This is a genomic window from Pseudomonas farris (assembly GCF_019145235.1).
Lineage (GTDB): Bacteria > Pseudomonadota > Gammaproteobacteria > Pseudomonadales > Pseudomonadaceae > Aquipseudomonas > Aquipseudomonas farris.
The window spans coordinates 170,309-285,651 of sequence record NZ_JAHSTV010000006.1; the positions used below are offsets into that span (position 1 = coordinate 170,309).

The window sequence follows — 115,343 nt, forward strand, 5'->3', positions numbered from 1 at the left end:
GGCGCGGGTCGACGCTGGCAGCAATGATGCTGTCCAGGCGTTTGGTCGGGTCCTGGGCGTCGTCGATGGCATCGGTCAGCGAAGCCAGCCGACCTTCTTTCTGCCATTGGGCAAACAATTCCTTGTAGCGCGAACGTGGTGCCGACAACGCGCCAATCGCCACCCGGAAGCCGGTGGTTTCGTTGTTTTGCTCGGTGCCGTCGGCAGCGAACAGCGGGTACTCGCGACGCATCCCGGTGAACAAGGTGCCTTCGCCTTCCAGGTAGTTGCCGCCCTTGACCACGAAGCCGCCGTAGGTGCCTTGGCGGCGTCCGGCGTGCACGAGCTGGAAGGACTCCTGGACCATCTCGGCGGCGTTGCCGATCACGTCGAACAGGCCGATGGGGTTTGGCAGTTTGGTACCGATCGGCATCAGACGCGCTGCCTGGCCGGTGCCACCGGCGACCTGATTGAAGACGGCCCAGTCCGCCAGTGGCCCGTCGCTTTCGCTGCCTTCCAGACGCCGGGGAAACAGACGCCCTTCCAGGTCCTGACGGCTAATGGCCTGCCCGCCACGGGCAGCAAATTCCCATTCGACCTCGGTCGGCAAGCGCACAAAACCCAGCCCGCCCTCTTCCGCCGAGGTACCACGACCGCTCACTGGCAGCAGGTCCTTGTGGTATTTCATCAGCCAGGCGCTATACACCGCCGAGAAGCGTTCGGCCTCGAAGCGCGACAACTTCACCTTGGGCAAACGCCCGGCCATGCCTTGCGGGGCCTCGGCTTGCAATGCCTCGCAGGCCGGGGCCGGCTCGCCGCTGGCCAACGATTGTGCCTGGGCCATGACCTGGGCGTATTGGCGGGCGGTGACTTCGTATTTGCCGATGAAATAGAGCATCGGTTTGAGCGGGGTCTTGGCGTCCGTCTTGGGCATCAACGGCGTGATGGTCTTGCCCCAATCCTTGGGCAGATCCTTGAGGGTGAACTGGCCGTTGATAAAGTCCCGGCGGTAACCGGAGATGAACGACTGTTGATAACCGGACTCGCCCTCGCTGAATGGATAGCCGAGGCTGATCTCGCGGTCGTCCAGAGTGCCCTGCGCCAGGATGTAGACGTAACGGAACACCATTTGTCCTTCGCACGGCAGCGGCAGGCTGACGTCGTCGGCCAGCGGCTTGGGGTTGTCCAGTTTGTCGGTGCTTTCATCGGCCCAGACCACACCGGCCAGACTCAGCGCCATGGCGGCGCCCAATAACTTATACATCTCGGATTCCTTCACACGCCTGGATACGCGCCACTCGCCAGCCACCACAGACTGCCGCCACGGCGCTGACGCCGAGCACGGCCGCCAGGGCCAACGCGTAGTGACGCGCCAGCAGATGACTGGCGTACTCACCCGGCATCTGCGCAAATAAATGGTTTAAACCCGATTGCGCCAGGCCATACAGCCCGGCACTCAACAGGGCGGCAAGGCCGGCGCTGTACAGCGCCTGCACCACCACAAACAACAGCAACGCCGCCGTGGAAAACCCCAGCAGGCGCAACACCGACAACTCTCGACGCTTGCGCTCGACCGCCGCCAGCGCGCCGGCAAAAATCGCCGCGAACGCTCCCGCCAAGGCCAATCCGGCGATAATCCAGTACACGATCGACAGGTTGCGGCTCAGCGATTGCACCTGGGCGATGGTCTGGGCCTGGGTCGAGACCAGCAGATTCTGTGCAGCGAAGTACTGACGCAGTGGCTCGACATCCTTGAGGCTGCGGGCGTACAGGCGAAACGCCGGATACACCCGCTGCTCCGTCAAGCCCACCGCATCACCTGGCCAACCGAACGCTGGCACGGCGCGGCCGTCCCGGTAATCTTCAGCCGCCTCCAGTAGCGCCAATGACGCGAACAATCCGTCCCGGGCGAAAGCTTCCAGCGGCAGAACGTCCAGCACCTGGACGCGAGCACGCTGCGCCTCGCCACGACCGGCCACCTGTCGACCGAAACTGGCCTCCAGCCAATCACCGGCCTTGGCCCCGAGTTTTTCGGCGACGGTCTGGCTGAGCAGCACCCGATCCAGCCCTTGGGGCACCGGTAGACTGCCGAGCAAGGGGTCGTTGGCGGCGGTGGGGATCATTTCGACGGTCACCGTCGAAGCACCAGCGGTCAGATCCGCCGTCGCAGCAATCTGCCGGGTGCGCGGCAAGGCGAAAGCCACGTCGCTGCGCCGACTCAATTGTTCGATAAACGCGGCACTGAACCGACCGCCACCCAAGGGAATGATTTCCCGGGTGGCCGGGTCGTTTTCCAAGCGCTCGGTCAAACTGCTGACCAGGCCGAATTTCAAGCCGAACAGCACCAGCAGCGGTGCGACCACCGCCACCAGCGCCAGTACCGAACAAGCCGACAGCCACGCATCGTTGCGGTAATCCTGCCAGGCCAGGGAAGCCACCAGCGCGCTGCGCATCAGCAGGCCTCTCCGAGGATGGCGGTGACACCGCCATCGACGTCGCGATGACAACTGATGCGCCGCACCTGCAAACCGCTGGCGCGGGCCAGTGATTCATCGTGGGTAGCGACGACGCAGCACACGCCATGTTCGCGGGCCTGAGTCACCAGCAACTGCATCACTCGTTCCGCGTTCAGCGGATCGAGGGCGGCGGTCGGTTCATCGGCCAGCAGCAGATGCGGCCCATGGGCCAGGGCACGGGCACAACTCACCCGTTGCCGTTGACCGACAGACAAGTCACCCGGCTTTTTGCCCAATTGATCGGCGATATCCAAAGCTCCCGCCAGGCGATCCACGCTGCCGTCGTCTTTCAAGCCGAGCAGTTTGCGCGACAGGTCGATGTTGTCGCGCACGTCCAGAAAATCCAGCAGGCCACCGGTTTGCAGTACGTAGCCCAAGTGCCGGCGGCGCAGGTCCGCCAAGGCACTTTGCGCATCTGCCCGCCACAGCCCAGTAATGTCCGTCCTGGTTTGGCCAGGCGCAAAATCAAACTGCCCGGCCTGATCCGGAGCCAGCACCAGCGCCAGCAAATCGAGCAACGTGCTTTTGCCGCAGCCACTGGGACCGACCACCGCCAATTGTTCACCGGCATGCAGTTGCAGCCGTGGAATCACCAGGCTGTAGCGCTGGCTGCCGACGCCGCGGTTTTTGTGCACTGCGTTCATGTTCAGCATCACGGCAGCGTCGACAACGGAACGCGGTACAAGGCATCACCCGGTTCGGCATCACCGAAACGCACCCAGTTAGCCAAGTCGTTGTGGAAGGTTTCGTAGAGGCGGATCTTCGAATCCAGCTCGTCGATAAAGTCCTCCTGCTCGGCCACGCTCAGCGAAAGCCACAAATCCTGGGTCATGTTCAGCGACTTGCTGCGGTATGGCAGCCCCTCCAGGTACTCACCCAGAACCCCGCCATCGGCCAGGTTGCCACCCTTGCGCAAGGCCGAGGGATCGCGACTCATGTAGGCGCTGGCGCTGGCGATTTCCTGAAAGAAATTCTTCGGCGAGGTCTGGGTCTTGCGGGCAGCATCGACGATCAGTTTCAGCGATTGCTGCAAGTCGTTGAGCTGCAACTTGGTCAGCATCACGCACACCTGGAACGCCGGCAGTGCCGGGTTGGTCAGGTCGCGGTCGGCGGTCCAGGCGCTGACCAGTTGCGGCGCCTGGCTGGCGGCTTTACGCCCCAGGAAATCCATGTGCATCGCGTAGCCGACGGCCGCCGATTTGTCGCTCAGGCTCGGCGCGGCGCTCAGCAGCGGCACGGTTTGCGGCTTGTTGCCACGCACCTGATGCACCAGGTCGGCAAACACCGAACCGATCTCGTCCACCCGCTCACCGAACTTGCGCACATCGGCGCCCGGCACCGGAATGTACAGATCGCCGATCTGCGGGTTGGCGTCGGCGGTCAGGATGCGATACTGGCTTTGCGCACCGCCATGGGTTTTCTTGCCGGCATCGCTGAGCAGGTGCAAGGCGTAGATCTTGATCTGCTTGCCCAGCGCGGCTTGGCGCACTTCGGCTTCGTTCATTTGCGTGGCGGCGTACGGGTCGTTCTTGCGCAAGGCACCGGCATCGGTGACCAACAGGATCAAGCGCCCGCCATAGCCGGACCAGTCCATGCCCTCGACCGCTTCCATCACACCGGCAAACGCATCTTCGTTGAACGAATGGCTGGAGACCGTGGACGCCCTGACCTGCCGCGCCAGGTCCATGAAGCGCTGTGGGTCGCGACCCTGCTCCAGGGTGATCAAGGTTTTGGCGACGTATTCCAGGCCCGGGGTTTTCTGGGTGCTGCTTCGAAACCCCACCAGGCCGAAGCTGACACTGTCCTGCTCGCCCCGCTCGGCGATGCGGGTTTGCAGTTGATGTACTACGTCGCGGACCTGATCGATGTAGGGCTGCATGGACACGGTGGTGTCAACGACCAACACCACGGCGGTGCGGAACGCGTCGGCGTTAGCGGTAGTGATTGGCGTATTGTTGGCAGTGGCCTTCGGCGCATCACCGGGGTCGATGGACGCCACGTTCAGCAACTGCACCGACTGGCCGTTCTCATCGAAGCTCTCGCGCGAATCGAAAATCGGCAACAGGTAAAACTGATTCTGCGGCACCGCACTGGCGGCCGGTTCCAGGGCCAATACCTGCTGGTTGTCTTCGCGATTCTGCTGGGCCTTGAGCAGCAGGTTTTTTGCCGTCGACGGATCTGCCAGCAGCTTCTCCACGTCACCGGGCTGACGCAGGAACATCACCGGCGCACGGCCGGAGCGTTCGGTGAACTTAAGTACCAGGCTTTGCTTCCAGTCGCTGACTTGCGTGGCCGGCAACCAGCCGTCACTGCGCCCGTCGGTGGCGGCGCCGACACGCAGCCACGGGCTGCCATCAACCTCTTTGCGCTGATAGACATAAAGCACCGAGAACGCCGGCAAGGCCTTGTCGGGTGTGGCCCCCGGGTCACTGGCGATTTTCGCCCCCGGCTTGCTGAGTACTCGCTGGAACAAGGTTTTTTTGCCGGCCATCAGCAGCGGCCGCTGACCGCCATCGACCTCCGTTGCCACGGGGGGCTTTACGGGTGGCGCCACGGTCGGCGGCGCACTGGCCGGCGGTGCTGAAACCACCGGCACCCTGGCGTCGTCTTCGACGTCACCGGACAGCCACCAATAACCCGCGCCGCCCAAGGCCAGCGCCACGGCCACCGCGACGGCGGCGAGTGCGAACACCGGCCCCTTTCGCTGCTCCGAGACCGTGGACGATGGCGTCGGCTTCACAGTCGGCGGAACAGGATTGGGCCGAGGTTGTGGCTGCGCGGGGCCGGTCGGTAAATCGATGGACACCGGCGTCAGTCCCGCCAGGTCTTTGCTCACCGCAATCGGCGATACCGGAATTGGCAATGGCCGGATGGTGGTCGCTTCAACCGATTCCCGAGGCAGATTATCCAGCGCCTGCAACAGCGCCGCTGCATCCGGGAAACGGTCGGCCGGATCCTTGGCCAACAGCTTGCGCAGCACTTCTTGATAGCGACCGTGGTGCACTGGCAGCTCCGGCAACGGTTCTGTCAAATGCGCCAGGGCCGTGGAGAGTGCGTCGTTGCCGGTATACGGCAGTTTGCCGACGAGGATTTCGTAGAGCACCACGCCCAGGGCATAAAGATCGGCCCGGCCATCAATATCCTGGCCGCGCGCCTGTTCCGGGCTCATGTAGCTGGGAGTACCAACGGCGAAACCGGCTTGGGTGAACTGGGTGCGGTCATCCATGGACTTGGCGATGCCGAAGTCTGAGAGCACTGCCGTGCCATCGGCGCGGAACAGAATGTTCGCCGGTTTGACGTCGCGATGAACCAGCCCCAGCCCATGGGCATAGCCCAGGGCCGAGGCGATCTGACGGATATAGATCAGGCCCTGCTCCGGCGTCAGGCCGGCGGCGATGCGCTCCTTGAGCGTGCCGTTGGGCAGGAATTCCATGGCCATGTAATACAGCTCACCGACATGGCCGATGTCATGGATGGTGACCGTATGCGGGTGAGACAGGCGCGCCAGGGTTTTACCTTCGCGCAGGAAACGCTCGCAGAAACTCGGGTCCGCCGCCAGTGCGGCAGCCATGACCTTCAGCGCCACCTTGCGCTCCAGCGAGCGCTGGGTCGCCAGGTAAACGTTGGCCATGGCGCCTTCGCCGATCTCGCCGTCTATGTCATAGCCGGGGATCAGAATGTGCAGGGCGGAATTCATGACGGCACCTTCACGACAATCACGGTGATGTTGTCCGGAGCGCCGCGCATCAGGCCCAGGGACACCAGGCTGCTGGCGATTTCACCGGGCTCGTCGTGACTCAGCACCTCACTGATCTCATGATCTTCAACCGTTTTGTTCAGCCCGTCGCTGCACAACAGGTAACTGTCGCCGGGCATCAACAACAGCTCGACTATCGCCAGTTTCAGTTGCGCCTCGACCCCGATGGCGCGGGTGACAATATTGGCCCGTGGATGCACCCGGGCTTCAGCTTCGCTGAGCAGGCCGCTGTCCTGCAGATCCTGAACGTAACTGTGGTCCCGCGAGATGCTTTCGAGCAGGCCATCACGCAGGCGATACAAGCGGCTGTCACCCGCCCACAGGCACACCCCGCGCAAGCCGCGCGCCGCCAGCACCACCACAGTGCTGCCCATCATGGTCACGCCGCGGTTGGCGGTTTCTTCACGCACGGCCGCGTTGACCCGCTGCAGGTCGGTTTTCAGCGCCGCGACGTATTCATCCAGCGAGCGGCCCACGGCAATGCTACGCAGACTGTCGACGATCAGACTGCTGACGTAGTCGCCCGCCGCATGCCCGCCCATGCCATCGGCGACCACCCACAGGCCGTTCTCCGGCTGATCCAGGCAAGCATCTTCGTTAACCTGGCGGACCATACCGACATGGCTCTTGCTTGCAGACTTGAACGTCTTTCCAACGCTTGGACACATCTACACAACACCTTCTTGGCCGAGCAAAAATTGCGCAAAATCAGCGGCCGCCGGCAAGCCCTGGCACCGCAATAAAGCAGGGGCGATACGCTCCGAACCCTGGCCCCACCACAGGCTTGCGCCTTCGCAGGCCAGTTCGGCAAGCACGGTCATTCGCGCCTTCGGGTCGGTGGCATCAAAGCGATGCAGGCCGGCAAAACGGCTGCTTGGAGCGCGTGGCAGGTACGCCGGGCCGCCCAGCGTTTCCAGCCCTGCACCGAAGGCTTCGAAGCTCGCCTCCACGCTCAACGTGCTCAACAGCAATTGCTCAACTTGCTCAAACCAGACATCCGCGCCGCCCACCACCGACGCCGGATCAGCGTCGTGATCCAGCAGCACCGCGACGGTCAGCGGAAAATACCGGCCAACCCGATCGATGCTCGGCATCACCACCCCAACGGCGGCCTGTGGCCCACATACACCGGGCCCGAGCATAAAACGCCACAGCGGACTGACCAGATAGGCATCCAGCCAACGGTCCCCGAGGCTCTGGCTGGCGAGCAGGCCCGCCGCCAGCCACGAATCCCAGGGGCCGATAAAACTCTGCGGCAAGCCACGGCTGACAAAGTCCCCGCGACTGGCCAGCTTTCCATAGAAGCCCGGCGTGCTCATAAACGCTCCGGCAGGCTGAAACCGCTGAGCACACGGCTCTTGAACGGGTTGAAGGCGCTGTTGGCCCGCAGCTCATAAGAGACGCTGGCGCCGTCGACTCGCAGCCGCAGGTTGAAGCGATCCGGCGAGTTGCCAGCGGTCAGGTCCGATTGCTCCAGCAAGCGGAACCAGGCCCAAGGCCCATCCAGGGTGATGCCCGAACGACCGCTGGCTGAAGGAGGCATGATCGAGATCCGCACCACACCGATGCTGCCGGGGTTGGGCCATTGCATGGAGGTGGGACGGCTAGGACCGTGGTCATAGCTCAATTGCTGGCCATCGAGGTCGAGCAAAAACTGGGTGATGGTGGCGTCCATCGCCACTGGCTTGAGTTCGAAGCGCACCATCGGCTGGGTGCCGCCGGAACGGAAAAACGCATCCCGGATGGTCGCTGCCCGCTGGAAGGTTTGCAGCACGCCCGGGGAGATGCCGAGCTTCTGTGCGGCGCCCGGTTGCCAGCGCCAGGCCTGGGTCGAGGTATCCACGTACGGCTGCAGGTATTTGCGGAAGTAGTTGTCCATCACCCCGCCGACGCCAAAGAACTGGCCAAAATCGTCCAGGGTCGCGTCTCGCGCACTGCCCGGCGACATCGGGTAGCGCCCGGCCAGGGACTGGCGATAGATGTTCACCACTTCGCTGGTCCAGGCCGCGTTCAGTTGATTGCGCACCCCGCCCATCATGCTGTTGGTGGTGGAGTTGACCACCGACTTGACCAGGCCCTGCACCAGCGGCGGCTGGCGTTCGGCGTTGAGGCTGACCCGTGTAGCGGCCGCTGCGGCCTGGTTCTTGGCTTCGCCGAGCAAGGCATCGCCGCTTGCACCGACCATGGCGCTGACTTGCACGTACAAGGCGTTCATGTCGGCGAGCAAGCCGTCGATGGCTGCCGGCTCGCCGTCATTCTTACTGACGATGCCGTTGAGTTCGGCAAAATGCGCGGTGATCGGATCGTCGCTGGCCTGGGGCGCGTTTTGCGACGCCTCTTCCTGGCCGAGCAGGTTGCCCAAACGCTCCTTGAGCTTGTCCACCCCGCCCTCAGCCGGCGCGCCTTGGGCGGCCAGCTGACGTTCTTCCTGTTGCAGATCGGTTTCCTTCGCCACCGCCACCAGCAGCTTTTTCAGCGGCGAGGTCGGGCCGGAGAGCACCCGCAAGACATCGGCGGCCTGGGCCACGCTGGTGATCGGCACGAAGTCGATATCGGCGAGCAAGGCGTCCCACTGGCGCTGGTAATCCTCGAAGTACAGACGGCGCACATCGGCGGCGAGGCTGGCGACGTTTTGCTGGTCTGCCTGATCGCGACCGAGCACCCATTGCTCTTCGGCCAGGGTGCCGGTCTGGTTCAGGCTGGTGAGCAAAAAGCCCTGGCGGTAACCCTTGGCCGTGAAAAACCCGCTCAAGGGTTCGCCCAACGGCTTGCCGCTCTTGCGGCTGAACACCAGCGCGGCGTCGCGGCCGGCGGCTTCGTTGATACGAAAGTCCGGGATGCCGTCCGGCAGTTTCTGGCGCCTGATCCGGTCATAGACGCGCTGGGCCACTGGCAGCTGCTGCAACTGCCGACGCAGATCGTCGATCAGCCGCGGGTCCAGACGTGCAGTGGGCGGATGGCGCTCGAACAGTGCCTGCAAGTGCTCCTCCAGAGCCAGACGCTGCTCGGCCGGCAAGTCGCGCGGCAGGCTGCGATCCCAATCCAGGGCGATCCACGCCTTGATGAAGTCGGCGTCGTAATGCTCGCTGTCGGCCAGCATCAGGTAGGCCTTCAAGCCTTCGTAAAGGAAGTCCGAATTGCCGCCGCCATGCAGTTGCTCTTCGATGCGCGTCAGCAAGCGTGGCGCGAAGACCGCGATCAACAGCTTGCGATAGACGCTGCCAGACTCGGCTTCCAGCATGTCGCCCTGATACAGGCCCAAGCCTTCGGCCCAGCTCGGCGCATCGTTGGCCAAGTGTTTTACCGCGTTGAGCAAAGGCAATACCGCCAGCACTTCCCGTTGGGTCGGGCTGAGGTTCTGCACGGACTGGCCCAGGGGCGCGACTTTCTGATCGACTTGCGCGATATACGCCTGGTTGGCGCGGTAGCTGACCCACCACAAGGTCCCGACCACCAGCACCAGGGCCACGGTCGAGGCCAGTACGCCCCGGGCGATCCACTTGCGCCGACGTTCGACTTTCGGGTTGACCCCCACCAGCCCACGCTCGGCAAAGGCTACGGCGCTGAAAAGTTTTTCGATGAAGTAACTGCGTCCGGTGCCGTTCTGGCGCGCCAGGTGCTGGCGGTCCAGGTTCATGCTCTGGGCCATGGAACCGATCAACCGGTCAATCGGGCTGCCTTCCTGGGTACCGCTGGTGAAATACACCCCGCGCAACAGCACACGCTCTTCAAAGGCGTTAGGTTTGAACACGCCCTCAAGGAAGCTTTGCAGGCAATCTTTCAACGCGCCGAACTGCTGTGGGAAGCCGTAGATCAGGTCGCGCCGCGCCGGGTCGCGTTCCTGTTGCAAACGTTCCACCAAACGATCGTTGAGGCGCTGCTCCAGGCCGGCGAATTCGCTTTGCAGATGGGCCAGCGGACTGTCACTGCTTTTGCCGTCATCCAGGGCAAAGGTCATGCCCCATACCTGGGCCCGCTCCTCTTTGCTCAGGGTGTCGAAATACTCCATGAAACCCGGCACCAGATCGAGCTTGGTGAGCATCAGGTAGATCGGGAAACGCACGCCCAGCTGGGTGTACAGCTCCTGGATGCGCAGGCGGATCGCGGCGGCGTGGGCGGCACGTTCGGTGTCGCTGCCCAGCAGCAGGTCGGACAGGCTGATGGCGATAAACGCACCGTCAATCGGGCGACGGGCCCGTTGCTTTTTCAGCAGGCCAAGAAAGCCCAGCCACGCGGCTTTATCAACGGTCGCGTCGCTGTCCTGGGTGGTGTAGCGTCCGGCGGTGTCAAGCAGCACTGCCTGGTCGGTAAACCACCAATCGCAATTGCGCGTACCGCCAACCCCGCGCACGGCCCCGGCGCCGAGCTGCGCGGCCAGGGGAAAGTGCAGCCCAGAATTGACCAGCGCGGTGGTCTTGCCCGAACCCGGCGGGCCGATGATCACGTACCACGGCAGTTCGTAGAGGTTGCGTCGCTCGTCGCCACCCAGCTTGGCTTTCTTGAGCAGCGCCAAGGCTTCGTCCATGCGCTGGCGCAGGGTTTCGAGTTCCTCGGCGGTGGCGATACTGGTGGGGTCCGGCGGGGTTTGCGCCGCCAGGCTGCGCATCACTTCGGCGGCCTTGCGGCGGGCCTGGATGATGAGGAACGCCCGGTAGGCGGTCCAGACCGCGAACACCAGAATGATCAGCGCCCAGCGCCGGCCTTCGGGCACCAGAAATTCCCACAGCGGACCAACGAACCAGATGATCAGGCTCAGGGCGATCAGGCCCAGCACCGGGATGATCCAGCGGATGATAAAACTGAAAAACGCCTTCACTCGACCCCCTCCGCCAACACTGTGATTTCGACCCGACGATTGCGTGCGCGGCCCTCTGTTGTAGCGTTCGAGGCCAACGGTTCGGTGTCGCTGCGGCCTTCGGCGCTGAAGCGTTCGGGCTGGCCGGTTTTGGCCGAAAGGATTTGCAGTACCGAATTGGCACGCGCCTCGGACAAGGCCCAATTCGATGGAAACCGCAGGGTGGCAATCGGGCGATTGTCACTGTGGCCGGTCACCCGGACCTGGCCCTTGACCTTGCGAATGGCATCGGCGATGCGCAGCATCAGCGGCTGGAAATTGTCGACGATACTGGCGCTGCCCGAGGCGAACAGCTCATCGCCACGGATGGTCACCACTGAACGGTCAACGGCATCTTCCACGGCCACCCGACCGGCCTTGATTTCATCGGCGAGGAAGCCCGCCAGGCGGGGACGCTCGATCAGTTTCGGTTGCACCACCGGACGGTCGATGGCCTGCACCGGGATCTCGCCCAGCGCATGGATATTTTTAAACACCGGCTCGGCATCGGCGGCCAGTTTCAATCGCAGGCCGAACAGCAGTGCCAGCAGCAACGCCACGCCGATGGCCACGGCGATCCAAGGCGGCATGAATTGCGCCAGCCGGTCGCGGGCCACGGTGACGCCGCGCCAATGGGGCGACAGTTCACGCTCATAATCGCCACGGGCGCTGCGGATGACCGCACTGGTGCGTTCGCGCAAGGCTTCCAGTTGGCTGCGACCGTCGTTCATGACCCGATAACGCCCTTCGAAACCCAGGCACATGCACAGGTACAACAGTTCCAGCAGATACAAACGTTCGCGGGGGCTTTGCAGGCAATGTTCCAACAGCTGGAACACCTTCTCGCCGCCCCAAGCTTCGTTGTGCACAGTGATCAGCAGGCTCTGTTTGCCCCAGTCGCTGGCACCACCCCACGGCGTACTCAACACCGCTTCATCCAGGGCGGTGCACAAGGCGTAACGGGCCAGCAACACATCGTTGCGCAACACGCCGGCAGCCTCGGCGCGCTCCTCGAACTGGCGCAGGTAGGCCAGTAATTGCGCCCGCAGGCTCGCCGGCGCCGGGTGGGCAATGGTGTTGCGCAAACGGGTCAGCAAAGCCAGCAACGGGCCAGCCGCGCTCTCCAGGGGATTGAGACCTTCGGCCTTGCCGATCAAAAGCGGCGCGGCCGGCATCGAAAGTGGCGCGGCCTGGGCCCGACCAGCCTCCGGGCGGACCGGGTCGGCGCCACGGCCACCGGGTGTCGGCATGAATTGGGTACGATCGTCGTTGCTCATTGCGGTTTATCCTCGGATCGCCCAGAAAGCCAGGTTCAGCCCCGGGAATTGCCCCGCGATGTAGAACGCAAAACCGCCGGAGTTGGCCAGTTGCTGCCAATGCTCGCTGCCCCGGTCCAGTTCGTAGTAAGTGGAGCCGGCGTGATACGGGATTTGCCGTGGCGCCACCGGCAGCGGCAGCAGGCCAATGCCCGGTAATTGCAGGTTGACCAGATTGCGGATGTGCTCCACCGAGCCGACCTTGCTCTGTTGGCCGAAGTGGCTGCGCAGGGTTTCGGCGGGCACGTCGGCGCGCACCACCAGGATGAAGCTGGCGCTGTCGAGCAGGGACTTGTCGGCCAGCATCGCCACATGGACGCCGTAGGCTTTTTCGACAATCGGAATCGGCGTGGCCTTGCTGTCGATCAGCATCGACAGCGCCTCACGCAGGGCTTGCATCACCGGCGCAAAACTCAGCGCCAAGTCATCGTGCTGGTATTGCGGGTATTCCTGGGGTCGCCGCCCGGAAGCGGTAAAGGTCGAGAACTCGCCGGCCAGACTCACCAGCTCGCTGTAGAACCGCTCGGGGTGCAACGGGCTCAACTGGCTCAAGTGCTGGATCAGCGGCTGGGCACGGTTGACCAGTTGCAGCAGCATGAAATCGGCAATCTCCGAAGCACCGCCGGCACCGGATGCCACCACCCGCCCGGCGAGGGCTTCGCCGCGCTGATGCAGCAGGCCCAGCAGTTCGTTGCGAAACGCAGCCAGGGGGTTGGAAGCGACCACATCCAGTAGCGGCGGGATGTAGGTATCGTCGAGCACCAAGGCTCGGTCGGCGCGTTTCTCCTTGATTCGCACCAGACCGATGGCGGCGTAGTCGCTGATGCCATCCTGGGCAACCAATAACCGCAGCGCCCTCGACCCCACGGCTACCGGGGCCTGATTTTCGAACGGCGCGTTGTCGTCCCGTACTTCGCGCACCTGGCTCACGTAGCGCGCAGCGCCCAGGGCTTCGCCTTCGTCAACCGTATCACGCGCACCGGCGCGCTTGAGCGGCAAGGCCAGGTACACCAAGCCATCGCGCAGGTTGTCATCGACATTCAGCGGGCTCGGTGCCAGGTCATCCTGGGGAATGTTGAATGGCGTGCCGTCCGGCAACAGGCCCCGCGCCGAGATAATCGCCAGTTTGCCCTGGGCCAGCAGGCCCTGGTCGATCAGCAATTCGGAGAAACCCCAGGCGCCGGCCGACAACGGGCGGCTCCGGGCGTCGATGAGGTTCTCCAGATAACGGTCATGCTGCTGGAAGTGCTGCGTTCCAATGAACATGCCTTCCGACCAGACCACACGATTGTTCCAGGACATGGGGGGCTCCGATTGCTTATTGGGCAGGGCTGGATGGGGAAACCACGACGGCGCTGCGCACGGCTCGCACGTCGAGGCTGATCTGGTATTCGGTGTATTGGCGCGGCGGGACATTCATCACTGCGCGCCACAACGACTGATCCAGCTCGCGATACCCCACCAATACGCCGATATGGCGGGTGGCCGGGTCGAGGTCGCGCTGCAGGCTCAACTGCTGGCCGGGCTGGATCAGCACTTCGTCCTGATCGATCAGATCGGCGCCGAGCGTCGCCTGGGCCCGTTCGGCCAGTGCGAAATAATCGGAGCGGCCAAAGGTGGCGGCATTTTTCAGTTCGAAAATACGCACCCGGACCGGGGCTGGCTGGCCAGCGGCGCCGGGGTTGAGCCCGGCAATGGCGTGAAAGTGCAACTCGACGGCGGCCGTGTCGGCCTCGGCCTCAGCCTCTTCGGGCTGGGGTTTGGCCGCATCCTTGGCACATGCGGTCAGCAGAAGCGCGGTGACAACTGCGAGTAAAAACCTGGGAATCATCCTGCGTCCTCAATGACGTTTCAGCTATCCGTTGTTCCGTTCTTTGCTATGAAGGCGACACTCAGCCGCGGCGCTGCCTTGTACTGTGTTCTTCGTAGGCACGGCTGAATTCCCGACCGAACAGGTCCTGGAAATCCTCTTGGGCCTCGCGGGAAATATTGCTGTAGAGCTCGGTGAACTGCTGCCAGTACTGGGCCTGTCGCGATCCACTGAAAATGCTCGACAGGCCGCCGGGCTTGCCCATGCGCTCTTCCAGTTGCGCCGGCTCGAAGCGCGCCAGCAGGTGCTTGATCGCAGCTTCCACGCCAGCCATCACCGCCAATTGGTGGGCACGCAAGTCATCGAAGCTGTCGCGCACAGCCAGGTCCGGCGCCATGAATGCCTGATTGCTGTGGCGCAACAGCAACAGCAATGCTTCATCGACGTTGGGAGCGAATTTCAGCGGGTTGTTTTCCACCGGTTGAATCATCGTCTGCTGAATGCGGAACTCGCCCTTGAGGCTGCTACGGGCGCGCAAGACATCGATCAGGCCTTCGACCATCAGCCGATAACTGCGGCCGATGCTTTCCATTTGCGCTTCGGCCTGGGCCTTGTCCAGGCGTACTTGATCCAGCCCGGCACCGCGCAGAAAGGCTTGCAACAGGTCGGGTTGAGAATTGTCGGCAGGGTTGACCGGATCGACCAGGCGTTCGACGACGGCCACGGACGGTTCGCGAAGGGGAGCCGGTTCGATCGGTACGTTGATGTGAGGTTCGGGTGGCGGCGCAACCTCTACAACCGGCAGCGGGGCAACAGCCACCGGCGCAGGCTTGTCGCTGAGCAGGTCCCAATCTTCCGGAATCAACGGGGCCGACGCCAGCGGTGCAGGCCCGGCCACGGGCGTTGGGTCGGGGATCGGAGTCGGCGGGCGGAAGTCGTGCTGCTCGGCCGGGACATGGTCAGGCTGGGTGGCTGGCGGGACGCTGGTCGGTGTCAGAAAGTCGAACAGGTCCGGCATCGTGTCCATGGCCGATACGCCCTGAAAATGTGCAGGTGGTGTCACGGGCAACGACGTCGGCGTATTCACGACAGCGCCCTGACGCCCCATCAGGGCCTCAAAGCTGCTGGACGAATCAGCAAAAGGGTTGCCGTCGGTCACCGGCAGACTGAAATCAATACGCGCCTGGATTTCATAATCCCCGATGCGGATAACTTCGCCATCTTGCAACGGCTCGCTGTTGCCCTTGCGCAGACGAATACCGGCCTTGACCAACTCCACACCGTTGGTGCTGTTATCGGTTAAATAATACCGGCCATCTTTATGTTGAATAACGCAATGTTTGCCGGAAACCAAGCGCTCAGGGTCGGGCAATACCCAGTCATTATCAGAGTTTCGACCTATCGCCATCACACCCTGATTCATGGATTTCTCAGGGCACTGGCCAGGGGTAATTTTGTGATAACTAGTAATAGTCAAACACAGCGACATCTTGCCTCCTTGCTGAACACTTTGCGCGCGGACGAATCGGGATTTACTCCCGCCAGACTCGGTCCGACTACCTTGCAAACAACCTCGAAAACGGCTTTTTGCCAGCATGATTGCTAATATTAACCGGCTTGCGTGACAAAAAACCTGCATCAGTGCCTGCCTCGACCCATCGGTCGCGCGGGTTGTTAAGCACCTCACATCTGTCACACAGGGGAAATAGCTTACCTTGACAAGCCATAAGTACTACACCAAAAATGCACAACTTCTTGAATATCAATGATGGCACTTTAAGATCATCGCGCATCCAAAGGGCCATTACACTCAAGGAAACACGTTAGTTCCACCTGGAACTAACGTGTGAACAGCCCGACTGTCAGTCGGGCGATAGGGAGATCAAATTCAGTGGAAGTGCCTTTGTTGCTCGCCGCCGTTTCTGCGACTTCGCCTTGTGGTGAAGATTTGGAATATGACGCGGATTTTTTGCGCCTGGAACGCGACTCCCTGGGCCAGCCCGAGCGCAGCATGGGCGATTCGATATTGCCTGCCGCCCCCCCTGAATGGCGCAGCATCCAGCAGCAAAGTCTGGAGTTGTTGCAACGCAGCAAAGACCTGCGCATCACCCATTTCCTTTTACAAAGCTCCCTTGCCCTCGAAGGCGTCACCGGCCTTGCCCGCGTCCTGACGCTGATCAGCGAGTTGCTCAAGCAGTACTGGGCCGACCTGCATCCGCGCCTGGATGCCGAAGACAACAACGACCCCACTGTGCGCATCAATGCCCTCGCCGGCCTGACGTCCGATGCAACCATTCGTCTGCTGCGCGAAAGCATCCTGGCCCGTTCGCGAACCTTTGGTGCTGTCAGCCTGCGCGCCGCCGCCAATGCCAGCGGCCTGCAAAGCTTCCCTGACGAAAACCTCGGCGCCGAGCAGCTCGCCGGGGCGTTCCTGGACAGCGATCCCGAACAGTTGGAAATCACCCGAGCAGCTTTGCACGAGGCCCGCAGCGTCGCCGAGGCCATCGAGCAACAGATCAGCGAACAAATCGGTTCCGCCCAGGGCGTTGACCTTGGCCCGTTGAAGCAACCGCTAAAAATGGCCCTGCAGATTCTCGGCCAGTTCGCCCCGCAAAGCGGCGACAGCCCCCTGCCCGATGCCATCAGCGACGACAGTGCCGCGCCGGTTGAACACTCCACCGCGCCGAGCACACCGCGCAGCACTGGCGAAATCAACAACCGCGACGACGTGCTGCGCAGCCTGGACCGGATTCTTGCGTACTACACCCGTCATGAGCCCTCCAGCCCGCTGCCGGTGCTGTTGAACCGGGCGAAGAATCTGGTGCATGCCGACTTTGCGGCCATCGTGCGCAACCTGATTCCCGACGGCATGAGCCAATTTGAAAACCTGCGCGGACCAGACAGCGAATAAAAGCGAACGGATCACGCAGTCACGTCACCGGTACCACCGATGACGCCAACACCGTCGCTTGAGCGACCAGGAGCAGCAACGTGGCGAAGCAAAGTTCTCAGAAATTCATCGCGCGCAACCGTGCGCCTCGAGTGCAGATCGAGTACGACGTCGAGCTCTACGGCGCCGAGAAAAAGGTCCAGTTGCCCTTCGTCATGGGCGTCATGGCGGACCTCGCCGGCAAGCCCGCCGAGCCTCTGGCACCCGTGGCCGATCGCAAGTTCCTCGAGGTGGATGTCGACAACTTCGACTCGCGCCTCAAGGCCATGCAGCCACGCGTCGCGTTCCACGTGCCCAACGAGCTGACCGGCGAAGGCAACCTGAGCCTGGACATCACCTTTGAAAGCATGGACGACTTCAGCCCGGCCGCAGTGGCGCGCAAGGTCGACTCGCTGAACAAGTTGCTCGAAGCGCGCACCCAACTGGCCAACCTGCTGACCTACATGGACGGCAAGACCGGTGCCGAAGAAATCATCATGAAGGCCATCAAGGATCCGGCGCTGCTCCAGGCACTTGCCAGTGCGCCGAAGCCAGCCGAGCCTCAGGCTTAATCAGGACGAATGATCATGACCGATTCAGTACGTGCAGACGCTCAGACACTGGGCACCACCGAAGAAGCCAGCGAGTTCGCCTCCCTGCTGCTGCAAGAATTCAAACCCAAGACCGAACGCGCTCGTGAAGCCGTCGAGACCGCCGTGCGCACCTTGGCCGAACAGGCTCTGGCGCAGACCGACCTGGTGTCCAACGACGCCATCAAGTCGATCGAATCAATCATCGCCGCCATCGACGCCAAGCTCACCGCTCAGGTCAACCAGGTCATTCACCACCCCGATTTCCAGCAACTGGAAAGCGCCTGGCGTGGCCTGCACTACCTGGTGAACAACACCGAGAGCGATGAGCAACTGAAGATTCGCGTGCTCAATATCTCCAAGACCGACCTGCACAAGACCCTGAAGAAATTCAAGGGTACCGCGTGGGACCAGAGCCCGATCTTCAAGAAGATGTACGAAGAAGAATACGGCCAGTTCGGCGGCGAACCTTACGGTTGCCTCGTGGGCGATTACTACTTCGACCAGTCGCCGCCGGATGTCGAGTTGCTGGGCGAGTTGTCGAAAGTCTGCGCCGCCATGCACTCGCCGTTCATCGCTGCCGCATCGCCGACCGTGATGGGCATGGGCTCGTGGCAGGAACTGTCGAACCCGCGCGATCTGACCAAAATCTTCACCACCCCGGAATACGCCGGCTGGCGCTCGCTGCGCGAATCGGAAGACTCGCGCTACATCGGCCTGACCATGCCGCGCTTCCTCGCGCGTCTGCCGTATGGCGCCAAGACCGATCCGGTGGAGGCCTTCGCCTTCGAAGAAAGCACCGACGGTGCCGACAGCTCCAAGTACACGTGGGCCAACGCCGCTTACGCCATGGCGGTGAACATCAACCGCTCGTTCAAACACTTCGGCTGGTGCTCGCGCATTCGTGGCGTGGAGTCTGGCGGTGAAGTGGAAAACCTGCCGGCGCACACCTTCCCGACTGACGATGGTGGCGTGGACATGAAATGCCCGACCGAAATCGCCATTTCGGACCGCCGTGAAGCGGAACTGGCGAAGAACGGTTTCATGCCGCTGCTGCACAAGAAAAACACTGACTTCGCCGCGTTCATCGGCGCCCAGTCGTTGCAGAAACCGGCCGAGTACGACGACCCGGATGCCACCGCCAACGCCAACCTGGCCGCGCGCCTGCCGTACCTGTTCGCCACCTGCCGTTTCGCCCATTACTTGAAGTGCATCGTGCGCGACAAGATCGGCTCCTTCAAAGAGAAGGACGAAATGCAGCGTTGGTTGCAGGACTGGATCCTCAACTACGTCGACGGTGACCCGGCGCACTCCACCGAAACCACCAAGGCCCAGCACCCATTGGCTGCGGCCGAAGTGATTGTCGAGGACGTGGAAGGCAACCCGGGGTACTACAACTCCAGGTTCTACCTGCGCCCGCACTATCAGCTCGAAGGTCTGACCGTGTCGCTGCGCCTGGTATCCAAGCTGCCTTCGGCCAAAGGCGCGTAACACCGACCTTGATGTGATCGTTCCCACGCTCTGCGTGGGAATGCCGCCCGGGACGCTCCGCGTCCCATTGACGCGGAGCGTCCCCAGATGCGTTACCACGCAGAGCGTGGGAACGATCAACAAAACACAATGTGGTAGAGACCACACAGGGAGAAAACATGGCTGTTGATATTTTCATCAAGATCGGCGACATCAAGGGCGAGTCCATGGACAAGGCCCACAAGGACGAAATCGACGTCTTGAACTGGAGCTGGGGCATGTCTCAGTCCGGCAATATGCACGTGGGCAGCGGTGGTGGTGCAGGCAAGGTGAACATCCAGGACCTGTCGCTGACCAAGTACGTCGACAAAGCCTCACCGAACCTGATGATGCACTGCGCCAGCGGCAAGCACATCGACAAGGTCAAGCTGACCGTGCGCAAGGCCGGCGGCGAAAGCCAGGTCGAGTATATGATCATCAACCTGGAAGAAGTGTTGGTCACTTCCCTGAGCACCGGCGGCTCGGGTAGCGATGATCGCTTGACCGAAAACCTCACCCTGAACTTCGCCAAGGTGCTGGTGGACTACCAGCCACAAAAGGCCGATGGCACCAAGGAAGGCGGGCCGGTCAAGTTCGGCTGGAACATCCGCCAGAACGTCAAGGTGTAACGAACATGCCCCCGCCGTTATACGTCGGGGGCATTTTGGTGCTTGCTCGAATCCAATCCTTTTCCCTCCGGTGTCTGAGTCATGGCCAAGCCTTCGTTTATTAATTTGTGGAAAGCGTATTCCGACCTCCTGATTAAGTACCCTGACGCAAAGCCCTGCGAAGGGCCTTGGGCAAACCAGTGTGCTATTCGCATGAGCATAACGCTCAATGCGGAGCTGACCATAAAGGTCAACAAATCCACCTATACCGAACCCAAATGTGAACATGAACACGCGAGGGGTGCCGAATCACTGGCGAACTGGTTGTGGAAGCATCATCTGGGACGGCCACAGATTCTCGGTGGAAGCGCCGACGACCGCCGCAAGTTACAAGACAAGACCGGCCTCATCTTCTTCAAGGATTGTTTCCAGCAGACAGGAGAGTCATCGGACAATCGCACCGGCGATCATATCGACCTGTGGAATCGCGGCCTGACCATTGGCCGGTATAGCGACCCTGCATACCGATCCAAAGCCATCTGGTTCTGGGAGCTGGCATGATCAGATCCAGCCGAAACCTGGCGGCCCTGTGCTGCGTATTGTCGAGCCTGTGGGCGTGCGCCGGCCAACAGGCTACCCCTGCTTCCGAGGATCAGGTCGTCACTCTGGGCGAACAACGACTGACGCTGGGGAACGATCAGCAGCAATGCGTGTTGCGTAAACCGGATCAGAGCGTGCTGCCCCTCGAGATGCCATGGCCTTGCCAATTTGCTGTCGACCGACAGGGAAAACCTCACGTCGAATCCTTCAATAACGTACCAATCGTGATCGTGCTGCATGTGAGCGTTGATCCTGCGAACAGTCGTGAATGCCGGTCCGAGTATCGCGCCGTACGCCAAGTCAAAGGCCAGCTCGAACCTTCGGTGGTCGCGCGCAGTGCCAGTTGCCTGCGCGGTACAGGGGATCAGAAAGATTACACGGGTCTTTTCATTTGGTAGCCGACCTCACATGCGATCGTCCACGACTCTGCGCATCGCTCAAGACAGATTGGGCTTTGAAGGTTGAAATGATTAAAAGAACCCTGTTGATACTACTGTCGGGCGGCCTGCTGAGCCTCAATGCCTGGGCCGAACAGCAACCATCCGCTGCACCCGGCAATCAGGTAATTGTCGCCGGACAAACACTGACCCTGGAAAGACACGATCAGCAATGCGCCTTGCGCAAACAGGACCAAAGCCTCTTGAAACTGGACATGCCGTGGCCTTGTTTTCTGAGTGTCGATCGAAAAGGTCAGCCACGGGTCGAAACCTTCAAAAACGCCCAAATCATTATCGTGGAGCACTCCATACCCGAGCCGCCTCCAAGTCGTGATTGTGACGCTCGGTATCAGGCCATCCGCCAAATCAAAGGCCAGCCAATGGAAGTGTCGAAGGTCGCCCATAGTGCTGGCTGTATGACCGGCGTCATGGACCAGAAAAATTTTGTGGCGCATTTCTCGTGGTAACCGAAATCGCCACCCGCGATCGCCTGCAACCGTCCCTGCTGGACCGGTTGACCGACGACGATCCGAGCAACCTCAAGGAAAGCGCCGACAAGCGCGTGCTCTCCCTGACCCAACTGAAAGCCTCGGTGCTGCGTGACTTGGCGTGGCTGCTCAACACCACGTCGTTGCTCAGCGCCGATGCGACGTTGCACACCCCGGCCGGCACTTCAGTGGTCAACTTCGGGCTGCCAGCCCTGGCCGGCAACAGTGCGTCGAACGTCGATATCGCGGCGCTTGAAGCGCTGATCCACCAGGCCATCGCCACGTTCGAACCGCGGATTCTGCGCAACACTTTGCGCGTGCGGGCCCGGGCATCCGCCGAGATGAACCACAACGCCCTGAGTTTCGAGATCGAAGGCGATCTCTGGGCCCAGCCAGTGCCGCTGCGCCTGATGCTGCAAACCGACCTGGACCTGGAATCCGGTCATGTGCGAGTGATCAACGCCGAACAGCGGAGACGCTCATGAACCCGCGCCTGCTGGAACTGTACAACCAGGAATTGCACCACGTGCGCGAAAGCGCGGCGGAGTTCGCTCAGGAATACCCGAAAATCGCCAGTCGGCTGACGTTGTCCGGCATGGACTGCGCCGACCCGTACGTCGAGCGCTTGCTGGAAGGGTTTGCTTATCTGACGGCGCGGGTACAGCTCAAGCTCGATGCCGAATACCCGACCTTTACTCATAACCTGCTGGAAATCGCGTACCCCCATTACCTGGCGCCGACACCGTCGATGACCGTGGTGCAATTGCAGGCCGACCCCGATGAAGGCTCGCTGAGCAGCGGCTTCCCGCTGCCGCGGGACACGGTCCTGCGCGCCGCCCTGGGCCGCGAAACCCAAACCTGCTGCGAGTACCGCACCGCCCACGCGGTGACGTTGTGGCCGTTGCAGGTCAGCCAGGCCGAGTACTTCGGCAACCCGTCCGCCATGCTCGGACGCTTGGCCGCCAGCGAACCCAAAGCCAAAGCCGGTCTGCGTCTGACCCTGCGCACCGGCGCCGAACTACCGTTCAACAGTCTGGCCCTGGATAACCTGCCGCTGTACCTCAATGGCGCAGACGAGCAACCCTTCCGCCTCTATGAACAACTACTGGGCAACGTCTGCGCCGTGTTCGCCCGTCAGCCCGGCGGTGACTGGGTGGAACGCCTGCCGCAGGACGCACTGCGTTCCCAGGGATTCGACGATACCGACGCCGCGCTGCCAGTGGTCTCGCGGGCCTTCCAGGGCTATCGCCTGTTGCAGGAATACTTCGCCCTGCCCCACCGCTTCCTGTTTGTCGACTTCACCCACCTGAGCCGGGCGGTCAAACGCTGCGACGGCCAGGAACTGGAATTGATCGTGCTGTTCGACCGTCACGATCCGAGCCTGGAAGGCAGCGTCGGAGCCGCGCAGTTCCTGCCGTTCTGCACCCCGGCAATCAACTTGTTTCCCAAGCGCCTGGATCGCATCCACTTGTCGGAACGGGTCAATGAACACCATGTGATCGCCGACCGCACCCGGCCGATGGATTTCGAGATTCATTCCCTGACCACCCTCACCGGCCACGGCACCGGGTCGGAGCAGCCTTTTTTGCCGTTCTATGCGGTACGTGATCCGTCTCGCTACGGCCGCGATCAGGCTTGGTACACGGTGCGGCGCGAACCCCGCGTGCTGTCCAGCGGCCAGCGGCGCAACGGCCCGCGCTCGACTTACATCGGCAGCGAAACCTTCGTCAGCCTGGTGGACAGCCAGCAGGCGCCTTATCACCACGACCTGCGCCAACTGGGCGTAACGGCGTTATGCACCAACCGCGACCTGCCGCTGTTCATGAGCGTGGGCAACAGCAAGACCGACTTCACCCTGGCCGACAGCGCACCGGTGGCGGCGGTGCGCTGCGTGGCAGGCCCGAGCCGCCCACGCGCCAGCCATGCCCACGACGCCAAGGCATGGCGGTTGATCAGCCAGCTTTCGCTGAATTACTTGTCCCTCAGCGAGCAAGGCCAGGGCGCCGCCGCCCTGCGCGAACTGCTGCGTCTGTACGGCGACAGCAACGATGCGGCGTTGCAATTGCAGATCGAAGGCCTGCGCGAAGTCAGCAGCAAGGCCTGCACCCGACGGCTGCCAATGCCGGGCCCGATCGTGTTTGGTCGTGGCCTGGAGATCACTCTGGAATTCGATGAAAACGCGTTTCGCGGCACTGGAGTCTTCTTGCTCGGTGCAGTGTTCGAGCGCTTCCTGGCACGCTACGTGTCGATCAACAGTTTTACCGAGACGGTGATCCGTACCACCGAACGCGGCGAGATCATGCGATGGAAAGCCAAGCCCGGACGCCGTCCGACCCTGTGAGTACCCTGGACGCGATGCACCAGGAGCCCTGGGAATACGACTTCTTCCAGGCGTTGCGGCGTATCGAGTGCGAATCGCCTGAACTGCCGCGCCTGGGCCATTCGTTGCGCCTGGCCGATGATCCGCTGCGCCTTGGGCAACAAGCCGATTGCACCTTCGCCCCGGCGACCCTGGCGTCGGTACAGCCGGGCGTCGACGGTGCGCCGGCGCGCCTGGAGCAGTTCTTTTTCGGCCTCGGCGGCCCTAACGGCCCATTGCCGCTGCACATCACCGAATATGTGCGCGAACGCCAGCGCAACAACGCCGACAGCACCAGTAAACGCTTCCTGGATGTGTTCCATCACCGCCTGCTGAGCCTGTTTTACCGGGCCTGGGCCGAAGCGCGGCCGACGGTCAGCCATGACCGCCCGGACGATGACTACTGGTCGGCACGCCTGGCGGCACTGAGCGGCCGGGGCATGCCGAGCCTGCTCAAACAAGGGCTGATCCCCGACACGGCGAAGTTGCATTACAGCGGTCATCTGTCGGCACAAACCCGCTACCCGGACGGTTTGAAGGCCATTCTCAGCGAGTACTTCGGCCTGCCGGTGGAGATCGAAGAGTACGTCGGCCAATGGCTGGAGCTGCCGGAACGCAGCCGCGTGGGCGCCAGCGCCCATCAATTGGGCGTGGATTTTTGCCTGGGCCGTTACGTCTGGGATCGCCAGCACAAATTCCGCATTCGCCTGGGGCCACTCAAGCTGGATGACTACATGGGCATGCTGCCCGGTAGCCAACCCTTCAATGAGCTGGTGGCCTGGGTGGCCGAATACCTGGGCCATGAACTGGATTGGGATCTGAACCTGGTTCTGAAACAGCCCGAAGTACCAGCGCTGCAACTCAATCGCCAGTTCCGTCTGGGTTTCAATACCTGGCTGGGCCAACCCGAAAAAGATGCCAAGGATTTAATACTGGCCCGGCATTACGCCGAGCAGGCCAACACCTCACAGACCTCAAGGAGCCATGAGCATGGGTGAAATCAGTCGCGCCGCGTTGTTCGGCAAACTCAACAGCGTGGCCTACAAAGCCATCGAAGCCGCCACCGTGTTCTGCAAGTTGCGCGGTAACCCTTATGTGGAGCTGGCCCACTGGTTTCATCAGTTGCTGCAACTGCAGGACTCGGACCTGCACCGCATCATCCGCCAGTTCAATATCGAGCCGGCGCGCCTGGCCCGTGACTTGACCGAAGCCCTGGACCGTTTGCCACGCGGCTCGACTTCAATCACTGACCTTTCTTCCCATGTGGAAGAAGCCGTGGAACGTGGCTGGGTCTACGGCAGCCTGATGTTCGGCGAAAGCCAGGTGCGTACAGGTTACCTGGTGCTGGGCATCCTCAAGACGCCGAGCCTGCGCCATGGGCTATTGGGGCTGTCGGCAGAGTTCGACAAGATCAAGGTCGAGGCCCTGAGTGAGCGTTTTGACGAATACGTCGGTGACTCGCCGGAAAATGCGCTCAGCGCCAGCGATGGTTTCAACGCAGGCAGCGTGCCCGGTGAAGCCAGCGGCGCCATGGCCCCAAGTGCCATGGGCAAGCAGGAAGCGCTCAAGCGTTTTACCGTCGACCTCACCGAGCAGGCCCGCAGCGGCAAGCTTGATCCGATTGTCGGGCGTGACGAAGAAATCCGCCAACTGGTGGACATCCTCATGCGCCGCCGGCAGAACAACCCGATTCTGACCGGTGAAGCCGGCGTCGGTAAAACCGCCGTGGTCGAAGGCTTTGCCCTGCGCATCGTCGCCGGTGACGTGCCGCCAGCGCTCAAGGACGTGGAACTGCGCAGCCTCGACGTCGGCCTGTTGCAGGCCGGCGCGAGCATGAAAGGTGAATTCGAACAGCGCCTGCGCCAGGTCATCGAAGACGTCCAGGCCTCGCCAAAACCGATCATCCTGTTTATCGACGAAGCCCACACGCTGGTAGGTGCCGGTGGCGCCGCCGGCACCGGGGATGCGGCCAACCTGCTCAAACCGGCCCTGGCCCGGGGCACCCTGCGCACCGTGGCCGCCACGACCTGGGCCGAGTACAAAAAGCATATCGAGAAAGACCCGGCCCTGACCCGTCGCTTCCAGGTGGTACAAGTCGCCGAGCCGTCCGAAGACAAAGCGCTGTTGATGATGCGTGGCGTGGCCTCGACCATGGAGAAACACCATCAGGTGCAGATCCTTGACGAAGCCCTGGAAGCCTCGGTCAAGCTGTCCCATCGCTACATCCCGGCGCGCCAATTGCCGGACAAATCCGTGAGCCTGCTGGACACCGCTTGCGCCCGGGTCGCCATCAGCCTGCACGCCGTGCCGGCCGAAGTGGACGACAGTCGTCGCCGCATCGAGGCGCTGGAAACCGAACTGCAAATCATCGCCCGCGAGCACGCTATTGGCATCGTCATCGGTGCCCGCCAGAGCAACAGCGAAAACCTGCTGGCCGCCGAGCGCGAACGCCTGGCCGAACTCGAAAGCCGCTGGGCCGAAGAGAAAACCCTGGTGGACGAACTGCTCGCCACCCGCGCCACCCTGCGCGAAAGCGTCGGCGTGGTAGACAGCGACGTTGGCAGTGACGACAGCCACGCCCTGCGCGAGAAACTGGTGGACCTGCAACAGCGCCTCAGCGCCCTGCAAGGGGAAACCCCGCTCATTCTGCCGACGGTCGATTACCAGGCCGTGGCCTCGGTGGTCGCCGACTGGACCGGTATTCCGGTGGGCCGCATGGCCCGTAACGAACTGGAAACCGTGCTCAACCTCGACCAGCACCTGAAAAAACGCATCATCGGCCAGGACCATGCCTTGCAGATGATCGCCAAGCGCATCCAGACCTCCCGCGCCGGCCTCGACAACCCGAGCAAGCCGATTGGCGTGTTCATGCTCGCGGGCACCTCCGGCGTGGGCAAGACCGAAACGGCCCTGGCCCTGGCTGAAGCCATGTACGGCGGTGAGCAGAACGTCATCACCATCAACATGAGCGAATTCCAGGAAGCTCACACCGTGTCCACCCTCAAGGGCGCGCCACCGGGCTACATCGGCTATGGCGAAGGCGGCGTGCTGACCGAAGCCGTGCGGCGCAAACCCTACAGCGTGGTGCTGCTGGACGAGGTGGAAAAAGCCCACCCGGACGTGCATGAGATCTTCTTCCAGGTCTTCGACAAAGGCGTGATGGAGGACGGCGAAGGCCGGGTGATCGACTTCAAGAACACCTTGATCCTGCTGACCACCAACGCTGGCACCGAGTTGATTGCCAAAGTCTGCAAAGACCCGCAAAACGTGCCTGCGCCTGAAGAGATCGCCAAGGCCCTGCGCCAACCGCTGCTGGAGATTTTCCCGCCGGCATTGCTGGGCCGCCTGGTGACCATTCCGTACTACCCGCTCAGCGACGAGATGCTCAAGGCCATTACCCGCCTGCAGCTCAACCGCATCAAAAAGCGCGTGGAGAACACCCATAAAGTGGCCTTCGATTACGACGAAGCAGTGATCGACCTGATCGTCTCCCGCTGCACCGAAACCGAAAGCGGTGGGCGGATGATCGACACCATTCTGACCAACAGCCTGCTGCCGGACATGAGCCGCGAGTTCCTCACCCGCATGCTCGAAGGCAAAGCGCTGGCAGGCGTGCGGATCAGCGCCCGGGATAACGAATTGCACTACGACTTCAGCGACGCGGCCTGACCTGACCTGACTAGAACACGGTCAATGTGGGAGCGGGCTTGCTCGCGAAGGCGGACTGACATTCAACATTGATGCTGGATGTCATGGCCCCTTCGCGAGCAAGCCCGCTCCCACACTTGATCCGGTTGCGGCAGGGAAAAAGCGGCGCGGCGATTACAACGTTTACGGGATAACTGATGCTATTCAAGCAACTCTCACGCCTGGCAAAAATCACCAGCCCCCTGGGGCCGGATGTGCTGCTGCTCAAGGACTTGGGCGGCGGCGAAGAGCTGGGGCGGCTGTTCAACTATGAGCTGCAATTGCACTCGCTGGACAACGCCATCGACCTCAACCAGTTGCTGGGCAAACCCATGTGCCTGAGCCTGCAACTGGACGGCGGTGGCGAGCGCTATTTCCATGGCATCGTTGCCCGTTGCAGCCAGAACGTCGACCAGGGCCAGTTCGCCAGCTACCAGGCCACGCTGCGGCCCTGGCTATGGCTGCTGACCCGCACCTCCGATTGCCGGATTTTCCAGAACCTGACCATCCCGCAGATCATCAAGCAGGTTTTTCGCGATTTGGGTTTTTCCGATTTCGAAGATGCCCTGAGCCGGTCCTATCGCGAGTGGGAATACTGCGTGCAGTATCGCGAAACGAGCTTCGATTTCGTCAGCCGCCTGATGGAACAGGAAGGGATCTACTACTTCTTCCGCCATGAACAGGGTCGTCACGTGCTGGTGTTGGCCGATGCCTACGGCGCCCACACCAGCGTGCCCGGCTACGCTTCGGTGCCCTACTACCCCAAGAATGAACAGCAGCGCGAACGTGATCACATCCACGATTGGCACCTGGCCCAGGAAGTCCAGCCGGGTTCGCTGGAACTCAACGACTATGACTTCCAGCGCCCCAGTGCGCGAATTGACGTGCGCTCGGCCATGCCTCGTCCGCACACCGCCGGCGATTATCCCCTGTACGACTATCCCGGCACCTATGTGCAAAGCGCAGACGGCGAACATTACGCCCGCACCCGCATCGAAGCCTTGCAGACGCTGCACGAACAGGTCGAGTTCGCCGGCAACGCCCGGGGTCTGGGGTCGGGTCATTTGTTCAGCCTCACGGGCTTCAGCCGCCAGGACCAGAACCGCGAATACCTGATCGTCGGCGCCCGTTACTACGTCGCCCAGGAAAGCGGGGAAACCGGCGGCGCTGCTGCTTCGGCGCAGTTCGAAAGCAGCCTGACCTGCATCGACGCCCAACAAAGCTACCGCCCCCTGCCCAACACCCACCGCCCCATCGTCAAAGGTCCGCAGACCGCACTGGTGGTTGGCCCCAAGGGCGAGGAAATCTGGACCGACCAATTCGGCCGGGTGAAAGTGCATTTCTATTGGGACCGCCACGACCAGTCCAACGAAAACAGTTCGTGCTGGATTCGCGTGTCGCAATCCTGGGCCGGTAAAAACTGGGGCTCGATGCAGATCCCACGAATCGGCCAGGAAGTAATCGTCAGCTTCCTCGAAGGCGACCCGGACCGGCCGATCATCACCGGCCGCGTCTACAACGCGGAACAAACCGTGCCTTACGACTTGCCGGAAAACGCCACCCAAAGCGGCATGAAAAGCCGTTCGAGCAAGGGCGGCACACCGGCGAATTTCAACGAAATCCGCATGGAAGACAAGAAAGGCGCCGAACAGCTGTACATCCATGCCGAGCGCAATCAGGACATCGTGGTCGAGGTGGATGAAAGCCACTCGGTGGGCCACGACCGCAACAAGAGCATCGGGCATAACGAGACGGTGACCATCGGCAACAACCGTCTGCGTATCGTCAAACAGGAAGACATTCTTTCGGTGGGCCAACGCAAGACCGACAGCATCAGCCAGAGCTATGTCATTGAAGTGGGCGAGAACCTGCGGCTGGTCTGTGGTGAAAGCATCCTGGAGCTCAATGCCAGCGGCCAGATCAACCTGACCGGCGTGCAAATCAGCTTCTATGCCAGCGGTGATGCCGAGTTCAACACCGGCGGCGTGCTGCACCTGAACAACGGCGGCGGCGCTGGCGCCACGCCTGATGGCCAGGGCGTCAAGGCCAGCATCGACGCCAACATCAATGCCGCGTTTCCCAAACCCAAGGGCTAATCACGAGATCTGTGTTCCATGACTTACCGAATCAATGAATTCCAGTTCCAACTGCCGGCAAGCGAACTGCAAGACGCGTCGATCAACATCCTCAAGTTCCCTGAACTGGGCACTTCGCTGATTGTCAGCCGCAGCTTGCTGGCCGAGGGCGAAACCCTGCAAAGCAACTTCGACGACCAGCTCAAGCGTCTGGAAAAACAAGTGCAAGACTTGCGTTTTCAACCGGGCGTCGCCGTGCGTCTGGGCGCCAGCCAGGAAGTCGAAGGCATCGAGTTGCGCAGCCAGTTCAACAAGGGCAACGACAAAGTCTTCCAATACCAGTTGGCACTGGTGTTGCCCGGCACTCGCAAAATGCTCGCCCTGAGCTACGTGAAGGCCGAAAAACTCGGCGATGCCGAAGCCGCACATTGGGCGACCATCAAGAGTTCGCTGTTGTTCGACGTTCCGGCCTGATGAGCACCTTGCATGTCTGACGCGCTCTGGGCCGCCCGGCTGGGCGATGCACTCAACCACACCTCGATGATGGCCGACATTCTTGGCGGCGTGCTGGAGGTGGCGGCGAATATTGCGATCACCGCGGTGGCGACGGCTGCCGTGGTCGCGGCCACGGGCATCACGGTCGTCACCGGGGGGTTGGGTTGCGTCGTGCTCGGCTTGGTGGTGGGCACGATTGTCGGCCTCGCCATGAGCAAGACCGGGGCCGACAAAGGCCTGAGCAATTTATGCGAGAGTTTCAGCAACGCCCTCTTCCCGCCCACGGTGCAGGCGAACATTCTCACCGGCTCCACCAACACCCTCACCAACAACATTCCCGCCGCTCGGGCCGCCGGGGCGATTCCGTCCCATGTCGCGCCGGCCGGTACCGAACTGGAGGCGCCCGAGCCCGAAGCCGAAGCCAGTTACCTGGACATGGCCGAGAGCTTCTTCTCCCAGATGTGGCGCCCCACCGTCGCCACCCCGGCGCCCGGCGCGGTGCCCAAGCCGCTGGACCTGCTCGTCTGTATGAAGCATCCGCCGATGCCGCCGCAGTTCATGGCCGAGGGCTCGGACAAGGTCACTATCAACGGTCAGCCCGCCGTGCGCAGCGGCGACCGCAGCACCTGCGACGCCAAGGTGGTGTCGTCCGGTCTGATTTCCTCCAACGTGACCATTGGCGGCGGCTCGGTGGTGGTGCGCGAGATCCGCAGCGGCAAGACCCCGGGCGTGGGCCTGGCGGTCACCGCGTTGCTGATGCTCAAGGGCGGCAAGGGAAAATTCCTGAGTAACCTGCCGTGCATGCTGATCGGTGGCGCGACGTCGATGGCCGTCAGCAGCGCGATGGGGGCGATGGCCAACGCCGCCATGGGCTCGTCGAACCCGGTGCATGCCGCCACCGGAGCCAAGGTGCTGGGTGGCGATGTAGAGCTGGATTTCGTATTGCCTGGCATCTTGCCGATGGATTGGCAGCGCTTCTACAACAGCCGCGACGAGCGTCGCGACGGGTTGTTCGGGGCGGGTTGGAGTGTGTCTTATGAGGTGCGGGTTGAAATCCTGCCTCACCCGGAGGGCGGTGAAACGCTGGTCTACACCGATGAACAGGGCCGGCGCATCGACATGGGTTCAATCCCCCTGGGCGGCGCGGTGTTCAGCGCGGGTGAAGGGCTTAGTGTTCGGCGGCATGTTAATGGGCAGTTGTTGATTGAAAGCGATGACGGTGTGTACCGCTTGTTCAATCCAACGCCGGGCAATACAGCGCTGCTGCGCCTTGATCAATTGGGTGACCGCAATGACAACCGCATCTATCTCGACTATGACGAAACCGGACGGTTGGCGCGCCTGCGGGATACCTTCGATCTGGTGCAGGTCGAGCTGATTCACGAAGGCGGACGCGTGGCTCGGGTTGAACGCCTGTACCCCGACCAACACCGCGAAATACTCGTCAGCTACGGCTACGACGCAATGGGCAACCTGGCCGAAGTGCGCGATGCCACCGGCCAGGTGCAACGGCGCTTCGCCTACGACGCCGGACAACGGATGGTCGAGCACCAGTTGCCCACGGGGCTGCGTTGTTTCTATGAATGGGCGTTGGTTGAAGACCTGGAATGGCGCGTGGTCCGGCACTGGACCGACGAGGGCGACGCTTACCAGTTCGACTATGACCTCGGCGCCGGTGTCACGCGCATCACCGATGGCTTGCAACGCGTCAGTACACGACGGTGGAACAGCCAGCACCAGATCACCGAATACAGCGACAACCTTGGCCAGACCTGGCAGTTCGAGTGGAACGACGAGCGTCAATTGCTCAGCGCCACCGACCCACAGGGCGGGCACTACGCATACAGCTACGACGACGCCGGCAACCTGATCGGCGAAACCGACCCGCTGGGCCGCAGTGATTCGACCTTGTGGCTGGAGCTCTGGGCCTTGCCGCTGGTGGAAACCGACGCTGCCGGCAACAGCTGGCAGTATCGCTACGAACAGCGCGGCAACTGCATCGCCGAAACCGATCCGCTGGGCCACATCACGCGATACCGCTACGACACCCACGGTCAGGTCATCGAGATCATCGACGCCACCGGCAAAAGCAAAAAGCTGCGCTGGAACCCGTTCGGCCAATTGATCGAACACATTGATTGCTCGGGTTATCCGACGCGGTTCAGCTACGACAACCGGGGCTATCTGCAAACCATCACCGATGCCCTCGGCGAACGCACCCAATTCAGCTACGACGCCCAGGGGCGGTTGCTCAGCAGCCAATTGCCGGACGGGCGCACCGAACAGTATCAGCGCGACGTCAGCGGCCAATTGACCGGTTATACCGACCCGGCCGGGCACACCACGCTCTATCAACACAACCGTCGCGGCCAGGTGCGCCAGCGTACCGACGCCCATGGCCGACAGGTGCAGTTCGGGTATGACAGCTACGGGCGGCTGCAAGCGCTGACCAATGAAAACGGCGAAAGTTATCGGTTTGCCTGGGATGCCGGCGATCGGCTGACCGAACAACAGGATCTGGATGGCAGCGCCAAGCGCTACACCTATGACCTGCTGGATAACGTCGCGACGATAACGGCTGTGCCGGCGCCTTACGGCAACGGCTTGGCCATCGTCCCCGAGACGCCCCTGGCCCCCATCGTTCATCGACTGAAACGCGACGCTGTCGGCCGGCTGATCGCCAAACTCACCGACGATGGCCGTACCGACTACACCTACGACCCACTGGACCAGCTCACCGCCGTCACCTTCACCGACCACCACGGCAACGCACAAACCCTGAGCTTCGCCTATGACGCCCTCGGCCAGTTGCTCGAAGAACAAAGCGCGGCCGGCAGTCTGCAATACCACTACGACGAACTCGGCAACCTGATCCAGACCCAACTGCCCGACGGTCGCTGGCTCAATCGCCTGTACTACGGCAGCGGCCACCTGCACCAGATCAACCTCGACGGCCAGGTCATCAGCGACTTCGAACGCGACCGCCTGCACCGCGAAGTGCTGCGCACCCAAGGCCAGATCAGCACCCGCAGCGAATACGACCGCAGCGGGCGCTTGCGCTCACGCCAACGCCGACACACCAGCCAGCCATCGCTGATGCCGGCCGCCGTGCAGAAACATTTCGAGTACGACCCCGCCGACAACCTGATCGGTAAACTCGACCAACAACCCGCCGCTCAACACCGCCAACTGCTGCACTACGACGCCACCGGCCGCATCATCGCCAGCCAGGACAGCCTGCACGGCCAGCGCGAAACCTTCGCCTACGACGACGCCGCCAACCTGCTGGACGGCCCGCAACCCGGCGCCGGACTGGTGGTGCACAACAAACTGCTGACCTATCAGGACAAGCGTTACCGCTACGACGCGTTTGGCCGGATGATCGAAAAACGCAGCGCTAAACGGGGCCTGCAGCGCTTCGGTTACGACGCCGAAAGCCGATTGATTGAAGTGCGCAATGAAAACGGCAGCGTGCTCAGGATGACCTACGACCCACTGGGTCGGCGCATCGAAAAAACCGAGCACGACACCAACGGCTACCCACTCGGCGAAACCCGCTTCACCTGGGACGGCCTGCGTCTGTTGCAGGAGCATCGCCATCAACAGACCAGCCTCTACCTCTACGAAGACGAAGGTTACGAACCCCTGGCCCGTGTCGACGGCACCGGCCCGCTGCAAAAAATCCGTTATTACCACAACGACCTGAACGGCCTGCCGGAACAGCTCACCGAGGCGGACGGCCACAACGTCTGGCAGGCGAGTTATCGGGTGTGGGGCAACACGTTAGAAGAGGTGCGCGAGCCGTATTACATTGAAGAGCAGAACCTGCGGTTTCAGGGGCAGTACCTGGACCGGGAGACGGGGCTGCATTTCAATACGTTCAGGTTTTATGATCCGGATGTGGGTCGGTTTACGACGCCGGATCCGATTGGGTTGGAAGGTGGTCTCAATCTTTACCAATACGCTCCAAACCCTATTGGCTGGGCGGATCCATGGGGTTGGGCGTTTGCAGGGGTGGACTTCACCGGAAGCAGCGACCTGTTTCCAACAACGGGCTCACAAAAGAATATCGTGACCATCAAGATGCAAGGCGCAAGGGGCCGTGACTTCACGCAAGCCTTCAAAGAAGCCGGTATTCCTAAGAAAGCAGCGACGGGCTATACCTGGCACCACGTTGATGACTTCAACCCCAAAACAGGTACAACCACGATGCAGCTTGTCAAAACAGCTGCGCATGAGGCTACGTTCCCGCATGGTGGTTCGGTCGCTCAATATGAAAAACACTTCAAGGTTAAGTACGAGAGCACCGAGTCAGTCCTTGCGGCATCCAAAAAAGGTTGGCTAGCTAACAAGATTCCTAAACCCAAACCTGGGCGCTGCTCATAACCGGAGATTAACAATGCTTGAAAACACATTCTCAAATGACGAAGCGGCCATTACGTTAGCGGATCTGGATCACCTGGAATCCGTCATTGGCAAGAAGCTACCGACGCCCTTTAGAAACCATTACCTCAAGTACAACGGCGGTGTACCGGAGCGGACCTATTGGGTCAGCGAAGATTTTGATGAGCCACTGGAAGTGGCTGCATTCAAGCCAATTACCGGTGGCGACTCCTCGCTGCTGTCCACCTACAAGTTGATGCTAAATAAACAGGTACTTCCTGCACACCTTCTGCCTTTCGCGAACGACTGGGGTGGCAACTTCTTTTGCCTGAATCTTGATACGGAGGTCGTTAGTTACTTCACGACTGACAGCTTTGATAGTGACCTTAGCCCTGAAGAAAATCAGGCTGAATCCGAAAAGCTGGTCTGCTCGAATTTCCTTCGGTTTGTTCAAGGGCTGATTAATGAAGAGGATGTATACGAGGAGTAAGCGAAACAACGGGGCTCAGTTTTGAGTGTCCGCACTGGAGTGAGTCCCATGGCCAAACGCATAACCTGGAAAGAAGGCGATGTAGTCATCCTCAAACTGCGAGACGATCTATATACCGTAGGCCAGATGATCAAGAATTCCGTCATGCGTTTTTACGACGTGAAGAGTGTGAACGGCATTTGGAGCGATCTCGTGCTGGATGACAGCAAAATTCTGTTCAGCGGTTTTGTAGGGAAGGTAGTTTCCCAACGACTTGCCGTCGAAAAACTACAGCCTGCGACTCCACTGGTCCTGTCAGACCACGAACGTTACTGGTTAAGGCCGCACGTTAACTTTGAGGGCGGTTTTCCCTTTCGCGGTGCCGACCTGATCGATACCGGCAAAGACTGCGCTATCGATTACAGCTTGGCACCCGTGCTTCAAAAAGAGCTGAAGCTTTCAAAAAATCGCGACGCTATTGAAAAGTATGAGCTTACTAATATGTGGGGGGACGAAGACTTGAGCGACAGATTGTGCCGCTATTTCGATACTGGACTTAACCGTGACGATTTGAAATTTGAAGTATTCCCTGGATTGTGGACGGATCGTGAGAATCTGCGACCTTTAACCCGACGTTTACCTGTGCCACTAAGATAAGCAACCCCGGATTCAATCCGGACAAGTCGAATGGCAATCAGTAAATCATTATTCGAAAATATACCCATAGGTCAGGATCTATCCTTGATAAAAGACAATCCAACCTCGTTCTACAATATCTTATACAGCCTATAGAAACCCTCACAGACGGCACCCTAAGGCGCCCAAAAATTGGACAGACAGCAATCGCCGATATGTGGCCCATGCTCAGGGTGTTCTAAAGAGATTTGGTATCGGCTTGAATGACAGCCCTCACAACTTCGTATGGGCTCCCAATGGTAGTGGGAACCACACAATCGCTAGTGCCCGCAAAGTGTCACGAACACTCGCAGAGGCCCGAAAAGGCGGAAAAAGCAAAGTGATTGAGTCGCTGAATGCGATGGGCGAGAAAATGAGAAATGGTGAATTTTTAGATGACTAGCCTAGAAAAAACATACGGAACAAATGCCCCTCTTGTCCGAGAACTTTATGCTCATATAGAGACAGGGAATATTGAGCTTTTACGTGCCCAGCTAGACGCTCATCCAGAGCTGCTGGCCCCCCCACGTTATGATCTTTTGAGCTATCCAGGACTTCTGCATCATGCCGCAGAGAGAAACCAGGTTGCAGTGTGTGCATTGCTAGTTGATTTGGGCATTGACCTAGACCAACCCACTGCTGGCTCAGGCAATACTACGGCGCTTGCACTGGCAGCAAAAAATGGACATTTAGAAACAGTGCGCTGGCTTCTGGAGGCAGGAGCTGATGTTAATGGCTCTCCTCTCTCGGTTGCATCTCCACTGATAACCGCAGTCACTTTCGGGCAAAAAGAAACAGTCGACCTCCTGCTCAAGTACCATCCGGACGTCAATAGATTACATGCCAAGCTCAATCGAACAGCCCTCGATTTAGCTCAGAGCTGGAGCTTCCCTGAAATTTTCAACTGCCTGAAAGCACAAGGCGCTATCTCGGCCGTTGAAAAGGCGCCTGATGAAGAAACTCTGCCTGGAGCAGGGATTATCGATTTTGTGTGCAGGACCGCTGGCTGGGTATTACCTAAAGAACTAATCCCTCAATCCGGATCATTGGAAGTAAATTTCAGAGTCAGCTGCATCGCGAACAAAAACGACTTTAAACTCTTGTTTACAGTCGGTCTTTTTGTTGAAAAACCACGCACAGAACTTTTTATCTGTCTTCCCGGAAGCTGGCGCCTTCCCAAAAAAGGCTTTGCCATCGATAGCCCCTGGATGTTCCCTCAGGCGGTACTGACTGTGTTGTCTGAAAAAACCCTCAAAGACTCGCCTTTAACCGAGGGTCAGGTGATTTTACGAACGGATAAAGCCTTTAGTCAGCTGGGCTGGCCAGCGGATATTGAGGCGCTCATTGTCGTGGATAAAATTTGGAACACTACCGGCGATGCAGAAATTGAAGATCATGAGGATTCGGTAAAACTCTACGTTCTGACTCCTCTAAAACTGACAAAAAAGGGTCCCCCTGAAGGCGATGCCTTAGCCTCGCTCTTGGAGAAAAAACGTAAGGCAAGCTGGAAGAGCGTCGCTCTGACTTCACCTCTGCAAAATTGACGACACTCTCAATAGGACCTGAAGACAGCGCCAAGTGCTACACCTATGACCGGCTGGATAACATCGCGGCGATAACGGCTGTTCCGGCGTCTTACGGCAACGGCTTGGCCATCGTCCCCGAGACGCCCCTGGACTCCATCGTGCATCGGAACGCGACGCTGTCGGCCGGCTCATCGCCAGGGCAACGCATAAACCCTGAGCTTCACCTACGACGCCCTCGGCCAGCTGCTCGAAGAACAAAGCGCGGCTGGCAGTCTGCAATACCACTACGACGAACTCGGCAACCTGATCCAGACCCAACTGCCCGACGGTCGCTGGCTCAATCGCCTGTACTACGGCAGCGGCCACCTGCACCAGATCAACCTCGACGGCCAGGTCATCAGCGACTTCGAACGCGACCGCCTGCACCGCGAAGTGCTGCGCACCCAAGGCCAGATCAGCACCCGCAGCGAATACGACCGCAGCGGGCGCTTGCGCTCACGCCAACGCCGACACACCAGCCAGCCATCGCTGATGCCGGCCGCCGTGCAGAAACATTTCGAGTACGACCCCGCCGACAACCTGATCGGTAAACTCGACCAACAACCCGCCGCTCAACACCGCCAACTGCTGCACTACGACGCCACCGGCCGCATCATCGCCAGCCAGGACAGCCTGCACGGCCAGCGCGAAACCTTCGCCTACGACGACGCCGCCAACCTGCTGGACGGCCCGCAACCCGGCGCCGGACTGGTGGTGCACAACAAACTGCTGACCTATCAGGACAAGCGTTACCGCTACGACGCGTTTGGCCGGATGATCGAAAAACGCAGCGCTAAACGGGGCCTGCAGCGCTTCGGTTACGACGCCGAAAGCCGATTGATTGAAGTGCGCAATGAAAACGGCAGCGTGCTCAGGATGACCTACGACCCACTGGGTCGGCGCATCGAAAAAACCGAGCACGACACCAACGGCTACCCACTCGGCGAAACCCGCTTCACCTGGGACGGCCTGCGTCTGTTGCAGGAGCATCGCCATCAACAGACCAGCCTCTACCTCTACGAAGACGAAGGTTACGAACCCCTGGCCCGTGTCGACGGCACCGGCCCGCTGCAAAAAATCCGTTATTACCACAACGACCTGAACGGCCTGCCGGAACAGCTCACCGAGGCGGACGGCCACAACGTCTGGCAGGCGAGTTATCGGGTGTGGGGCAACACGTTAGAAGAGGTGCGCGAGCCGTATTACATTGAAGAGCAGAACCTGCGGTTTCAGGGGCAGTACCTGGACCGGGAGACGGGGCTGCATTTCAATACGTTCAGGTTTTATGATCCGGATGTGGGTCGGTTTACGACGCCGGATCCGATTGGGTTGGCGGGGGGACTCAATCTTTATCAGTACTCACCTAACCCATTCACTTGGATAGACGCTCTGGGCCTGAGTTGCTCGAGCGATGCTAAAGTTCTTGGAAGCCGTTTGGGTAAAGCGCCAAACTCAAACTATCGAGCCCACCATATAGTAATGTCTAATTCGAAGGATGTGCGTATGCGCTGGTTGAGAAGACGTATGGACAGACTTGGTATTGACATAAATCAGAAAGAAAATGGTATATGGCTACCTGTAAACCCACAGTCCCGCTTACCAAATACAACAGCAACCGCTCATGCCGGGGAAGGCGTACATGGCAATGCGTATAAACAACACGTATGGGAAACCCTGAAAGGGGCGAACACAAAATCTGGATTCGAGTCGGGTTTAAATAAACTCAACTTGGAGCTCAACGGTGGAAAGGTTTTTCCATTAGCAAAGTAGGAGATTCCCCCATGAAGGACTTTTTATGCGCACGACTCAACGAATATAAGGATAAATACTCAGAGCTTATATCGTCTATGGAGAAAAACTACAAAACGACAATCTGGGGCATGGGGATCATGCCTTCCTATTCGCCGGCCCCCTATATGTCGGAGCTCCAGGGATGTAAGCCTGGACGCTTTCTAAAAAAAGATTCCGAGCCAGACAAAAACAGGCAATGTTACTTCTTAAATAAAGATAACAACATAATAGGCGAGTTGAAATTTGCGAAATACGTAACAATTAAAAAGCAATGGATTGTTTATAGAAGGTTTTTTTTGCATGAGGCCGATCAAATCCTTGAGCTTACATTCGGCAGTGAGCTAAACGGCAACCTAGAGGCCAACCTTGACTCGGTTTCCCTTATTAAGTTTCTGAATGACAAAGCTACAGGGCATTACTGCTTGAACAACACGGGAGAATACTCCGAAACCCTTTATAAATATAACGCCGATAAAATCACTTCGATTACTGAAAAAATATGGCGAAGCACCTTCACGGAAAGATCTTATGAGATCAATCACGCAGGTGATTCCCTAACCATTTTTGAAGTACTTACGGACAATAGCAAACTGAAAATTTATCCTGAGGAATGATTGACGAGATCAAACTCTTGACGAGCAAGTATTTACCCACACTTGAAGACTCAGAGCATTCGAGAGGCGGCCGTACTCTAGGGTTATTTATTACCATCCAAGATGGCGGCTCCACCCAGCCCAACATTCACGGAAACGATGCTTCACCTGGGACGGCCTGCGTCTGTTGCAGGAGCATCGCCATCAACAGACCAGCCTCTACCTCTACGAAGACGAAGGTTACGAACCGCTGGCCCGTGTCGACGGCACCGGCCCGCTGCAAAAAATCCGTTATTACCACAACGACCTCAACGGCCTGCCGGAACAGCTCACCAAGGCGGACGGCCACAACGTCTGGCAGGCGACTTATCGGGTGTGGGGCAACACGTTAGAAGAGGTGCGCGAGCCGTATTACATTGAAGAGCAGAACCTGCGGTTTCAGGGGCAATACCTGGACCGGGAGACGGGGCTGCATTTCAATACGTTCAGGTTTTATGACCCGGATGTGGGTCGGTTTACGACGCCGGATCCGATTGGGTTGGTGGGGGGATTGAACCTCTATCAATATGCGCCAAACCCTCTGACGTGGATGGACCCATGGGGATGGGCATGCAAAAGCGCAGTCAGTGGCAATAAAGGCCGAACCAAGGCGATTCATGACCTTAAGCGAAATGGGTTTAAGGTCGTCGCAGAAGAAGTCACCATGAAGGTCAATGGGAAACGTATCCGGGCTGACTTCGTAGCTAAGGACCGAAACGGAAAGCTGCACGTATTTGAAGTGAAACACGGCACCGGGAAGTTGACCCCCAACCAAACCGACTCCAAAGTCTTCGACATGACTAAGCCGGCCAACACAACATTTGGGAGGGGGCACGATAAAACCTTCGGCCGGCACGCAGGGTACATTCAAGGTTGATACCAAAGGAAAGCCGGGGGTGCCGCTGGGTGGGAAAGGCACACAGCACAATGCAACCTTCAATCTTTTAATTTACAAGTGAACATAATGAGCATAGAAATTCGTAAAAGCTTGGAAGCAGAATTACTGGAAGCGCTAAAAAAGACAACGTCGCCCCACTTGGACCTGAAAGCAAGCAAAAATAAACTTGGCCTACTTATCTCCAAGGAAAAGCTCGGGGAGATTTACATACAGCATTTGACCAAGGCCGACGGCTATTATGCGGGCCTGGAGGTTTATACATGCGAGGCATTTAGCTTCTGCACAAATCAATCACCTCCCTATCAGAGCCGACTGTTGAACTCATCTTTCTTGTCGAAAAGTTCATTGTCGGAAGAAACAAAACAGTTTGGTGACGAGCTGGGCGGCATCATTAGAACCCCATCGCCTGATGAAATAAGCGCAACAGTCCAAAAAATAAACGAGCGACTGATAAAATTTTACCTGTCAAAGGCAGAAAACTGCATCCTTGGCACGCCCTCATTAATTGGTGACGTATTGGCCGAACCTGACAACTATGCATACCCCTTTCTGACCGCATTATTTGCAGCGCAAAAAAATGACCTGAGCCTGGACTCAGACGCCTTCAAAAAAGTCCTCGCAACCAAATCAATATTCGGAAACAAACAATTCGATCTGGCTTTGGCAAATAAAATTCTGGGGGCAGGTAACAAGTAGGCCCCCAAAGAACTGTTCACCGAGATGGTACCTGTCGGACGGTCCTTAGTAGGGTGAAAAAGCTGCTGGTGGAAAGACTTCATTAAAAGCATAGATACCCTGTGGCGAGGGCTGCCCGAAGGCCGGACGGCCGGTGCTTATTACGACCAGGAAAATCAAACATGATCTTAAGTTGGAAAGCTCCTACTTATTACAGCGAACAACTGATCGGCTCGTATGACATCGAAAGCGGTTCTTATGAAACCGCCGGTTCGAATTTTGACTACCTGTCATTGTTGGCGGGAAAACCCTACCCATTGAATATGGACAAACCAAAGGTCTATTTTCCGTGCAAGAAAGAAAAACTGCTTACGTATGACTGCCTATGGCTACTTGGGGGAGTCCCCACTAGTCACTGAGCGACTTGCAGATTTTCTCACCCATCAATCTGCTCAGCTCATTCAGCCTGCTGTCGTCATTGCAGATGGGGAAGAGGTCGACGAAACTTTTTTCATAGTGAATGCAATCAATACCGTCAACGCGATAGATCAAGGGCAATCTGTCGCTGAACGGGACGATGATGGATCGATCATCTATTTCACTAAAACCTGGTTCCTGGACAATGCTGCGGGAATGCGCGGGAATGCGCGGGATCGCTCGTGAGCCAGAGTCGGGAGACCTTCTGATCTCTCAGCAGTTGGCCGATTCTATGATCGAGAAAAAATTCAAAAGCAACAAAGGCTTGGGTTTCTATATTGCCAACCGCACGTTTGTCCCTTATAAAAATCAGGCCTAGGCTTCTGGCCCCCATGATGATCGACATTTTTAGGGGCGACTCTGGGCTGGTGGTGCACAACGAACTGCTGACCTATCAGGACAAACGTTACCTCTATGACGCGTTTGGCCGGATGATCGAAGAACGCAGTACTAAACGGAGCGTGCAGCGCTTCGGTTACGACACCGAGAGTCGGTTGATTGAAGTGCGCAATGAAAACGGCAGCGTGGTCACATCTACCATAAATACAGAACTATCATATGAAAAACTTGGCAGATAAAAACCCCACGTTGGCAGATGAAATAATGGCCATCATGGCCTCGGGCAATGAGCTCGATGAGCAAAACAAAAAAAATGAAGCCCAGGCCTTGTACAAAAAAGCATGGGACTTACTTCCTGAGCCAAAACTTGAATGGACACCTTTGTCGTCATGGGTCACAGGTTCTTTTTTCAACCTGCACTTCGACAACGGTGACTTCGAGACCGCTAAAGATTGGGCGCAAAAGACCCTGGATGGCCGAGAGTCAGATATCGATACAGGTCCGCTGATCAACTTGGGAATGGTCTACTTTGAACTGAAAGATTATTCACAGGCTTATAAATACTTTGACGATGCCTATAGCTTCGGTAAGGCACGAGCCTTTCAAGAAAGACCAAAAAAATATCTGAAGTTCTATTTAGAGAAAAAAGCCTAACCAAGGTCTAGGGCTCTAGGGCCGACGCGTCGAAGAAAACGAGCAGGATGTCGATCGAGGTTTACAGATGAAAAAGATAGCTCAAACTGTGGACCTATTAATCTCCCACAACCAAATTCAATTCCGCTCACGGGACTTCGACGAAACCTCAAGCCAATGGGGCAAGATTAACTTGGCGCAGGGTGCGGTCCTCCATAGCGACTATGTTGTGTTTGACCCTCTACCCGAAGATGCTTTCGGGGCAAACGTGCACCTGAAACTGGAAGACAGTTTCAACCTCGACCCCTCCACCCAGCGCTGCATCGTCGTGCCATTTCATGTCACGGATCCCGGTCATGTGGAAATTGCATCCGCTGCTGAAAAATTCAAGGTCGAGCTTGATCTAGAGAAACGCGACTATGCGTTGTACTTCGAGGTTTGCGAAGGTGAAGAAATCTTTTACAAAATCACTCTGGTCCCATCAGACAGCAAAGCTCCAGCCAGGTACCTGCTGGACGATCCTTGGGGCGGCGAGAAAGACAAGGTACTGGTAGAGGGAGTTCGTTAGAAGTTCATCTCTGCTCCAACAAACATGGGCACCTGATCCAGTTGGTGTGCCCATTTTTTCCAGCTCGCGCTCATCATGCTCTCTCGCTATCCGGTCAGTCGCCAAATCAACAAGGAAGTACTAATGCTTTCTGCCTGACGATTACGCAGACAACCCCAATCCTGATCAAAAATGGTTTTCCAGTCGGTCCCACGCCAATGCCTGACAGTGCTTGTTTAAAAGCCTTGTAGGTAACGTCGTGAAAGCTACAACACCTTGCGTCGTTGCCTACGGCTACGCCAGAATCCGCCGGCTTGTGCGCCTTGGGGCCGGTCGGTAACTTGATTCCCGTCACTGCCCATCAGTGATCGGGTTTAGTAGCCCGTCGTAGTTAAGTCGTACAAGTACTCATCAGTCAGGGTCTTAACCCTGCGCTTGATGGTAGCTGTGCGTAGGGCGCTCTCGGGCGCGCCGATTTCTTAGCTCGTCGGTCTACTAACCTGCGTACAGCTGCCTCCATTTCGTTTAGTAGCGGACCGGTCGCAGCCTCATTCAGAGAGAGCTACGCTCAGCCGCATGGCCGATGGCGTGCATTTGTTGGTAGAACGAGCGCTGGATCATCTGGATGAGCCGGAGATGGCGGCGATTCTCGCCAGGAAACAAAGCCGAGTCAGTTGATCCACCAGGAAAGAAAGTACTCCGCCCCCATAAAAAATGGTTCTTCCCGGAAAACCGTGAAGAACCTTTTTATTGGTGCACCAGGCATGGCGAATAGCGCCGTGACTGGCGCTGTTTGGCTCACTGTGGTGGTGAGTTGGATGACTTGGAGGTAGAAGCCCTTTACACACCCCGCAAGAGGGGGTGTTAGCCAGAGGCAAGGGTGTCGCGGGTGACTGCGAATCTGAAGGAAATGCAAGACAAAATGCTGGCCTGACGAACAGGAGGCGGTAGCGGAGGGAAGATACCCGTTACTGGCTGCATCCTTGCAGCCAGTAACGAAGGGCTGTTACTACACATTATTCAATGGGGCTTGCGATCAACGTCGCAGTGAATCAGGCGGGATATCTCGATCATATCCACAACGGTTTTTTCATCGATCTCAAACCCGCTGCCTGAAAGCCCTGTATCGCTATTATTTGAGCGTGACGTCTAGCATCGGCGGGATATAGCCGTAGTCGTACTCGGCCACCACGAACGTCTGCTGCCCTTTTATCTTCATGCCCACCGTCGGTGCCTCAGTGCCGCCGATACGAATCTGCGTGCCGGTTGCATCGGTCGGTACGCTGTCGATAAAGGAGGTCACCAGGCCGTTGGGCATCACATAGTGCGAGTAGGTCTGGAACGGCTGAGAGGACGGGTTGCCCAGCACCAGGCCGGAACCGTTCAACGGCACGTAAGGGCCGAACAGCGAATCCGCGACAAAACCGTACACCCCGTCCGGCCCGGTCACACCGTCGGCATAGGTGAACGTATGGCTGATGGTGAACAGGTAGTACTTGCCGTCCTGGAACACGAAGTGCGGACGTTCCGTCTGGTCGTTGACCCCCACGGCGGTCAGCAGCGGCGGTAGCATTTCCCAGTCGTCGCCGTCCGCGTCACGGGCCACGGCGATGCCGACACAGGCAGTCTGAAAGCGCGAGTTGCCGACGTTCTCATAACCCGGCGGCACATCGCCAATTTCCGCTTCGCCCACCTTGTGCGAGCCGCGCTCGCCGGCCACGTTGCCCTCGAACAGCATATACAGCTTGCCGTCCTTCGGGTCGCGGAATGGCCATGGATCACGGAAGCCCCAAAAGGAGTTCTGTGCTTCGGTCTGGTACATCTTGCCGTCGGCCTCGAACAGCGGCTTGACCTTCTCGAAGCCAACCATGCTGACGCCATGTTCGGTGGTCACCACCCGGCCCCGCACCTTGACGATCGTCGCGCCCGGGGTGACAGCGGTGTAATACAGGTCCACCTCACCCTGGTCGTTCAACAGGATCGGCGTACCGGCCCATTCGCGAGCGGTCGGCGAAACCCCTTCAGCCATCACACGGCCGCCGAGTTTCCAGTCCTTGCCGGTACGAGAAAACCAGTAGTACATCTTTGCCCGACCGTGGCGGTCGTTCCAGTCGCGAGTGATGTCGTAGTTGCCGTTCTCGTCGATGTACTCCGGGTCGTTTGGATGACGATCGGCAGTCAGGGTGAAGATCACCGACCAGCCATCGACGGACGTCACGTTACCGTCCAAGTCGCGCAGCGGCATGGTGTCCCAGATGAACACTTCGTTGCTCAATACCGGGAAATCCGCGCTGACCAGCGGCTGAGTGGTGGTGGGATCGTCCGCACGGACTTTCAACGCATCAGCGCGGGTCCAGAGGCTGGATTGATGGGGCGTTTTGCCGAATTTTTCAGTGTTGCTTTTCATAGGGTATTACCTCGTCCATGAATGGATTCGAATAAATATTCGATCAAAAAAATACTGTATATGCATACAGCAAATTAACTTTAAGAGACTCAATCTTCCGGGTCAAGAAAAAAATGCATTTGTGCATAATTTGATATTTTTCTGAAGCTGATACGTTTCAGCTTGCGAGGTTTCTAGAAGTTTTTTCTCGACCAGTTCGGCGACGTTGCTTGCAAAAGAGGTGCTTTGAACCGCTGGTCGGTCGAGGGGCGCGTCACTGATGCAACGGGCGGAAGCAGGCCTGGGTAGATCAGTCAACTGAGTCGGCGCATCCTGCGCAAAGCCCAGCACAAGGCCGTGAAGAACAAAAAAAATGGGCACCCAACCTCGTTGGCGTGCCCATTTTTTATCCCGCTAACCCGCTATGCGGGAAGTCGGTGCGTGTTACGGATTAACGCTGTCTTTCAACGACTTGCCTGGCTTGAACGCAACAGTGTTGCTGGCCTTGATTTTGACTGGCTCACCGGTCTGCGGGTTTTTGCCTGTACGTGCACCGCGATGGCGTTGCAGGAAGGTCCCGAAGCCCACCAGCGTGACGCTGTCTTTGCGGTGCAGAGCGCCGGTGATTTCTTCGAGAACGGCGTTGAGAACGCGGTTGGCCTGCTCTTTGGTGAGGTCTGCTTTTTCCGCAATTGCAGCGGCGAGTTCTGGTTTACGCATTAGTGAAGCCCCTTTGACGGTTTTTTGTTGTTATGTCCGTGCTGTTCTCGTTGGAACAGCGCCTAAGGCGCCGCAGGTGCTCTACTCTGCGGCAGACGGGAGTGAGAATGGCACGCGCTTCAGAGCGGCGCCAGTCTCCCCGCGACCTTTGTGGGGGCAAAAGCGGGGTGATTCCGACAGAACGACCGCTATTTACGCCAGCAAGGCCGGAAGCTCTTTGTTCAGAGCGAGTTTTTCCATCACCGCCGCGCCTGTCAGGGCATAGCCCAGCAATTTGCCGGCGCTGTCACGGCACAACACTTTGATGTCCGCGCCCTGCCCTTCGACCGTCCAGACGCCCTCCACGCCCCGTGGCGGCGGCGAAACCACCAATGGGCAGACCGGGGTTTTCACGGTGATTGGCATCGGGCCATAACTCACTGCTGTAGGGTTGCCGGCGAGGGTTTGGGCCAGCGCTCTCGCACAGTTCATGAGGGGCATGACGTACAACAGATTCAGCCCATCGACCTCGGCGCAGTCGCCCAAGGCATAAATGTTGGCGTGAGAGGTTTTCAGGTGACGGTCGACCACCACGCCACGGTTGACCTGCAGCCCGGCAGCGGCCGCCAGGTCGATGCGCGGACGCAGACCAATGGCCGACACCACCACATCGCACGGGATGACCTGGCCATCGGACAGATGCGCTTCCAGGGCATCAGCCACTCGTTGCAGGCGATTGAGCACCGGCCCGAGGTGGAAGCGCGCGCCCAGGCTTTCCAGGCCGGCCTGGACCGCAGCGGCCGCCGCTGGGTGCAACAAGGTCGGCATGACCTGTTCGCACGGTGCAACCAGTTGCACCTCGTAACCACCGAGGATGAGATCGTTGGCGAATTCGCAGCCGATCAAACCGGCGCCCAGCAGCAATACCCGACGCTTGCCGGCCGCAGCCGCGCGAAAGCGTGCGTAGTCTTCAAGATCATTGATCGGGAAAACGGCATCCGCCGCGTCGCCTTCGATCGGCACCCGCACGGTTTCCGCGCCCCACGCCAGGATCAGGTCACGGTAGATCACCGCTTCTTCGCCGATCCACAGGCGTTTATGGCCCGGATCGATACCGCTGATGCGCGTGTGGGTGCGCACTTCGGCTTTCAACTGCTCGGCCATGGCGCCCGGTTCGGCCATGCTCAGGCCATCGGCATCTTTATTCTTGCCGAAGCCGGTGGAGAGCATCGGCTTGGAGTAAGAGCGTCCGTCATCTGCAGTAATCAACAGCAGCGGGGTTTCGCCATCGAGTTTGCGAAACTCCCGGGCCAGGTTGTAGCCAGCCAGCCCAGTGCCGACGATCACGACAGGTGCGTTCATTCCCTTACTCCTTGGATTCTTAGTTGATTTCGATCATTTCGAAATCCATCTTGCCCACGCCGCAGTCCGGGCACAGCCAGTCTTCCGGCACGTCCTGCCACAGCGTGCCCGGCGCAATGCCGTCGTCCGGCCAGCCCTCGGCCTCGTTATAAATCAGGCCGCAGACCACACATTGCCACTTTTTCATTCAGGTACTTCCTCAGGATTCAGGCTTTTGCCGGCGCGAACGGTCGATCGGTAAAGTGTTGCCGTCCGGCTCAGGGGCGTTTTGTACTGATCGGGCCCGGCAGATGCAAGCCTGTTCGGCGTAACGGCAGGCGGGATCAATCAATATCGGTGCCTGACATGGTAAGCTCGCCGCCTCATTTGCTGCCAATAATGACTCACTGTGCCGCACTCAAAATCCCCCTCCGCGACACCGATTTGGCTCTCTCGAAGCCAACTGACGCCCCTCCCCGACACGTCTAAGCTCGATTGGCTGTTCGATGAAGGGTCGCTGACCCGGCGCTTGATCCGCCTGTCGAATGATGGCTTCAGCGTCACGCCGCTGTTCGAAGGCTGGCAATCGCTGCGCGCCGACGAATGCGCTGCACTGGAGCTGGCCGAAGGCAGTGAAGGCTGGGTGCGCGAGGTGTATCTGCGCGGCCATGGTGAAGCCTGGGTGTTTGCCCGCAGCGTGGCGGCGCGTAGCGCGTTGCAGGGTGATGGATTGCATATGGACGAGCTAGGCAGCCGCTCTCTGGGCGAATTGCTGTTTTGCGATCAGGCGTTTCAGCGCCGGGCCATAGAGGTTTGTCACTATCCTCAAGCATGGTTACCGGTGGACGCTCAGGCGCCTGAACTGTGGGGCCGGCGCTCGCGTTTCGACCGCGGCGCCTTGAGTGTGCTGGTGGCCGAGATTTTCCTGCCGACCTTGTGGAACGCCACCCGCGCCCATCCGGAGAATTGCTGATGTACCAGAGCCTGCTCAAGTCCCTGAACCGCGTGAATCCTCGGGCCTGGGATTTTATTCAGCTGACCCGGATGGACAAGCCGATCGGCATTTATTTGCTGCTATGGCCAACATTGTGGGCACTCTGGATTGCCGGTGAAGGTTCGCCTTCATTGGCCAATATCGTGATTTTCGTGCTCGGCGTGGTACTGACCCGTGCCGGCGGTTGCGTGATCAACGACTGGGCGGACCGCAAGGTCGATGGCCACGTGAAACGCACCGAACAGCGGCCATTGGTGAGCGGCAAAATTAGCTCGAAAGAAGCCTTGGTGTTCTTTGCGGTGCTGATGGGCGTGAGTTTCCTGTTGGTGCTGTGTACTAACGCAAAGACAGTGTGGCTGTCGCTGGGCGGCTTGGCCCTGGCCTTCAGTTACCCATTCATGAAGCGCTACACCTATTACCCACAAGTGGTACTGGGCGCGGCGTTCTCCTGGGGCATGCCGATGGCGTTCACCGCCGAAACCGGTGAGCTGCCGGCGGCGGCCTGGTTGCTGTGGATCGCCAACCTGTTGTGGACCGTGGGCTACGACACCTATTACGCCATGACCGACCGCGACGACGACCTGAAGATCGGCGTGAAATCCACTGCGATTCTGTTTGGCGACGCCGACAGGGTGATCATTCTGTCTCTGCAAGGGTTGGCGTTGGGATGCCTGCTGCTGGCGGGTTCGAAATTCCAGCTCGGCGGCTGGTTCCACCTCGGGTTACTGGCGGCGGCGGGTTGTTTTGCGTGGGAGTTCTGGTACACCCGCAGCAAGGACCGGATGCGCTGCTTCCAGGCGTTTTTGCATAACCATTGGGCAGGGTTGGCGATTTTTGTCGGGATTGTGCTGGATTACGCCAATCGCTGAGTAACCCACATCTTCGCGTAGCCGCTACCGAACCCAGGCTTCGGCAGCGGCTATAACCTTGAGCCGTTTACTTTTGCGACTCACGGACGACATGCCAGACATCCTTCATGCCGTCACCCTTCATTTCGCCAGGCTTTTCATCTTTCATAAACATATACAGCGGCTTACCGTCATAAGCCCATTGCATCGTGCCATCATCCCGTTTGATTGGCGTAAATTTGCCTTCGGCCTTGGCGCCTGCCGGGGCCATCATCGGTGGCCAGTTCTTGGCGCAATCATCGTTACACATCGACTTGCCGCCGGTGTCCTTGTCGAACGTGTAAACGGTCATACCCTTATGGTCGACCATCATGTCGCCTTTCATCATCGCCGGTTCGGCGGCGAAAGCCATCGTCGGAAAAATCAAGGCAGCGGCCAGCATCAGGGTTTTGAAGGAAAAAGTGTGCGATGTCATGGAAACCTTCCTTTTGTGGTTGTCAGGATTCGGACTTAGAGCTTAGTTCAGGATCACGCCAATCGCAGGACGGCTAAAATACTGTCACACGACTGCAATAATTCCGTTATCTAATGCGGCGCAAGACAGTTAAATGACAAGAGGATTAACGCATGGTTGGCAGGAGCATTCTGATCGTCGACGACGAAGCGCCCATTCGCGAAATGATCGCCGTTGCGTTGGAAATGGCCGGCTATGACTGCCTGGAGGCGGAGAACTCGCAGCAGGCCCATGCCATTATCGTCGACCGCAAACCGGACCTCATCCTGCTCGACTGGATGCTGCCCGGCACCTCCGGCATCGAGCTGGCCCGCCGTCTCAAGCGCGATGAGCTGACCGGGGATATCCCGATCATCATGCTTACCGCCAAGGGCGAAGAGGACAACAAGATCCAGGGCCTGGAAGTCGGCGCTGACGACTACATCACCAAACCGTTTTCCCCCCGTGAGCTGGTGGCGCGCCTGAAAGCCGTACTGCGCCGCGCCGGCCCGACCGATGGCGAATCGCCGATCGAAGTCGGCGGCCTGCTGCTGGACCCGATCAGCCACCGAGTGACCATCGACGGCAAACCTGCCGAGATGGGCCCGACCGAATACCGCTTGCTGCAATTTTTCATGACCCACCAGGAACGTGCCTACACACGCGGCCAGTTGCTGGATCAGGTCTGGGGCGGCAATGTCTATGTCGAAGAGCGCACGGTCGATGTGCACATCCGTCGCCTGCGCAAAGCCCTCGGCGATGCCTATGAAAATCTGGTACAAACCGTGCGCGGCACCGGCTACCGGTTTTCCACCAAGGCCTGAGCCGACCGCCAGACTCGCTGACAAGGACGCATTTTTCCGTGAACCAAAACTGGCATGGCACCCTGATTCGCCACATGCTGTTGCTGGTCACCGCCTGCCTGGTGATCGGTCTGATTTCCGGCTACTACGGCTGGAGCCTCGCCGTGGGCCTGGGCCTTTATCTGGCCTGGACCCTCAAGCAATTGCTGCGCCTGCACGAATGGCTGCGCCTGCACAAACCCGATGAAGCGCCGCCCGACGGCTACGGCCTGTGGGGTGAAGTGTTCGATAGCATCTACCACCTGCAACGCCGCGACCAACGGGTGCGCGGGCGCTTGCAAGCAGTGATCGACCGGGTCCAGGAGTCCACCGCAGCGCTGAAAGACGCGGTGATCATGCTCGACAGCGACGGCAACCTGGAATGGTGGAACCGCGCCGCCGAAACCCTGCTGGGCCTCAAGACCCCTCAGGACAGCGGCCAGCCCGTGACCAACCTGGTACGCCATCCGCGCTTCAAGGAATACTTTGAGCAGGACAGTTACGCCGAGCCGCTGGAAATCCCCTCGCCGATTAATGATCGCCTGCGTATTCAGTTGTATATCACCCGCTACGGCAACAACGAACACTTGATGCTGGTGCGCGACGTGACGCGTATCCATCAGCTGGAACAGATGCGCAAAGACTTCATCGCCAACGTGTCCCACGAGCTGCGCACGCCGCTGACGGTGATCTGCGGCTACCTGGAGACCCTGCTCGACAACGTCGAGGAAGTGAACCCGCGCTGGACCCGTGCCCTGCAGCAGATGCAGCAGCAAGGCGGGCGCATGCAGACCTTGCTTAACGATTTGCTGTTGCTGGCCAAACTGGAAGCCACTGATTACCCGTCGGATAACCAACCGGTGGCCATCGACAGCTTGCTGCAATCGATCAAGGGCGATGCTCAGCAGCTGTCCGGTCAACGCAATCAGCACATCACCCTGGAAGCCGATCCGACGATTCTGCTCAAGGGCAGCGAAGCCGAATTGCGTAGCGCGTTTTCCAACCTGGTGTTCAACGCAGTGAAATACACACCGGCCGAGGGCAATATTCGCATTCGCTGGTGGGGCGACGATCAAGGCGCACACCTGAGCGTGCAGGATTCGGGTATCGGCATCGACAGCAAACACTTGCCGCGCCTGACTGAACGCTTCTACCGCGTCGATTCCAGCCGCAACTCAAACACCGGCGGCACCGGGCTGGGACTGGCCATCGTCAAACACGTGTTGCTGCGCCATCGGGCACGTATGGAAATCAGCAGTGTGCCGGGCCATGGCAGCACGTTTACCTGCCATTTTTCGCCAGCCCAGGTCACCAAATCCCGCGTCATCAGCGCCGCCGACTGATACCGGCCAGCACTCGCCACTAGGCAATCACTCAGTCAGCCGCTACATTGGCTGACTTGTGCCTGCCCTTCAGGCACCGCATTTCCTTCTTTTTTGAATACACGGAACCCGCAAAACTCCATCATGGACCCATCCCCTGGCTTGACCCTCGCGACACTCTTCGCCGATTTCGGCATGATTCTTTTTGCTCTGATCCTGGTTTTGCTCAACGGCTTTTTCGTTGCGGCGGAATTTGCCATGGTCAAATTGCGCTCGACCCGGGTCGAGGCCATCGCTGATAAAAACGGCTGGCGCGGACACATTCTGCGCACCGTTCACAGTCAGCTCGATGCTTATCTCTCGGCCTGCCAGCTGGGTATCACCCTCGCCTCCCTGGGCCTCGGTTGGGTCGGTGAACCGGCATTCGCGCACCTTCTCGAGCCGATACTCAGCGCCATTGGCGTAGAGTCCGCCGAAGTGGTCAAGGGCGTATCGTTCTTCACCGCGTTCTTCATCATTTCGTACCTGCACATCGTGGTCGGCGAACTGGCCCCCAAATCCTGGGCCATCCGCAAACCCGAGCTGCTGTCGCTCTGGACGGCCGTGCCGCTGTACCTGTTCTACTGGGCCATGTACCCGGCCATTTACCTGCTCAACGCCAGTGCCAACACGATCCTGCGGATCGCCGGCCAAGGTGAACCCGGCCCGCATCACGAGCACCATTACAGCCGTGAAGAACTGAAACTGATCCTGCACTCCAGCCGTGGCCAGGACCCGAGCGACCAAGGCATGCGCGTTTTGGCTTCGGCGGTGGAAATGGGCGAGCTGGAAGTGGTCGACTGGGCCAACTCCCGGGAAGACCTGGTGACGCTGGAGTTCAACGCGCCGCTCAAGGAAATCCTGGCGATGTTCCGTCGCCACAAGTTCAGCCGCTACCCGGTGTATGACAGCGAGCGCCAGGAGTTCGTCGGCCTGCTGCACATCAAGGATTTGCTGCTGGAACTGGCGGCCCTGGATCACATTCCCGAGTCGTTCAACCTCGCCGAGCTGACCCGCCCGCTGGAGCGCGTGTCTCGTCACATGCCGCTGTCGCAGTTGCTGGAACAGTTCCGCAAGGGCGGCTCGCATTTCGCTCTGGTCGAGGAAGCCGACGGCAACATCATCGGCTACCTGACCATGGAAGACGTGCTGGAAGTGCTGGTAGGCGACATTCAGGACGAACACCGCAAGGCCGAACGCGGAATCCTCGCGTATCAGCCGGGCAAACTGCTGGTGCGGGGCGATACGCCGCTGTTCAAGGTTGAACGCCTGTTGGGCATCGATCTGGACCACATCGAAGCCGAAACCCTCGCCGGGCTGGTCTACGAAACCCTGAAACGGGTGCCGGAAGAGGAAGAAGTGCTGGAAGTCGAAGGCTTGCGCATCATCATCAAGAAGATGAAAGGGCCGAAGATTATTTTGGCGAAGGTGTTGATGCTGGATTAATGCCCTGATCCAGATCCGCGTCGATCCCTTCGCGAGCAAGCCCGCTCCCACACTTGATCGGCGTCGAACCCTATTTATGTGATCGACGCATAACAAGTGTGGGAGCGGGCTTGCTCGCGAATACGTCAGCCCAGCCAACCCATCACTGCTTGCCCAACGCAAAGTTGGGCAACGCGCCTACCGGTTGATTGAACTGATACGGAATCGACACCAGCCCCAACCCGGTATTGCGCTGTACCACAAAGTGCAGGTGCGGGCCGCTGCTATTGCCGGTGTTGCCCGACAGCGCCAGCGCACTGCCCACCACCACTCGCTGACCTTCCCGTACGCTGACCGAGCCTTTCTTGAGGTGCAGGTACACGCCCATGGTCCCGTCATCGTGCAACACCCGCACGAAGTTGCCCGACGGATCATTGCCGCGCCCGGTCTGGCCATTTTCGGTTTTCACCACCATCCCGCCGCGCGCCGCGATGATCGGCGTGCCTTCGGGCATGGCAATGTCCATCGCATAACGGTTCTTCGGCCCGTAATGGCTATATTGGCCATTGGCGCCCTGACTCAGCCGAAACGGCCCACCACGCCAGGGCAACGGATATCGATAGGCCATGGCGGACCCTGCAGGGTCGCCCAGGGAATATTCGAACCTCGGGGTATACGTCAGCGGCCTTCCGGCCTTCGTCGCCTTGAGCAGCGCCAGACGAATGTTACTGCGCGCCGGTAGAACACGACGAATCGGTCGGCTCGGCGCGCCGCTGACGTTATTCAACCCGGCAAAACTCAGCTCGATCTCGACCGGCGCATACAGATCGTTGCGCACAAACACACTGTCCATGCCCCTCTGCTTCTTGATATCGAGGTACACCTGCCGCTCAAGGCGCTCGACCATCCGGTCCCGAAAAACGAACACCTTCGCGCCTTTGGTGGGGCGGTCGCTGTAAGAGACCACGCCACTGGCATTGGTGGACCTGTAGATCGTCATGGCCACAACCGAGGTGGAGGCCATGAACAGACCACAGAAAAACAGCAGGCGCGCGAGCATGGGCAAGATTCTGTCGAGTAAGGCCTGGAAAGGAGCCTAGCAGCTGAAATGGACCAGCGTTGTCGGCAGATGTTTCAAAATGGGCTGTTCGGGAGAGGTGCGGCGAGTTCGATGGCCCTATCGCGAGCAGGCTCGCTCCCACATTGGAATGCATTTCAATGTGGGAGCGAGCCTGCTCGCGATGAGTTTGGGTCAGGCAACGCCAGGCTTACGCGCCGGGTACGAAATGCTTCTGCGCGGTACCGCGGGCGATCAGGCGGGAGATGTAGTCGAGCTTCTGCGCATCCTGGTCGACAAAGCGGAAAGTCAGTTGCAGCCATTCGCTGTCAGGTTTCGGCTCGAAGGCGACGATGGCGTGCAGGTAGCCGTTGAGACGGGCGATTTCAGCGTTATCGCCCTGCTCCAGGTCGAGCACGGCGCTGTCGAGGACTTGCGGCAGGGTATCGGTGCGTTTTACCACCAGCAGCGCTTCCTTGATGCTCAAGGCCTTGATCACGCATTGCTGGGTGCCACTCGGCAGGCGCAGTTGGCCTTGGCCACGACCACCAGCCGATGCAGCAGCAGAGGTAGCAGGCGCCTTGACCGGCGGGCTGTTGAGGAGGCCGCGAGACGGTGCGGCAGCCGGGGCTGGTGCGGCGGCGGCAGGTTTAGCGAATGGGTTGACCGGTGCCGCCGATGGCGCGACCACGGCTGCCTTGCCGCCAGTGAGCGCGCTAAGGGAGTCGTTGCCGAACGCCGAGTTCATTTTGGTCGGCGCGCTGTTCATCAAGGTGTCGAGCTTGCCGACCTTGTTCAGTGCCTGCTTGACCTTGGTCAGCAGCTGTTCGTTGGTGAACGGTTTGCTGACGTAGCCGGAAACCCCGGCCTGAATCGCCTGGACGACGTTCTCTTTGTCGCCACGGCTGGTGACCATCACGAACGGCATGGTCTTGAGGTTGTCCTGCTCGCGGCACCAGGTCAGCAGTTCCAGACCGGACATTTCCGGCATTTCCCAGTCGCACAGAACCAGGTCGAACGCTTCTTTGGCCAGCATGGCCTGGGCCTTTTTACCGTTGACTGCATCTTCGGTCCGGATTCCCGGGAAGTAGTTGCGCAGGCACTTCTTCACCAGGTCACGAATGAACGACGCATCGTCCACGACCAACACACTGATCTTGCTCATCCAACACCCCTTTAAAAATCCCGGCAAGCATAACGCTGGCTGATGGCACTTTGCCAAAACTCTTCAGTCACGCCGGGACTTTTCGTTCGCGGGTGCTGCTTTTTCATCCAAAAACCACAAACAAAAACGCCCGGCCAAAGGGCCGGGCGCTTTTCTTGGGCAATCTTACTTATCGTCAGCTTTGCCCGGAACATTAGCGGTTTCGGCACTTGTGCCTTCAACTTCTTCCTTCATGCGCTTGAGGCCCAAGTGACGCACGTCAGTGCCGCGCACCAGGTAAATCACCAGTTCCGAGATATTGCGCGCGTGGTCGCCGATCCGCTCCAGGGAACGCAGCACCCAGATAATGCTCAAGACCCGCGAGATAGAGCGTGGGTCTTCCATCATGTAGGTAGCGAGTTCACGCAATGCGGTCTTGTATTCGCGGTCGATGATCTTGTCGTATTGCGCCACCGACAACGCCAGGTCGGCATCGAAGCGGGCAAACGCATCCAGAGCATCGCGAACCATGTTGCGCACCTGGTCGCCAATGTGGCGAACCTCGACATAACCGCGTGGCGCTTCGCCTTCTTCGCACAACTGGATGGCACGACGGGCGATCTTGGTGGCTTCGTCGCCGATGCGCTCCAGATCGATCACCGACTTGGAGATGCTGATGATCAAACGCAAGTCCGACGCCGCCGGCTGACGACGGGCCAGAATGCGCAGGCATTCTTCGTCGATGTTGCGTTCCATCTGGTTGATCTGGTCGTCGATCTCACGCACTTGCTGGGCCAGACCGGAGTCGGCCTCAATCAGCGCGGTGACCGCGTCGTTGACCTGCTTTTCCACCAGCCCGCCCATGGCCAGGAGGTGGCTGCGAACTTCCTCCAGCTCAGCGTTGAACTGCGCGGAGATGTGATGGGTAAGGCCTTCTTTACTAATCATGTTGGCGTCCTTGGAGCGTCCGGTAAGGTGCGGTGGACCGCAGCGTCAGTTCAATGAGCAACCACGGCTTCCTAGCCGTAACGACCGGTGATGTAGTCTTCGGTCTGCTTCTTCGCCGGATTGGTGAACAGGGTATCGGTGTCGCCGAATTCCACCAGTTTGCCCATGTACATGAATGCCGTGTAGTCGGAAACCCGCGCGGCCTGTTGCATGTTGTGGGTCACGATAACAATGGTGAACTTGGATTTCAGTTCGTAGATCAGCTCTTCGACTTTCAGCGTGGAGATCGGGTCGAGTGCCGAACACGGTTCGTCGAGCAGCAGCACTTCCGGCTCCACGGCGATGGTGCGGGCAATCACCAGACGTTGCTGCTGACCACCAGACAGGCCGAGTGCCGACTCGTGCAGACGGTCTTTGACCTCATCCCACAGCGCCGCGCCTTTCAGCGCCCACTCGACAGCTTCGTCGAGGATGCGTTTCTTGTTGATGCCCTGGATGCGCAAACCGTAAACCACGTTTTCGTAGATGGTTTTCGGGAACGGGTTAGGCTTCTGGAACACCATGCCGACCCGGCGACGCAGCTCGGCCACGTCCTCGCCCTTGCGATAGATGTTGTTGCCGTAGAGGTTGATCGCGCCGTCGACGCGGCAGCCATCCACCAGGTCGTTCATACGGTTAAAGGTGCGCAGCAACGTGGACTTGCCGCAGCCGGACGGGCCGATGAAGGCGGTCACGCGCTGTTTCGGGATGTTCATGCTGACGTCGAACAGCGCTTGTTTGTCGCCGTAGAACAGGCTCAGGCCCGGTACTTCGATGGCCACGGTTTCCTGCTCAAGGCTCAGGCTCTGTTTGTCGCGGCCCAAGGCCGACATGTTGATGCCGTGAGTATGTGCTTCGTGCTGCATGGGAGGCTCCCTGTGCTAACAAATTCGGTTCGGGACGCCGCTTCGCAGCATGCCCAATAAATGTTCGGTTGGACGCGATCTAGTGTGGGAGCGGGCTTGCTCGCGAAGAGGTCAGCACATTCAACATCAATGTTGCCTGACCTACCGCTTTCGCGAGCAAGCCCGCTCCCACATGGAAATCAGCTATCCAGCGCTTTGTATTTCTCGCGCAGATGGTTACGGATATAAACGGCCGACAGGTTCAATGTCGCGATCACCAGTACCAGCAGCAGCGCCGTGGCATACACCAGCGGCCGCGCGGCTTCGACGTTCGGGCTCTGGAAGCCGACGTCATAAATGTGGAAGCCCAAGTGCATGATCTTCTGGTCCAGGTGCAAGTACGGGTAGTTGCCATCCAGCGGCAGCGACGGCGCCAGTTTCACCACACCCACCAGCATCAGCGGCGCCACTTCACCGGCGGCACGGGCCACGGCGAGGATCATGCCGGTCATCATTGCCGGGCTGGCCATTGGCAGCACGATCTTCCACAAAGTTTCGGCCTTGGTCGCGCCGAGGGCCAACGAGCCTTCGCGCACGGTGCGAGGAATCCGCGCCAGGCCTTCTTCAGTGGCCACGATCACCACCGGCACCGCCAGCAGTGCCAGGGTCAGCGAGGCCCAGAGCAGGCCCGGCGTACCGAAGGTCGGTGCCGGCAGTGCTTCAGGGAAGAACAACCGGTCGACCGAACCGCCGAGCACGTAGACGAAGAAGCCCAGACCAAACACACCGTAAACAATGGCCGGAACACCCGCCAGGTTGTTCACCGCGATGCGAATCAGCCGCGTCATCGGTCCTTGCCGTGCATATTCACGCAGGTAAACCGCCGCCAGCACGCCGAACGGCGTCACGATCATCGCCATGATCAGAGTCATCATCACGGTGCCGAAAATCGCCGGGAAAATCCCGCCTTCGGTGTTGGCTTCACGCGGGTCATCACTGAGGAATTCCCAGACCTTGCTGAAGTAGAAGCCGATCTTGGTGAAGGTGCCCATGGCGTTCGGCTGGTAGGCGTGAACCACTTTACCGATGCCGATTTCGACCTCTTTACCGTTTGCGTCGCGAGCGGTCAGGCTGTCGCGGTTGAATTGAGCATGCAGATCATTCAGGCGCGCTTCGATTTCCTGATAACGCGCATTCAGCTCGGCGCGTTCGGACTCCAGGTCCGCTTGGGCGGCAGCGTCGAGACGGCCGGCCAGTTCCAGTTTGCGACCGTGCAGACGCACACGTTCAAGGCCGGCGTTGATCGCGCCGATGTCGACCTTTTCCAGGGTCTTGAGCTGTGCGGCGAGCTGGTTGACGCGATCCACGCGCGTCTGCAACTCAGGCCATGCGGCCTCGCCTTCAGCAATGACTTTGCCGTCCTGCTTAACGTTGACCAGGTAGCCGTAGAAGTTGCCCCACTCACGACGCTCGATAGCCATCAGCTCGGGTGGAGTCTTCTGGTTGGTCAGCCACTCGCCGACAATCCAGGTGAAGTCAGTGCCGTTCAGATCACGGTTGCCGACCTTGATCAGCTCCCGGGTCATGAACTCCGGGCCCTGATCGGGCACCGGCAGGCCAGCGCTTTTCAGGCGCTCGCGTGGCACTTCTTCCTTCTGCACCACTTCGCCGATGACGAGGTGATTGGCTTGGCCTGGCACGTCGTAACTGGCGTGGACCAGGTCCGCCGGCCAGAAGTGACCCAGACCGCGCACGGCAATCACCGCCAGCAGGCCAATGGTCATGATGACCGCAATGGACACCGCGCCACCGCTGATCCAGACGCCTGGGGCGCCGCTCTTGAACCATCCATTCAGGGAGTTCTGTTTCACAGACTTCTACCTTTCTTAAAGCGACGAGTATTTCTTGCGCAGACGCTGACGAATCAGTTCCGCGAGGGTGTTCATGATGAAGGTGAACAACAGCAGCACCAGCGCCGAGAGGAACAGCACGCGGTAGTGGCTGCCGCCCACTTCTGACTCAGGCATTTCCACCGCGACGTTGGCCGCCAGGGTGCGCAGGCCTTCGAACAGGTTCATTTCCATGACCGGAGTGTTACCCGTGGCCATCAGCACGATCATGGTTTCACCGACCGCACGGCCCATGCCGATCATCAGCGCGGAGAAAATGCCCGGGCTGGCGGTGAGGATCACCACGCGGGTCATGGTCTGCCACGGCGTGGCACCGAGGGCCAGGGAGCCCAGGGTCAGGCCGCGAGGCACACTGAACACGGCGTCTTCGGCGATGGAATAGATGTTCGGAATAACCGCGAAGCCCATGGCCAGACCGACCACCAGAGCATTGCGCTGGTCGTAGGTAATCCCTAAGTCGTGGGAGATCCACATGCGCATGTCACCGCCGAAGAACCAGGTTTCCATGTACGGGCTCATGTACAGCGACAACCAGCCCACAAACAGAATCACCGGGATCAGGATCGCGCTTTCCCAGCCGTCCGGCACTTTCAGGCGGATGGATTCAGGCAGGCGACTGAAGACGAAGCCCGCCACCAGAATGCCGATCGGCAAGAGCATCAGCAGGCTGAAGATGCCGGGCAAATGCCCTTCGACATAAGGTGCGAGGAACAGGCCGGCGAAGAAGCCGAGGATCACCGTCGGCATCGCTTCCATCAGCTCGATCACCGGTTTGACCTTGCGACGCATGCCCGGGGCCATGAAGTACGCGGTGTAGATCGCAGCGGCGACGGCCAGTGGCGCGGCCAGCAGCATCGCGTAGAACGCAGCTTTCAGGGTACCGAAGGTCAGCGGCGAGAGGCTCAGCTTGGGTTCGAAGTCGGTATTGGCCGCGGTCGATTGCCAGACGTATTTAGGCTCGTCGTAGTTCTCGTACCAGACCTTGCTCCACAACGCGCTCCACGAGACTTCCGGGTGCGGGTTGTCGAGCAGCAACGGTTGCAGCTTGCCGCCCTGCTCCACGATCACGCGGTTGGCCCGTGGCGACATGCCGAAAAGGCCTTGGCCGTCGACCACCTGGTCCACCAGTAAAGTGCGGTGAGCGGTGCTGTGGAACACGCCGAGTTTGCCGGACGCGTCGAGGGCAACGAAGCCTTTGCGACGCTCTTCGGCGGTGATTTCAACGATCGGCGCAGTGCCCATCTGGAAGGTGCGAATCTGCTTCAGACGCTGCTCACCATCCGGGTCGCGAGCCATGAACCATTGGGCGAGACCGCCCTTGGAGTCACCGACGATCAGCGAGATACCGCCCAACAATTGTGTAATAGCGGTGACTTCGGCATTGCCGTCTTCAAGCAACTTGTAGCGCCCGTTCAGGCTCTTGTCGCGCAGACTGAAAACGTCGGCCTGAGCGCGACCATTGACCACGTACAACCACTGCTGACGCGGGTCGATGAAGATGTTCTTCACCGGCTCGGTCATTTGCGGCAGCTCAACGCGCTTCTGCTCGTTGGTGACTTCGCCGGTCATCATGTTTTCTTCGCTGGTCAGCGACAGGACATGCAGCTGCGCAGCCGTGGAGCCGGCCAGCAGCAGGGTCGAATCGGCAGCGTTGAGGCTGACGTGCTCCAGAGCGCCGCCCGCCTCGTTCAGCACGATTGGCGTTTCGCCGTACGGGTATTCAATGGCCGGCGAGATGGTTTTCTTGCCATCCGGGTAGCTGACTTTATACGTGTGACGGAACACCAGCGCCTGACCGTTGGACAAACCCACCGCCACCAATGGCTGGCCAGGTTGATCTTCACCGATGGAGGTTACGCTGGTGCCAGCCGGAATCGGCAGGTCGACGCGGCGCAGTTCGGCGCCAGTGTCGATATCAAAGAACAATGCCTGGCCCCTGTCGGAAACCCGCATGGCGACCTGGTTCTGCTCTTCGAGGGAAATCATCAGCGGCTTGCCGGCGTCTTGCATCCAGGCGGGCGTGATGGCGTCTTTGGCGGTCAGGTCGGCACCCTGGAACAGTGGCGCGACGACGTAGCCGAGGAAGAAAAAGATCAGGGTGATCGCGCCAAGAACGGCGAGGCCGCCGACGAGGACGTACCAGCGGGTCAGGCGATCTTTCAGCGCACGAATACGGCGCTTGCGTTGCAGCTCAGGCGTATTGAAGTCAATTCGCTTGGGGGGATTTGTAGTCATGGTGGAGTTGGCCAGATCATTCATGCGCACACCCTAGCGATCCTGTATGACAGAAAGATGACAATGCAGTGACGCAACAAATCCGCCGCCTGTGGAAACTGGCAGTGGATCGGAAATTTGGGAGGGCCGGGTTGCCATCGTGGCAACCCTGAGCCTGTGCAGGAGCGAGGCTTGCTCGCTCCTGTACAGGTCCGGGTTTAGCCCGGACCTAGGGTTTTACTTTTTTGCGACGTTACCGCCTTCCTGCAGACCCAGGTCAGCCAGTGCTTTTGCAGCAACCTTGGCTGGCAGCGGGATGTAGCCGTCTTTCACAACCACTTCCTGACCCTGTTTGGACAGAATCAGTTTCACGAACTCGGCTTCCAGCGGGGCCAGAGGCTTGTTCGGGGCCTTGTTGACGTAAACGTAGAGGAAACGCGACAGCGGATACTTGCCGTTCAAGGCGTTTTCTTCAGTATCTTCAACGAACTCGGTGCTGCCTTTCTTGGCCAGGGCCACGGTTTTCACGCTGGCGGTCTTGTAGCCGATGCCCGAGTAACCGACGCCGTTCAGCGAGGAGCTGATCGATTGCACGACCGAAGCCGAACCCGGTTGTTCGTTGACGTTTGGCTTGAAGTCACCTTTGCACAGGGCTTCTTCCTTGAAGTAGCCGTAAGTGCCGGATACCGAGTTACGACCGAACAGCTGAACCGGCTTATTGGCCAGGTCGCCGGTCACGCCCAGGTCACCCCAGGTTTTCACGTCGGTTTTACCGCCACACAGGCGCGTCGAAGAGAAGATCGCGTCGACCTGTTCCATGGTCAGGTGCTTGATCGGGTTGTCTTTGTGTACGAACACCGCCAAGGCATCCACAGCAACCGGGATAGCGGTTGGCTTGTAGCCGTACTTGGTTTCGAAGGCTTGCAGCTCGTTGTCCTTCATCTTGCGGCTCATCGGGCCCAGGTTAGCGGTGCCTTCAGTCAGCGCAGGTGGCGCGGTAGAAGAACCGGCAGCCTGAATCTGGATATTTACGTTCGGGTATTCTTTTTTGTAGTTCTCAGCCCAAAGGGTCATGAGGTTAGCCAGGGTATCGGAGCCGACGCTGGACAGGTTGCCCGACACACCAGTGGTCTTGGTGTAGCTCGGGATAGCAGGGTCAACAGCGGCAACCGCGTTGGCAGTCGCAACGCCAGCAGCGACAAAAGTCATTGCCGCCATCAAACGCTTCAGTTTCATGCCTTACTCCTAGCAGATAGGTGTGTTAAGTCGGGGCCAAGTATCAGCAGGCCGTGTGAACACTCTATGGCTGAAATATGACAATTGGATGAAAGGCCAGCATTTGGTTTTACAAGATGATTCGCGTCGCCTTCATCGCGAGCAGGCTCGCACCCACCGGGGATCTGCGGTGAATACAGAACCCATGTGGGAGCGAGCCTGCTCGCGATGGGGTCAGTGCAGTCGATGAAAGCGTCGGCTTAACGACCTTTCTTCCAGAGATACCCACCCACCAGAATCCCGACGCCGCAAATAATCGCCACGTAATAGGCCGGCCCCATCGGGCTTTCCTTCAAGAGCAACGTCACCACCATCGGCGTCAGGCCACCGAAAATCGCGTAGGCCAGGTTGTAGGAGAACGACAACCCGCTGAAGCGCACCACCGCCGGGAAGGCTTTGACCATCACATACGGCACCGCTCCGATGGTACCGACCAGCAGGCCGGTCAGGGCATACATCGGGAACAGCCAGTCGGGATGGTTGAACAGGCTGTGATAGAACGTCCACGAACTGATCAGCAGCGCGGCGCTACCGAACACGAACACCCGGCCGGCGCCGAAGCGGTCAGCCAATACACCGGAGGCCACACAGCCCAGGCTCAGGAACACGATGGCCAGGCTATTGGCCTGCAACGCGGTAGTCGGCGAGAAGTGATAGACGGTCTGCAGCACGGTCGGTGTCATCAGGATGATCACGATAATGCCGGCGGACAGCAGCCAGGTCAGCAGCATGGAAATCAGAATCGCACCGCGGTGGTCGCGCAACACGGCTCGCAGCGGCACCTCTTCGGCCAGGGCCTTGCGCAATTGCAGTTCGGCGAACACCGGGGTTTCGTGGAGCCAGCGGCGCAGGTAGACCGAGAACAGGCCAAACACGCCGCCCAGCAGGAACGGGATTCGCCAGGCGTAATCCGACACTTCAACCGGCGTGTAAATGCTGTTGATCGCGGTGGCGACCAATGAGCCCAAAAGAATACCGGCGGTCAGACCGCAGGTCAGCGTGCCGCAGGCATAACCAATGTGCCGCTGCGGCACGTGTTCGGAAACGAATACCCACGCCCCAGGCACTTCACCGCCAATCGCCGCGCCCTGGATCACCCGCATGAGCAGCAACAGGATCGGCGCCCACATTCCGATCTGCGCATAAGTCGGCAGCAAGCCCATGATCAGGGTCGGCACTGCCATCATGAAAATGCTTAAGGTGAACATCTTCTTGCGCCCCAGCAGATCACCGAAGTGCGCCATGACGATGCCGCCCAGCGGCCGCGCCAGATAGCCGGCGGCGAAGATGCCGAACGTCTGCATCAGGCGCAGCCACTCGGGCATGTCGGCGGGGAAGAACAGTTTGCCGACCACCGTGGCAAAGAACACAAAGATGATGAAGTCGTAAAACTCCAGCGCGCCGCCCAGGGCAGACAGCGATAACGTCTTATAGTCGTTGCGGGTCAGCGGACGTGCGGATTGGGTGGGTTGCGCGATGCTGGAGGGCGCTGTGGTCATGGCAAGGGCTTCTCTTATAGTCGGATCTGCAACCTCGACAACGCTGGCAGAGGCTTGGGCAGGTTCGGCACGATAGCAAATAGTTCGAAAAAGCACATAGAGGCGCGTATTTGACGGTCGAAATGAGAACCAGACAGTCGTCTCGGAGTCTACCGATCGATATACTCGCAACATTGCAACGGCTTGTAAGGGGTTGCTGTGCGAAACCGTCGTTGGCACCTGTCAGCCGATTTCGCAGAGTTTCCCTTTAGGCGCCTTACGAAAAACGTGACGAACGTAGTATGTTCGGGGCTGAATCGTTTTTCCAAGGCTCTAGTGCGCAGGCACTCTGCGCGTGGAGCCGTAAGACGGCTATTCACCTGAAGTACTAATGAAGAGTCACGGGTCAGAGGCACCCCCGGCATGATAGAGCTCGAACAAGAAGATCCAATCCCGCAAGGCGATCTGGCCCTGCAAATCACTGCGCTTCCGCGTGAAACCAACGGCTTTGGCGATATTTTCGGCGGCTGGCTGGTAGCGCAGATGGATTTGGCTGGCACCGCCATGGCCAGCAAGGTTGCCGGCGGTCGCGTGGCCACCGTTGCAATCGATCGCATGGCGTTCCTGGTACCGGTCGCGGTGGGCGCTCAGCTGTCCTTTTATACCCAGGCTCTGGAAATCGGTCGCAGCTCGATTCAGATGATGGTCGAAGTCTGGAGCGACGATCCACTGTCCAGCGAATGGCGTAAAGTGACCGAAGCAGTCTTCGTGTTCGTCGCCATCGACGGCAGCGGCCGCACTCGCTCGGTTCCGCCTAGAGCGCGTTAAACCAGAGCTCGTAAAAACCGGAGCCTGTAAAAACGGAGCCTGTAAAAAAAGGGTGCGTTAAACCCGGCGATCGTTTTGCGGTCCATTGCTGTCATTGTTCCCGATCGAGAGTTGCCCCATGAGCACGCCCAACGTTGAAGCCGTGAAACTGGATGAACTGAACTGCTGGCGCATCCGCCACGGTCAGGCCGAATTGCTGGTGGCCCAGCAAGGCGCGCACATCCTCAGTTATCAACTGGCCGGCGAGCCGCCGCTGATCTGGCTCAACGACGAGGCGGTATTCAAGACTGGCAAGAGCATCCGCGCCGGCGTGCCGGTGTGCTGGCCATGGTTCGGCAATCTGTCGCGTAACCCGCAGAGTGTCCAGGCCATGCGCGTCGGCAATGAACCGCCAACGGCCCATGGCCTGGTGCGAGCGATGGATTGGGAATTGCTCGGCATCGAAACCGAGGGCGAAAGCCTGAAGGTGGAATTCGTCCTGCCCTACCCTGAAGAAGGTCTGTCGGGATGGCCGCATCAGGTGGACTTGAAACTGAGCATTCGTCTGGATGAGCAGTTGCATATCAGCCTGACGAGCGAAAACAAGGGCGCCGAACACGTCACGCTCAGCCAGGCATTGCACAGCTATTTCGCGGTCAGCGATGTGCGCAACGTGCACGTTGAAGGGCTGGATGGCTTGAGCTATATCGAAACCCTGGACGACTGGAAAACCGTCACCCAGACCGGTGATCTGCGTTTTACCGGCGAGACCGACCGCATCTATCTCAATACCCCGCCGAAGCTGAGCATCGTTGACCCGCACTGGGAACGACGCATTGAACTGACCAGCAGCGGTTCGCGCTCTGCGGTGATCTGGAACCCCTGGATCGACCGCGCCGCAGCGTTCAGCGACATGGCCGACGATGGCTGGCAGCGCATGCTATGCATTGAAACGGCGAATGTGATGGGTGATGTGGTGACGCTGGCACCAGGAGTGAGCCACACCCTGGGCGTGAGCATCGGTAGCAAACCTTTATAGCAACACCGTAAACCAATGTAGGAGCGAGCCTGCTCGCGATGAGGCCATAACATCCAACATCAATGTTGCTGTTAAACCGCCATCACGAGCAGGCTCGCTCCCACAGTTGGTTTGTGCCGACCTGACTGGCGCGCTACAAATCCGACTCTTTGACCACTCGCACCTGCGCGGCATCCAGCGCATACGCCGCATCCGCCAGGTCGTTGTTGACCTTCTCGATCTTCAGCGTGCCGGTCACCCACAGCGGCGTGTAGATGTCATTCAGCTTCAAGCCTTTTGGATAACGCACCAGCACCAACTGGTTAGGTGGCGGTGGCGGCACGTGGATGCAAGCGCCGGGATACGGCACAAGGAAGAACAGCGTGCTGCGACCCTTGGCGTCGGACTCCAGCGGCACTGGATAACCGCCAATGCGGATGTGCTTGTCGTTCATCGACGGCACGGTTTTGGTCGAGTACATCACCGCGGGCAAGCCCTTGCTCTGCTTCATGCCACCCTTTTCGGTAAAGGTGCCATTGGCTTCCGGGGAGTTGTGATCGATCTCGGGCATGGCCTCGAGGGCCTTCTGGTCCGACTTGGGCATCAGTTCGAGCCAATCGGTTTCCGGCAGTTCGCCGGCATGGACCAAACCACTGCCCAGGAAGAGAAGAGTCAATAGAAGATGGCGCATGAAAGTGCTCGGCAAAGGAAAGGACGGTATAACGCCGAGCATTCTAGCCCTCTCCGGCGATGGCGCAGAGAGGGCTTTGTCACTTCAATCAGGTCCTTTTTTTGATCAGGCCGTAGATCACCAGCAATACCACCGCGCCCACCAGCGCACCGATGAAACCTGCGCCTTCGCCAGCGCGGTAAATGCCCAGGGCCTGGCCGCCGTAAGTGGCCGCCAGCGAACCGCCGATACCGAGCAGGATGGTCATGATCCAGCCCATGCTGTCATCGCCCGGTTTCAAGAACCGAGCCAGCAGGCCGACGATCAAGCCGATAAAGATGGTTCCGATAATTCCCATGGCATTTCCCTCTGAATGATTTGGTGAGACAGGACACCTAGCCGAAGCCTAGACAGACTTTGGCATCCTGCCATCAGAGAACGGCGGCTCCTGAAGGTTCCGCCGCCGCCACATGAAACTATTCGGCGATGAGCGCTTCGACCTTGAGGATCTGCGCAGCCAACGTATCACGGTCTGCACAGCGCAGATTGGCGTGACCGACCTTGCGGCCGACCTTGAAAGCCTTGCCGTAGTGATGCAGATGGCAGTCGTCGATCGCGATCACTTTTTCTACTGGCGGCACGACACCGATGAAGTTGAGCATCGCGCTCTCGCCGACCTTGGCCGTCGAACCCAGCGGCAGACCGGCGACGGCCCGCAGGTGGTTTTCGAACTGGCTGCACTCGGCGCCTTCAGTGGTCCAGTGCCCGGAGTTGTGCACGCGCGGGGCGATTTCGTTGGCCTTGAGGCCGCCGTCGACTTCAAAGAACTCGAACGCCATCACGCCGACGTACTCCAGCTGCTTGAGCACCCGGCTGGAGTAGTCTTCAGCCAATGCTTGCAGCGGGTGGTCGGTACTGGCCACGGACAGCTTGAGAATGCCGCTGTCGTGGGTGTTGTGAACCAGCGGATAGAACTTGGTTTCGCCATCGCGAGCACGCACGGCAATCAGCGAGACTTCGCCAGTGAACGGCACGAAGCCTTCCAGCAGGCAGGCAACGCTGCCCAGCTCGGCGAAAGTGCCAGCCACATCTTCAAGCTTGCGCAGGACTTTCTGGCCCTTGCCGTCGTAACCCAGGGTGCGGGTTTTCAGCACGGCCGGCAGACCGATGGAAGCCACGGCGGCATCCAGATCGGCTTGCGACTGGATGTCGGCGAACGCGGGAGTTGGAATCCCCAGGTCCTTGAACATGCTCTTTTCGAACCAGCGATCGCGAGCGATGCGCAGCGCTTCGGCGCTCGGGTACACCGGGACGAATTGCGACAGGAATGCCACGGTTTCGGCCGGGACGCTTTCGAACTCGAAGGTCACCAGATCGACTTCATCGGCCAACTGACGCAGGTGATCCTGATCGCCGTAATCGGCCCGCAGATGTTCGCCCAACGCGGCTGCGCAAGCATCCGGCGCCGGATCGAGGAAAGCGAAGTTCATGCCCAGCGGAGTGCCCGCCAGCGCCAACATGCGACCCAACTGGCCGCCACCGATTACACCGATTTTCATCGTCAACAACCTCAGGCGATGCGTGGGTCTGGATTGTCCAGGACGCTGTCTGTCTGCTCAGCGCGGAATTTCTTCAACACGGTATGAAATTGCGGATGCTTGGCGCCCAGGATGCTCGCCGAGAGCAGCGCTGCGTTGATCGCGCCGGCCTTGCCGATGGCCAGGGTGGCAACCGGAATGCCTGCAGGCATTTGCACGATAGACAGCAGCGAATCGACGCCCGAGAGCATCGACGACTGTACCGGCACGCCCAGCACTGGCAGGTGGGTCTTGGCCGCACACATGCCTGGCAAGTGGGCCGCGCCGCCGGCACCGGCGATGATCACCTCGATGCCACGGGCCTCAGCCTCTTCGGCGTACTGGAACAGCAGGTCCGGGGTGCGGTGGGCAGAGACCACTTTCACCTCGTAAGGGATGCCGAGCTTTTCCAGCATATCGGCGGTGTGGCTAAGGGTGGACCAATCGGACTTGGAGCCCATGATCACGCCAACCAGTGCGCTCATCGTCGTGCCTCTTCTCTCTGGGCGCCCGCAGGCGCGTCAAAAAACAACAAGCCACGCAGAATGCGTGGCTTGATTGTACGAAAAATGGCCGGACGAACCGGCCGAAGGCCGCGCAGTATACCTCAATGAAGCAGATAAACAGCCCCCGATACGACCATCTGTCATACGGCGCAAAGTGCCGGTTTTATTGACTCAAAGGTCAGCGAAAGATCAACACAAATCCCCCTGTGGGAGCGGGCTTGCTCGCGAATGCGCTGGGTCAGGCAATATTGATCTCGATTGACACACCGCATTCGCGAGCAAGCCCGCTCCCACATTGGATCTTCATTGGTCTCAGATACCCGTCGTGCCTTGGGCTGCGCCACCTTCAAGCTTACGCCACAACAACCGAACGTTGGCCTTGCGCACCAGCGCACAGCGGTACAGACGAATTTCCAGCGGCACATGCCATTGCGGGCCGCCACAGACCACCAACTCGCCGCGAGCCAGTTCGGCGCGCACGCTTAGCTGCGGCACCCAGGCGATGCCCAGCCCTTCCAGCGCCATGCTTTTCAGGCTGTCAGCCATGGCGGTTTCATAAATGGTGGTGAATCGCAGCGCTCGCTGACGTAAAAGCAAATTCACAGAACGCCCGAGAAATGCCCCGGCGCTGTAGGCCAGCAAAGGCACGCTGGTTTCGCCTTCCAGGTCGAACAACGGCTTGCCGTCGGCATCGGCCGCGCAGACCGGGAGCATTTCAGTGTCACCCAGATGCAGCGACGGGAAAATCTCCGGGTCCATTTGCATCGCCGAGTCCGGGTCATAGAACGCCAGCATCACATCACATCCGCCTTCACGCAGCGCATGCACCGCATCGCCGACGTTGGTGGCCACCAGTCGCGTGGCTATATTCAATCCTTCGTTGCGCAATTGTGCGATCCAGCGCGGGAAAAACCCCAGTGCCAGGGAGTGAGCGGCAGCGATTTGTATCACCTCGCCCTGCCCGCCCTCCAAGTGATGAAGGTGGCGCAGCACTTCACCCAACTGTTCAACCACGGTTCGCGCGGTGACTAGAAATAGCTGCCCTGCCGCCGTCAGTTCGACCGGCGTGCGGGAGCGATTGACCAGAGTCAACCCCAGCGCGGCTTCGAGGCTGCGGATCCGCCGACTGAATGCCGGCTGGGTCACGAAGCGTCGTTCAGCTGCCTGGGAGAAGCTGCGGGTGGCGGCCAGAGCACTAAAGTCCTCGAGCCATTTGCTTTCCAGATTCATCACGCCCTCCCGGACACGCACCAATTTAGGTCACACGCTCGCCGCGCACGCGGCGTCACACGGGCATTATGCCGAATATGCATAGGCTAGTGTTTAACAGCATTGGCCCAAAATTCTTCACAAGCCTAGCATTTGCGGTGTTCCGGCATAGACCGGGTCCATATCGAGATGATTTCTATCATGTCCTCCGCTGCATCTTTCCGCACAGAAAAAGACCTGCTTGGCGTACTCGAAGTACCTGCTCAAGCGTATTACGGCATCCAGACCCTGCGAGCGGTGAATAATTTCCGCCTCTCCGGTGTTCCGATTTCGCATTACCCGAAACTGGTTGTCGGTCTGGCAATGGTCAAACAGGCCGCCGCTGACGCCAACCGCGAGTTGGGTCACCTGAGCGAAGCCAAGCACGCTGCCATCAGCGAAGCCTGTGCCCGATTGATCCGCGGCGATTTCCACGAAGAATTCGTGGTGGACATGATTCAAGGCGGCGCTGGCACTTCGACCAACATGAATGCCAACGAAGTCATCGCCAACATCGCGCTGGAGGCCATGGGCCACAGCAAGGGCGAATACCAGTACCTGCACCCGAACAACGACGTGAACATGGCGCAGTCGACCAACGACGCCTACCCGACCGCAATCCGTCTGGGTCTGCTGTTGGGTCACGACGCGCTGCTGGCCAGCCTCGACAGCCTGATCCAGTCGTTCGCCGCCAAAGGTGAAGAATTCAGCCACGTTCTGAAGATGGGTCGTACCCAGCTGCAAGACGCCGTGCCGATGACCCTGGGCCAGGAATTCCGCGCCTTCGCCACCACCCTGAGCGAAGACCTGGCGCGTCTGAAGACCCTGGCACCTGAGCTGCTGACCGAAGTGAACCTGGGCGGCACCGCGATCGGTACCGGCATCAACGCCGACCCGCGTTACCAGGCCCTGGCCGTTCAGCGTCTGGCCCTGATCAGCGGTCAACCGCTGGTTCCAGCCGCCGACCTGATCGAAGCCACCTCCGACATGGGTGCCTTCGTGCTGTTCTCCGGCATGCTCAAGCGCACCGCGGTCAAGCTGTCGAAGATCTGCAACGACCTGCGCCTGCTGTCCAGCGGCCCACGCACCGGCATCAACGAAATCAACCTGCCAGCGCGTCAGCCAGGCAGCTCGATCATGCCAGGCAAGGTCAACCCGGTAATCCCGGAAGCCGTGAACCAGGTTGCGTTCCAGATCATCGGCAACGACCTGGCCCTGACCATCGCGGCCGAAGGCGGCCAGCTGCAACTGAACGTGATGGAGCCGCTGATCGCCTTCAAGATCTTCGACTCGATCCGCCTGCTGCAGCGCGCCATGGACATGCTGCGCGAGCACTGCATCGTCGGCATCACCGCCAACGAAGAGCGCTGCCGTGAACTGGTCGAACACTCGATCGGCCTGGTCACCGCGCTGAACCCGTACATCGGCTATGAAAACGCCACCCGCATTGCCCGAATCGCTCTTGAAAGCGGCCGCGGCGTGCTGGAACTGGTGCGCGAAGAAGGCTTGCTCGACGAAGAAATGCTCGCCGACATCCTGCGCCCGGAAAACATGATCGCTCCGCGTCTGGTGCCTTTGAAGGCTTAACCGAACGCTCGCTCTTTTGAAGAGCACGCTCACCAGGTCGAGGGACTAGACACCTCTCACCTTTTGAGGGCTTGGGGATTTTTTCCCTCAAGCCCTTTTTTTAACCCTTTTGCGGATTTTCGAATATGCTGAATGCTTTCAGTTCCGCCTAGATCGCAGCCTTCGGCAGCTCTTACCGGGTTTGAGACCCCCCTGTAGAGGCTACCGAAGGCTGCGATTTTTTGATTTTGCAGCGCTCTCGTTTCATCGCTTGCACCACAACCGTGCAGACGGAAGGCACTCTCCTATGTATAGTGCCGGCCCTCTTCGCGTGAGCGGTCGTCGGTAACGAGGCCCAAACCCATGCGAAACCCGAACTAATAAAACCCGCGATATGGAACCGGAACGAACCTCGATCCACTTGTTGTGCCACGCGCAAGCCGGTGTAACGCGATGTGTCGGTCCACCATTATCTGCACACACAAAAAATAGCGAGGAATAATCCATGCTCGAAGTCATCAACGACTTCCTCTCAGGGAAAGTACTGATCGTGCTCATTGTCGGGCTCGGTAGCTACTTCACGATCCGCTCGCGTTTCGTCCAGTTCCGCCATTTCTTTCACATGTTCGCGGTGTTCCGTGACAGTCTGAAAAGCAGCGCTGGCCAGCTCAGTTCCTTCCAGGCCCTGATGCTCAGCCTCGCCGGTCGCGTCGGTGCGGGCAACATCGCGGGTGTCGGCATCGCCGTGACCCTTGGTGGCCCCGGTGCGGTGTTCTGGATGTGGGTGACCGCGCTGGTCGGCATGTCCAGCAGCTTCTTCGAATGCTCCCTCGGCCAGCTCTATAAGCGCTGCGACTCCGAAGGCCAGTTCCGTGGCGGCCCGTCCTTTTACATTCAGCACGGCCTGCAGAAACGCTGGTTGGGCATGATCATGGCGTTCCTGCTGCTGATCACCTTTGGCTTTGCCTTCAACGGCCTGCAAGCCCACGCCGTAACCCACTCGCTGAACAATGCCTTCGGCCTCGACACCACGTACACCGGCCTTGGCCTGGCGGTATTGCTGGGTCTGGTGTTCATCGGTGGTATCAAGCGGATCGCCAAGGTCGCTGACCTGCTGGTACCGGTGAAAACCCTGGTGTACATCGGCGTGACCATCTACGTGATCGTGCTGCAGTTCGACCACGTTCCGGGCATGTTGATGACCATCGTCAAAAGCGCCTTCGGTCTGGACCAGGCGTTCGGCGGCCTGATCGGCAGCGCCATCGTCATGGGCGTGAAGCGCGGCGTGTTCGCCAACGAAGCAGGCCTGGGCAGTGCGCCGAACGTGGCTGCTGTGGCCTCGGTCGAGCACCCGGTCTCGCAAGGCGTGGTTCAGGCGTTCAGCGTGTTCCTCGACACCTTCGTGATCTGCACCTGCACCGCATTGCTGATCCTGCTGTCGGGCTTCTACACCCCGGGCTTTGAAGGCGACGGCATTGCCCTGACCCAGAACTCCCTGGCTGCCGTGGTCGGCGACTGGGGCCGGATGTTCATCTCCGTGGCTCTGGCGTTGTTCGTGTTCACCTCGATCCTCTACAACTACTACCTGGGCGAGAACAACCTGCGCTTCATGATCGGCGAAAACCGCAAGGCACTGATCGCCTATCGCGCGCTGGTACTGGTGTTGATCTTCTGGGGTGCCATCGAAAACCTCAGCACGGTATTCGCGTTCGCCGACATCACCATGACCCTGCTGGCGTTCGTGAACCTGATCGCGCTGTTCCTGCTGTTCAAGGTCGGCATGCGCATCCTGCGTGACTACGATGACCAGCGTGCTGCCGGTATCAAGACCCCGGTGTTCGATTCGAGCAAGTTCCCGGATCTGGACCTGGACCTGAAAGCCTGGCCAGCCAATCCGCAAACCGCCACTCCTAAAGCAGAAGCCGAGCCGCAAGGCGTGACCGCAGCGCAACGCTAATCGGTAAAAAACCGGGCGCATCCCCTGCGCCCGGCGTGACACAGCTTGCGACCGGCGTCATGCTCGGTCGCATGTTGTGGCAGCTTTTTTGATGCTGCCGTTTTGGTTCGAGCTTGAGACCCCATCGCTGCCATCGCGAGCAGGCTCGCTCCCACATCGTTTTCGGAGAACCTCCATGAATTCCTCGACTTTCCCTGCTGCCCAGCACGTCATGGTGCTCTACACCGGTGGCACCATCGGCATGCAAGCCAGTGCCCACGGCTTGGCGCCGGCGTCCGGTTTCGAAGCGCGGATGCGCGAATATCTGCACAGCCAGCCTGAGCTGGTAGTGCCGCAGTGGCGCTTTCGCGAGATGTCGCCGCTGATCGACAGCGCCAACATGACGCCCGCCTACTGGCAGCAACTGCGTGAAGCGGTGGTCGACGCCGTTGATGTCCAGGGCTGCGACAGCGTGTTGATCCTGCATGGTACCGACACCCTGGCCTACAGCGCCGCGGCCATGAGCTTTCAACTGCTCGGCCTGCATGCCCGCGTGGTGTTCACCGGCTCCATGCTGCCGGCCGGCGTGACCGACAGCGATGCCTGGGAAAACCTCAGCGGTGCGTTGGTTGCTCTTGGCCAGGGCCTCGCACCGGGCGTTCATCTGTACTTCCACGGCGAACTGCTCGACCCGACCCGTTGCGCGAAAGTTCGCAGCTTCGGTCGTCATCCATTCAAGCGGCTGGAGCGTCAGGGCGGCGGCGTGAAGGCGACTTCCGTGCCGGCGCAGCTGAACTACAACCAGCCTAAACAGCTGGCGAAGGTCGCGGTACTGCCGCTGTTCCCAGGCATCGGTGCCGATCAACTGGATGGCCTGCTCAACAGCGGTATTCAGGGTCTGGTGCTGGAATGTTATGGCAGCGGTACCGGACCAAGCGACAACCCAGAGTTTGTCGCCAGCCTGGAACGGGCGCAGGACAAAGGTGTGGTGGTGGTCGCGGTGACGCAATGTCATGAAGGTGGTGTGCAGCTCGACGTGTATGAGGCGGGCAGCCGCTTGCGTGACGCCGGTGTGTTGTCCGGTGGCGGCATGACTCGCGAGGCGGCGTTTGGCAAGTTGCATGGACTGCTGGGTGCAGGGCTTGAGACCACTGAAGTTCGGCGACTGGTTGAACTCGACCTGTGCGGCGAACTGAGCTGACACAACACAAAACCCTGTAGGAGCGAGGCTTGCCCGCGAAGCTTTTGGCGTACTTGAGGACGCCTTCGCGGGCAAGCCTCGCTCCTACAGGGTTGGTCATAACCGGCATATAACTTGCTCCCTTCCGGCACGCCCAACGCTGGAACTACCCATGCTCCACTCCCATCTCACCACCCTCAACGCCGTCTCCCTGGTGCTCAATACCTTCAAGGCTGAAGGCCTGTCCAGCGAGGCGTTATTGGCCGGCAGCGGCATCAGCGCGACGGATCTGAGCCGGGCGGACACGCGCATCACCACCAACCAAGAGATGCTGGTTTGTGCCAACGCCGTCGCGTTACGCCGCGATATCGGCCTGGAGTTGGGCCGGCGGATGCATGTTTCTTCCTATGGCATGCTCGGGTATGCCTTACTCACCAGCGCCACTTTAGGTGACGCCTTGCGGTTGGCGCTGCACTATCCGGCGCTATTGGGAACACTGTTCGAGTTGAGCCTGGAAGAAGAGGACGAGCGCATCTGGCTCACCGCCGGCGACTATCGGGAAAATCCGGCGCTGGCGCCGTTCAATGTCGAGTTTTGCCTGGTCTCGATGAAAGTCACCTGCGAAGACCTGCTCGGCCACCCTCTGCCTCTGCTCGGCGCCCGCTTCGAACACCCGGCGCCGGACTATCAGGCGCGCTACGCCGAGCGTTTTGACTGCCCCTTGCAGTTCGATGCTGTGTCCAATGCCTTTGCTTTCGACAAACGCTGGCTTGAACAACCCCTGCCTCTGGCCGACGCCATCACGCACCAAGCCATGGCCGAGCGCTGTCGTAAACAAAACACCGAATTCACCGGGCGCCAGGCCTGGCTCGGGCGTATCCGCCAACTACTCGCGGCGCAACTGAGCGCGGCACCGGGCCTGGATGGGCTGGCCGAACAGCTGAACTGCTCGGCGCGCACGCTGCGTCGACATCTGAAGGACCTGGGCTGCAGCTATCAGGAACTGCTCGATGAGTTGCGCTTCGAGCAGGCCAAGCGAATGCTCTGCGAAGATCAATTGCCGATCTATCGGATTGCCGAGGCGTTGGGGTTCAGCGAGACCGCGAGCTTCCGCCATGCGTTTGTGCGCTGGAGTGGCGTGGCGCCGAGCCAGTTCAGGCCTTGAGTTCTGCGGCGTCCTTCAGGCCGTCTTCGCGAGCAAGCCCGCTCCCACATTTGACCTTCAGCGAACACAGTATCGACGCACGACGCAAATCCACTGTGGGAGCGGGCTTGCTCGCGAAGGCATTCTCAAGAATGCCAAAAGCTTCGCGGGCAAGCCTCGCTCCTACAGGGTCGGATGCATCATTCGAGGGCGCCGACGTACCATTAAGGGGCGAATTTCGGTCAAATCTTTTGGCCATATTGATCCCCTTTTGGCCTTTCCTGCCGTTCTCCCAAACGCCGCCCGCCGCAAGACTGTGTTCAACCGAATCAGCCTGCGGAGAACAAGAATGCTGACGATCTACTCGGACGATCACCACCTGCACCACGGCCGTTGTGAATTGATGGACGGGCAATTGATGCCCTGCTTCGAAATGCCCTCGCGGGCCGACCATGTGCTGGCACGCGTGCAGTACCGCCGCCTGGGCCCGGTCGAGGCGCCGCAGGATTTCGGTCTCGGGCCGATCGAGCGCATCCACAGCCGCGATTACCTCGACTTCTTCAAAGGGGCCTGGGCGCGCTGGACCCAATTCAATACCGACGGCGACTTGCTGCCCTACACCTGGCCGGCCCGTACCTTGCGCCGGATCATGCCCACCAGCCTGCACGGCCAGCTCGGCTATTACAGCTTCGACGGCGGCGCACCGATTACCGCCGGCACTTGGCAAGCGGCGTATAGCGCGGCGCAAGTTGCCCTCACGGCCCAAGCGGTGATCCAGCGCGGAGCGCGCAGTGCTTTCGCCTTGTGCCGCCCACCGGGGCACCATGCCGCCAGCGATTTGATGGGCGGTTATTGCTACCTCAACAACGCCGCCATCGCCGCTCAGGCATTCCTCGATCAAGGCCACAAAAAGGTCGCGATCCTCGATGTCGATTACCACCACGGCAATGGCACCCAATCGATTTTCTATGAGCGCAGCGACGTGCTGTTCACCTCGATCCATGGCCATCCGGAAGCCGAGTTTCCGTTCTTCCTCGGCTACGAAGACGAACACGGTGAAGGCGCAGGCGAAGGGTTCAACTTCAACTACCCTTTGCCCGCCGGTTCAGGCTGGGACCGTTGGAGCGCGGCGCTGGAGCAGGCCTGCAAAGAGATCGAAAAGTACGGCGCCGACATCGTCGTCGTGTCCTTGGGCGTCGATACGTTCAAGGACGACCCGATCTCCCAATTCAAACTCGACAGCCCGGATTACCTGGCGATGGGCGCGCGCATCGCGGGCCTCGGCAAGCCGACGCTGTTCGTGATGGAAGGCGGTTACGCGGTAGAAGAAATCGGCATCAATGCCGTGAACGTTCTCGAAGGTTTTGAAAGCGCCCAATGAGGAATTAGAACAAATGAATCGACTCAAGCGTCTGATCGTTCCAACCCTGTGCGCCATGATAGTCAGTGGTGCCGTTCACGCTGAAGAACGCACATTGCGGGTGTACAACTGGTTCGACTACATCACCCCCAAAGCGCTGGAAGATTTCAAGACCCAGAACCCCCAGACCAAACTGGTCTACGACATCTTCGACACCAATGAAGCGCTGGAGGCCAAGTTGCTGACCGGCAACTCCGGCTACGACGTGGTGGTGCCGTCCAACGTGTTCCTCGCCAAACAGATCGAAGCCGGGGTGTTCCAACCGCTGGACCGCAGCAAACTGCCGAACTGGAACCACCTCGATCCGAAGCTGATGAAGTTGATCGAAGCCAACGACCCGGGCAACAAATTCGCCGTGCCGTACATGTACGGGACCATCCTGATCGGCTTCAACCCGGACAAGATCAAGGCGGCTTTGGGCGATAACGCACCGGTGGACAGCTGGGACCTGATCTTCAAGGAAGAGAACATCAGCAAGCTCAAGCAGTGCGGCGTGGCCCTGCTCGACTCGCCGTCGGAGATCCTGCCGCTGGCCCTGCAACACCTGGGCCTGGACCCCAACAGCAAGAAGCCGGCGGACTACGCCAAGGCTGAAGCGCTGCTGATGAAGATTCGTCCGTACATCACCTACTTCCATTCGTCCAAGTACATGGCCGACATTGCCAACGGTGACATCTGCGTAGCGGTCGGTTACTCCGGCAGCTTCTCCCAGGCCGCCAACCGTGCCAAGGAAGCCAAGAATGGCGTGATCGTCGACATGCGCCTGCCCAAAGAAGGCGCGCCGATCTGGTTCGACATGCTGGCGATCCCCAAAGGCGCGAAAAACCCGGAAGACGCCTACACCTTCATCAACTACTTGCTGCAACCCCAGGTCATCGCACCGGTCAGCGATTTCGTCGGCTACCCGAACCCGAACAAGGACGCCACGGAAATGGTCGACCCGGCGATTCGCAACAACCCGAACCTGTACCCGACCGAAGCGGCAATGAGCACGCTCTACACCCTGCAACCGTTGCCTCGTGATGCCGAACGGGCACGGACCCGCGCCTGGACCAAGATCAAGTCCGGGACCTGATCCGGGCGGCGCGACTCACTCCGGGCTCCAGACCTCTTTGAGCCTCGCCAATGCCATTTCGATAGCCGTCTCCGGCACTGCGGCGAACCCCAGGACCAGCCCCGCTCGCTGGTCCTCGGGGAGCGTCGTGTCTGGCAGCCAATAACTGCTCAGTCCATTGACCTCCACTCCGACGCTGGTGGCTTGTTCGATCAATTCGCGCTCACGGGCCACGCTGTCGACACGTACCGTCAGGTGCAAACCGGCCGCCACACTGGGCAGCTTACCGACGCCCGGGATATCCACAGGCCAGCCATTGAGCAAGACGTTACGCCGACTCAACGCAGCACGGCGCATACGCCGGATGTGTCGCTGGAAGTGCCCGGCCGCCATGAACTCAGCCATTACCGCTTGAGTGCTGACCTCCGAATGCCGCACGTCCACCGCACGACGCTGGGAGAACGCCTCAACCAATCCGGGCGGCAATACCAGATAACCCAGTCTCAATGCCGGGAATGCGACCTTGCCGAAGGTTCCGACATACAGCACCCGCCCCTGCCGATCCAGTGCCGCCAACGGTGCCAGTGGTGCGCCGCTGTAACGGTATTCGCCATCGTAGTCGTCCTCGACGATCCAGCCTTGGGTGCGTTCGGCCCAGGCCAACAATTCAAGACGTCGCGCCAGACTCATGACCATCCCGGTCGGGTACTGATGCGACGGCGTGACGTAAGCCAATCGACAATCGCTAAGCCCCGCCAATTCGGTGCAATCAATGCCCTCACTGTCCACCGCTATCCCGTGCAATCGCGCGCCGGCAACAGCGAACGCATGACCCGCCGCTCGATACCCCGGATTTTCAATGCCCACCCCGTCGCCAGGCTCCACCAGCAACTGTGCACAAAGGCTAATCCCTTGTTGTGCGCCACTGGTGATCACTATTTGCTCAGCCGAGCACTGCATGCCCCTCGAACTGCGCAAATACGCAGCAATCAGCCCTCGCAATCGTGCATCACCCGCTGGGTCGCCGTAACACAGTTGCTCTAAATCCGGCTTACGCCAGAAAGCCGCGTTCAGCTTGGCCCAGACCTCGAAAGGAAATAGATCAAAGGCCGGAACGCCGACACGAAATGCCCGAGGCGGACCACTGGGAGGCAAGGCCAGATGGTTCTTTTCAACCCGGCCCAAAGCACCGCTGTGGATAACTTTACTGGATGAAACCACAGGTAAATCCAGCCAATTTGTGGATAAGGCTGTGGGTAACCCTGTTGAAAACCCTGTGGATACTTTTGTGGATAATTTTTTCACCGACACCGCGGCTTGAGGCAATTGCGCGACATAAGTCCCGTCGCCAACACGCCCCTCGATGAAGCCCTCAGCGTAAAGCTGATCGTAGGCACGGACCACGCTGTTACGGGAAATCGATAACGCCGCCGCCAGATCGCGACTGGCCGGCAGTCGTGTGCCGCTGGCCAGTCGTCCGTCGAGCACTCGCACCCGTAACGCCTGATAAAGCTGACGACTCAGGCCCTGACGGCGGTCGAGTTCGATACCTGCGGGATTGAACGACGAGGGAAGCGGCGGATTCGACATGGTAATGGACCTATGAAATTGGTCATTAATGGCTCTTACAACAGACCAATAGCCTGCCTAGGATGCAGGCATTCGCCAAGGAAAATTTCCATGTACACGCCCAGCAATTTCGCCATCGATGATTTGAATGAACTGCACCAGCAGATACTCGGCACCCGTCTTGCTGTCTTGGTCACTCAGGGTGAACAGGGCCTGCAAGCCAGTCATCTGCCGCTGCTGCTGAATGTCGACCACGGCCCGAATGGCACCCTCTACGGGCACTTCGCCCGGGCCAATCCACAATGGCGGGAATTGCAGAACGGCGCCGAGGCGCTGGTGATTTTTGCCGGTGCCGATGCTTACGTCAGCCCGGGGTTTTACCCGAGCAAAGCCGAGCACGGCAAAGTCGTGCCGACCTGGAACTACGTCGCCGTACACGCCTATGGCATGGCCGAAGTGTTCACCGACGCCGATCGCCTGCGCAATCTGGTCAGCGCTCTGACTGATCGTCATGAAGCGGGTCGCACCCATCCATGGAAAGTCGCCGACGCCCCCACCGACTACATTGATGGCATGCTCAAGGCCATCGTCGGTTTTGCCTTGCCGATCCAGCGTCTGGAGGGCAAACGCAAGCTCAGCCAGAACCGCAATGCTGCAGACATCGCCGGTGTGCGCGAGGGGCTGGCCGCCAGCCCTGATGTGCACGACCAGGCCCTCGCCCACTTGATGCGTTAAGGAACCCACATGAGTCAGATCGACATCCGCCAGGTCACCGCCGACGATCACGCTGCCTGGCTGCCGTTGTGGCAAGCCTACTTGCGCTTCTACAACACCGAATTGCCCGACGCAGTCACCCAGAGCACCTGGCAGCGCCTGCTCGACCCGAGCGAGCCGACCCATGGGGCGCTGGCCTGGGCCGATGGCAAAGCGGTGGGCATGGTGCATTTCATCTACCACCGCTCGAACTGGAGCATCGAAAACTCCTGCTACCTGCAAGACTTGCTGGTGACGCCAGAAACCCGCGGCACTGGTGTCGGTCGGCAACTGATTGAATTCGTCTACACCACAGCCAAGGCCGACGGGTGCTGCAAGGTCCATTGGCTGACCCACGAAACCAACGCCACCGCGATCCAGCTCTATGAGCGCATCGCCGAACGTCCCGGTTTCATCCAGTTTCGCCACGCCCTTTAAGGTTCAAGGAGAACAGCATGTCGACTTCACTCGCGGACTGGAAAGGTGTTCCGCCACCCTCGGTTCAACTGATCGAAGGGCGTTTCATCCGCCTGGAAAAACTTGACCCGGCGCGTCACGCCGACGGCTTGTGGAAAGCCCTCGAAGGCCCGGGCTCAGATCCGAAACTCTGGGACTATTTGCCCTATGGTCCTTTCCCGGAGCGCAGCGCGTTCAACGATTGGCTGAACAACCACGCGGCCAACAGCGACCCGTATTTCTTCACGGTGATCGACCGCGCCAGCGGCGACGTGCAGGGTATTCTCAGCCTGATGTCGATTGTCCCTTCCCAGGGCCGCATCGAGATCGGCCATGTGACCTTCGGCGCACCGATGCAGCGTTCGCCAAAGAGCACCGAAGCGGTTTACCTGCTGGCCAGGGAATCCTTTGCCTTGGGTTATCGGCGTCTGGAATGGAAATGCAACAACGGCAATGCCCGCTCCAAATATGCGGCAGAGCGGTTGGGGTTCAGTTTTGAAGGGGTGTTCCGTCAGCACATGGTGGTCAAGGGTCAGAACCGTGACACGGCGTGGTATTCGATTCTGGATTCGGAGTGGCCAGCGATTGGCGCAGGGTTCGAGCGGTGGCTGTCCGATGAGAACCAGACGGAATCGGGGCAGGTGAAAACTCTGGTTGAGTGTCGCCAGTAATCTTCGGCGTCCGGACGGACGCCTTCGCGGGCAAGCCTCAATGCCAGTCAGTTAGCAATCCATGTGGGAGCGGGCTTGCTCGCGAAGACGGCGGCACAGTCAACATTGATGTCGCCTGATACACCGCTTTCGCGAGCAAGCCCGCTCCCACAGGTTCCGCGCCTTAACTGAGAGGCTTGCCCGCGAATGGCATCAGGCTAATTTCTGGGCCAACACCGCAATATGCTCCGGCCCAATCCCGCAGCAACCGCCCAAATGACTTGCACCGCGCTTCTGCCAATCGACCGCCCATTGCAGATAACCCGGTGGGTCGAGATCGTCGCGCAACGGGTCCAGACCGTCATTGGCCGTGGCCTCTTTCGGCTGCGGCGGGAAGGCATTGGCGTACGCGCCGATGTGAATCTTCACCCCCAGGCGTTCGAAGGTTTCCCGCGCCGCATCAATCGCAGCGCCGATCACTTCTGGCTGGCTGCAGTTGAACAGCAAGGTCTCGACGCCCAACTCAGCCGCCACCGCAGCAGCCTCAGTCACCGGCTCACCGGAACGCAGACGCGGCACTTCGTCAGTGTCTTCATCCTTCAAGGTAAACGACAACCAGAACGGCTTGCCGTCCTTCGGCAGTCCGGCATGGATCGCCCGTGCCTCGCTAATCGAGCTCTGGGTTTCGGCCAGCCACAGGTCGACATGAGGCGCCAAGCCGTTGACCAGAGGCGCCAACAGTTCAGTTACCCGCGCGCCGTCAAACAGGTCCGGGCGATAGGAGCCGAATAACGGCGGCAATGAACCGGCCACGCGCACCGGTTTTCCCGCCGCATCGACTGCACGCCGGGCCAGTTCACCGGCCAATGCCGCGAGCGCCTGGCCCTCAGCGGCAAAACGCTCTTCGCCAATATGGAACGGCACCACCGCGTAACTGTTGCTGGTGATCACGTTGGCACCGCTTTCGATATAAGCCGCGTGCACGGCCTCCACAGCTTGCGGCGCTTCGCTTAAAGCTAGCGCGGACCATTCAGGCTGCCTGAACGGCGCCCCTCGGCGCTGCAGCTCACGACCCATCCCACCATCCAGAATTACCGTCCCTGCGCCCATATGCTTTTCACTCATAAGCTTATGAAAATAACTCACTATCAGAGTCGTTCTTATAACTATTTAATACGCACCACCCGGTTAATAACAACCTCTTTTTTTTCAGGGATCAACTGTGAAATTTCAACCGCTGCTGGCCCTGGGCCTGTCGATTTTGGCTGCCTCTACCCAAGCCTTTGCGGGCGCTACTCTGGATCGCATCGAGCAAAAGAAAGAACTGGTGGGTGTGTTGATGGAAAGCTATCCACCCTTCTCGTTCCTCAACGATCAAAACCAGCTCGACGGTTTCGACGTCGACGTGGCGAAGGCCGTGGCGGACAAACTGGGCGTCAAGCTGCGCCTCGAAACGCCGTCCTGGGATGTGATCGCCGCCGGTCGCTGGAGCGGGCGTTACGACATCTGCATCTGCTCCATGACCCCGAGCAAAGCCCGCGCCGAAGTCTTCGATTTCCCGGTTGAGTACTACGCCTCCCCTGCGGTGATCGTGGTCAACGCCAAGGACGATAGCATCCACGGCGCCAAAGATTTGAGCGGCAAGAAAGTCGGCCTCACCAGCGCCTCCAGCTATGAAAGCTACCTGAACAAAAACCTGGTGATCGAAGGCGCCGAAGACACCCAATTACAGTACCCGTTCGAGAATGTGCAGATCGCCCCGTATGACACCGACAACGTCGCGTTCCAGGATTTGGGCCTGGGCGCTGGCGTACGTCTGGATGCGATTCTCACCAACCTGGTGACCGCGCAACCACGCCTGAACGAAGACAAGCGCTTCAAGCTCGCCGGTGAGCCGCTGTACTCGGAGCCGAACTCGGTGGCCATCGAAAAAGGCGACGCCCAGTGGGACGCCAAAGTACGTGATGTGTTTGCCCAGCTGAAACAGGACGGCACCTTGAGCAAGCTGTCGCAAAAATGGATCGGCGCCGACATCAGCAAATGACTTCTTTCCCCAAACCACCTCAGCCGCCGCAACCAGTGGCTGAGTCATTACTGCAACGGGTCTTCGGCTTCCGTACTCGGCTGTATCTGACCTGGGCGGCGATGTTCGGCTTGTTCGCGAGTTTCTTCCTGAGCTTCGACCTGAAGTTCTCGATCATCCTCGACAAACTGCCGAACCTGATCGGCCTGCACCTGGCGCCCAACGGCTTTCTGCAAGGCGCAGCGCTGACGTTGTTCTTGTGCCTGTGCTCAATCGTGACGTCATCGCTGCTCGGCTTCATCACGGCTTTGGCTCGACTGTCGAAAAGTGCGGTGGCGTTCGGTATCGCGAGCTTCTATGCCTCGTTCTTTCGCGGCACACCGCTGCTGATTCAGATCCTGCTGATCTACCTCGGCCTGCCACAACTCGGCATCGTGCCAGGCGCCATTGCCGCCGGCATCATCGCCCTGTCGCTGAACTACGGCGCCTACCTGAGCGAAATCTTCCGCGCCGGCATCCTCGGCGTTCCCCACGGCCAACGCGAAGCGTCGCTGGCTCTGGGCATGCGCGAAACCGTGATCTTTTGGCGCGTCACCCTGCCCCAGGCCATGCGCACCATCATCCCGCCCACCACCAACCAGTTCATCTCCATGCTCAAAGACTCATCACTGATTTCGGTGATGGGGGTTTGGGAAGTGATGTTCCTGGCGCAATCGTATGGGCGCTCGAGCTATCGCTATATCGAGATGCTCACGACCGCGGCGATTATTTATTGGTTGATGTCGATCGGGCTGGAGCTGATTCAGGCGCGGATGGAGCGGCATTATGGAAAGGCGTATTTGAGCCGTAGCTAGGTTAAAGCCAAAAGATCGCAGCCTTCGGCAGCTCCTGCATTGGGCCGACTCGCACCCCGTAGGAGCTGCCGAAGGCTGCGATCTTTTGATCTTTAATGTGCAGCAGATACGTTTTTGGCAATGCGATAGCCCCCGTATCTTGATTCGATGTAAGAAAAAGCATCAGCGCGAACAGATAAAATCAGCCGGTATCAAGCGGCTGGCCATTTTCTACACAACCATCTGACACTCCCCGCAAGCCCGTCGGAAGCAGCTGACATCGGCACCTATAGCCTCTCTCTTAGAGTTTGGCCTCCATTCAAAGAGGCCGAATTCGATGCCCGTTCAATACAGATTCCGACCACAACACCTGGCCTTAGCGATCGCTCTAGCTGTGGGCTACACCAACGCTGCACTAGCCCAGACAGCAGCCGAGCCTGACCTACTCGCCACACAGACGCCCGCTGAATTGATGGAGATGCTCGATGCGTTCATCAATGACCCCACTACCGCCAGGATCAACGTCAACAAGGAAACCAAAGCAAAGAAAAACGGCGTTGCCGTCCAAGGGAAAAATGTCGATGAGCTGATCATCATGCTTCCAGGGGGAAGTGTCAGCGGGATTGTCGACGGTGGTGGCGGTAAAAACGTACTGCAACTCGATTCCGCGAACGGTGGCCAGATAGGCAAAAGTCGCAAATTGATGGGGCTCGAAGTCAAACAGGGCACTTGGACGCTCACCGGGCCCGGGGATTTCAGTGTTGGGGCCTTGGTTCGCCCCGAGGCAACACTTACCAATGACGGTCGCATTCATGGCGGTGCATTGGCCCACGGTACACTGATCAACAATGGTGGAATCGGAGCCGGGGTAACCGTGTTCTCCGGTGGTGTCCTGAAAAATTCGGGAACCATTGATGGGGACGTTGAAGTTCTTCAGGGGGGTATCTTTTCTGGCAATGGCACTGTCGGCGCCCTGAACGTGAAGGGGCATTTTTTTGCCAACCAGACTCAAGGGGCGCCAACGATTACGAGAAATATGGAACTCTCCAAAACGGCCGTACTGGCCTATGCGGTCAACACCGATGGTCGTGGCGAAACGATCAAAGTCGGTGGTACCGCCAGCCTCGGCGGTGCGACCCTGAAAATCGTCGCGGCGCCGGGTGACTATCCGCAAACCAGCCGGTACACCATTATCGAGGCCGCCAAGGTTGATGGACGCTTCGGCAATATCGAAAATAATCTCGCGTTCATGACGGCTACCCCGGACTACGACGACGAAAAGAGCGTTGGCCTGACCTACGCACGTAACGAAGTGCCAATCGAGAGATTTGCGACAAGCAAAAACGGTCGGGAAGTCGCTCACAGCATTGAAGAGCCCAAAGCCAGCCCGGCGGCGCAGCCGCCATCCCTTACCGTAAATGCCGCTGTCACCGCCCTGCTCGGCTCCAACAAAACCACTGCTGCCCGAGCTATTGAACAACTGGCCGGCGGTAGCAATGCCAATCTCGCCAATGCCACCCTGAGCAGCGCCAATCCGGTGAGCAGCAGCATGCTGTCGGCCATGCGCCAACTGGATAGCAGCAACCTCAACGGACAGAGCGGAACCCCGCGTCTGGCGGCGGGTGGTGAAGCCACTGGCAGGGTCTGGTTACAAGCACTGGGCCACGGCGGCACACTGGATCGCAGTCATGGCCGAAGCACCTTGCAACACTCCACCAAAGGTTTGGTGCTGGGCGCGGATTGGGCGCTCGATGAGCAATGGCGTGTGGGCGTCATAGGCGGTAAATCGCAGACGCGTCTGGACGGCAGCCAACTGGACGGCGATCTGGACAGTTGGCATCTGGGCGCTTACGCCCTGCGCCAAAGTGGTCCGCTGGCATTGCGTCTGGGCGCGACTCACAGCAACCATGATGGCAGCACCAAACGTCGGGTAGCTTTCAACGGTTTCAGCGATCGCCCAAAAGGCAGTTACGACGCCAGCACTCAACAAGCCTTTACAGAGATCGGTTACAACCTCGGCAGCGGCACTATCAGCGCCGAGCCCTTTGCCAATCTTGGCTTCCAGCGGTATCAGCGCGACAGCTATATAGAAAAAGGCGGTGCGGCGGCACTGCAGGTCCATGGGCAAACGCAGAACAACTTCAGCAGCACCTTCGGCCTGCGTCTTGCACAGCTCAATACGCTGGATAATGGCATGCAACTGACGCCGCGATTCAGCGCGGGCTGGAAACACACCTATGGTGATGTCGACAGCAAGACTCAACAGCGACTGGCTACCGGCGGAAAAAATTACATCGTCGAGGGCGCCGCTCTGGAGCGCGACAGCCTGACGCTTGATGCAGGGCTGGAACTGGCAGTTTCGACACGGCATACGTTGGGTGTCGGTTACAACGGCGAGATCGGCAATGACAATCGCAGTCATGGCGTAATGGGGCAGTGGCGGATGGCATTCTGATAAAGCCGCCCCACTCTCACTAACTTGATGCAGAACCTGTGGGAGCGAGCCTATGTGGCGAGGGGGCTTGCCCCCGTCGGGTCCCCCGCATTTTAAAGTTGAACCGCATTTAACGGGTTTACGACTGCTTCGCAGCCGAACGGGGGCGAGCCCCCTCGCCACAGGTCGCTCCCACATTTGGCAGGTTGAATATCGGGCGAAAAAAAAGGGGAGCACATGCCCCCCCGAGGTTTAAAGCGGTATATCGAGGCTGTTAACTCAGCCTTCGATCTCGATCAGAATCTCACCCGGGTTCACCCGGTCGCCCTTGGCCACGTGGATGGCGGTGACTTTGCCAGCGATGGCCGATTGGACTTCGGTCTCCATCTTCATCGCTTCGGTGATCAGCACGGCCTGGCCGGCCTTCACGGTGTCGCCTTCCTTGACCAGCACATCGACGATGTTGCCCGGCATGGTGGTGCTGACGTGGCCCGGTGCAGTGGCTTGCTTGCGCTTGCTGCTACCGCCGCTGACGAATTCGTTGAGTGGTTCGAACACCACTTCTTCCGGCATGCCGTCGATGGACAGGTAGAAGTGGCGTTTGCCTTCCGCCTTGACGCCGACACCGGTGATGTCGACGCGGTAGGTTTCGCCGTGAACATCGATGACGAACTCGGTCGGCACGCCTTCGCCGCCGGCCGACGCCACGCCGCCCACTTCCGGAATCGGCAACAGCACTTCTGGCGTGAGGGTGCCGGCTGCGCGTTCTTCAAGGAACTTGCGGCCGATGTCCGGGAACATGGCGTAGGTCAGCACGTCTTCTTCAGACTTGGCCACGGCACCGATTTCGGCACGCAGCTTGGTCATTTCCGGCTTGAGCAGATCGGCCGGACGCACGTCGATGACCTCTTCGCTGCCGATCGCCTGACGACGCAGTTTTTCGTTCACGGTGCCCGGCGCTTTGCCGTAGCCGCCTTGCAGGTAGAGCTTCACTTCGTTGGTGATGGTCTTGTAGCGCTCGCCAGCCAGCACGTTGAAAAACGCCTGGGTGCCAACAATCTGCGAGGTCGGTGTCACCAGTGGCGGGAAGCCGAGGTCTTCGCGAACACGCGGGATTTCCGCCAGCACTTCGCTCATGCGGTTCAGGGCGCCCTGCTCTTTCAACTGGTTGGCCAGGTTGGAAATCATCCCGCCCGGTACCTGGTTGACTTGCACGCGGGTATCGACGGCGGTGAATTCGCTTTCGAACTGGTGGTACTTCTTGCGCACGGCGTAGAAGTACAAGCCGATTTCCTGCAACAGCTCCAGGTTCAGGCCGGTGTCGTACTCGCTGCCTTTAAGAGCAGCGACCATCGATTCGGTGCCTGGATGGCTGGTACCGGAAGCGAAGCTGGAGATCGCGGTGTCAATGTGATCGGCACCGTTTTCGATGGCCTTGAGTTGGCACATCGTGGCCATGCCAGCGGTGTCGTGCGAGTGAATGAACACAGGCAGCGATTGCTCGGATTTCAATGCCTTGACCAGTTCGCCAGTGGCGTACGGGGTCAACAGGCCGGCCATGTCTTTGATCGCCACGGAATCACATCCCATGGCTTCCATTTGCCTGGCTTGCGCCACGAACGCGTCAATGGTGTGCACTGGGCTAGTGGTGTAGGCGATGGTGCCCTGAGCGTGTTTGCCGGCAGCCTTCACCGCTTCGATGGCAACTCGCAGGTTACGCACGTCGTTCATCGCGTCGAAAATGCGGAACACGTCGATGCCGTTAACCGCAGCCTTGGCGACGAAGGCTTTGACCACGTCGTCGCTGTAGTGGCGGTAGCCCAGCAGGTTCTGGCCACGCAGGAGCATTTGCAGACGCGTGTTAGGCAATGCCGCGCGCAGTTGGCGCAGACGCTCCCACGGGTCTTCTTTCAGGAAGCGGACGCAGGCGTCGAAGGTCGCGCCGCCCCAGCATTCCAGCGACCAGTAGCCGACTTTGTCGAGCTTGTCGCAGATCGGCAGCATGTCTTCGGTGCGCATGCGGGTGGCGAGCAGCGATTGGTGGGCGTCGCGCAGGATTGTGTCGGTAACGTGGATTTTCTTAGTCATTGGAGTATTCCTCACAGGCCTGCGTGGGCGGCGATGGCGGCGGCGATGGCCAAGGCCAGCTCTTCGGGTTTGCGCTTGATCGAGTAGTTGGTCAGTTCAGGGTGGCTTTCAACGAAGCTGGTGTTGAACTGACCGCTACGGAATTCCGGGTTACGCAGGATTTCCTGGTAATACGCGGCGGTGGTCTTGACCCCTTGCAGACGCATGTCGTCCAGAGCTCGCAAGCCACGGTCCATCGCTTCTTCCCAAGTCAGCGCCCAGACCACCAGTTTCAGACACATGGAATCGTAGAACGGCGGAATGGTGTAGCCGGTATAGATCGCTGTGTCGGTGCGCACGCCGGGACCACCGGGCGCGTAGTAACGGGTGATCTTGCCGAAGCTCGGCAGGAAGTTGTTTTTCGGGTCTTCGGCGTTGATCCGGAACTGCAACGCGAAACCGCGGTGCTGGATGTCTTCCTGTTTCACCGAGAGCGGCAAACCGGACGCAATGCGAATCTGCTCGCGAACGATGTCGATGCCAGTGATTTCTTCGGTGATGGTGTGTTCCACCTGCACTCGCGTGTTCATCTCCATGAAGTACACCTCGCCCTCGGCGAGCAGGAACTCCACGGTGCCTGCGTTCTCGTAACCCACGGCCTTGGCCGCACGCACCGACAGGTCGCCGATGTAGGCGCGCTGTTCCGGGGTCAGTTGCGGGCTCGGAGCGATCTCGATCAGCTTCTGGTTGCGACGCTGGATCGAGCAATCACGCTCGAACAGGTGCACCACGTTGCCAAAGCTGTCGCCGAGAATCTGGGCTTCGATGTGTTTCGGATTGACGATGCATTTTTCCAGGAACACTTCTGCCGAACCGAAAGCCTTGGTGGCTTCGGAAATGACCCGTGGAAAGGCTTGTTCGAGTTCTTCGCGACTGTTGCAGCGACGAATGCCGCGACCGCCACCACCGGATGTGGCCTTGAGCATCACCGGGTAACCGATGCGGTCACCTTCGGTCAGGGCTTCTTCGATGCCCGACACGTTGCCTTCGGTGCCGGGAGTGACCGGTACGCCAGCCTTGATCATGCTGCGGCGCGCTTCGGTCTTGTCGCCCATACGGCGAATCACTTCAGCCGATGGACCAATGAATTTGATACCGCGCTCGGCGCAGATGTCTGCCAGCTCGGCATTTTCCGAAAGGAAGCCGTAGCCGGGGTGCAACGCATCGCAACCGGTTTCCACCGCCAGGTTCACCAGCTTGCGCGGGTTCAGGTAACCGGCCAGTGGCTCGGCACCAATGCTGTGGGCCTCGTCCGCACGCTTCACATGCAAGGCATGGCGGTCGGCGTCGGAATAGATCGCGACCGAGCGAATGCCCATTTCGGCGCAGGCACGCACGATTCGTACGGCAATCTCACCACGGTTGGCGATCAGGATCTTTTTTATCACTTGGAGGTTCCCTTGAGCCGGTGGTACTCACGACCTGTCAAACCAGGTCGACGCGTGACCAAATGTTTCAATTCAGTCGCAGCTCCACACTAGCCTTCGCAAAGGATTAACAAAAATGAATAATAATTGGGTTACACATAAGCAAAGACTTATAGTTGAGGCATCAGCCTCCGCTCAGGGTCTCTAGAAAATGCGTAAGTCATTGATGCGTATGACGTTGCGTCAATTGCAGATCTTCAATGAGGTGTGCGACTTAAGGTCCTACAGCCGCGCTGCCGACGAAATGTCTCTCACACAACCTGCCGTGAGCCTACAGATCCGTCAACTCGAAGAGCTGATCGGCCAACCTTTATTCGATTACGTCGGCAAAAAACTCTACATGACCGAGGCGGCCGAAGCGCTGCAGCGCGCCAGCCGGGACATTTTCGGGCGCCTGGAAAACCTCGATATGCAGCTGTCGGACATGCAAGGCTCATTGCAGGGTCAGCTGAAACTGGCGGTGGAATCCAGCGCCAAGTATTTCGTGCCGCACCTGTTTGCCGCCTTCAAACGCCAGCATCCCGAAGTGAACCTGCACTTGACCGTGGTCAACCGTGGCCAGGTCATCCGGCGCCTGTCGGATAACCGTGATGACTTGGTGATCATGTCGATGGTCCCACAGGACATGGGGCTGGAATTCCTGCCGTTCCTCAACAATCCGATCGTCGCTGTAGCACCGCCGGATCATCCGCTGTGCCACATGGGGCCGTTGCGCTTGCAGGATCTGGAACCCTACACGCTGCTGTTGCGCGAACCTGGCTCCGGTACGCGACTCGCGTGCGAAGAGTACTTCAAAGAGAAGCGCGTGCATTTCACCCAGACCCAGGAGGTGGCCTCGGCCGAAGCTCAGCGTGAATGCGTATTGGCGGGTCTGGGCCTGGCGCTATTGACGCGCCATGCCCTGAACCTTGAATTGGCAACCGGCGGATTGATCGAGTTGCCAGTCGAAGAGCTGCCGCTGTACCGCAGTTGGTGCCTGGTGCAGGCCAAGGCCAAACGGCTATCGCCGGTGGCCCACGCATTCCTTGCGTTTATCCGCAGCGAGCGGATGCAGATCAGCGCGCTGGTTGAGCGTTTCGACGGGAAATTGCGGGAGCCGCCTGCCAGTAATTGAGTTCCAGATCGTCAGGAAATTCGCCAATTTCGGCCAGAAGCTGGCGGCGTTCGCTGCGATCTTCGATCGCGCGGCGAAATTCCATGCGGCGCTGGTCTTCTTGCTGACGACGGGTTTTGACGGCGCTGTTGCGTTCTTCGTAGGGCTGAGCCATTTCGAGTCTCCCAAGGCGAGTACGGGAGTTACAAGATAGGTGCGGGGGATGACGGTTTGGCGGCGGGAGGGTTACAGAGAGATGAAAATTGCCGTATTCGAGAACGCCATCGCGAGCAGGCTCGCTCCCACAGGTTCCATGGTGCACACACAATTCGTGCAACACCGATGATCAATGTGGGAGCGAGCCTGCTCGCGATTAAGGTCGGAACGACCTTACAGAAGAATCAATCGTCCAGCGCTTTCACCGATTTTGGCGACAGCCGCAAGCTGCGAAGGCTGCGTTTGACGCTTTTCAGGTGGTTGACCAGGCTCGGACCGCGGGCCATGGCCACGCCCATCGCCAGCACATCGATCACCACCAGGTGCGCAATGCGCGACGTCAGCGGCGTATAGATTTCTGTGTCTTCGTGCACATCGATCGCCAGGTTGACAGTCGATAGCTCGGCCAACGGGGTCTGGCTCGGGCACAGGGTGATCAGCGAAGCGCCGCTTTCGCGCACCAGGTTGGCCGTGATCAACAGGTCCTTGGAACGCCCCGACTGGGAAATGCAGATCGCCACGTCGCTCGGCTTCAAGGTAACCGCCGACATCGCCTGCATGTGCGGGTCGGAATACGCCGCCGCGGTCAGCAGTAAACGGAAAAATTTGTGCTGGGCATCCGCCGCCACGGCGCCCGAAGCACCGAAGCCATAGAACTCGACACGCTGGGCCTGAGACATCAGCGACACCGCCCTCTGCAACTCCACCGGATCGAGTTTCTCGCGAACCTCCATCAGGGTGTGCAGGGTGGTGTCGAAGATCTTCAGGCTGTAGTCGGCGACCGAATCATCTTCATGGATCGCGAACTGCCCGAAACTCGCGCCGGCCGCCAGGCTCTGCGCCAGTTTCAACTTCAAATCCTGAAACCCGGAGCAACCGATGGCGCGGCAAAACCGCACGATGGTCGGCTCGCTGATGCCCACGCTGTGGGCCAGGTCGGCCATGGAACTGTGCATCACCGCCGCAGGGTCAAGCAGCACGTGGTCGGCGACCTTGAGCTCCGACTTGCGTAACAGGTGGCGTGACTGGGCGATGTGTTGCAGCAGATTCAAAGGGGCGGACTCTTTGTTATTGGCAGGTGCCGGGGATGTAGCACGCTTGTAGTTATACTACATGAATCGGCTTTTTGCCTGCTCAATGCGTAACTCAATGTCCCCATTTCATGCGACATACGCTCCATGTAGCCCTTTCGGCCTTTGTAGCAGCTGGCGAAGCCTGCAGCTACAAAGGGTTGGCGTCGCGACGTAAAAGCTCGGCCAGGTCGGCGGCCTCGACCGGACGGCTGACCCAATACCCCTGCACTTCATCGCAACACTCGGTTTTCAGAAACTCCAGCTGCTCCGGCCGCTCAACACCTTCAGCCACCACTTTCAGTGACAGGCCGTGGGCCATGGCGATGATCGCCCGGGTGATCGCCGCATCCTCACTGCTCTCCCCCAGACCACGGATAAATGCCTGATCGATTTTCACGTAATCCACAGGAATCCGCTTCAGATAACTCAGCGAGGAATAGCCAGTGCCAAAATCGTCGATGGCCAGCTTCACCCCAAGGTCGCGCAACTGCTGGAAGGTCGCAATGATGTGCTCGACGCTGTCCAGCAACTGGCTTTCGGTGAGTTCCAGTTCCAGGTAATGCGGCGCCAGACCGGTTTCCTCCAGCACCTGGCGCACCAGGCTGACCAGTTTTCCCTGACGCAGTTGATGCACCGACAGGTTGACCGACACTCGAATCGGCTCCAGGCCCTGACGCTGCCACTCACACGCTTGCCAGCAGGCCTGACGCAAAACGAACTCGCCGATAGCGCTGATCAGCCCGGTTTCCTCGGCCAGGCCGATGAAATCCCCCGGCGGTACCTGGCCCAGGGTCGGGTGATTCCAGCGTACCAACGCCTCGGCGGCATTCAGCCGGCCAGTGGGGAGGCAGAGTTTCGGTTGATAAAACACTTTCAACTGCTTTTCTTCGATGGCTTTGCGCAACTGGTTCTCGAGCTGCAAACGCTCGAGCGTGCTGGCTTGCAGGCTGTCTGTATAGAACTGGAAGTTGTTGCCGCCCAAGTGTTTGGCATGCTGCATGGCCATGTTCGACTGGCTGACCAGCGCGGTAATCTCCCGCGCGGTGTCCGGCAACAGGCTGATGCCCATTGACGCGCTCATCACCAATTCATGCCCCTCGACGGTGATCGGCAAACGCAGCTTGGCCGACAATCGGGTCGCTACGCGCGCCAGGCTCGACAGGTTGCCATAGGCATCGAACAGCACCGCAAATTCATCGCCGGACAAACGGGCAATGGTGTCCGCTTCCGGCAGCGCATTGACCAGGCGCCGGGACATTTTCTGCAACAGTTGATCGGCGATTTCGTGGCCGAGGCTATCGTTGAGCAGCTTGAAACGGTCCAAATTGATGTGCAGCAACGCCAAGCTACGCCGACCGCCCTGACGCACCCGCTGATGAGCCTCGCGCAGCCGTTCGCGGAACAACGAACGGTTGGCCAATCCTGTGAGTTCGTCGTAATGGGTGAGGTAGCGCATGCGCTCTTCGGATTCACGCCGCGCGGACAGATCGGCGAAGAAGCCGACAATATGACTCACATTTCCCCGCGCATCGCGCACGGCATTCAATTGCAGCCATTGCGGATACAACTCGCCATTCTTGCGTGTTTCGACCAATTCGCCTTGCCAGGTGCCGTGCAGTTCCAGCGCCTGATGAATCGCGGTGTAATGCCGGCGGGCATCGCGGCTGCAGGGCAAATCGACTACGTTACGCCCGAGCATGTCGTCGATGTCGTAGCCGGTCACTCGGCTGAAGGCCTGATTGACGGCAATCAGCGCGTAATTCGGGTCGAAAATCACAATGCCTTCGCTGGCCGCCTCGAACACTGTCGCCGCCAGTTGACGCTGTTCTTCCAGGCCCTTGCTGGCGCTGATATCGCGGCGGGTGCCGACCATGCGGATCACCCGGCCGTTCTCGGCGCGCTCCACCGCTCGACCACGGTCCTCGATCCAGATCCAATGGCCATCGCCATGCCTTACCCGATACTCGATCTGATAATCCTCGCTGCGACCCTTCAAATGCTCGACCAGCGCACGCCTGAGCGATGGCAAGTCGTCGGGGTGCAGCCTGGGCTTGAGGTGGCGGAGCATCGCTGTCACGAATTCCGGCTCCAGGCCAAACAGCTCCTGGAGTTGGGTGTGATGGACTTCGTCTGTCTGCAGGTTCCAGTCCCACAGCCCGAGTTCGCTCGCCTTCAACGCCAGCGCCAGCCGCGCTTCGCTCTTGCTCAAGGCCTGATTGGCGGCGTCCAGTTCCAGACTGCGTTGTGCGACCCGGTTTTCGAGATCGACCTGAGTTTCACGTAATTCGTCTTCAGCGCGGCGACGCTGGTCGATTTCCTTGGCCAGTTCGTGGTTGAGCTGATCGCTGCGACTTTGCGCCTGCTGCAAATGCTCGATCAGGGCCTGATTTTGAAAGCGTCGCAGCAGCCCTTGGTTAATCAGCCGATTGACCTGCCAGGCGACCACGCTCAACGAACCCAGCAAAATCAGGCCAAACCAGCCCCAGCCCTGTTCTTGCTCATCGCCGCCCCAGAACAGATAGCCGATGGCCGGCAATAGACAGGGCAAGGTAAAGGACAGAAAAGCCGGCAGGCTGACGGCATAAGCGACGCTGGCCGAGAGGGCCGCGGCGCCGATCAGGCCGAACACCCAGGCTTGCTGCATGAAATTGTCAGCGGGCACCAACGCGATGCCGGCACCAGCCAGGGTCAGGCCAGTCATGGCAGAGCCGAGCATGAACATGCGACGCCAGACCGGATGGGCCTGACGGTTGGGAATCGCCGAATCGAAGGCCGCGACCTGAATCACCCGCAACGCCACCAGCGACAATAACCAGATCAACCAGACGCTGACCACGAAGTAACGCTGTGGGCTCCAGAGCAGGCCGGCACATACCAGACCGTTGATCAGCATAAACAGCGTAGGCAACAGCGAGCCCTGATACAGCAGACGCGTGCGTTCGACCGCCATTTCCATGGCGTACTGTTTGCGGATAACCCGGGGCTCCACAGAGGGGCCCGACAGGTCGGAGCTGAGGGTCATAGGCAATGTTCTTGTTCTTATAGTGAGCATGCGAGCCCGAATTGTGGACGGAGCATACACAAGCAAATGCCCGGACCAAACAGCCCAAGGTCATAAAATAGACGAAAGTTTGAGCCGCCCACCCCGGTACAAAAGCGGCCAGACGAGCTCCGCCAATGCTTGCAGCCGGTGACCGACCGGTCGTCATCGGTGCTTCTTTCATCGGCTAATGCAAAGCTCGGTTTGCCCGGTGTGACGGCGCACCCTAGAATGCCCCGATGCGCGATGATCTCTCCCTTCTGCTGAACTCCCTCAACGATGCCCAACGTCAGGCCGTAGCTGCCTCCGTGGGTCGTCAGTTGGTCCTGGCCGGTGCTGGCTCCGGTAAAACCCGAGTGCTGGTGCACCGTATCGCCTGGTTGATCCAGGTCGAAAACGCCTCACCCCACTCCATTCTGTCGGTGACCTTCACCAACAAGGCCGCTGCCGAGATGCGTCATCGCATCGAGCAGCTGATGGGTATCAACCCGGCCGGCATGTGGGTCGGCACCTTCCACGGCCTGGCGCACCGCTTGCTGCGGGCGCACTGGCAGGAAGCCGGCCTGAGCCAGACCTTCCAGATTCTCGACAGCGACGACCAGCAACGGTTGGTCAAGCGGGTAATCCGCGAGCTGGGCCTGGACGAGCAACGCTGGCCGGTCCGACAGGCCCAGTGGTTCATCAACGGGCAGAAAGACGAAGGTCTGCGTCCGCAACATATTCAAGCCAGCGGCGATCTGTTCCTGGCGACCATGCGCAGCATTTATGAAGCCTATGAGGCTGCTTGCCTGCGCGCCGGCGTCATCGACTTCTCTGAACTGCTGCTGCGCGCCCTTGATCTGTGGCGCGATAACCCGGGCCTGCTCGCCCATTATCAGAAGCGCTTCCGACACATTCTGGTAGACGAGTTCCAGGACACCAACGCCGTGCAGTACGCCTGGTTGCGTCTGCTGGCCAAGGGTGGCGACAGCCTGATGGTGGTCGGCGACGACGATCAGTCGATCTACGGCTGGCGTGGCGCGAAAATCGAGAATATTTATCAGTATTCCGACGACTTCCCGGATGCCCAGATCATTCGTCTGGAGCAAAACTACCGCTCCACCGCCGGGATCCTCAAAGCCGCCAACGCCCTGATCGCCAACAACACCGGGCGCATGGGCAAAGAGTTGTGGACCGATGGCGGCGAAGGCGAAGCGATCAATCTGTACGCTGCCTTCAACGAGCACGACGAAGCACGCTACGTGGTTGAAACCATTGAAAGCGCGCTGAAAACCGGCTTGGCTCGTAGCGATATCGCGATTTTGTACCGTTCTAACGCTCAATCGCGCGTTTTGGAAGAAGCCTTGCTGCGTGAACGCATTCCGTACCGCATCTATGGCGGTCAGCGCTTCTTCGAGCGGGCAGAAATCAAGAACGCCATGGCGTACCTGCGTTTGCTGGAAGGCCGTGGCAACGATGCGGCGCTGGAGCGGGTGATCAACGTTCCGGCCCGTGGCATCGGCGAAAAAACCGTCGAAGCGATCCGCGATCATGCGCGCCACAGCCATGTGTCAATGTGGGAAGCCATGCGTCAGCTGGTGGCCAACAAAGGCCTGACTGGCCGTGCTGCCGGCGCCCTTGGGGCGTTTATGGAGCTCATTGACGATCTCGCCGCCAAGTGCCTGGAAATGCCGCTGCATTTGATGACCCAAACCGTGATCGAGCAATCGGGGCTGATTGCCTACCATCAGGCGGAAAAAGGCGAGAAAGGCCAGGCCCGGGTAGAAAACCTTGAGGAACTGGTCAGCGCCGCGCGCAACTTCGAAAACCCGGAAGAGGATGAAGAGCAGTCGCCCCTGTCAGCGTTCCTCGGTCACGCCTCGCTGGAGGCCGGAGACACCCAGGCCGACGAACACGAAGACAGCATTCAGTTGATGACCCTGCACAGTGCCAAGGGCCTGGAATTCCCTTACGTGTTCCTGGTGGGCATGGAAGAAGGCCTGTTTCCGCACAAGATGAGCCTGGAAGAACCCGGCCGTCTTGAAGAGGAACGCCGCCTGGCCTACGTCGGAATCACCCGGGCGATGCAAAATCTGGTACTGACTTATGCTGAAACCCGACGCCTGTACGGCAGCGAGACCTACAACAAGGTGTCGCGTTTCGTACGTGAAGTGCCGAAAGGCTTGATCCAGGAAGTGCGGCTGTCCAACAGCGTCAGCCGTCCGTTCGGCGGTGGCCAGCAGCAGAGTTCCAGCAGCCTGTTCGGCGGCAGCGAGATCCCGGACACCGGGTTCAGCCTCGGCCAGACGGTGCGGCATTCGGTGTTCGGCGATGGCGTGATCCTGAATTTCGAAGGCGCCGGCGCTCAGGCGCGGGTGCAGGTGAACTTCAGCGAAGGCAGCAAGTGGTTGATGCTGGGTTACGCCAAGCTGGAAGCGGTATAAACACAACCGAGAGCTTTTTGTGGGAGCGGGCTTGCTCGCGAAGAACGATGACGCGGTGCCTCTGATACACCGAGGTGCTGCCTTCGCGAGCAAGCCCGCTCCCACATGTTGATGCCCTGACTCCTACAGAACTTATCCACTCGTCCTACAGACCAAAGTTAACAGGCCTTATTGCGCTGGCTGAAGCTGAACACAACCTGTCAGGCAAAAGCCCGAAACACTCTGCCGCTAGCCAGTAACACTTCAGCTGTGCAACATGGCGCGCGTGCCTTCCACAAATGGGAATTCCCTTTATGAAACGTTTTCTTAGCATCGCCATGGCGTTGTGCATTGGCCTGACGATGAGCCTCGACGCCAATGCTGCCAAGCGCTTTGGTGGCGGCAAGAGCTCCGGCGCTGCGCCGACTCACCAGACCAGCCAAATGGCTCCTTCTTCTGCTGCAGGCGGCGCTGCTGCCACTGCGGGCGCGGCCGGTGCTGCTGGCGCCGCTACCAAGGCCAGCGGTGCTTCGCGCTGGCTCGGCCCTCTGGCCGGTATCGCTGCCGGTGGCCTGCTGGCCTCCATGTTCATGGGCGACGGCTTCCAGGGCATGCAGATCTTCGACATCCTGATCATGGCGGTCATCGCCTTCCTGGTCTTCCGCTTCATCGCCGCCCGTCGTCGCAAGCAGCAGGAGCACATGGCTCCAGCCGGCGCGCCGATGCAGCGTGAAGTGTTCGAACAGAAACCATCAGCCATGGGTTCGATCTTCGGTGGCTCGGCTGCACCTGCTGCCGCTCGTCCGGTGATCAACGCGCCAGCCTGGTTCAATGAAAACAACTTCATTGAAGCGGCCCGCAACCACTTCCAGTCCCTGCAGCAGCATTGGGACGCCAACGAAATGGACAAGATCGCCGAGTTCGTGACTCCGCAACTGCTGGAGTTCCTCAAGCGCGAACGTGCTGACCTGGGCGACGGCTTCCAGTCGACCTACATCGATAACCTCCAGGTACAACTGGACGGCGTTGATGACCGTGCGGACAAGACCATCGCCACCCTGACCTTCAGCGGCGTGTCGAAGTCCTCGCGTTTCGACCAGGGCGAAGTGTTCAGCGAAAGCTGGAACATGGAACGTCCACAGGGCGAAAACCAGCCTTGGCTGGTGGCCGGTATCCGCCAGAACGGCTGATCACTTCCCGCGTTTCACCTGTTGTAATAAAACCCCGGCCTCGGCCGGGGTTTTCTATTTCGCGGTTGCATCTATAGCGAGCTACTGTATAAACCGCCCCAACTAAACCGCGCCATCAAGCAAGAGGATCCCGGACGTGGAAGAAATCATCGAACAACTGCGTGAAGCCAACGAACCGGTACCGGTCCCCTTGGAATTGCCTGACGAAGATCAGATTGTGGAAATCGAAGAGCAACTGTTCATCGACATCCCGTTCGTCTTCAGAGAATTTTTGCTGACCGTCAGCGACGTGGTCTACGGCAGCCTGGAGCCGGTGACCGTCACCGACCCGCAGTCCCACACCTACCTGCCAGACGTTGCTGCCAACGCCTGGGATGCAGGCGTGGATCGCAGCATGATTCCGATCTGCCAGGACGGTGACAATTACTACCTGGTCGAAGAAGACGGCACCGTGGTGCTGTGGCTGGCCGAAGAAGAGCTGATCGCCGAAGAAACCTGGGAATCGGTATGGCACTGGGCGCGGGACGTCTGGCTGGAAAGCTGATCCACCCTGATGCGCCGCGTGGTCAATGCCCGGACGAGTCCTTGTGATTGTCCAGCGTTTCCAGCAAGGCCACCTGCATCCGCGTATGCACGCGAATGAACCAACGCCAGAGCAGCGCCGCCACCGCGGCCGCGACTATGACGATCAGCACCAGCAACTTGTTGGTCGGCAGAATACTGGCCGACAAGGCTGCCAGCAGCAGGAAAATCACCAACAGCGAGAGGATCGGGATCACTTCGGCGATCACCCGACGCACTCGCTGTGTGTGGCGGCCGGCCATTTCCGGCTTCACACCCATCTCTGCCAGCAACATCGACAGCGCCTTGAGCTTGCGATAAGCGGCGATCAGGAACGGCAGTGACAACAGTAACGCCCCGCCCCAGATCAGCGCTTTCTGCCAGCTCGGGTCGCTGATCCAGTCTTGCAGGTAAACGGACATGCGCTCGGCAAAGAACGCGCCCGAGAAAAAGATCGCAATCACCAACGCCAGATTCACCCCTACCTGCAACAGAATCCGCCGAATCATCGACGCCAACAGTGCGCCCTCACCCTGAGGCTGAATGCTGCGCAGCCATTCGCCATACATCCCCAGCACACGGCTCAGGCGCTGTGGCATCACTGCAGCAAGCTTGATCGACAGCGGATCAGCCGCGCGAATCAGATACGGCGTCAATAGCGTGGTTATCACCGAGACGGCCACCGCCACCGGGTAGAGAAAGTTGCTGGTGACCTGCAGCGTCATGCCCAACGCCGCGATGATGAAAGAGAATTCGCCAATCTGTGAAAGCCCCATCCCCACGCGCAGTGAGGTGCGTCCGTCATTGCCGGCGATAAAGGCACCGAGGCCGCAGGACAACATCTTGCCCAGCACCACTGCCACGGTGATCACCGCGATCGGCCAGGCGTATTGCAGCAGGATCATCGGGTCGAGCATCAGGCCTATGGCGACGAAGAAAATGGCACTGAACAAGTCGCGAACCGGCTCGATCAACTGCTCGATCTTCAGCAGTTGCCGCGATTCGGCCATGATCGCGCCGATCAGGAACGCGCCGAGGACCATGCTGTATTCAAGTTTGACCACCAGCAGACAGAAGCCGAAACACAGGCCCAGCACGGTGATCAGCAGCATCTCATTGCTTTCGAATTTCGCCACGTAGGCCAGCAGTCGCGGCACCAGCAGAATGCCTATAACCAGTGCGACAATCATGAACAGTGAAAGCTTGCCGACCGTGGAAAACACTTCGCCGGAACTGACGGTGCCGCTGACCGCGATGCTCGACAGCAACGCGATGATGCCGATACCGAGGATGTCTTCGACAATCAACACGCCGAAGATCAGCTGGGCAAAACGCTCGTTCTTCATCTTCAGATCATTGAGCGCCTTGACGATGATGGTGGTCGAGGAAATCGCCAGGATCGCGCCAAGGAACAGCGAGTCCATGGTATTCCAGTCGAACCAGCGGCCGATTTCATAGCCGATCCAGATCATCAGGACGATTTCCAGGAAGGCCGCGATGAACGCCGTGGCGCCAACCTTGAACAGCTTGCGCAGGCTGAATTCCAGGCCCAGGCAGAACATCAGGAAAATCACCCCGAGCTCGGCAAGGGTTTTGATGGTTGCTTCGTCGTGGATCAGGCTGAACGGTGGCGTATGCGGGCCGATAATGAAGCCGGCGACGATATAACCGAGTACCACCGGTTGTTTGAGACGATGAAAGAGCACGGTCACCACACCCGCGATCAACATGATCACTGCCAAATCCTGAATGAAGCTGATGGCATGCATGGCGTGTGGCTCCTTGGGGTGGGCTTTTGAAGGGTAACATCGCGACTTCCGGCGGAAAGAGGGTGCAATATATGGAAACAGATAGATTCCGGCGTGACGGCGGCCCCCCACCCGGCGTCCCGATAACTGTTGGTTTGAAAAACCAAGCGCCCGCAGAGGTGTAACCCCGAATCCTGCCTTGAACCCGTGAGTACGTTATGGAACCCGGAAACGCCCAGCTGTCGATGACGGTATTGATGACCCCCGACATGGCCAATTTCTCTGGCAATGTCCACGGCGGCACCCTGCTCAAATACCTCGATGAAGTGGCCTACGCCTGCGCCAGCCGCTATGCCGGCCGCTATGTGGTAACCCTGTCGGTGGATCAGGTGATCTTCCGCGAGCCGATTCACGTCGGTGAACTGGTGACCTTTCTGGCCTCGGTCAACTACACCGGCAACACCTCGATGGAGGTGGGCATCAAGGTCGTGACCGAGAACATCCGCGAGCGCTCGGTGCGCCACACCAACAGCTGCTTCTTCACCATGGTCGCGGTGGATGACCAGCGCAAACCGGCCGCAGTCCCGCCGCTGCAGCCGCAGAACAGTGAAGACAAGCGTCGGTACATGCAGGCCCAGCAGCGTCGGCAGATTCGTCAGGAACTGGAAAAACGTTATCAGGACATCAAGGGCGACGCCTGAATTCAGTCAGTTTGACGGTGTTCATTAGATCGTCTTCGCGAGCAAGCCCGCTCCCACAATGGATCTTCAGTGCACACAGATTTCGTGTACGACAGAGAACCAGTGTGGGAGCGGGCTTGCTCGCGAATGGAGTCGACGCGAAGGTCAGAGGCTGATCGCTGTCGCCTCGAACCGCACCCGCGGATGGGCGATCCGGTCCTGCGCCCGCACCAGTTCCAGCTCATAGCTGGCGCAGGCCTGGGTTTCCAGCATCACTTCATGCACTGCCGCCGCGGTGAATTCGAAGGCGCTCACCAGATTGTCACCCTGCAGCACACGCGCCAGGAACAGCCCGGCGGTCAGATCGCCAACGCCCACCGGCTGACGCGGAAACGCCAACAGCGGCCGACGCAGGTGCCAGCTGCCTTCAGCGGTCACCAGCAACATCTCGAAGCCCTCCGCCGGTTTGCCGGGATAGTCCAGGTGCTTGACCAGCACCGCCTTCGGACCACGAGCCAACAGCGCCCGCGCCATGGCCAGGCAATCGAACAATGACTGCGCCTTGCGCCCCGAGAAGCTGTTCAGCTCCAACTGGTTCGGGCACATGAAGTCGGCCATTGCCGCCGCCTCTTCCAGCAGAAAATCGCTGACCTCGGCTGGAACGGTACAGCCCTTCTCCGGATGGCCCATCACCGGGTCGCAGAGGTATAGCGCTTTGGGATTGATCGATTTGATTCGTTCCACGCCCGCGAGAATCGCCCGGCCCTGGGCCGCGCTACCGAGGTAGCCGGACAACACAGCATCGCAATTGCCCAGCTCACCGATCGCCGCGATGCCTTCCACCAGTTCCGGAATCTGATGCGGGGCCAGTACTTCACCGGCCCACTGGCCATATTGCGTGTGATTGGAGAACTGCACGGTATTGAGCGGCCACACGTTCACCCCGACCCGCTGCATCGGGAAAACCGCGGCGCTGTTGCCTGCGTGGCCGAACACCACGTGGGACTGGATGGCGAGCACATGGGGCGTACGTTTCATGCGGTGAGTTTTCCGTCAAACGATTGAAATTCGAGCCGCGCAGTATGCGACTAAACGCAGCCTGTACGACAGACCGGCGACGCAGTTAAGCTGGCACTATCTTGTTGGAGCACCCTGTTGATGCTGACCCTCGGAAATATCTTCGTGCTGATGCTGCTCGCCACCGGTGGCGCGTGGTTGTGGCACAACCACGGCTTGCGCGAACGCGCGCTGGAGCGGGTCATACAGCATTGCGCCAAGCTGCGGATCGAGCTGCTGGACGGCAACGTAGCCTTGAAGAAGATCGCTTTCATTAAAGACGCCAATGGCCGTCGGCGCCTGGCCCGTGTGTATAACTTCGAATTCACCGTGACCGGCGAAACCCGCCACACCGGCACCATCACCCAATTCGGCGCCCATAGCGCGCAGATCGAGCTCGCGCCTTACCCGATGCCGTTCGATGACACACCGCCGGTGGTCGACATCACGAAGCCCAGAGCTGAGGTGATTGAACTGAGTCAGTGGCGGCAAGAACACACGAAGTGGCGTCCTTGAAGGTAGTTGTTGTCGGTTAAATCCATTCGCGAGCAAGCCCGCTCCCACATTTGATCTGTTGTGCTGCACAACTTGTATGCACACCACAGCCCCCCTGTGAGAGCGGGCTTGCTCGCGAAGAGGCCTTCACAGACTGTGCAAAAAAATCAGCTAGTTCGCTTGAACCCTGCATCCCGCCAGACCTTCCTGCAGCACTTCAACAACCTGCGCCTCACTGAAAATCAGCTCGATACGCGAATCCCGACGCCATTCGCTGGGCTGCCAATCCAGTAACGAGTTATCCAGCGCATTCGCCGACACCCAACCCTCGACACTGTGGATAACCAACTTCGCCCGCCGCCATTCAAGGCGCTCAAGCCACTTCCCGATCAATACGGCATCGAATATCTGACTCGGATGCCACCGCCATCCAACGCTCCAGCCACCCTCCTGTGCCTGACTCAAGCAAATCGGCAACGTGGGGTCAGTCCAGATGGCCGGCATCTGCGCCAATCCCTTGGGCACGACAAAGTTATCCACACCCGCGACAGCCTGAGCCCCGAGCCCCGGTAACTCGCTCAACGGCAAGACGGCTTGCTGCGTCCAGTACAAAGGACGCATCGGCAACTGTGTGGCGATTCGCTGGCGATCACTGTCGTCGAGGCCTTCTGCCTTGTTCAGCAACAGCAACCCGGCACTGCTTAAGGCTTGCTGTTGCGCCTCAGGCAGCGGTTTTCCGGCCGCGAGCGCCTGAGCATCCAGCACCAGCACACACGGCTGCACCGCCAGGACGCCTTGCCACGGCGCCTCACTCAATTGCCTGAGCAACTGCGCCGGATGTCCCAGCCCGGAGGGTTCGATGAACAGTCGATCCGGTCGTGCCTTGCGCAGCAACCGCCCGAGGCCGATCTGAAACGGTGCACCATTGACGCAACACAAACAGCCCCCGGCCACTTCCCCCAGTGCGATACCATCGGCATCCTGGGTCAACAGAGCGGCATCCAGACCGATCTGGCCGAACTCGTTGATCAACACCGCCCAGCGCTCACCCACGGGCCGTTGCGCCAGCAGGTGCTTGATCAGGCTGGTCTTGCCGGCACCCAGCGGGCCGGCAATGACGTGGGTGGGAATGTTCTGCAACATGGTCGAGGTTTTCTGAGGAGGTAAAGAATGCGGTTGATGGGATGGTCGTTGCTACTGGCGCTCACATCGGGCGAAGCGCTGGCTCAGGCCTGCGTGGTGCACAGCACGGCTGAGCGGCTCGACGTGAAGGTCTGCCAGCAAAACCGCAGTATCCCGGAAAAACTGTTCGCCGACGGATTCTGCCAGCCGAATCTGCCCGGGCAGAAAGTCGAGGTGCAGTACGTCGACCAATGCCCTACCGGCGCGTTCGGGGTGTGCAGCAATGCTCAAGTCGCCAATATGCCTTACCGGCAGGATATTCACTATTACGGCGTGGCCACCGATGCGGTGTATTTGAAGCCGTTTTGCGAAGCCCAGAGCCAGGGAACCTGGCTCAAACCTTGAACCGCTAACTCAGCCAGTCCAGGGTCAGAATCAAACGACGCTCGCCCGGCGCCGGCTGCGGCGAGCGGTGGATCAAACCAAAGCCTTCGTTGCCGTGCCACTTCTCCCCTTTAAGCAACGCCACTTCGCCGCTGGTGATTTGTTGAATCAGCGAACCGTCCTGTGGTTCCGCCTCAGGTTTGCCTAATTGCCGGCGATCCATCGCCCCTTCTTTCAGCCATTGGCTGCCAATACCTGCGTAGGTGGTGATCAACCGCACCGGCACATGATCGACGTGGAAACGCGGGCACATGGCTTTGTCCAGAACCCGCAGACGCAGGCCGATACGCTGGGCGCCCAACAGGCAGGCGAAGGCGCTGACCAGCCAGGAAACATCGGCGATAAAGCCTTCGTAGCCTTCAAGGTCGCTGAAGCCTGAGGCTAAACCGTGGAGATTGGGTTCGGCGTCATCGCCGGGCATTTCCAGGGACAGCGCCTCGGCCAACGGCTCGTTCAGGGACAACAACAAACGACCGAAATCGGCAATGTGCGCTGGGAGTTGGCGCTGCCAGAGGGCCAGGTTCACGCCGTCGTCCAGAATTCCGGTCAGCGCTTTTGGCGTATCACCTTGAACCTGGCGAATGACCGGTCGCAGCTTCAGACTGGGCGCCAACATCATGCAGCCGCCTCTTCGTGCCAAGGACCAAACGGATCAGGCAGTAACTGCCAGCCCTCGACACCCAAGGCCATCTCAGCATCCGTCAGCAGGCAGTTATCGAGTTCGACGGTGAGTTGCGCGAAATCGATGTTCTGGCCGATAAACACCAGCTCCTGACGGCAATCACCGGTGGCGGCCGTCCAGTTTTCCATGATCCCGGCAGTGCTTTCTTCATCTTGCGGCCACTGGTTTTTCGGCACGAAACGCCACCAGCGTCCGGCAAAACCGTGACGCATCAAGCCGCCGGCCTGGGACCAGCTGCCAGCATCCCTGTGTTTGCTGGCCAACCAGAAAAAGCCTTTGGAACGCAGCAATTTGCCGTTCACCCACGGACGGTCGATGAAGCTGAAGAAGCGCTGTGGATGAAACGGTCGCCGCGCCCGATAAGCCGTGGAGGCGATACCATATTCCTCGGTTTCCGGCACGTGTTCACCGCGCAATTCCTGCAACCATCCCGGCGCCTGAGCGGCTTTTTCGAAGTCGAAGCGCCCGGTGTTGAGGATTTTCTTGAGCGGCACTTCGCCCATGACCATCGGAATGATTTCGGCCTGGGAATTTAGCCGCTCGAGGATCGCGATCAACTCCTGGCGCTCGCTACTGCTGATCAAATCGATCTTGCTGATCAGGATCACGTCGGCGAATTCGATCTGCTCGATCAACAGGTCGGTGATCGAGCGTTCATCCTCCTCTCCCAGGGTTTCGCCACGGGAAGCGAGGCTTTCGGCGGCCTGATAGTCGAGCAGGAAGTTCATGCCATCGACCACGGTGACCATGGTGTCGAGCCGTGCAATGTCGGCCAGACTCTGCCCTTCTTCATCGCGAAACGTGAAGGTTTCCGCCACGGGTAGCGGCTCGGAAATCCCTGTGGACTCGATCAGCAGGTAATCGAAACGACCGTCCTTGGCGAGTTTGCTGACTTCTTCGAGCAGGTCTTCGCGCAAGGTGCAGCAGATGCAGCCGTTACTCATTTCCACGAGTTTTTCTTCGGCACGGTTCAAGCTCACATCGCGTTGAACTTCACTGCCATCAATGTTGATCTCACTCATGTCGTTGACGATTACCGCGACCCGCAAATTATCGCGATTACGTAGTACGTAATTAAGAAGTGTACTTTTTCCGGCGCCGAGAAAGCCCGACAGGACGGTCACGGGGAGACGATTGGGCATCAGGTATTCCTCATCAGGATGTGGCCGGTCAAATCGCACGTTGATGGCGTTCGCGCAGCTCTTCACGTTCTTTGGCTTCAATACACAGAGTGGCGGTGGGTCGCAGCAGCAGGCGCTTGAGGCCGATCGGCTCACCGGTTTCGCGACACCAGCCGTATTCGCCACGAGCCAGGTGTTCGAGGGCTTCGTCGATCTTGTCCAGCAGCTTCTTTTCCCGCTCCAGCAGGCGCAGTTGCCACTGGCGCTGTTCTTCGGCGCTGCCGATATCGGCGGGATCGCTGTGGGGTTCCTGCTCGCGCAACACGTCGAACTCGCCGGCAATGCGCTCCTGCAGCTCGCTGCGCTGAGCCAGTAGCAGGTCGCGAAAGAAGCCTTGCTGGGCATCGTTCATGTAATCGGCGGCGGGTTGAGCGAGCAGTTCTTGTTCAGTCATGGCGGTGGATCATCAGAGCGGGAGTATTTTGATGTTATAGTATAACAATACAAATAAGCCACTCCCCTCTTGCTCGCTGCGACAAAGGGCACGATGCTTTAACCCGTCCGCCCCTTTGAGAAATGCCATGGGAAACGCCCTGAGATTCTCGCTGTTGAGCCTTTCGTTGCTGATCGCGGTCGATGCCAGGGGACAAGTCCCAAGCCTGGCCAACTGCACTCGCAGCGCCAATCTGCTGGCCTGCGTGGATGCCGACGGCAATGCCTACAGCGTTAACACCGTCGGCAACACGATCTATTTGCGCGGCTTCGAAGTGGCCGGCAAACGCCAATGGGCGCAAACCAATAGCCGCTACGGGCAATTGACGTTCTTCACGGGCATCGCGTCCGATGGCGAAGCCTGGGTCGGCTACAACCGCCGGGTTGGCTGGACAACCATCAATCGGTTTTCCAGTTCCGGCGGCAGCAGCGGCAAGTTCACGTGTAGCCGGATGACCGGCTGCTAGGCCTGCATCTTTTTCTGTTCCTGTTGCCAGGCGATGTAGCTGTTCATCGGTGGGTTCTTCTGAAAATAGCGCTGCAACCCTTCGAACAAACCATCGGCCACGGCTTGCTGATGGCGGGCAGTCACCAGTCGCTGACTGTCGCGGGCGTTGGAGATGAAGCCGGTTTCCACCAGAATCGACGGCACATCCGGCGACTTCAACACGGCGAATCCCGCTTGTTCCACGCGCTTCTGATGCAGCGTGGTGATGCCCGCGAGGCTGCCGAGCACCGTACTGCCCAACTGCAAACTGGCGGCGATGGTGGCGTTCATCGACATGTCGAGAATCACCCCGGCGAGCATCGGATCCTTGTCCTTGAGATTGAGCAGGCTGGTGGCGCCTAGCAGGTCTGCACCGTTCTCCCGTTGCGCCATGAAGCGCGCCGTGGCCGAGGTCGCGCCGCCTTCGGACAAACAGTACACCGACGCACCTGAAGCGGTGAGACGCGGTGCCGCGTCCGCATGGACTGAGATGAACATGTCGGCCTTGTGCTTGCGGGCAATCTCCACGCGCTTGCGCAGCGGGACGAAGAAGTCGTCATTGCGCACCAGTTTCACGTCGAAGCCCTTCTCACGTTTCAGCCGTTTGGCCAGCAGCTGGGCGATCGACAGCACCACATCTTTTTCCCGCTCACCTTTGGCACCGACCGCGCCCGGATCTTTGCCGCCGTGACCAGGGTCGACCACCACGATGATGTCGCGCTTGGGGTGAGCCTTGTCGGTGACGGGTTCAGGTTTTTCCATCGGCGCCGCTGCGATCTGTGGCGGCGCATCGGTCTTCAGATCGAGTACCAATCGGTGCCCCTGCCCGTCCTGTGGCGGCAGCAGAAAACTGTTGAGCTGCACCGGGCCGCTGAGGTCAAGGACGACTCGCGTATCGCCCTGACCGAAATGTCCGGAGCGAATTGCGCGAATCACCGTATTGTTGAGTGCCAACTGACTGAAGTCGCCACTGAGATTGGCGCCACTCAGATCGATGATCAGCCGTTCCGGAGCGCTCAGAGAAAACGTCTTGTATTGCACCGGCCCGCTCAGATCGAAGACCAGTCGTAGCTTGTCATCGGAGCGCCACAGTCGTGCATTGCGAATTTGCGTGGCCGACGCACTAAAGGGAAATGCGAAGGCCACGCTGGCCAGAATCAGGTTGAGCAAGTGACGTCTGTGCATGGTGAAAGCCCGCTCACGAAAAAGGCATCGTCGATTTGATTGTTATAATATAACATGCCAAATCAACTCCCACGATGGACCTGCTCATGAATGCGCTGACTCTGCCGGATATCGCCGCGCAGGCCTCACGCCAAGCCCTGCCACTCGATTGGGTGGGCATGTGCGGCATTGCTCTTCCTGTTTTACTCGATGGCCAGCGACTGAGTGCAAAGGTCGACACTGGCGTTAGCCTTGACGATGGAGAGGCGCGCGGCATCCATATGTCGCGGCTGTATCTGGCGTTGGAAATGCTTGAGCAGGAACACCTTTCACCCACGTTGTTGCGGCGAGTCTTGCAGAGTTTTCTCAATACTCATGAGGGACTTTCCCACAGCGCTTACCTAAAAATTCACACCGAACTATTGCTCAAAAGACCCGCGCTCATCAGTCCGCTAGCCGGTTGGAAAACTTATCCGGTGAGCATCGAAGCCAGTTTGAAAAACGCGATGTTCCACGTGGAACTAAAAATTGACGTTCCTTATTCCTCAACCTGTCCGTGCTCAGCGGCACTTTCTCGGCAGTTGATTCAGCAGCAATTCGTTGATGATTTTGCCAACAAGTCACTGCAACACGCCGACGTTCTGGCTTGGCTCGGCTCCACGAAAGGCATCGTCGCCACGCCCCATAGCCAACGCAGCAATGCGCAATTGCAGTTGCGTCTGAACGACTACCTGGATGACCTGCCGCTGATCGCCGCGATCAACGATGCGGAAGCCGCCCTCGGCACCGCCGTGCAAACCGCCGTGAAACGCGCCGACGAACAAGCCTTCGCCCTCGCCAACGGCCAGAACTTGATGTTCTGCGAAGACGCCGCCCGACGCTTGAATCTGGCCCTGAAACGCACCCCGGGCATCAACGCCTTTCACGTGCGAGTCGTTCACGCAGAAAGTCTTCACGCCCACGATGCTGTCGCCGAAAGTCGCTGGAATTGGGAGGCCGCATGATCCAATGCCAAGCCTTGCGCTGGGGCGCTCCCGGTCAACCACTCACTCCGCCGGTGGACTTCCAGTTACCCAAAGGAAGTCTGACCGCCGTCATCGGTGCCAACGGTTCGGGTAAAAGCAGCCTGCTAAAAGTCATCGCCGGTCTGCAAAAGCCACTGACAGGAAAAGTGATCATTGATGTTCCACGCAAAGGCGGCCTTTCATTCCTGGCTCAGCAACAACACCTGGACCGGCAATTCCCCATCAGTCTGCAAGAGTTGGTGGCCGCAGGTTTCTGGGGCAGCAAACAAACTCCGGAAATTCGCAGCCAGCGACTCAAGTCTGCGCTGGAAGACTGGTGTCTGACCGGCCTGGAACACCGCCCATTGATGGCCCTTTCCGGGGGCGAATTACAGCGTGCCCTGCTCGCCCGGTTGAGTCTCGCCGAAGCCCCCTTGCTGCTGCTCGACGAACCTCACGCCGCGCTCGACGAACTCGGCCAGGCGCTGCTCTGGAAACACATCCACGCCTGGCATGCCGAAGGCCGAACCCTGGTCGTGGTGTGTCACGACCTCGCCGCCGTACGCCAACACATCCCACAAGCCCTATTGATCAAAAGTAGCGGCTGCGTCCTCGGCCCCAGTACCGATCTGATTCGCCAACAACCCCAGACGCAGGTGGCTTGATGATCGCTTCCGCTCAGCTTTGGCAACCGTTCCACGAATTCGTGTTCATGCGCCGGGCGTTGCTTGGTGGTCTCGTTCTGGCGTGCAGCACCGCTCCGCTTGGGGTGTTTTTGATCCTGCGGCGCATGAGCCTGATCGGTGACGCGGTGGCTCACGGCATCTTGCCGGGCGCCGCATTGGGCTTCTGGTTTGCCGGGTTGAGTCTGCCCGCGTTGACCATAGGTGGTCTCGGCGCCGGCCTGAGCATGGCCGGACTGGCCGCCTGGATCACCCGCCGCACCGGCCTGCGGGAAGACGCGAGCCTGGCTGCGATCTACCCGATATCGCTGGCCAGTGGCGTGCTGATCCTCGGTATCGCCGGAAAACGGCTGGACCTGTTGCACCTGTTATTTGGCTCGGCGCTCGCGGTCGACGGGCCGACGTTGACCGGCATGATTTGGGTCTCGGGCTTCAGCCTGCTCGCCATGCTCCTCATCTACAAACCCCTGTTGCTGGACACCCTCGACCCGCTCTTTCTGCAAACCGTCAGCCGCCTCGGGCCATTGGCTCATGGGGTATTTCTGACGCTGGTGGTGCTGAACCTGGTGATCGGTTTCCAGGCCATCGGCGCCCTGATGGTGGTCGGTTTGATGATGTTGCCGGCGGCGGCTTCTCGCTTCTGGAGTCGTCGCTTGCCGGTACTGATCGCCATCGCCGCACTGCTCGGCTGCCTCTCGGTCTGGTTCGGCTTGTTGCTGTCGCTTTATTACTCACTGCCCAGCGGCCCGGCGATCGTGCTGGTGGCTGGCGGCTTGTATTTGCTGTCCGTGGTGTTCGGTCCGGTGCACGGTTTGTTGCGCCGCCCGCCTTTGCTCACATCCCAATGAGGTGTTGCCCGATGCGCGCTTTACTCGTGCTGTTCAGTTTGATGCTGTCGATGTCGTTGTCTGCCGCGGAAAAACTCCAGGTAGTCACCAGCTTCAGCATCCTCGCCGACATGACCCATCAGGTCGGCGGCGACCATATTCAGATCACCAACATGGTCGGGCCGGACGCCGATGCGCATACCTACGAGCCGACTCCGGACGATGCCAAGGCATTGCTCAAGGCCAGATTGATCATCAAAAACGGACTAGGTTTCGAGCCATGGCTGGACCGTCTAGTGACCAGCACCGAGACCAAAGCTGCAGTCATCAGCGCCAGCCACGGGGTCATTCCACGCTCGCTGGATGAAGACGGCGAAACCATTCCCGACCCACATGCCTGGCACAACCTGGCGAACACCGAGTTGTACATCAGCAACATCACCAAAGCCCTGATCGCCGCCGACCCTGCCAACAGAACCGACTACGAACACAACAGCCAGGCCTATCTGAAAAAGATCTACGCCTTGCTCGCCGAGGCCAAAGCCAAGCTCGGTTCGCTGCCGCCGGGTAATCGCAAAATCGTGACCTCCCATGACGCCTTCGGCTATCTCGGTCAGGCTTACGGCATCGACTTCATGGCGCCACAAGGTCTGTCCACCGAGCGCGAACCGTCGGCCACCGAAGTCGCTGCGCTGATCACGCAGATCCGTCAGGCCAAGGTCAAAGCGGTGTTCATGGAAAACATCAAGGACGCACGCCTGCTCAAGCAAATCGCCGATGAAAGCGGCGCGCATATCGGCGGCACGCTGTACTCCGATGCCCTCGCGGCGAGCGGCCCGGCCAGCACGTTCGCCGGGTTGTTCGAATACAACCTCAACACCTTGTATGAGGCGTTGAGCAAGCCATGATCCGCAAGAATCCTTCAGGTGATCTGCCGTCGATTGCGGAGTCGGCGTATGTGGATAAAACCGCCATCATCTGCGGCAAAGTGGTGATTGGCGAGAACGTGTTCGTCGGTCCGTACGCGGTGATTCGCGCCGATGAAGTGGACGACTCGGGCGAGATGGAGCCAATCACCATCGGCGCCAATTCGAACATTCAGGACGGCGTGGTGATTCACTCCAAGTCCGGCGCGGCGGTGACAATCGGCGAATTCAGCTCCATCGCCCACCGCTCCATCGTGCATGGCCCCTGCACCGTCGGTAACCGAGTGTTCATCGGGTTCAACAGCGTGCTGTTCAACTGCGAAGTGGGCGACGGTTGCGTGGTGCGGCACAACTCGGTGGTCGACGGTCGTGACTTGCCTGAAGACTTCTACGTGCCCTCCACCACGCGCATCGGCCCCAACACTGACTTGTCGCAGTTCCCATCAGTTAGCGTCAGCGCTTCGGAGTTTTCCGAAGACGTGGCGCGCACCAACGTCGATCTGGTGCGGGGCTACAAAGCCCTGCAAAACGAGTTCTGACCATGAGCAGCGTGCTGATTCGCAATGCCCGGCTGGTCAATGAAGGTCGTGAGTTCGACGGTGATTTGCTGGTAAGCCACGGTCGCATCGTCAAGATCGCCAGCAGCATCGAAGGTGAAACGGCCACCGTGGAAATCGATGCCAACGGCCAATGGCTACTGCCGGGCATGATCGATGACCAAGTGCATTTCCGCGATCCCGGAGCGCCAGACAAGGGCAGCTTCCATACCGAGTCTCGAGCGGCGGTGGCCGGCGGCATCACCAGCTTCATGGACATGCCCAACACCTCCCCGGCCACCCTGACCCTCGCCTCGCTGGCCGACAAGAAGCGTCGAGCGGCGACAAGTTCAGTGGCCAATTACGGTTTTCATTTCGGCGTGAGCAATGACAATCTCGACACGGTTGCCGCGCTCAATCCTTGCGAGGTGGCCGGGGTCAAAGTGTTCATGGGCGCCTCCACCGGCAACATGCTGGTGGACGATCCACGGATTCTCGAGCGACTCTTCGCCGAGGTGCCGACCATTTTGTTGGCTCACTGCGAACACACGCCGAGCATTGAGGCCAATGCCGCGAACCTGCGAGAGCTGTTCGGCGAGCACCTTCCGCCAGCCGCTCACCCGCTGATCCGCAACGCCGAAGCGTGCTTTCGTTCCTCCTCTATGGCCGTTGATCTGGCCAAACGACACGGCACCCGGTTGCACGTTTTGCATCTGACTACCGCGCGCGAACTGGCGCTGTTCGAAGACAGACTGCCGGCACAGAAACACATCACTGCCGAGGTTTGTCTGCACCACTTGCTGTTCGACGATCGCGACTACCCGAGCCTCGGCAACCTGATCAAGTGCAACCCGGCGATCAAGACCCAGGCCGACCGCGATGCGTTGCGCAAAGCATTGTTGAGCAATCGACTGGATGTGATCGGCAGTGATCACGCGCCTCATACCTGGGCCGAAAAACAGCGCCCCTACAGCCAGGCGCCGTCCGGTTTGCCGTTGGTGCAACACGCCCTGCCCGCGCTGCTGGAACTGGTGGCCGATGAAGTTTTGCCGATCACCACCCTTGTGGCCAAAACCAGTCACCGGGTCGCCGATCTGTTTGCCATTCCTGACCGCGGCTACCTGCGCGAAGGCTACTGGGCCGACCTGGTGTTGATCAAACCCGAGCCCGATGGCCTTGCCGTTTCCCAGCAGCCGATCCTTTCGCAATGCGGCTGGACGCCCTTCACCCACCATCGTTTTCGCCACAGCGTCACCACCACGGTCGTGTCGGGGCAAATTGCCTGGCACGACCAACGTCTAAATGACAGCTGCCAGGGTTTAGCCCTACGGTTTATGCGCTAGCGCTCGTTGTCGAAAATATTCGAGAACACCGATCATGATCCATATCACCCTGCCCGATGGTTCATTGCGTGAGTACGATCAGCCGCTGACTGTGTATGAAGTCGCCGCAAGTATCAGTCTCGGGTTGGCCAACGCGGCGGTGGCCGGTCGGGTCGACGGCGTGTTGGTCGACTGTGGTTTCCTGATCG

The 115,343-nt window shown here is 59.4% G+C and carries 100 protein-coding genes and 4 pseudogenes (2 of these 104 running past the window's edge); 60 read left to right on the forward strand and 44 right to left on the reverse strand.

Going from position 1 to position 115,343, the window contains the following annotated elements; translation table 11 throughout:
- From KVG95_RS14415 to tagH, 11 genes are all read right to left on the reverse strand, one after another.
- Positions 1-1,243, reverse strand: partial view of a formylglycine-generating enzyme family protein gene (locus KVG95_RS14415; protein ID WP_217856901.1) — the 5' portion only. 485 nt of this gene lie to the left of the window's left edge; only the first 1,243 of its 1,728 coding nucleotides appear in the window; the start codon lies at positions 1,241-1,243; its stop codon lies off the left edge, out of view.
- Positions 1,236-2,432: an ABC transporter permease gene (locus KVG95_RS14420; RefSeq protein WP_217856902.1), complete on the reverse strand. Its 1,197-nt coding sequence runs from the start codon at positions 2,430-2,432 to the stop codon at positions 1,236-1,238. Before KVG95_RS14420 ends, KVG95_RS14415 begins: the two co-directional genes overlap by 8 nt.
- Positions 2,432-3,148, reverse strand: a complete 717-nt coding sequence (locus tag KVG95_RS14425; RefSeq protein WP_217856903.1) for an ABC transporter ATP-binding protein — start codon at positions 3,146-3,148, stop codon at positions 2,432-2,434. The genes KVG95_RS14420 and KVG95_RS14425 overlap by 1 nt, the downstream gene beginning before the upstream one ends.
- Positions 3,148-6,192, reverse strand: coding sequence for a serine/threonine-protein kinase (locus tag KVG95_RS14430; RefSeq protein ID WP_302470546.1), 3,045 nt, complete (start codon positions 6,190-6,192; stop codon positions 3,148-3,150). Before KVG95_RS14430 ends, KVG95_RS14425 begins: the two co-directional genes overlap by 1 nt.
- The gene (locus KVG95_RS14435) at positions 6,189-6,920 is read right to left on the reverse strand and encodes a PP2C family protein-serine/threonine phosphatase (RefSeq protein WP_217856904.1); all 732 of its coding nucleotides are present in this window, start codon (positions 6,918-6,920) and stop codon (positions 6,189-6,191) included. Before KVG95_RS14435 ends, KVG95_RS14430 begins: the two co-directional genes overlap by 4 nt.
- On the reverse strand, positions 6,921-7,571 hold the full coding sequence (tagF, locus tag KVG95_RS14440) for a type VI secretion system-associated protein TagF (protein ID WP_052967835.1): 651 nt from the start codon (positions 7,569-7,571) through the stop codon (positions 6,921-6,923).
- Positions 7,568-11,068, reverse strand: a complete 3,501-nt coding sequence (tssM, locus tag KVG95_RS14445) for a type VI secretion system membrane subunit TssM (RefSeq protein ID WP_217856905.1) — start codon at positions 11,066-11,068, stop codon at positions 7,568-7,570. Before tssM ends, tagF begins: the two co-directional genes overlap by 4 nt.
- On the reverse strand, positions 11,065-12,363 hold the full coding sequence (locus KVG95_RS14450) for a DotU family type VI secretion system protein (protein WP_217856906.1): 1,299 nt from the start codon (positions 12,361-12,363) through the stop codon (positions 11,065-11,067). The genes tssM and KVG95_RS14450 overlap by 4 nt, the downstream gene beginning before the upstream one ends.
- 6 nt (positions 12,364-12,369) lie before the next feature.
- Positions 12,370-13,704 (reverse strand): type VI secretion system baseplate subunit TssK, encoded by a 1,335-nt coding sequence (tssK, locus tag KVG95_RS14455; RefSeq protein WP_052967838.1) that lies wholly within the window; start codon positions 13,702-13,704, stop codon positions 12,370-12,372.
- 16 nt (positions 13,705-13,720) lie between these two features.
- On the reverse strand, positions 13,721-14,233 hold the full coding sequence (gene tssJ, locus KVG95_RS14460; RefSeq protein ID WP_217856907.1) for a type VI secretion system lipoprotein TssJ: 513 nt from the start codon (positions 14,231-14,233) through the stop codon (positions 13,721-13,723).
- Positions 14,234-14,294: 61 nt separating this feature from the next.
- Positions 14,295-15,701, reverse strand: a complete 1,407-nt coding sequence (tagH, locus tag KVG95_RS14465; protein ID WP_217856908.1) for a type VI secretion system-associated FHA domain protein TagH — start codon at positions 15,699-15,701, stop codon at positions 14,295-14,297.
- A 402-nt stretch (positions 15,702-16,103) separates the two neighbouring features.
- On the opposite strand from tagH, the gene tssA reads away from it, so the two are divergent.
- From tssA to KVG95_RS30400, 26 genes and pseudogenes are all read left to right on the forward strand, one after another.
- Entirely contained in the window at positions 16,104-17,123 is a 1,020-nt protein-coding gene (gene tssA, locus KVG95_RS14470; RefSeq protein WP_217856909.1) for a type VI secretion system protein TssA, read from the forward strand.
- Positions 17,124-17,203: 80 nt separating this feature from the next.
- Positions 17,204-17,713, forward strand: a complete 510-nt coding sequence (gene tssB, locus KVG95_RS14475) for a type VI secretion system contractile sheath small subunit (RefSeq protein ID WP_007894500.1) — start codon at positions 17,204-17,206, stop codon at positions 17,711-17,713.
- Between the two features lie 15 nt (positions 17,714-17,728).
- The gene (gene tssC / locus KVG95_RS14480) at positions 17,729-19,222 is read left to right on the forward strand and encodes a type VI secretion system contractile sheath large subunit (protein ID WP_052967842.1); all 1,494 of its coding nucleotides are present in this window, start codon (positions 17,729-17,731) and stop codon (positions 19,220-19,222) included.
- 158 nt (positions 19,223-19,380) lie between these two features.
- Positions 19,381-19,869 carry an Hcp family type VI secretion system effector gene (locus KVG95_RS14485; protein ID WP_007894494.1) on the forward strand — a complete coding sequence of 163 codons (489 nt, stop codon included), beginning with the start codon at positions 19,381-19,383 and terminating at the stop codon, positions 19,867-19,869.
- A gap of 81 nt (positions 19,870-19,950) precedes the next feature.
- Positions 19,951-20,409, forward strand: coding sequence for a type VI secretion system amidase effector protein Tae4 (locus tag KVG95_RS14490; protein ID WP_217856910.1), 459 nt, complete (start codon positions 19,951-19,953; stop codon positions 20,407-20,409).
- On the forward strand, positions 20,406-20,846 hold the full coding sequence (locus KVG95_RS14495) for a hypothetical protein (RefSeq protein WP_217856911.1): 441 nt from the start codon (positions 20,406-20,408) through the stop codon (positions 20,844-20,846). The genes KVG95_RS14490 and KVG95_RS14495 overlap by 4 nt, the downstream gene beginning before the upstream one ends.
- Positions 20,847-20,902: 56 nt before the next feature.
- Entirely contained in the window at positions 20,903-21,352 is a 450-nt protein-coding gene (locus KVG95_RS14500; RefSeq protein ID WP_225923088.1) for a hypothetical protein, read from the forward strand.
- Positions 21,346-21,858 carry a type VI secretion system baseplate subunit TssE gene (gene tssE / locus KVG95_RS14505; protein ID WP_007894480.1) on the forward strand — a complete coding sequence of 171 codons (513 nt, stop codon included), beginning with the start codon at positions 21,346-21,348 and terminating at the stop codon, positions 21,856-21,858. Before KVG95_RS14500 ends, tssE begins: the two co-directional genes overlap by 7 nt.
- On the forward strand, positions 21,855-23,714 hold the full coding sequence (gene tssF, locus KVG95_RS14510) for a type VI secretion system baseplate subunit TssF (RefSeq protein WP_217856912.1): 1,860 nt from the start codon (positions 21,855-21,857) through the stop codon (positions 23,712-23,714). Before tssE ends, tssF begins: the two co-directional genes overlap by 4 nt.
- Positions 23,678-24,730: a type VI secretion system baseplate subunit TssG gene (gene tssG, locus KVG95_RS14515; protein WP_217856913.1), complete on the forward strand. Its 1,053-nt coding sequence runs from the start codon at positions 23,678-23,680 to the stop codon at positions 24,728-24,730. Before tssF ends, tssG begins: the two co-directional genes overlap by 37 nt.
- A complete protein-coding gene (tssH, locus tag KVG95_RS14520) occupies positions 24,723-27,401 on the forward strand; it encodes a type VI secretion system ATPase TssH (protein ID WP_217856914.1) in 2,679 nt (892 codons plus the stop codon). The genes tssG and tssH overlap by 8 nt, the downstream gene beginning before the upstream one ends.
- Before the next feature lie 176 nt (positions 27,402-27,577).
- Entirely contained in the window at positions 27,578-29,515 is a 1,938-nt protein-coding gene (locus KVG95_RS14525) for a type VI secretion system Vgr family protein (RefSeq protein WP_217856915.1), read from the forward strand.
- An 18-nt stretch (positions 29,516-29,533) separates the two neighbouring features.
- On the forward strand, positions 29,534-29,968 hold the full coding sequence (locus KVG95_RS14530; RefSeq protein WP_217856916.1) for a DcrB-related protein: 435 nt from the start codon (positions 29,534-29,536) through the stop codon (positions 29,966-29,968).
- Between the two features lie 12 nt (positions 29,969-29,980).
- Positions 29,981-34,375: an RHS repeat-associated core domain-containing protein gene (locus KVG95_RS14535; RefSeq protein ID WP_217856917.1), complete on the forward strand. Its 4,395-nt coding sequence runs from the start codon at positions 29,981-29,983 to the stop codon at positions 34,373-34,375.
- A 13-nt stretch (positions 34,376-34,388) separates the two neighbouring features.
- Complete coding sequence (locus KVG95_RS14540) at positions 34,389-34,862, forward strand: SMI1/KNR4 family protein (protein WP_217856918.1); 474 nt, start codon at positions 34,389-34,391, stop codon at positions 34,860-34,862.
- A 48-nt stretch (positions 34,863-34,910) separates the two neighbouring features.
- Entirely contained in the window at positions 34,911-35,498 is a 588-nt protein-coding gene (locus KVG95_RS14545) for a DUF8309 domain-containing protein (RefSeq protein WP_217856919.1), read from the forward strand.
- Positions 35,499-35,911: 413 nt separating this feature from the next.
- Complete coding sequence (locus KVG95_RS14550; RefSeq protein WP_048397916.1) at positions 35,912-37,060, forward strand: ankyrin repeat domain-containing protein; 1,149 nt, start codon at positions 35,912-35,914, stop codon at positions 37,058-37,060.
- A gap of 20 nt (positions 37,061-37,080) precedes the next feature.
- Positions 37,081-38,851, forward strand: a pseudogene (locus tag KVG95_RS14555) (RHS repeat-associated core domain-containing protein); the annotation flags it as partial.
- 11 nt (positions 38,852-38,862) lie between these two features.
- Positions 38,863-39,486 (forward strand): hypothetical protein, encoded by a 624-nt coding sequence (locus KVG95_RS14560; protein WP_217856920.1) that lies wholly within the window; start codon positions 38,863-38,865, stop codon positions 39,484-39,486.
- Positions 39,487-39,628: 142 nt separating this feature from the next.
- Positions 39,629-40,463, forward strand: a pseudogene (locus tag KVG95_RS30160) (RHS repeat-associated core domain-containing protein); the annotation flags it as partial.
- Between the two features lie 5 nt (positions 40,464-40,468).
- Positions 40,469-41,098, forward strand: a complete 630-nt coding sequence (locus KVG95_RS14570) for a hypothetical protein (RefSeq protein WP_217856921.1) — start codon at positions 40,469-40,471, stop codon at positions 41,096-41,098.
- A 354-nt stretch (positions 41,099-41,452) separates the two neighbouring features.
- Positions 41,453-41,740 (forward strand): hypothetical protein, encoded by a 288-nt coding sequence (locus KVG95_RS14575; RefSeq protein WP_217856922.1) that lies wholly within the window; start codon positions 41,453-41,455, stop codon positions 41,738-41,740.
- A gap of 173 nt (positions 41,741-41,913) precedes the next feature.
- Positions 41,914-42,129: pseudogene (locus KVG95_RS14580) on the forward strand (hypothetical protein); the annotation flags it as partial.
- Entirely contained in the window at positions 42,113-42,547 is a 435-nt protein-coding gene (locus tag KVG95_RS14585; protein ID WP_217856923.1) for a tetratricopeptide repeat protein, read from the forward strand. The pseudogene KVG95_RS14580 and the gene KVG95_RS14585, both read left to right, overlap by 17 nt.
- 67 nt (positions 42,548-42,614) lie before the next feature.
- Complete coding sequence (comJ, locus tag KVG95_RS14590) at positions 42,615-43,094, forward strand: competence protein ComJ (RefSeq protein WP_217856924.1); 480 nt, start codon at positions 42,615-42,617, stop codon at positions 43,092-43,094.
- A gap of 546 nt (positions 43,095-43,640) precedes the next feature.
- Positions 43,641-43,751: pseudogene (locus KVG95_RS30400) on the forward strand (DUF6124 family protein); the annotation flags it as partial.
- Between the two features lie 454 nt (positions 43,752-44,205).
- On the opposite strand, the gene KVG95_RS14595 reads toward KVG95_RS30400, so the two are convergent.
- From KVG95_RS14595 to KVG95_RS14615, 5 genes are all read right to left on the reverse strand, one after another.
- Positions 44,206-45,480 (reverse strand): glycoside hydrolase family 68 protein, encoded by a 1,275-nt coding sequence (locus tag KVG95_RS14595; RefSeq protein ID WP_217856925.1) that lies wholly within the window; start codon positions 45,478-45,480, stop codon positions 44,206-44,208.
- A 102-nt stretch (positions 45,481-45,582) separates the two neighbouring features.
- Positions 45,583-45,840 (reverse strand): hypothetical protein, encoded by a 258-nt coding sequence (locus KVG95_RS14600; protein WP_217856926.1) that lies wholly within the window; start codon positions 45,838-45,840, stop codon positions 45,583-45,585.
- Between the two features lie 63 nt (positions 45,841-45,903).
- Positions 45,904-46,179, reverse strand: coding sequence for an HU family DNA-binding protein (locus KVG95_RS14605; protein ID WP_003213368.1), 276 nt, complete (start codon positions 46,177-46,179; stop codon positions 45,904-45,906).
- 192 nt (positions 46,180-46,371) lie between these two features.
- Complete coding sequence (locus KVG95_RS14610; RefSeq protein WP_217856927.1) at positions 46,372-47,520, reverse strand: NAD(P)/FAD-dependent oxidoreductase; 1,149 nt, start codon at positions 47,518-47,520, stop codon at positions 46,372-46,374.
- A 19-nt stretch (positions 47,521-47,539) separates the two neighbouring features.
- A complete protein-coding gene (locus KVG95_RS14615) occupies positions 47,540-47,707 on the reverse strand; it encodes a rubredoxin (protein ID WP_186611382.1) in 168 nt (55 codons plus the stop codon).
- Positions 47,708-47,908: 201 nt separating this feature from the next.
- On the opposite strand from KVG95_RS14615, the gene KVG95_RS14620 reads away from it, so the two are divergent.
- Both KVG95_RS14620 and ubiA read left to right on the forward strand, forming a co-directional pair.
- Entirely contained in the window at positions 47,909-48,472 is a 564-nt protein-coding gene (locus tag KVG95_RS14620) for a chorismate--pyruvate lyase family protein (RefSeq protein ID WP_217856928.1), read from the forward strand.
- Positions 48,472-49,362 carry a 4-hydroxybenzoate octaprenyltransferase gene (ubiA, locus tag KVG95_RS14625; RefSeq protein ID WP_217856929.1) on the forward strand — a complete coding sequence of 297 codons (891 nt, stop codon included), beginning with the start codon at positions 48,472-48,474 and terminating at the stop codon, positions 49,360-49,362. The genes KVG95_RS14620 and ubiA overlap by 1 nt, the downstream gene beginning before the upstream one ends.
- A 67-nt stretch (positions 49,363-49,429) precedes the next feature.
- On the opposite strand, the gene KVG95_RS14630 is transcribed toward ubiA, so the two are convergent.
- On the reverse strand, positions 49,430-49,816 hold the full coding sequence (locus KVG95_RS14630; RefSeq protein WP_217856930.1) for a COG4315 family predicted lipoprotein: 387 nt from the start codon (positions 49,814-49,816) through the stop codon (positions 49,430-49,432).
- A 152-nt stretch (positions 49,817-49,968) separates the two neighbouring features.
- Here KVG95_RS14630 and phoB point away from each other — a divergent pair, with 152 nt between their 5' ends.
- From phoB to KVG95_RS14645, 3 genes are all read left to right on the forward strand, one after another.
- Positions 49,969-50,658, forward strand: a complete 690-nt coding sequence (gene phoB / locus KVG95_RS14635) for a phosphate regulon transcriptional regulator PhoB (RefSeq protein WP_008007735.1) — start codon at positions 49,969-49,971, stop codon at positions 50,656-50,658.
- A 74-nt stretch (positions 50,659-50,732) separates the two neighbouring features.
- On the forward strand, positions 50,733-52,019 hold the full coding sequence (gene phoR / locus KVG95_RS14640; protein WP_264082297.1) for a phosphate regulon sensor histidine kinase PhoR: 1,287 nt from the start codon (positions 50,733-50,735) through the stop codon (positions 52,017-52,019).
- A 123-nt stretch (positions 52,020-52,142) separates the two neighbouring features.
- Positions 52,143-53,483: a hemolysin family protein gene (locus tag KVG95_RS14645; RefSeq protein ID WP_217856932.1), complete on the forward strand. Its 1,341-nt coding sequence runs from the start codon at positions 52,143-52,145 to the stop codon at positions 53,481-53,483.
- A 142-nt stretch (positions 53,484-53,625) separates the two neighbouring features.
- Here the strand turns inward: KVG95_RS14645 and KVG95_RS14650 are convergent, their stop codons facing one another.
- The 8 genes from KVG95_RS14650 to KVG95_RS14685 all read right to left on the reverse strand — a co-directional run bounded on the left by KVG95_RS14650 (position 53,626) and on the right by KVG95_RS14685 (position 64,393).
- Complete coding sequence (locus KVG95_RS14650; protein WP_217856933.1) at positions 53,626-54,522, reverse strand: peptidoglycan DD-metalloendopeptidase family protein; 897 nt, start codon at positions 54,520-54,522, stop codon at positions 53,626-53,628.
- Positions 54,523-54,730: 208 nt separating this feature from the next.
- Positions 54,731-55,684: a response regulator gene (locus tag KVG95_RS14655; RefSeq protein ID WP_217856934.1), complete on the reverse strand. Its 954-nt coding sequence runs from the start codon at positions 55,682-55,684 to the stop codon at positions 54,731-54,733.
- A 165-nt stretch (positions 55,685-55,849) separates the two neighbouring features.
- Positions 55,850-56,611 (reverse strand): phosphate signaling complex protein PhoU, encoded by a 762-nt coding sequence (phoU, locus tag KVG95_RS14660; RefSeq protein ID WP_007896483.1) that lies wholly within the window; start codon positions 56,609-56,611, stop codon positions 55,850-55,852.
- Between the two features lie 71 nt (positions 56,612-56,682).
- Positions 56,683-57,516 (reverse strand): phosphate ABC transporter ATP-binding protein PstB, encoded by an 834-nt coding sequence (gene pstB, locus KVG95_RS14665; protein WP_095052363.1) that lies wholly within the window; start codon positions 57,514-57,516, stop codon positions 56,683-56,685.
- 179 nt (positions 57,517-57,695) lie between these two features.
- Positions 57,696-59,366: a phosphate ABC transporter permease PstA gene (gene pstA / locus KVG95_RS14670; RefSeq protein ID WP_217856935.1), complete on the reverse strand. Its 1,671-nt coding sequence runs from the start codon at positions 59,364-59,366 to the stop codon at positions 57,696-57,698.
- A gap of 15 nt (positions 59,367-59,381) precedes the next feature.
- On the reverse strand, positions 59,382-61,415 hold the full coding sequence (locus tag KVG95_RS14675) for an ABC transporter permease subunit (protein WP_217857062.1): 2,034 nt from the start codon (positions 61,413-61,415) through the stop codon (positions 59,382-59,384).
- A 441-nt stretch (positions 61,416-61,856) separates the two neighbouring features.
- Positions 61,857-62,855 (reverse strand): phosphate ABC transporter substrate-binding protein PstS, encoded by a 999-nt coding sequence (locus tag KVG95_RS14680; RefSeq protein WP_217856936.1) that lies wholly within the window; start codon positions 62,853-62,855, stop codon positions 61,857-61,859.
- Between the two features lie 239 nt (positions 62,856-63,094).
- Entirely contained in the window at positions 63,095-64,393 is a 1,299-nt protein-coding gene (locus KVG95_RS14685) for an MFS transporter (protein WP_217856937.1), read from the reverse strand.
- A gap of 402 nt (positions 64,394-64,795) precedes the next feature.
- Between KVG95_RS14685 and KVG95_RS14690 the strand changes: the two genes are divergently transcribed.
- Together KVG95_RS14690 and KVG95_RS14695 are read left to right on the forward strand one after the other, a co-directional pair.
- Positions 64,796-65,200: an acyl-CoA thioesterase gene (locus KVG95_RS14690; RefSeq protein ID WP_007896491.1), complete on the forward strand. Its 405-nt coding sequence runs from the start codon at positions 64,796-64,798 to the stop codon at positions 65,198-65,200.
- A gap of 118 nt (positions 65,201-65,318) precedes the next feature.
- Positions 65,319-66,218 (forward strand): D-hexose-6-phosphate mutarotase, encoded by a 900-nt coding sequence (locus KVG95_RS14695; protein WP_217856938.1) that lies wholly within the window; start codon positions 65,319-65,321, stop codon positions 66,216-66,218.
- Positions 66,219-66,351: 133 nt separating this feature from the next.
- Here the strand turns inward: KVG95_RS14695 and KVG95_RS14700 are convergent, their stop codons facing one another.
- From KVG95_RS14700 to KVG95_RS14720, 5 genes are all read right to left on the reverse strand, one after another.
- Positions 66,352-66,888 carry a DUF3299 domain-containing protein gene (locus KVG95_RS14700; RefSeq protein WP_217856939.1) on the reverse strand — a complete coding sequence of 179 codons (537 nt, stop codon included), beginning with the start codon at positions 66,886-66,888 and terminating at the stop codon, positions 66,352-66,354.
- Between the two features lie 88 nt (positions 66,889-66,976).
- Complete coding sequence (locus tag KVG95_RS14705) at positions 66,977-67,225, reverse strand: GlsB/YeaQ/YmgE family stress response membrane protein (RefSeq protein WP_007896499.1); 249 nt, start codon at positions 67,223-67,225, stop codon at positions 66,977-66,979.
- A gap of 118 nt (positions 67,226-67,343) precedes the next feature.
- A complete protein-coding gene (locus KVG95_RS14710) occupies positions 67,344-68,426 on the reverse strand; it encodes a 5-(carboxyamino)imidazole ribonucleotide synthase (RefSeq protein ID WP_217856940.1) in 1,083 nt (360 codons plus the stop codon).
- A gap of 11 nt (positions 68,427-68,437) precedes the next feature.
- Complete coding sequence (gene purE, locus KVG95_RS14715) at positions 68,438-68,929, reverse strand: 5-(carboxyamino)imidazole ribonucleotide mutase (RefSeq protein WP_003196369.1); 492 nt, start codon at positions 68,927-68,929, stop codon at positions 68,438-68,440.
- Positions 68,930-69,262: 333 nt separating this feature from the next.
- Positions 69,263-70,180 (reverse strand): LysR substrate-binding domain-containing protein, encoded by a 918-nt coding sequence (locus KVG95_RS14720; RefSeq protein WP_217856941.1) that lies wholly within the window; start codon positions 70,178-70,180, stop codon positions 69,263-69,265.
- A 180-nt stretch (positions 70,181-70,360) separates the two neighbouring features.
- Here KVG95_RS14720 and aspA point away from each other — a divergent pair, with 180 nt between their 5' ends.
- The 6 genes from aspA to KVG95_RS14750 all read left to right on the forward strand — a co-directional run bounded on the left by aspA (position 70,361) and on the right by KVG95_RS14750 (position 78,519).
- The gene (gene aspA, locus KVG95_RS14725) at positions 70,361-71,785 is read left to right on the forward strand and encodes an aspartate ammonia-lyase (protein WP_052966087.1); all 1,425 of its coding nucleotides are present in this window, start codon (positions 70,361-70,363) and stop codon (positions 71,783-71,785) included.
- A 484-nt stretch (positions 71,786-72,269) separates the two neighbouring features.
- Complete coding sequence (locus KVG95_RS14730; RefSeq protein WP_217856942.1) at positions 72,270-73,721, forward strand: alanine/glycine:cation symporter family protein; 1,452 nt, start codon at positions 72,270-72,272, stop codon at positions 73,719-73,721.
- Positions 73,722-73,896: 175 nt separating this feature from the next.
- Complete coding sequence (locus tag KVG95_RS14735; RefSeq protein ID WP_217856943.1) at positions 73,897-74,901, forward strand: asparaginase; 1,005 nt, start codon at positions 73,897-73,899, stop codon at positions 74,899-74,901.
- A 151-nt stretch (positions 74,902-75,052) separates the two neighbouring features.
- Positions 75,053-76,045 (forward strand): AraC family transcriptional regulator, encoded by a 993-nt coding sequence (locus tag KVG95_RS14740; RefSeq protein WP_217856944.1) that lies wholly within the window; start codon positions 75,053-75,055, stop codon positions 76,043-76,045.
- Between the two features lie 328 nt (positions 76,046-76,373).
- Entirely contained in the window at positions 76,374-77,405 is a 1,032-nt protein-coding gene (locus tag KVG95_RS14745) for a histone deacetylase family protein (RefSeq protein WP_217856945.1), read from the forward strand.
- Between the two features lie 13 nt (positions 77,406-77,418).
- Positions 77,419-78,519: a polyamine ABC transporter substrate-binding protein gene (locus KVG95_RS14750; protein WP_038980559.1), complete on the forward strand. Its 1,101-nt coding sequence runs from the start codon at positions 77,419-77,421 to the stop codon at positions 78,517-78,519.
- A 15-nt stretch (positions 78,520-78,534) separates the two neighbouring features.
- Here the strand turns inward: KVG95_RS14750 and pdxR are convergent, their stop codons facing one another.
- Positions 78,535-80,088, reverse strand: a complete 1,554-nt coding sequence (gene pdxR, locus KVG95_RS14755; protein WP_217856946.1) for a MocR-like pyridoxine biosynthesis transcription factor PdxR — start codon at positions 80,086-80,088, stop codon at positions 78,535-78,537.
- Positions 80,089-80,178: 90 nt separating this feature from the next.
- Between pdxR and KVG95_RS14760 the strand changes: the two genes are divergently transcribed.
- Genes KVG95_RS14760 through KVG95_RS14770 form a run of 3 tightly spaced genes read left to right on the forward strand, consistent with a single transcriptional unit; the run spans position 80,179 to position 81,947 of the window.
- The gene (locus tag KVG95_RS14760) at positions 80,179-80,802 is read left to right on the forward strand and encodes an FMN-binding negative transcriptional regulator (protein ID WP_217856947.1); all 624 of its coding nucleotides are present in this window, start codon (positions 80,179-80,181) and stop codon (positions 80,800-80,802) included.
- Between the two features lie 9 nt (positions 80,803-80,811).
- The gene (locus KVG95_RS14765; RefSeq protein ID WP_008073550.1) at positions 80,812-81,258 is read left to right on the forward strand and encodes a GNAT family N-acetyltransferase; all 447 of its coding nucleotides are present in this window, start codon (positions 80,812-80,814) and stop codon (positions 81,256-81,258) included.
- A 17-nt stretch (positions 81,259-81,275) separates the two neighbouring features.
- Positions 81,276-81,947 (forward strand): GNAT family N-acetyltransferase, encoded by a 672-nt coding sequence (locus tag KVG95_RS14770; RefSeq protein WP_052966078.1) that lies wholly within the window; start codon positions 81,276-81,278, stop codon positions 81,945-81,947.
- A gap of 192 nt (positions 81,948-82,139) precedes the next feature.
- On the opposite strand, the gene KVG95_RS14775 is transcribed toward KVG95_RS14770, so the two are convergent.
- Positions 82,140-83,036 carry a homocysteine S-methyltransferase family protein gene (locus KVG95_RS14775; protein ID WP_217856948.1) on the reverse strand — a complete coding sequence of 299 codons (897 nt, stop codon included), beginning with the start codon at positions 83,034-83,036 and terminating at the stop codon, positions 82,140-82,142.
- Positions 83,037-83,148: 112 nt separating this feature from the next.
- Between KVG95_RS14775 and KVG95_RS14780 the strand changes: the two genes are divergently transcribed.
- From KVG95_RS14780 to KVG95_RS14790, 3 genes are all read left to right on the forward strand, one after another.
- On the forward strand, positions 83,149-83,970 hold the full coding sequence (locus KVG95_RS14780) for an ABC transporter substrate-binding protein (RefSeq protein ID WP_052966076.1): 822 nt from the start codon (positions 83,149-83,151) through the stop codon (positions 83,968-83,970).
- Positions 83,967-84,803, forward strand: coding sequence for an amino acid ABC transporter permease (locus KVG95_RS14785; protein WP_052966075.1), 837 nt, complete (start codon positions 83,967-83,969; stop codon positions 84,801-84,803). Before KVG95_RS14780 ends, KVG95_RS14785 begins: the two co-directional genes overlap by 4 nt.
- Positions 84,804-85,119: 316 nt before the next feature.
- Positions 85,120-87,237 (forward strand): autotransporter outer membrane beta-barrel domain-containing protein, encoded by a 2,118-nt coding sequence (locus KVG95_RS14790; RefSeq protein ID WP_217856949.1) that lies wholly within the window; start codon positions 85,120-85,122, stop codon positions 87,235-87,237.
- 258 nt (positions 87,238-87,495) lie between these two features.
- On the opposite strand, the gene oadA is transcribed toward KVG95_RS14790, so the two are convergent.
- Both oadA and KVG95_RS14800 read right to left on the reverse strand, forming a co-directional pair.
- A complete protein-coding gene (oadA, locus tag KVG95_RS14795; RefSeq protein ID WP_217856950.1) occupies positions 87,496-89,304 on the reverse strand; it encodes a sodium-extruding oxaloacetate decarboxylase subunit alpha in 1,809 nt (602 codons plus the stop codon).
- Between the two features lie 11 nt (positions 89,305-89,315).
- Positions 89,316-90,731, reverse strand: coding sequence for an acetyl-CoA carboxylase biotin carboxylase subunit (locus KVG95_RS14800; protein WP_007896523.1), 1,416 nt, complete (start codon positions 90,729-90,731; stop codon positions 89,316-89,318).
- 190 nt (positions 90,732-90,921) lie between these two features.
- On the opposite strand from KVG95_RS14800, the gene KVG95_RS14805 reads away from it, so the two are divergent.
- Positions 90,922-91,884, forward strand: coding sequence for a LysR family transcriptional regulator (locus KVG95_RS14805; protein WP_217856951.1), 963 nt, complete (start codon positions 90,922-90,924; stop codon positions 91,882-91,884).
- On the opposite strand, the gene KVG95_RS14810 is transcribed toward KVG95_RS14805, so the two are convergent.
- The 3 genes from KVG95_RS14810 to KVG95_RS14820 all read right to left on the reverse strand — a co-directional run bounded on the left by KVG95_RS14810 (position 91,826) and on the right by KVG95_RS14820 (position 96,174).
- A complete protein-coding gene (locus KVG95_RS14810) occupies positions 91,826-92,038 on the reverse strand; it encodes a PA3496 family putative envelope integrity protein (RefSeq protein WP_052966071.1) in 213 nt (70 codons plus the stop codon). The two genes, KVG95_RS14805 and KVG95_RS14810, sit on opposite strands and share 59 nt — an antisense overlap.
- Before the next feature lie 226 nt (positions 92,039-92,264).
- Positions 92,265-93,131 carry a transcriptional regulator HexR gene (gene hexR, locus KVG95_RS14815; protein WP_007896526.1) on the reverse strand — a complete coding sequence of 289 codons (867 nt, stop codon included), beginning with the start codon at positions 93,129-93,131 and terminating at the stop codon, positions 92,265-92,267.
- 169 nt (positions 93,132-93,300) lie between these two features.
- The gene (locus KVG95_RS14820) at positions 93,301-96,174 is read right to left on the reverse strand and encodes an EAL domain-containing protein (RefSeq protein ID WP_217856952.1); all 2,874 of its coding nucleotides are present in this window, start codon (positions 96,172-96,174) and stop codon (positions 93,301-93,303) included.
- Between the two features lie 257 nt (positions 96,175-96,431).
- Here KVG95_RS14820 and uvrD point away from each other — a divergent pair, with 257 nt between their 5' ends.
- The 3 genes from uvrD (at position 96,432) to KVG95_RS14835 (ending at position 100,328) form a co-directional block, all read left to right on the forward strand.
- A complete protein-coding gene (uvrD, locus tag KVG95_RS14825; RefSeq protein ID WP_217856953.1) occupies positions 96,432-98,615 on the forward strand; it encodes a DNA helicase II in 2,184 nt (727 codons plus the stop codon).
- A gap of 293 nt (positions 98,616-98,908) precedes the next feature.
- The gene (locus KVG95_RS14830) at positions 98,909-99,784 is read left to right on the forward strand and encodes a Tim44 domain-containing protein (RefSeq protein WP_052966068.1); all 876 of its coding nucleotides are present in this window, start codon (positions 98,909-98,911) and stop codon (positions 99,782-99,784) included.
- A gap of 136 nt (positions 99,785-99,920) precedes the next feature.
- Positions 99,921-100,328 (forward strand): SMI1/KNR4 family protein, encoded by a 408-nt coding sequence (locus tag KVG95_RS14835; RefSeq protein WP_008007803.1) that lies wholly within the window; start codon positions 99,921-99,923, stop codon positions 100,326-100,328.
- 22 nt (positions 100,329-100,350) lie between these two features.
- Here the strand turns inward: KVG95_RS14835 and KVG95_RS14840 are convergent, their stop codons facing one another.
- Entirely contained in the window at positions 100,351-102,114 is a 1,764-nt protein-coding gene (locus KVG95_RS14840) for a cation:proton antiporter (RefSeq protein WP_217856954.1), read from the reverse strand.
- Between the two features lie 197 nt (positions 102,115-102,311).
- Between KVG95_RS14840 and KVG95_RS14845 the strand changes: the two genes are divergently transcribed.
- Complete coding sequence (locus KVG95_RS14845) at positions 102,312-102,794, forward strand: acyl-CoA thioesterase (RefSeq protein ID WP_007896533.1); 483 nt, start codon at positions 102,312-102,314, stop codon at positions 102,792-102,794.
- A gap of 144 nt (positions 102,795-102,938) precedes the next feature.
- Here KVG95_RS14845 and pdxY read toward each other — a convergent pair whose 3' ends face one another.
- Positions 102,939-103,811, reverse strand: a complete 873-nt coding sequence (pdxY, locus tag KVG95_RS14850) for a pyridoxal kinase PdxY (protein ID WP_217856955.1) — start codon at positions 103,809-103,811, stop codon at positions 102,939-102,941.
- A 120-nt stretch (positions 103,812-103,931) separates the two neighbouring features.
- Here pdxY and KVG95_RS14855 point away from each other — a divergent pair, with 120 nt between their 5' ends.
- Positions 103,932-104,345, forward strand: a complete 414-nt coding sequence (locus KVG95_RS14855) for a DUF3301 domain-containing protein (RefSeq protein WP_217856956.1) — start codon at positions 103,932-103,934, stop codon at positions 104,343-104,345.
- Between the two features lie 150 nt (positions 104,346-104,495).
- On the opposite strand, the gene KVG95_RS14860 is transcribed toward KVG95_RS14855, so the two are convergent.
- Positions 104,496-105,467 carry a CobW family GTP-binding protein gene (locus KVG95_RS14860; protein ID WP_217856957.1) on the reverse strand — a complete coding sequence of 324 codons (972 nt, stop codon included), beginning with the start codon at positions 105,465-105,467 and terminating at the stop codon, positions 104,496-104,498.
- A 27-nt stretch (positions 105,468-105,494) separates the two neighbouring features.
- Between KVG95_RS14860 and KVG95_RS14865 the strand changes: the two genes are divergently transcribed.
- Positions 105,495-105,851, forward strand: coding sequence for an NADH:ubiquinone oxidoreductase (locus KVG95_RS14865; RefSeq protein ID WP_217856958.1), 357 nt, complete (start codon positions 105,495-105,497; stop codon positions 105,849-105,851).
- Positions 105,852-105,855: 4 nt separating this feature from the next.
- Here the strand turns inward: KVG95_RS14865 and KVG95_RS14870 are convergent, their stop codons facing one another.
- The 3 genes from KVG95_RS14870 to dksA are packed head-to-tail and all read right to left on the reverse strand — an operon-like array spanning position 105,856 to position 108,147.
- A complete protein-coding gene (locus KVG95_RS14870) occupies positions 105,856-106,506 on the reverse strand; it encodes a DUF1826 domain-containing protein (protein WP_217857063.1) in 651 nt (216 codons plus the stop codon).
- Positions 106,506-107,714 (reverse strand): zinc metallochaperone GTPase ZigA, encoded by a 1,209-nt coding sequence (gene zigA, locus KVG95_RS14875; RefSeq protein WP_217856959.1) that lies wholly within the window; start codon positions 107,712-107,714, stop codon positions 106,506-106,508. Before zigA ends, KVG95_RS14870 begins: the two co-directional genes overlap by 1 nt.
- 28 nt (positions 107,715-107,742) lie before the next feature.
- Positions 107,743-108,147, reverse strand: a complete 405-nt coding sequence (gene dksA / locus KVG95_RS14880; protein ID WP_217856960.1) for an RNA polymerase-binding protein DksA — start codon at positions 108,145-108,147, stop codon at positions 107,743-107,745.
- A 127-nt stretch (positions 108,148-108,274) separates the two neighbouring features.
- On the opposite strand from dksA, the gene KVG95_RS14885 reads away from it, so the two are divergent.
- Positions 108,275-108,652: a glutamine synthetase gene (locus tag KVG95_RS14885; RefSeq protein WP_217856961.1), complete on the forward strand. Its 378-nt coding sequence runs from the start codon at positions 108,275-108,277 to the stop codon at positions 108,650-108,652.
- Here the strand turns inward: KVG95_RS14885 and KVG95_RS14890 are convergent.
- On the reverse strand, positions 108,649-109,857 hold the full coding sequence (locus tag KVG95_RS14890; RefSeq protein ID WP_217856962.1) for an N-acetylmuramoyl-L-alanine amidase: 1,209 nt from the start codon (positions 109,855-109,857) through the stop codon (positions 108,649-108,651). The genes KVG95_RS14885 and KVG95_RS14890 overlap by 4 nt on opposite strands.
- A gap of 86 nt (positions 109,858-109,943) precedes the next feature.
- On the opposite strand from KVG95_RS14890, the gene folE2 reads away from it, so the two are divergent.
- The 7 genes in view from folE2 to KVG95_RS14925 are tightly spaced (at most 34 nt apart) and all read left to right on the forward strand, a layout consistent with a single transcriptional unit that may run on beyond the window.
- A complete protein-coding gene (gene folE2, locus KVG95_RS14895) occupies positions 109,944-110,840 on the forward strand; it encodes a GTP cyclohydrolase FolE2 (RefSeq protein ID WP_217856963.1) in 897 nt (298 codons plus the stop codon).
- A complete protein-coding gene (locus tag KVG95_RS14900; RefSeq protein WP_217856964.1) occupies positions 110,837-111,505 on the forward strand; it encodes a metal ABC transporter ATP-binding protein in 669 nt (222 codons plus the stop codon). Before folE2 ends, KVG95_RS14900 begins: the two co-directional genes overlap by 4 nt.
- Positions 111,505-112,371 carry a metal ABC transporter permease gene (locus KVG95_RS14905; protein ID WP_217856965.1) on the forward strand — a complete coding sequence of 289 codons (867 nt, stop codon included), beginning with the start codon at positions 111,505-111,507 and terminating at the stop codon, positions 112,369-112,371. Before KVG95_RS14900 ends, KVG95_RS14905 begins: the two co-directional genes overlap by 1 nt.
- An 11-nt stretch (positions 112,372-112,382) precedes the next feature.
- Positions 112,383-113,258, forward strand: coding sequence for a metal ABC transporter substrate-binding protein (locus KVG95_RS14910; RefSeq protein ID WP_217856966.1), 876 nt, complete (start codon positions 112,383-112,385; stop codon positions 113,256-113,258).
- Positions 113,255-113,815, forward strand: coding sequence for a gamma carbonic anhydrase family protein (locus tag KVG95_RS14915; protein WP_217856967.1), 561 nt, complete (start codon positions 113,255-113,257; stop codon positions 113,813-113,815). Before KVG95_RS14910 ends, KVG95_RS14915 begins: the two co-directional genes overlap by 4 nt.
- Positions 113,816-113,817: 2 nt before the next feature.
- A complete protein-coding gene (locus KVG95_RS14920) occupies positions 113,818-115,155 on the forward strand; it encodes a dihydroorotase (protein WP_217856968.1) in 1,338 nt (445 codons plus the stop codon).
- A gap of 34 nt (positions 115,156-115,189) precedes the next feature.
- Positions 115,190-115,343 carry the 5' end (the start) of a His/Gly/Thr/Pro-type tRNA ligase C-terminal domain-containing protein gene (locus KVG95_RS14925; RefSeq protein ID WP_217856969.1) on the forward strand. It continues 749 nt past the right edge of the window, so only the first 154 of its 903 coding nucleotides appear in the window; it begins with the start codon at positions 115,190-115,192; the stop codon falls past the right edge of the window.

Excerpts from the sequence above, each read along its gene's own strand:
- KVG95_RS14420 (WP_217856902.1), bottom strand. The coding sequence starts at position 2,432 with ATGCGCAGCGCGCTGGTGGCTTCCCTGGCCTGGCAGGATTACCGCAAC.
- KVG95_RS14425 (WP_217856903.1), bottom strand. The coding sequence starts at position 3,148 with ATGCTGAACATGAACGCAGTGCACAAAAACCGCGGCGTCGGCAGCCAG.
- KVG95_RS14430 (WP_302470546.1), bottom strand. The coding sequence starts at position 6,192 with ATGAATTCCGCCCTGCACATTCTGATCCCCGGCTATGACATAGACGGC.
- KVG95_RS14435 (WP_217856904.1), bottom strand. The coding sequence starts at position 6,920 with ATGTGTCCAAGCGTTGGAAAGACGTTCAAGTCTGCAAGCAAGAGCCAT.
- tagF (WP_052967835.1), bottom strand. The coding sequence starts at position 7,571 with ATGAGCACGCCGGGCTTCTATGGAAAGCTGGCCAGTCGCGGGGACTTT.
- KVG95_RS14450 (WP_217856906.1), bottom strand. The coding sequence starts at position 12,363 with ATGAGCAACGACGATCGTACCCAATTCATGCCGACACCCGGTGGCCGT.
- tssK (WP_052967838.1), bottom strand. The coding sequence starts at position 13,704 with ATGTCCTGGAACAATCGTGTGGTCTGGTCGGAAGGCATGTTCATTGGA.
- tssJ (WP_217856907.1), bottom strand. The coding sequence starts at position 14,233 with ATGATTCCCAGGTTTTTACTCGCAGTTGTCACCGCGCTTCTGCTGACC.
- tagH (WP_217856908.1), bottom strand. The coding sequence starts at position 15,701 with ATGTCGCTGTGTTTGACTATTACTAGTTATCACAAAATTACCCCTGGC.
- tssC (WP_052967842.1), top strand. The coding sequence starts at position 17,729 with ATGACCGATTCAGTACGTGCAGACGCTCAGACACTGGGCACCACCGAA.
- KVG95_RS14485 (WP_007894494.1), top strand. The coding sequence starts at position 19,381 with ATGGCTGTTGATATTTTCATCAAGATCGGCGACATCAAGGGCGAGTCC.
- KVG95_RS14490 (WP_217856910.1), top strand. The coding sequence starts at position 19,951 with ATGGCCAAGCCTTCGTTTATTAATTTGTGGAAAGCGTATTCCGACCTC.
- KVG95_RS14495 (WP_217856911.1), top strand. The coding sequence starts at position 20,406 with ATGATCAGATCCAGCCGAAACCTGGCGGCCCTGTGCTGCGTATTGTCG.
- tssF (WP_217856912.1), top strand. The coding sequence starts at position 21,855 with ATGAACCCGCGCCTGCTGGAACTGTACAACCAGGAATTGCACCACGTG.
- tssG (WP_217856913.1), top strand. The coding sequence starts at position 23,678 with ATGGAAAGCCAAGCCCGGACGCCGTCCGACCCTGTGAGTACCCTGGAC.
- tssH (WP_217856914.1), top strand. The coding sequence starts at position 24,723 with ATGGGTGAAATCAGTCGCGCCGCGTTGTTCGGCAAACTCAACAGCGTG.
- KVG95_RS14525 (WP_217856915.1), top strand. The coding sequence starts at position 27,578 with ATGCTATTCAAGCAACTCTCACGCCTGGCAAAAATCACCAGCCCCCTG.
- KVG95_RS14530 (WP_217856916.1), top strand. The coding sequence starts at position 29,534 with ATGACTTACCGAATCAATGAATTCCAGTTCCAACTGCCGGCAAGCGAA.
- KVG95_RS14535 (WP_217856917.1), top strand. The coding sequence starts at position 29,981 with ATGTCTGACGCGCTCTGGGCCGCCCGGCTGGGCGATGCACTCAACCAC.
- KVG95_RS14540 (WP_217856918.1), top strand. The coding sequence starts at position 34,389 with ATGCTTGAAAACACATTCTCAAATGACGAAGCGGCCATTACGTTAGCG.
- KVG95_RS14545 (WP_217856919.1), top strand. The coding sequence starts at position 34,911 with ATGGCCAAACGCATAACCTGGAAAGAAGGCGATGTAGTCATCCTCAAA.
- KVG95_RS14550 (WP_048397916.1), top strand. The coding sequence starts at position 35,912 with ATGACTAGCCTAGAAAAAACATACGGAACAAATGCCCCTCTTGTCCGA.
- KVG95_RS14560 (WP_217856920.1), top strand. The coding sequence starts at position 38,863 with ATGAAGGACTTTTTATGCGCACGACTCAACGAATATAAGGATAAATAC.
- KVG95_RS14570 (WP_217856921.1), top strand. The coding sequence starts at position 40,469 with ATGAGCATAGAAATTCGTAAAAGCTTGGAAGCAGAATTACTGGAAGCG.
- KVG95_RS14575 (WP_217856922.1), top strand. The coding sequence starts at position 41,453 with ATGACTGCCTATGGCTACTTGGGGGAGTCCCCACTAGTCACTGAGCGA.
- KVG95_RS14585 (WP_217856923.1), top strand. The coding sequence starts at position 42,113 with ATGAAAAACTTGGCAGATAAAAACCCCACGTTGGCAGATGAAATAATG.
- comJ (WP_217856924.1), top strand. The coding sequence starts at position 42,615 with ATGAAAAAGATAGCTCAAACTGTGGACCTATTAATCTCCCACAACCAA.
- KVG95_RS14595 (WP_217856925.1), bottom strand. The coding sequence starts at position 45,480 with ATGAAAAGCAACACTGAAAAATTCGGCAAAACGCCCCATCAATCCAGC.
- KVG95_RS14605 (WP_003213368.1), bottom strand. The coding sequence starts at position 46,179 with ATGCGTAAACCAGAACTCGCCGCTGCAATTGCGGAAAAAGCAGACCTC.
- KVG95_RS14610 (WP_217856927.1), bottom strand. The coding sequence starts at position 47,520 with ATGAACGCACCTGTCGTGATCGTCGGCACTGGGCTGGCTGGCTACAAC.
- KVG95_RS14615 (WP_186611382.1), bottom strand. The coding sequence starts at position 47,707 with ATGAAAAAGTGGCAATGTGTGGTCTGCGGCCTGATTTATAACGAGGCC.
- ubiA (WP_217856929.1), top strand. The coding sequence starts at position 48,472 with ATGTACCAGAGCCTGCTCAAGTCCCTGAACCGCGTGAATCCTCGGGCC.
- KVG95_RS14630 (WP_217856930.1), bottom strand. The coding sequence starts at position 49,816 with ATGACATCGCACACTTTTTCCTTCAAAACCCTGATGCTGGCCGCTGCC.
- phoB (WP_008007735.1), top strand. The coding sequence starts at position 49,969 with ATGGTTGGCAGGAGCATTCTGATCGTCGACGACGAAGCGCCCATTCGC.
- phoR (WP_264082297.1), top strand. The coding sequence starts at position 50,733 with ATGCTGTTGCTGGTCACCGCCTGCCTGGTGATCGGTCTGATTTCCGGC.
- KVG95_RS14645 (WP_217856932.1), top strand. The coding sequence starts at position 52,143 with ATGGACCCATCCCCTGGCTTGACCCTCGCGACACTCTTCGCCGATTTC.
- KVG95_RS14650 (WP_217856933.1), bottom strand. The coding sequence starts at position 54,522 with ATGCTCGCGCGCCTGCTGTTTTTCTGTGGTCTGTTCATGGCCTCCACC.
- KVG95_RS14655 (WP_217856934.1), bottom strand. The coding sequence starts at position 55,684 with ATGAGCAAGATCAGTGTGTTGGTCGTGGACGATGCGTCGTTCATTCGT.
- phoU (WP_007896483.1), bottom strand. The coding sequence starts at position 56,611 with ATGATTAGTAAAGAAGGCCTTACCCATCACATCTCCGCGCAGTTCAAC.
- pstB (WP_095052363.1), bottom strand. The coding sequence starts at position 57,516 with ATGCAGCACGAAGCACATACTCACGGCATCAACATGTCGGCCTTGGGC.
- KVG95_RS14675 (WP_217857062.1), bottom strand. The coding sequence starts at position 61,415 with ATGCAAGACGCCGGCAAGCCGCTGATGATTTCCCTCGAAGAGCAGAAC.
- KVG95_RS14680 (WP_217856936.1), bottom strand. The coding sequence starts at position 62,855 with ATGAAACTGAAGCGTTTGATGGCGGCAATGACTTTTGTCGCTGCTGGC.
- KVG95_RS14685 (WP_217856937.1), bottom strand. The coding sequence starts at position 64,393 with ATGACCACAGCGCCCTCCAGCATCGCGCAACCCACCCAATCCGCACGT.
- KVG95_RS14690 (WP_007896491.1), top strand. The coding sequence starts at position 64,796 with ATGATAGAGCTCGAACAAGAAGATCCAATCCCGCAAGGCGATCTGGCC.
- KVG95_RS14695 (WP_217856938.1), top strand. The coding sequence starts at position 65,319 with ATGAGCACGCCCAACGTTGAAGCCGTGAAACTGGATGAACTGAACTGC.
- KVG95_RS14700 (WP_217856939.1), bottom strand. The coding sequence starts at position 66,888 with ATGCGCCATCTTCTATTGACTCTTCTCTTCCTGGGCAGTGGTTTGGTC.
- KVG95_RS14705 (WP_007896499.1), bottom strand. The coding sequence starts at position 67,225 with ATGGGAATTATCGGAACCATCTTTATCGGCTTGATCGTCGGCCTGCTG.
- KVG95_RS14710 (WP_217856940.1), bottom strand. The coding sequence starts at position 68,426 with ATGAAAATCGGTGTAATCGGTGGCGGCCAGTTGGGTCGCATGTTGGCG.
- purE (WP_003196369.1), bottom strand. The coding sequence starts at position 68,929 with ATGAGCGCACTGGTTGGCGTGATCATGGGCTCCAAGTCCGATTGGTCC.
- KVG95_RS14720 (WP_217856941.1), bottom strand. The coding sequence starts at position 70,180 with ATGAATCTGGAAAGCAAATGGCTCGAGGACTTTAGTGCTCTGGCCGCC.
- aspA (WP_052966087.1), top strand. The coding sequence starts at position 70,361 with ATGTCCTCCGCTGCATCTTTCCGCACAGAAAAAGACCTGCTTGGCGTA.
- KVG95_RS14730 (WP_217856942.1), top strand. The coding sequence starts at position 72,270 with ATGCTCGAAGTCATCAACGACTTCCTCTCAGGGAAAGTACTGATCGTG.
- KVG95_RS14735 (WP_217856943.1), top strand. The coding sequence starts at position 73,897 with ATGAATTCCTCGACTTTCCCTGCTGCCCAGCACGTCATGGTGCTCTAC.
- KVG95_RS14740 (WP_217856944.1), top strand. The coding sequence starts at position 75,053 with ATGCTCCACTCCCATCTCACCACCCTCAACGCCGTCTCCCTGGTGCTC.
- KVG95_RS14745 (WP_217856945.1), top strand. The coding sequence starts at position 76,374 with ATGCTGACGATCTACTCGGACGATCACCACCTGCACCACGGCCGTTGT.
- KVG95_RS14750 (WP_038980559.1), top strand. The coding sequence starts at position 77,419 with ATGAATCGACTCAAGCGTCTGATCGTTCCAACCCTGTGCGCCATGATA.
- pdxR (WP_217856946.1), bottom strand. The coding sequence starts at position 80,088 with ATGTCGAATCCGCCGCTTCCCTCGTCGTTCAATCCCGCAGGTATCGAA.
- KVG95_RS14760 (WP_217856947.1), top strand. The coding sequence starts at position 80,179 with ATGTACACGCCCAGCAATTTCGCCATCGATGATTTGAATGAACTGCAC.
- KVG95_RS14765 (WP_008073550.1), top strand. The coding sequence starts at position 80,812 with ATGAGTCAGATCGACATCCGCCAGGTCACCGCCGACGATCACGCTGCC.
- KVG95_RS14770 (WP_052966078.1), top strand. The coding sequence starts at position 81,276 with ATGTCGACTTCACTCGCGGACTGGAAAGGTGTTCCGCCACCCTCGGTT.
- KVG95_RS14775 (WP_217856948.1), bottom strand. The coding sequence starts at position 83,036 with ATGGGCGCAGGGACGGTAATTCTGGATGGTGGGATGGGTCGTGAGCTG.
- KVG95_RS14785 (WP_052966075.1), top strand. The coding sequence starts at position 83,967 with ATGACTTCTTTCCCCAAACCACCTCAGCCGCCGCAACCAGTGGCTGAG.
- KVG95_RS14790 (WP_217856949.1), top strand. The coding sequence starts at position 85,120 with ATGCCCGTTCAATACAGATTCCGACCACAACACCTGGCCTTAGCGATC.
- oadA (WP_217856950.1), bottom strand. The coding sequence starts at position 89,304 with ATGACTAAGAAAATCCACGTTACCGACACAATCCTGCGCGACGCCCAC.
- KVG95_RS14805 (WP_217856951.1), top strand. The coding sequence starts at position 90,922 with ATGCGTAAGTCATTGATGCGTATGACGTTGCGTCAATTGCAGATCTTC.
- KVG95_RS14810 (WP_052966071.1), bottom strand. The coding sequence starts at position 92,038 with ATGGCTCAGCCCTACGAAGAACGCAACAGCGCCGTCAAAACCCGTCGT.
- KVG95_RS14820 (WP_217856952.1), bottom strand. The coding sequence starts at position 96,174 with ATGACCCTCAGCTCCGACCTGTCGGGCCCCTCTGTGGAGCCCCGGGTT.
- uvrD (WP_217856953.1), top strand. The coding sequence starts at position 96,432 with ATGCGCGATGATCTCTCCCTTCTGCTGAACTCCCTCAACGATGCCCAA.
- KVG95_RS14830 (WP_052966068.1), top strand. The coding sequence starts at position 98,909 with ATGAAACGTTTTCTTAGCATCGCCATGGCGTTGTGCATTGGCCTGACG.
- KVG95_RS14840 (WP_217856954.1), bottom strand. The coding sequence starts at position 102,114 with ATGCATGCCATCAGCTTCATTCAGGATTTGGCAGTGATCATGTTGATC.
- KVG95_RS14845 (WP_007896533.1), top strand. The coding sequence starts at position 102,312 with ATGGAACCCGGAAACGCCCAGCTGTCGATGACGGTATTGATGACCCCC.
- pdxY (WP_217856955.1), bottom strand. The coding sequence starts at position 103,811 with ATGAAACGTACGCCCCATGTGCTCGCCATCCAGTCCCACGTGGTGTTC.
- KVG95_RS14855 (WP_217856956.1), top strand. The coding sequence starts at position 103,932 with ATGCTGACCCTCGGAAATATCTTCGTGCTGATGCTGCTCGCCACCGGT.
- KVG95_RS14860 (WP_217856957.1), bottom strand. The coding sequence starts at position 105,467 with ATGTTGCAGAACATTCCCACCCACGTCATTGCCGGCCCGCTGGGTGCC.
- KVG95_RS14865 (WP_217856958.1), top strand. The coding sequence starts at position 105,495 with ATGCGGTTGATGGGATGGTCGTTGCTACTGGCGCTCACATCGGGCGAA.
- KVG95_RS14870 (WP_217857063.1), bottom strand. The coding sequence starts at position 106,506 with ATGTTGGCGCCCAGTCTGAAGCTGCGACCGGTCATTCGCCAGGTTCAA.
- zigA (WP_217856959.1), bottom strand. The coding sequence starts at position 107,714 with ATGCCCAATCGTCTCCCCGTGACCGTCCTGTCGGGCTTTCTCGGCGCC.
- dksA (WP_217856960.1), bottom strand. The coding sequence starts at position 108,147 with ATGACTGAACAAGAACTGCTCGCTCAACCCGCCGCCGATTACATGAAC.
- KVG95_RS14885 (WP_217856961.1), top strand. The coding sequence starts at position 108,275 with ATGGGAAACGCCCTGAGATTCTCGCTGTTGAGCCTTTCGTTGCTGATC.
- KVG95_RS14890 (WP_217856962.1), bottom strand. The coding sequence starts at position 109,857 with ATGCACAGACGTCACTTGCTCAACCTGATTCTGGCCAGCGTGGCCTTC.
- folE2 (WP_217856963.1), top strand. The coding sequence starts at position 109,944 with ATGAATGCGCTGACTCTGCCGGATATCGCCGCGCAGGCCTCACGCCAA.
- KVG95_RS14900 (WP_217856964.1), top strand. The coding sequence starts at position 110,837 with ATGATCCAATGCCAAGCCTTGCGCTGGGGCGCTCCCGGTCAACCACTC.
- KVG95_RS14905 (WP_217856965.1), top strand. The coding sequence starts at position 111,505 with ATGATCGCTTCCGCTCAGCTTTGGCAACCGTTCCACGAATTCGTGTTC.
- KVG95_RS14910 (WP_217856966.1), top strand. The coding sequence starts at position 112,383 with ATGCGCGCTTTACTCGTGCTGTTCAGTTTGATGCTGTCGATGTCGTTG.
- KVG95_RS14915 (WP_217856967.1), top strand. The coding sequence starts at position 113,255 with ATGATCCGCAAGAATCCTTCAGGTGATCTGCCGTCGATTGCGGAGTCG.
- KVG95_RS14920 (WP_217856968.1), top strand. The coding sequence starts at position 113,818 with ATGAGCAGCGTGCTGATTCGCAATGCCCGGCTGGTCAATGAAGGTCGT.